The following is a 115,343-nucleotide window of genomic DNA, read 5'->3' on the forward strand; positions in this document are numbered from 1 at the left end:
AGAAAGTTATTTAGTAATATACTTTTTAAAGTATTATAACTATTTAAAAGATATTATAAATAAGGCTAAAGATGTAAAAATAAAGCCTTATGAGTTTACTAAAAAATTTAAAATGAAAAATAAGGGGATAAATATTATAGTGAGAGAGTTTAAAGATGAGATATATCTAGTAGCATCTGTGAAGCAAACCATAATATATACAAAACATTTTAAGCAAGGTGAAGAAGTAAATTATTATGTAGATAAGTGCTTAGAAGAATTAAAAGAAACGTTTAATATAGAAAGTTTTAAATTATTTATTCAGGAAAATCTTTATAATAATAAGCTTTATGAATTAACTAAAAATATAGAATTAATTAAAGGTAAGGTGAGGTAACATAATATATTTAAAGTATAATAAAGACTTTTTGCCTAAACAATATGTAGATAACAAAAATAAACAAACGGAACAATTTATAAATTTTCTCATAATAATATTTTTGATTCTTAATTTACTTCTATTTTGTGAGAACTTAAAGAGTAAAAGTAGTTTAAATAATGAAAGTATAGTAGAGTATACAGATATAGATTATAGTCACAATAACACTAATACATTTAAAAAGATTAAGACTGCAATAAATTTAGCTTATTTTAATGGAACTAACAAGTTAGAGGTAATAGAGGATGATATAAGTTTAACTTTAAATAAAGACTATTTTAAATATGTTCTAGATGAGTTAAATGAAATAATAGAGATATTTTCTATAAAATATTTAGATGATGAACTTGTTTTATTAGAGGGGTTAATAAAATGAAGAGAATAAAAAAAGAAAGTATTCTTATAATATTATTTGTAGTTTATTTATTGCAAGGAATGATTCTATTTATAAATAATGAAAAAATAGGCACTATAAAAAATAATAATGAAGAAAATAAAATTTTAAATGAAGAAATTTTTGATAGTGATATAGGAATTATTATACGAGAAATTAATAATTTAGGATTTGATATAGAAAGTATAGAAAAAGGAGCAAATAAAATAAGTGCAGATATTTTTATTAATTCATCAAAAGACAGTATAGTAAATTCTTTGGAAAATTTAAAACAGTCTAATTATTTTATAGAAAGTTATACAATAAATAAAAACGATGGTATACATATAAAGCTTAAGGTTAAAATATCGTAATACGAGGATTTAGTTGAAAATAATTGCATTTATCATTATGTTTTGATAAAATATGATTGTTGTTTTAAAGAAATTTTAAAAGGATAGGTAGCTTAACTTAAGCATTTATTATGCAAAAACGGGCTATATTATAAAACGAATATTAAATTTTGGAGGGATAATAAATGTTATCAGCAGGTGATTTAAGAAAAGGAACTACTTTTGAATTTGAAGGAAAAGTATTTACAGTTATAGACTTCTTACATGTAAAACCAGGTAAAGGGGCAGCTTTTGTAAGAACAAAATTAAGAAATGTTATAGATGGGGGAGTTACAGATAAAACTTTTAACCCAACTGAAAAATTCCAAGAAGCAGTTATAGAAAGAAAAGAAATGCAATATTTATATACTGATGGAGAATTATACTACTTCATGGATCAAGAAACTTTTGAACAAATTCCACTAAATCATGAAAAGGTTGAAGAAGCAATAAAATTCTTAAAAGAAAATATGTTTGCTATCATCAAATTCTACAAAGGAAATGCTTTCTCAGTTGAAGCTCCAAACTTTGTTGAATTATTAATAACAGAATGTGAACCAAGTGTTAAAGGAAATACAGCTACAACTGCTATGAAAACTGCTGTAGTTGAAACAGGAGCAACTGTTATGGTTCCAATGTTTGTTGAAGAAGGTCAAACTATAAGAATAGATACAAGAACAGGAGAATACATGGAAAGAGTTTAATCTTTTTAAGTGTTTGTTTTGTTGTTTTAAATAAGTTTAAGATATTACTACCATCATAAATTTTAAAGATGGTAGTTTAATTTTATTCTAAACATTTAAAAATAAACTTCATAGGAGGTAGAATTTTTCTATGGAAAAAATATATAATACTGTTTCAAATCTTAGAACTTTAATAAATGATGATTCTTTAGATAATAAAATGTTTAAAGAAAAGGTATTAGATTTGATTGAAAGTTTAGCAAATAAAATAGAAGAGATGCAAATTAATATAGAGACGTTGGATGAAAATGTATCTCTTATAAATGATGATTTAAGTGAAGTTCAAGATGAAATTTTCGAGGAAGTAACTTTTGAAGAGTTAGAAGAATTCGAAGATGATTATGTGGAAACCATTTGTAATAATTGCAAAAAAGTTCTTTATGTTGAAAGATCGGTTTTAAAAAATAATGAGGAAATTCCGTGCCCTTATTGCAATAATAAATTTAAACCTTAAAGACTTAGGTAAATTACCTAAGTCTTTTTTTTATAAAAATTTATGTAAAGTAGAATATTTTGTTATGTAAAGTAATATTAATAAATTATAGGAGGGAATCTAAATGAGAGATATATTAAATATATTATCTAATAATATATATGGTGAAATATGTAAAATAGAAAGCTTAGAAGATATACAAGAGATAAGATTAAACATAAATAAACCTATAATAATTTTAAGTAATAACAAAGAGATAATTTTAAATTATAAAGTTTTAGATAGTGATATAAAATCTATTATGCAAAAAATAAGTAATTATTCTTTGTATGCTTTTGAGGAGGAGATAAGACAGGGATATATAACCATTGAAGGAGGGCATAGGGTTGGACTTTCAGGGCAATGTGTTATGGAGAGAGATAGAATAAAAACAATAAAAAATATATCTTCAATGAATATTAGAATATGTAAGGAGATTAAAGGTTGTTCGGGACATATTATAAATAACATAATAGCAAATGGACAAGTTTTAAATACTTTGATAATATCTCCACCTAAGTGTGGTAAAACTACCATGTTGCGAGATTTAGCTAGAAATATTTCAAATGGAATAAGTTCAATGAATTTATTGGGAAAAAGAACAGTTATTATAGATGAAAGAAGTGAGATTGCAGCTTGTTTTAGAGGAATATCTCAAATGGATGTAGGGCTTAGAACATCTGTTTATGATAGTTGTGCAAAAAGTGAAGGAATGTTAATGGCAATTAGAAGTATGGCTCCTGAGGTTATTGTATGCGATGAAATAGGAACTTATAAAGATGTTGATTCTTTAGTTTTAGCTTATAATTCTGGGGTTAACATAATAGCTACAATACATGGAAATGATATTGAAGACCTTTATAAAAGACCAGTATTTAATAGCCTTTTAGAAAATAAAATTATAAAAAGAGTAGTAGTTCTTAGTAATAAAAAAGGTGTAGGCACTATAGAAAAAATACTTTCAATTTAAGAAGGAGGTATAGCATTGAAATTAATACTTCTTTTATCTATAGTTGTGATTTGTAGCTTTATAGGATTTAGCTATGGAGAAGAATTTTTAAAGAGAACTAATCAGTTAAAAGAACTTTTAAGGATAGTGATAGAACTTGAAAATGAAATAGTATATTCACACACACCTCTTCCTGAATGCTTAAAAAAAATAGCATTAAAAACCAAAGAACCTCTTAAAAAGCTTTTAGAGGTTGTTGAAGAAAAACTTATTAAAAATGAAGTTTTAGATGTGTATGATGCTTTTTTAAGAGGAATTAATGATGAAAAAGAAAATCTAAGTTTAAAACAAGAACATTATGATATAATTTTAGATCTTTCTAAATCTTTAGGGGAAACTAGCATAGATAATCAACATAATATATTTTCTTTAGCTAAAGAAAAACTTAAAAGAGAGATTGAGGAAACTGAAAAGGAAAGTAAAAAAAACACTAAAGCGTATAGAAGTTTAGGGCTTGGAATTGGTCTTATGATAGTAATATTTTTAATGTAAGGTTTGGTGGAATTTATGTTAGATGTAAGTTTAGTGTTTAAAATAGCAGGAGTTGGAATAGTTCTTCTTATAATGGATAAGATTTTAGAGAATAATGGGAAAAAAGATATTGCGACATTGGTAAACCTAGTTGGATTAATAATAATATTAACAGCAGTAGTAACATTAGTTTACAATCTCTTTGATACTGTAAAAACTATGTTTATGCTTTAGGTGAAAAAATGGATGCAGTTATACAAGTTGTAACATTTTCTTTAGTTGTAATGTTTTTATATCTTGTCTTAAAGGAAAGTAAAAGTACGGTAGCATCTATGTTGCTTTTAATATCAGGAATAATAATATACATATTTATATTTCCTTATGTAAAAGAAATTATGGAATTTGTGAAAACTATGACAAATAGTTCTGGAATTGATGTTACCTATATTCAGATAGTTATGAAAATAATAGCTATATCTTATTTAGCAACTTTTTCTTCTGTATTGTGCAAAGATGTAGGAATTAATAGTATAGCAACTAAAGTTGAATTTACAGCTAAAATAATGATATTACTTCTAGCTATGCCAATTATGAAGAATGTATTAGATTCTATATTGAAAATATTGTAGGAGGAGTTTATGAAAAGACTAGTTAAAATAATGATTTTATGTTTAACATTTATTTTGTTTATAGCAACTCCTGCATATGGAACTGATGTGGATGATGAAGATATAAACAACATGCTTATAGAAGCACAAGAAGAGTTAAATAGTGACTCTAGAATGGAAAAGTTTTATAAATATATAAATAACTTAAAAATAGAAGATGAACTTTTAAGTGGACTAAATCCTAAAGAATATATAGCAAGTTATTTAACCAGTAAAGAAGATCCTATATCTTTTAAAACTATTGGAAATTCTATAATAAGTTTTTTATTTAGAGAAATTAAAGCAACTATGTCTTTAGTTGTATCTATATTAGTTATATCACTTTTAAGTGCTTTACTTAAAAATATACAGGATGCTTTTTCAAACGATGATGGTATAACTTCAATAGCTTTTTTTGCATGTTATGCAGTGCTTATAATGCTTTTATCAAAAAGCTTTTTAATATCTTTAGATGTAGCTAAAGAAGTTTTCAAAAACATAGTTGAATTTATGAATGTCTTGGTTCCAGTTCTTATATTTTTAATAAGTTCTGCAGGGGGAATAACATCAGCCCTTACAATAGATCCAATAGTACTTGCAGCAATTTCTATAACACCTAGAATATATACAAATTTTATTTTCCCACTTATATTAATTTATTTAGCATTATTATTTGCAAATAATATAAGTAAAGAATTTAGTATTGCTGGTCTTTGCAAATTTTTAAAGCAAACGATAATGCTTTGTCAGGGATTTATTTTAATGATTTTTGTAACAATTTTAGGTATAAGAGGAATGACAGCAAATACATTAGACGCAGTTACTAAGAAAAGTATAAAATTTGCTATGGATAATTTTATACCTGTCGTTGGTAAAGCTTTTTCAGATGCTATAAGTACTTTAGCTGCTTGTTCTTTAGCTATGAAGAGTGTTATAAGCACTTTAGGTGTTTTAATATTAATTTTAATTGCTGTGTATCCGATAATAAAAATATTCATAGTATCGATAAGTTTAAAGCTTACAGGAGCTATATTAGAGCCTGTAGTTGATTCAAAGATTTCAAGCAGTGTAAGTATGGTAGGAGAAGCTTTAACACTTGTTATGTCTTGCGTGATATGCATAAGTATAATGTTTTTTATAATGATTTCCATGATGGCATCATCTGGTAAATTTATTGTAGGAGGTTAATGTGGAAAATTTAAAGAGTTTAGCAGTAACCCTTACAACATTAATAATATTTGTTTCTATGGCAAATGTAATACTTCCAAGAAATTCTATGAAAAATCATGTTAAATTTGTTTTGTCATTAATAGTTTTAGCAGCGATGGTGATTCCTATAACTAATATACTCTCCTTAGGGAAAAATTTAGATAATTATGATTTAGAATCCATAGTTTTAGAAGATGAGTCTTATGAAAAAACTTTTAACGAAAAGGAATATAATAGCGATTTTATGATGAATAGTTTAAAAAAAACTATGCAAAATTCATTAAATAATAAGTTTAATGGTAATAATTTCACTGTGGAAATGGAGGGAGATATAGATATAGGAAATGCTGTAGTTGATATAACAAATGTTTTAATAGAGGTTTCAAGTAAGCAAGTTAGCAAAATACAAAAGGTTATAATAGGGGATATAGACAGTAATTATGCTGATGAATCTGATAATTTTAAAAATGAAATTAAAGATTTTTTATCAGAGGAATTTGGTATAGATAAAGATGTTATAAAGATTAATTATGTATAAATCTTTAAGGGGAGATAAATTATGAATATAGGTGATCTTAAGGACAAGCTACAAAAATCTTTAAGGCAAAAAAATATTAAGAATTTAATATTAATTTTATTAGTTACTATAATGTGTTATTTAAGTTTGTCATATTTTACAAATGTAAACAATATATCTAATAGTGAAGATTTAAATAAGTCTAATGTATCCACATATAGTTTAGAGGGGGTTGAAAGTATATCAGCTTATGAAGAAAAGCAACAACAGGATTTAAAAAATTTGCTAGAAAAAATGGATGGTGTAGGTAGTGTGGAGGTTAAAATAAACTATGAAAGTAGTGAAGTTAAAGTTCCAGCTATAGATAGTAATACTCAAAAAAATACTACAGAAGAAGCTGACACAGACGGTGGTGTTAGAAATAATACAGAAGTTAGTAGTGATGATTCCATAGTTATGACAAATGGAAATGAGCCATTAGTGCTTCAAACCAATAAACCAAATATAACAGGAATAATAATTGTTGCAGAAGGTGGTACAGACAGCAAGATAAAATACAATATACAAAAGGCTGTGTCTAGTCTTTATGATATAGGTATGGATAAAGTTAATGTGTTATCTATGAAAGAAAATTCTAGTAATTAATGGGGAGAGGGTAGAATGAATAAAAAACAAGCAGGGATAATAGTTACATTATTATCATTAATAGTATGTGTAGGAATATTAGCAGTTAGAGTAAATAGTGGAATGGGAGGTTTAGATTTATCAACACTTTCAACAGACGGAAATAGCCAAAATGAAGATGATACAGATACAACTGTTTCAGATACTAGTGCTAATTATTTTTATGATTCAAAAAGTGCAAGAGAACAATCAGATTCTAACTATATAAAAGGTTTAGAAGCAATAATCGAAGCTGATAATACAGATGCTACACAAAAGCAAGAAGCTAATGCTAAATTAGAGGCAAAGACAACTGCAATGGCAAATGAATCAAGAATAGAACTTAGCATAACAGGTAAGGGATATGAAGAGGCTTTATGTTATATAGATGATAATAAAGCTAGAGTAATTGTTAAAAATGCAAGTAAGTTAACTCAAGATCAAGTAAATGAAATACAAGATATAGTTTTAAATATAGCTAAGATATATGATGTAAGTATAGAATGTAAATAATTATTTGTATTGATTTTATTTATTTGCTATAATGAACCTATAATTGAGTTTTAATGGAAGTTATAGGAGGGTTCAACTTTATGAGTGAAGTTAATAAGGATGATGTTAATTTAGGTATAGTTAAGATATCCGATGAAGTTATAAGTGTTGTAGCAGCAGTAGCATCCTCGGAAATAAAAGGAGTAGTTGAAATTGGACATTGCCTTGTTTCTGCAAATAATAAGTTTTCTAAGAAGGGGCTAGGCAAGGGTGTTAAGGTTTCTGTTGATAATGAAGAAGCTATAATAGAGATGGCTATATCAGTTGAATATGGAATTAAAATACCAGATTTGGTATATAAGGTTCAAGATAATGTAAAAAACACGGTGCAAGCTATAACAGGGCTAAAAGTATCAATGGTGAACATATATGTACAAAATATAGTTATCTTAAAGGATAAAAATGAAATATTAGATAAATAATGATCACCCTCTGTTTACAGAGGGTGTTTCTTTATGTTAATGTTATAATGCTATGATTAATAAAGTTTATTAAGATAATAATATAAACGAAGGAAAATAATTAGGAGGATAAATATATAATGAACAGAGCAAAATCAAGAGAGTACTTACTACAATTAGTTTATCAAATGGAGATTACAGGGGATACTCCTGAAGAAACTTTTAATGGTTTTATGGAAAATAATGAAGATAAAAAAGATAACTTAGATTTAGACTATATAAAATCAGCATTAGAAGGAATAAAATTAAATAAAGAAAACATAGACAGCAAAATATCTGCTCAATTAGTAAATTGGAAATTAAACAGAATATCTAAGGTTAATTTAGCGATACTTGAGGTTGCGGTTTATGAGATGTTATTTAAAGAAGATATACCAGAGAAAGTTTCTATAAATGAGGCGATAGAACTATGTAAAAAATACTCTGATGATAAATCAGTAGCATTTATAAATGGGGTATTAGACAAGGCATATAAAAATCTTTAGTTTTAATTAGGGGGATTGATTATTTTGGGAAATATAATAAATGGAAGAGAAATATCAAATAATATTAAGGATGAAATAAGGGAATATGTAAAAAATGAAAAGTTTAAAGTTCCTAAAATAGTATCAATATTAGTTGGAAATGACGGAGGCTCTATCTATTATCAAAATTATCAAGAGAAATCTTCAAGAGATTTAGGTATTGATTTTGAAAAAATAATATTAGATGAAACTACAGATGAAAAAATTTTAGAAGATATTATTTTAAAACTAAATAATGATGATAATGTAGATGGAATAATGCTTCTTCTACCTCTTCCAAAGCACATAGATGAAAAAAGAATAACAAATTTAATAAGCTATAAAAAAGATTTAGATTGTTTATCTGATGTAAGCATAGGAAGATTTTATAAAGGAGAAAAATCATTTATTCCATGTACACCGTATAGTGTTATAACGCTTCTTAAAAGATCAAATGTAGAATTATTAGGAAAACATGTGGTTATAATAGGTAGAAGTAATATAGTAGGAAAGCCGTTAATTCAAATGTTTTTAAATGAAAATTCAACAGTTACAGTATGTCATTCTAAAACTAATAATTTAAAAGAAATAACAAAATGTGCTGACATATTAGTAGTTGCTATAGGAAAACCTAAATTTATAGATGATAGCTATGTAAAAGAAGATGCAATTGTTATAGATGTTGGGACATCTAATGTAGATGGACAAATAACAGGAGATGTAGATTTTGACAAAGTGGTTTCTAAAGCATCTATGATAAGTAAAGTTCCAGGAGGAGTAGGCGCTTTAACTACGGTGTTATTATTTAAAAATCTATGTGAAGGATTGAAATAACTATGAAACTAAAAACACTTACTGTTACAGAGGTTAATGAATATTTAAAAAAAACTATAGATAATAATTTTATTTTAAACAATATACTTTTAAAGGGAGAAATTTCTAACTTTAAGCTTCATTCAAAAGGACATATATACTTTTCTTTAAAGGATAAGGAGAGCAAAATTAACTGCATCATGTTTAAAAGTGATGCAGTTAATTTAAATTTTATTCCTAAAGATGGTATGGATGTAGAGGTAAAGGGAAGAATTTCTATATATATTCAAGATGGAAGTCTAAAGTTATATTGCTCTTCTATGAGGGAGATTGGGTTAGGTGAACTTTTTGAAGAATTTAATGCTCTTAAGAAGGAATTAGAAAGGGAAGGAGTTTTTGATACTTTCTTTAAGAGAAAGATTCCTAAGCATCCTAAAAGAGTTGGAGTTGTAACATCACCTACAGGGGCTGCAATACGTGATATAATAACAATAATTAAAAGAAGAAGTAAAGGTATTGATATAGTTCTTTATCCATCATTAGTTCAAGGTGTTGATGCTCCTAAAACAATAATAGAGGGAATAAATTATTTTAATAAAAGAAATTCGGTAGACGTAATAATAATAGGAAGAGGTGGAGGCTCGATAGAGGAATTATGGGCTTTTAATGATAGAGACCTTGCCTATGAAATTTTCAATAGTAAAATTCCTATAATATCAGCTGTCGGTCATGAAACGGATTTTAGCATATCAGATTATGCAAGTGATTTAAGAGCAGCAACTCCAAGTGCAGCGGCAGAAATAGTTTCAGCAGGCATTGAGGAACTCAATATAAAATTAGATCATTATAGAAAAATTTTATACAAAAATATTACAGATGATATAAAATATAAAAAAGAGGCTTTAGATAGTTTAAATAAAATTTTAAAAAGTAATAATCCAGAAAAGTTTTTAAGCAATGAAAAAAGTATATTAGAACAATTAAATCATAGAATTAATACAAAAATTTATTCTTTGGTTGAAGAAAACAAAGAAAAAGTTAGCAAATTAAATCATATCCTTATGACGTTAAATCCATTAAACGTATTAAGTCGTGGGTATTCAATAATCTTAGATGAAGGTAATGATATATTAAATTCAGTCGAAGAGTTAGAGAAAAAAGATAATATAACTATATTTATGAAAGATGGAAACATTAACATGGATATAAAAATAAAAGATAAGGAGAAGAGAAATGGCTAAGATAGAAAATAGTTATGAGTTTATGCTTAATAATTTAAATACTATAGTTGACGATTTAGAAAATGGTAATTTAACACTAGAGGAGGCTATAAATAAGTATGAAGAAGGAGTTAAACTTATAAATAAGTTATATAAAAAGTTGAATACTCTTGAAGGAAAGATTAAAATAGTTAGTAACGATATAGAAAAAGATGCTGGAGATGAAATAAATGGTTATAGATAGTTTGAAAAACTTGGTAGATAATAATCTAAAAAATTATTTCTTAAAAAAAGAGAAAACATATAATAATATTTTAAATGAAGCTATGTCTTATAGTTTAAATACTGGAGGAAAAAGAGTAAGAGCAATACTTTGCTTATTATCTTATAGCATATATAAAAAAGACTATGAAAAGATTTTAAATATAGCATTAGGCATTGAAATGATTCATACATATTCTTTAATTCATGATGATTTACCTTGTATGGATAATGATGATTTAAGAAGAGGGAAGCCTACAAATCATAAAGTTTATGGAGATGCTATTGCAACCCTAGCTGGAGATGCTCTTTTAAACGAAGCAATGAATATATTTTTTGATTTTAGTTTAAAAAATGGAGAAAATTCTTTAAGGGCATGTAGCATTATATCAAAAGCATCTGGAGCGGATGGTATGATTGGTGGACAAGTAGTAGATATAATAAATGAAGGAAATAAAGATATATCTATAGATGAATTAAATTATATGCATACTAAAAAAACTGGAGAGCTAATAAGGGCAGCAGTGGTATCTGGAGCAATACTTGCAGGAGCTAATGAAGATGATATAAAAATTTTAAGTGATTATGGATATAAGCTTGGTTTAGCGTTTCAAATAAAAGATGATATTTTAGATGTTACAAGTAGCACTGAAGTATTGGGCAAAAATGCTAAAAGTGATATAGAAAATGATAAGACAAATTACATATCTCTATTTGGAATAGAGAAATGTATAAATCTTTGTGAAAGTCTTACAAATGAATGTTTAAGTCTTTTAGAGAGCATAAATGGAGATACAAAGGCATTAAGTGAATTAACTAATTTGTTAGTTAAAAGAAAATATTAATTTAAAAAGGATTTGATATAATGGGAAATATTTTAGAGGGGATAACAAATCCTGAGAAGATACAAAAGCTTAATAACAATAAAATTGAAAAATTAGCTAAAGAGATTAGAGAATTCTTAATAGATAATGTATCTAAATCAGGGGGACATTTAGCATCAAATTTAGGTGTGGTAGAATTAACATTAGCCTTATTTAAAAATTTTAATTTCGAAGAGGATAGAATAATATGGGATGTTGGGCATCAAAGCTACGTATATAAAATGCTAACAGGAAGAAGACATAAATTTAGTGCATTGAGGCAATTCAATGGTCTTAGTGGATTTCCTAAAAGAGAAGAGAGTAAATATGATTATTTTGATACAGGTCATAGTAGCACTTCATTGTCTGCAGCATCAGGTATGGCAAGAGCAAGAGATATTTTAGATAAGGATTATAATGTAGTTGCAGTTATTGGAGATGGAGCATTAACTGGTGGAATGGCTATAGAGGCATTAAACGATATTGGATATAATAAAAGTAAAATAATTATAATACTAAATGATAACCAAATGTCTATTTCAAAAAATGTTGGGGGAATGTCTGCATATCTTAGCAATGCAAGATTAAATCCTAAATATAATAAAATAAAATTTGAAATAAATTCAACATTAAATACAACAGATGTTGGAAAAAATATAGCTTCGTCTATAAATAAAATAAAAGGTAGTATAAAAAGATTAGTTGTTCCTAGTATGCTTTTTGAGGATATGGGAATAAAATATTTAGGTCCAATAGATGGACATAATGTAAAAGAGTTAAGTAAAGTAATAGCAAAGGCAAAAGCAGCAGAAGGACCAATAATGATACATGTAGTTACTAAAAAGGGTAAAGGATGTGCTTATGCTGAAAAAAATCCTAATAAATATCATGGAATAGGTCCTTTTAATCATGATAATGGAGAAGTTAAGGTGGCATCTGGTAGAACTTATTCTAAGGTATTTGGAGAAACATTAATTTCTTTAGCAAAAGAAGATAGAGAAATCGTTGCAATAACAGCAGCTATGCCAGATGGAACAGGATTAAAGGAGTTTTCAAAAGAATTCCCTAAAAGGTTTTTTGATGTTGGAATAGCTGAAGAACATGGAATGACATTAGCAGCTGGTATGGCTGTTGAGGGATTGAAACCTTTTTTTGCTTTGTATTCAACATTTTTACAAAGATCTTATGATCAAGTTATTCATGATGTTTGCATACAAAATTTACCTGTTAAAATATGCATAGATAGAGCTGGGATTGTTGGTGAGGATGGAGAAACTCATCAAGGAATATTTGATATATCTTTTTTAAATACTATACCTAATATGACTATTATAGCTCCTAAGTGTATGGAAGAACTTCCTCTTATAATGAAGTGGTCACTGACGTATAATAGACCTCTTGCTATAAGATATCCAAGGGGTGGTGATATTAAAGAAGTAATTTTAGAACCATTAAAAACTATAGAGTATGGTAAATGGGAAAAAATGAGAGAAGGAAATAAAGTAGCTGTGATTGCAACTGGGAAAATGGTTCAACATGCTGCAATTGCTTGTGAAAAAATAAAAAAAGAACTTAATTTAGATATAGAACTTATAAATGCAACGTTTATAAAGCCTGTAGATAAAGATGTTATAAAAAAATTAGCTGAGGATAAAGAAGGTATCATAACAATAGAAGATAATACAATTATAGGAGGATTAGGTTCTATTATTTCTCAAGAACTTAATAATTTTAATTATAAAGGTAAAGTAATAAATCTTGGATATAAAGATAAATTTATTCCTCATGGAAAAGTAGATATTTTATATAAGCTAAACAAATTAGATTCAAATGGAATAAAGGAAAGTATAGTTAGTTTGTTATAAGGAGGACATATGTCAGATAAAAAAGAGAGATTAGATATATTATTAGTGGAACTTGGAATTGTGGAGTCAAGGGAAAGGGCTAAAACTTATATAATGGCTGGAAAGGTATTTGTGGATGGTCAAAGAGTTGATAAAGCTGGAGAAAAGATAGCAAGAACAGCTAATATAGATTTTAGAGGAGAAAAAATACCTTATGTTAGTAGGGGAGGATTAAAGCTTGAAAAGGCAATAAAATCATTCTCTATAGACTTAAATAATAAAATATGTATGGATATAGGTGCATCAACTGGAGGATTTACTGATTGTATGCTTCAAAATGGAGCTAAAAAGGTTTTTTCCATAGATGTTGGATATGGTCAATTTGCTTGGAAGCTTAGAGTTGATCCAAGAGTTGTGTGTATGGAAAGAACAAATATAAGATATGTAACATTAGATGATACAAAAGAGTTATGTAATTTTGCATCAATAGATGTATCATTTATATCATTAACTAAAGTTATACCAGCTGCAATAAATCTTTTAGATGAACATGGGGAGATAATGGCACTTATAAAACCTCAATTTGAAGCTGGAAAGGATAAGGTTGGTAAAAAGGGTGTAGTTCGTGAAGCATCTACTCATAAAGAAGTCATTGAAAAAGTCGTAAATTTTGCAAAAGAAAATAAATTAGATATTTTAGGATTAGACTACTCCCCTATAAAAGGCCCTGAAGGGAATATAGAATATCTTATATATTTAAAGAAAACAAATAAGGAAATAAACTTCGATGCAACTAAAATAGATGATGTTGTAAATGCATCGCATAATTTACTATAGGATAATAAATTATGAATAATATAGGAATAATTATAAATAGAATAAAGGATGAAAATGGTATAATATTAAATCATGTAGAAACTTTAGTAGAAAAAATATTAAATCCTAAAAATATTACTATTATAGACCATTTTTTAGATGAGGCCAAACAAAAATATAAGAGTATTGATTTACTTATAGTTTTAGGAGGGGATGGAACTCTCTTAGGAGTTGCAAGACGATTTTCTAAATTTATTGATGCACCTATTTTAGGTGTGAATATAGGAAATTTAGGTTTTTTATCTAGTATAGAGATTAACGAATTAGAAATAGCTTTAAAAGCGATAAAAAATAAAGAATATAAAGTAGAAAATAGAATGATGTTAGAGTGCTTTATAGATGGCTTAGAAGAAAAAGGGTTTAGATTTTTAAATGATGTGGTGCTAGCAAGAGGAACATTGTCTAGAATAGCAGAATATAGAGTTTATATAAATAATGATTTCTATACTTCATTTAAAGGAGATGGAATAATAGTTTCAACTCCTGTTGGATCTACTGCATATTCATTATCAGCAGGAGGCCCATTAATAACTCCAGATTTAGAAATAATAGCAATAGTTCCTATATGTGCCCACACGCCAAGCACTAAACCTATAATAATAAGTGGAAGTAGTAATATATCTATAATTCCTTATTTTGATGATGAGGAAATATTTATAACGATAGATGGACAAAAGTCATTTAAATTAGTTAAGGATAATATTGTAAATATAAAAAAGTGTAGTGATAGTTTTAAAGTAATAGTTTTTCAAAAAAATAATTATTTTAATATGTTAAGAAAAAAGATATTTAGAACAGCAAAAGAGAGAGAGGGAGAATAGATTTTATGAAGTCCAAAAGGCATTCTAAAATAATAGAGATAATAAATTCAAAAGCTATAGAAACTCAAGAGGAATTAGCAGAAGAATTAAAAAGCGCTGGATTTGAGGTAACTCAGGCTACAGTATCTAGAGATATAAAAACTTTAAGGCTTATAAAAATTCAAGGGTCAGATGGAAAGTATAGATATTCAATAATTAACCAAAACAAAAATGATATGTTAGAAAAGTTAAGTAGTATATTAATAAATACTGTTATTAGTGTTGAAAATATTGATAAGATAGTAGTTGTAAAGACAATATCAGGTTCAGCTTCAGCAGCTGCAGAAGCTATAGATAGATTAGAACTTGGTGAAATAGCAGGAACAATAGCAGGAGATAATACAATATTTATTCTTGTTAGAACTTTGGAAAAAGCACAAGAATTAGTTGAGAGAATATCTAAAATGTTAAATAATTAAGTTTTGTTATAGGGGGAAAAATATGCTTCTACAGTTATCTATTAAAAATTTTGCTTTAATAGAGGAAATTACTTTAGATTTAGATGAAGGTTTTACTATTTTAGCAGGAGAAACTGGAGCGGGAAAATCTATTTTAATAGACGCTATTAATTATGTTTTAGGAAGTAAATTTAATAAAGATTTAATAAGAACTGGTGAAGAAAAAACTTTTGTTGAGGCAATATGTTCTATTGAAGATAATAAGAGTCTTAAAGAGATTTTAGATTTTTATGATATAGAATATGATGATATTTTAATAATATCTAGAGAAAGTTTTAAAAATGGCAAGAGTGTTATAAGGGTTAATGGAAAAGCCATTATATTATCTAATCTTAGAAAAATAAGTGAAAAACTTATAGATATACATGGACAACACAGTAATCAAAATCTTTTAAATAAAGATAGGCACATAGAATATTTAGATTCTTTTGGAAAAATAAATTTAGAAAATGATTTTATAAAATATAAAGAAAGTTTTGTAGAATTTAAAGATATAAAAGATAAAATATTAAGCCTTAATAAAAATGAAAGTGATGAAAAGTTAGTTGATTATATAAAATACCAAATAGAAGAAATAGATAATGCTAGTTTAAGTGCAGGAGAAGAAGAAAAGTTAATAGATAGATATAATATTTTATCTAATCATGAAAAAATAAGAAATTCTTTAGCTAGGAGTTACTCTTATTTGGATTCTTCAACTGGTGAATATTCTGTTTTAGATAGTCTAGATTTTGTAGTTAGAGAAATAAGTGCTATTGAAAAACATTCAGAAAAGGCTAAATTAATAAAGGAGAGAGTAAATAATACTTATTATGAACTTCAAGATTTAACAAAGGATATAAAGAGTTTACTAGATGAGTCTTACTATGATGAAAATGAATTAGATGAGATAAATAGTAGAATATATAAAATAGGTCTTTTGAAGAAAAAATATGGCTCTTCCATAGAAGAAATATTAAAATATAGAGAAAATTTGGATAAGCAGTATCAAGAGATTATAAATAGTGAAGAAGTAATTAAAGAACTAAAAAATAAGCTTATAGTTATTGAAAAAAGACTAGATAAATATTCTAAGAACATACATGAGAAAAGAGTCATTTTAGGTAAAGTAATAGAAGAAAAAATAGAAAAAGAATTAAAATATGTGGGGCTTGGAAAGTGTACGTTTAAAATATCTATTGAATATGATGATAGCTTTAATTTAAAAGGAAAAGATAAAGTTCAGTTTATGATTTCTACAAATTTAGGAGAACCAATAAAACCTATGGAGAAAATAGTCTCTGGTGGTGAATTATCTAGAATAATGTTGTCGTTAAAAAGTGTATTTATAGATAAAGATAATACACCAACTATAATCTTTGATGAAATAGACACAGGAATTAGTGGAAGGATAGCACAATGTGTAGCTGAAAAGATGTATGAAATATCAAATAAACATCAAGTGCTTTGCATAACTCATTTACCTCAAATTGCTAGTATGTCAGATAATCATTATATGGTCAAAAAATATATAGAAAATGAAAAAACTTTTACTAAAATAGAAAAAATAAATGAAGAGAAAAAGATAGAAGAAATAGCAATAATGTTAGGAGGGGTAAAACTTACAGAAAATACTTTAACAAATGCTAGAGAAATTATAGAGCTTGCTAATAAAAAAAAGAATATTATTATGAAAAATAATACATAATATATATTAAATCTATACAAAATAGAACTGGTAGCAGTTCTTTTTTTATTTTCAATAATTAAATTACAAAAAGTTCAATTTAAAATATATTTATATATTTTTTAAATAAATTTACCTTTAGTAGAAATCTTATTATAGAATAAGTTAAAAAATAGTGGGGAAAGTTAATGTCAGAAAGGGAGGGTGTAAATGAAAAATGAGTTTAGTAAAAAAAGATTAAAAATAGTATCTTTAGTTATTATTACTTTAATTTTAGTTTTATCATCCTTTTGTACATTACAAACAGAAATTTCTAACTTATTTTATAGTAATGTCAATAAGGAAGTTGGGCTTAAAATTTCTCAAAGTAATGAATCTAATAATGTAATAGAGCTTTATGCGGGAGGAACACCAGTGGGGGTTAAAATATCTACAAATGGTGTTTTAGTGGTTGGATATTCTGATATAGCAGATAATAATAAAAATGTTGAAAGCCCAGGAAAAGAATCGGGTATACAGCTTGGAGATATTCTTTTAGAAGTTGACTCTCAAAAGATAGAGAATTCTAAGGATTTATCTAAAAAAATAAATAGTCTTAAAAAGGATAAAATTGAGATTCTAATTAATAGAAATGGAACTGAAATAAAAAAAGTAGTTAACTTATTTAAATCAGAAAATAATATATATAAATTAGGATTATGGGTTAGGGATTCTACAGCAGGAGTTGGAACTTTAACATTTTATCATAAAGATACTAATACATATGGTGCATTAGGTCATCCAATAACAGATAATGAAACAGAAAAAATATTAAGCGTAAAAAACGGAGAACTTATAGAATCATCCATAATAAGTGTAAAAAAAGGGCAACGAGGAACTCCTGGAGAATTAAAAGGAGTTTTTGTAAATACAGATAGCCCATTTGGAAATGTTATAGCTAATACTCAATGTGGAATATTTGGGAATATTATAGATAATAATAGTATAATTAATTCAAATAATTTATATAAGATTGGTTATAAAGATGAGGTAAAATTAGGAAAAGCTCAAATAATAAGCACAATTGATGAAAATGGTCCTAAATTTTATGATATAGAAATAGTAAAGATAATAAATCAAACCTCATCCTCTTCTAAGAGTATGGTGATTAAGGTGACAGATCAAAATCTTTTAGAAAAGACAGGTGGTATAGTTCAAGGAATGAGTGGAAGCCCTATTATACAAAATAACAAAATTATAGGTGCTATAACTCATGTTTTAGTAAATAAACCCGATACTGGATATGGTATATATATAGAATGGATGTTACAAGATGCTAATATAATAAAATAAGTGTGAATAAGAAAATTTTATGTTATAATAAGTATTAAGAGATTATAAATTTCTTAATACTTTTTTATGAAATTTATAAAATAAGAAGGAATCTTAATTGTTTTGTCGAATAAATAATTAATGGAAATATATGGTAAAATAAGGAGAGAATTTTATGAAGGATTCAAAAATATCAGTACTAATTGCAGATGATAACAAAGAATTTTGCAACATATTAAATGATTATCTTTTAAATCAAAGAGATATAGTAGTTACGGGGATAGCTAAAGATGGATTAGAAGCTCTTCAATTAATTGAAGAAAAAAAACCAGATTTAGTAGTTTTAGATATAATAATGCCACATTTAGATGGATTAGGAGTTTTAGAGAGATTACATGCTAAAAATGGTGATAATACTCCAAGAATAATAGTGTTATCAGCGGTAGGTCAAGATAAAATAACACAAAGAGCCATAACACTTGGAGCAGATTATTATGTAGTTAAGCCTTTTGATATGGATGTGTTTACAAAGAGAATAAGACAAATGTTTAATAATACAATATCTGAAGAAACTTCTACAAATAAGACTATATCTTTAGTTGAAGTTCCAGAAATTAGGGTGGAATCTAAAAAGGAACCTATGGATTTAGAAACAGAGATAACAAGTATAATACATGAAATAGGTGTACCAGCTCATATCAAAGGATATATGTATTTAAGAGAAGCAATAACTATGGTAGTTAATGATATGGAACTTTTATCTGCTATAACAAAAGAATTGTATCCATCAATAGCTAAAAAATATAATACTACTGCAAGTAGAGTTGAAAGAGCAATAAGGCATGCAATAGAGGTTGCGTGGGGTAGAGGTCAAGTTGAAGCTATAAACAAACTTTTTGGATATACTATTCAAAATAGTAAAGGGAAACCAACAAATTCAGAATTTATTGCGATGGTTGCAGATAAATTAAGATTGAAGAATAAAGTAAGCTAGTATTTATTTTTTATTTTTAAATGAAGAGGGAATATTATTTGAGATTGTAAATTATTATATATTTTTAAATGAAAAACACTTTATAGTTTTAATATAAGCTATGAGTGTTTTTTTATTTTTATATAAAATGCGGTCATAAATTTATTATGTAAAGCATAAATTATACTAGAGTTATAAATATTAAGGAGGAGGAATTTTTGAAAAAACTTATAAATTCGGTTTATGAAGTAATTGATGATAGTAAAATAATTTTTTTATGGGTATTATTATTTCTTCTTATAGGAATAGTATTAGGTTCTTGTACAGTTTATTATATGAGTGATTTTAATAAAGTTGAAATTGGAACTTATTTTAGTGAGTTTTTATCTTTTTTAGGGACTAACAAGATAAGTTATTTACAGGTATTACTTAGAAGTATTTTCAATATTGCTCCTATAGTTTTGATGATAGTTTTATTAGGTTTTACTTTAATAGGATGTCCTGTAATACTCTTTATAGATCTTGTAAAAGGATATATATTAGGATTTACATTTGCATTATTAGCTAGCATTTTGGGGGGGAAGGGAATAATTCTGTTGGCTTTAGGAATTGTGATTCAACAGATAATATTTATACCGTGCATCATAATATTAAGTACAGTAGCCGTTAAAAATTCTATAATAAAAATTAAGGAAGGAATAGGAAAAGAAAGATTAAAAAATAGCAGAATAAATAAAAATTACATGAAAGTTCAAAGCATATTGAGTGCGATTTTAATTATAGGAATATTTATAGAAACATATATATCTCCAAACTTAATAAAATTAGTAATTACTAAGTAATTTTTGTAATATAAATAATTATGTAATAACATTTTGGTTAGGAGTTAATATGAGGGACCGAGTAAAGAAATATGAGACATATTTAGAATCAATAGGAAAGAGAAAAAACACTGTAAGTGCGTATATAACAGATGTTTCTATGTATTTAGATTTTGTTGAAGATAACGGATTTCAAGTTAGCGAAGATGGATATCCACTATTAAATTATATAGATGTTTTAAAGGAAAAAGGTAAATCACCGTCTTCAATACAAAGAACAGTAATATCTCTTAGGAATTTTTATAATTTTTTAGTAGCTGAAGAAGTAATAAAGAGAGTCCCAGAAATATCTATAAGAAAAGAGAAGATTGAAAAAAAGAAACCCTTAGTTTTAACTATTGAAGAAGTAAATAAAATAATGAGCAGTACTAATATGGGGACAGAAAAAGGAATAAGAGATAAAGCATTATTAGAGCTTATGTATGCAACTGGTATGAAAGTTTCTGAGCTTATCTCATTAAATTTAGATGATGCTAATTTGGATTTATCTTTTGTAAGATGTAGGGATAATAGAGGGTATGAAAGACTTATTCCTATAGGTAAAGAAGCTAGGGAAGCTATAAAAAGATATATTGTGGTTAGAGAAGAAAATTCTAAGGGTAGTGATAAGTTATTTTTAAATATGAGTGGGGAGCCTATAACAAGACAGGGGGTTTGGAGAATAGTAAAAGAATATTCATCCATTGCGAATATAGATAAGGATATAAATTTAAATACATTTAGACATTCTTTTGCTGTGCATTTACTTCAAAATGGAGCAAACGCGAAAGTTGTACAAGAACTTTTGGGTAATCAAGTTATGACTTATATAGATATGTACTATGAAATAATAAATAATGAAAAAATAAATAATATCTATAAAAAAGCTCATCCGAGGGCTTAATTTCTGAGGATTATCTTAATTTAAAAGGCTTTTTGTCTTTTAATAAAGATAGTCCTTTATGTTTTTATTTGTAAATATAGTTTTAAATATACATTAATGTGTTTTATTACTAATTAATATAGGCCTTTTTTTTAAATAAATTATAATTCTTTAGGAAAAAATAATTTAAAAAGGAGGTAAAATATATGAAAAAAATTATAATTAAATTTTCAGCTATTTTAGCACTAATAATATTTTTAACTGGTGGAGTTAATGTTTTTGCAGATACTAACGAAAATATAGAAGTGGAAGCAAGATCTGCTATATTAATGGAGGTAAGTACTGGGAAAATAATATATGAAAAGAATTCTAATGAAAAATTTGCTCCAGCTTCTGTGACAAAAGTAATGACAATGCTTTTAACCATGGAACATATCGATTCAGGAAAGATAAAATTTGATGATAAGGTTACAGTAAGTGAAAATGCAAAAAAAATGGGTGGAAGTAGTATGCTTTTGGATACTGGTGAGGTAAGAACTGTAGAAGACCTTATAAAAGGAATTGGTATAGCGTCAGGTAATGATGCGGCAGTTGCTATGGCAGAATATTTAGGCGGTAGTGAAAGTAATTTTGTTGATATGATGAATGATAGAGCGAAAGAACTTGGAATGGTAAATACAACATTTAAAAACTGCACTGGTCTTCCAGTTGATGGACATATATCAACAGCATATGATATATCAATAATGTCTAGAGAGCTTTTAAAACATCCTGATATCTTAAAGTATACAAGTACATATATGGAAACAATATCAGAAGGAAGAAAAACACCTATAGAGCTTGTAAATCATAATAAGTTAGTAAGGTTTTTCCAAGGGTGTGATGGGCTTAAAACTGGATTTACCAATGAAGCAAAATATTGTATATCAGCTACTGCTGTGAAAGATGGTGTTAGAGTATTATCAGTTATAATGGGTGCTCCTACATATAAAATAAGAAATAGAGATGCAAGTATGCTTATGAATTATGGCTTTTCTAAATTTGAAAGCAAGAAACTTTGTGAGAAAGATTCAGATATAAAGCAAATCCCTATGAATAAAAAAGGAGATAAATTTATAATAGCAAAAGCTAAAGAAAATCTTGTTGTAACTTGTCCTAAAGGTGATGGAGATAAGATAGAGAGTAAAATAGTTTTAGATGAGAGTAAAACGAAATTTAAAGAAGGCGAAAATGTTGGATTTTGTGAGTATTACCTAGATGGTGAACTTATCGGAGTTGTTGAGCTTTATTCAGATAGAGATATGAAAAAAGGAAATATTATAGACAATATAAAAGGAATATTTACAAAAGAATAAAAATTAAAATAAAAAGGCAATGAGAAGTTTAATTCATTGCCTTTTTATTTTATAATTAAGTTATAATTTTTGATAGAATTACAGGAGACAAATAATTTTATGGATATGCCAATTATAAAAATACAAAATTTTGATGGTCCTTTTGATCTCTTGCTTCATTTAATAAAAAAGAATAAAATGAGCATTAATGATATAAAAATTTATGATATAACTAAACAATATTTAGATTATATAAAACTTATGAAAGAATTAGATTTAGAAGTTACATCTGAATTTGTGGCAATAGCAGCAACACTTATAGAGATAAAATCTAAGTCTCTTTTACCTAAACTAAAGGTGGAAGATGATGAGAAAAGTGAAGAAGATTTAATGGCAGAACTTAAAGACAAGCTTATGGAATATAAAATTTTTAAGAAGATTTCATTATTTTTAAAAGAAAAGGAAGGACAGCAAGGAGAAATATTCACTAAAAAGCCTGAAATAATAGATGATACAAGCATAGAATTTAATGAAAATTATTTAGCTAATATATCAATGATTGATCTTTATGATATTTATAATAATCTTATTAAAAAATTTAATGAAAAGCAAAATTTAGATATGATAGAGAGACAGGTTAGTGTAGATAAATATAAAATAGAAGATAAGATAGAAGAATTGAAATTAGTAATTGAAGAAAAGAAAGTAATAAAATTTTCAAGCATAAGTGATAAATGTACATGTAAATTAGAGATAGTAGTAACTTTTTTAGCACTTTTAGAACTTATAAAGGATAGCTTTGTTAAGGTATTACAGTATGATAATTTAGGTGAAATAATTATAGAAAAAGATTGGTAAGGAGTAAGAATGGATATAAATCAAGTTGAATTTGAAGAAGTTTCAAGAAAAAATGCAGTTATATCTGCAATAGAATCATTGTTATTTGCAGCAGGAGAACCTCTGTCTGCTAAAGATATTTCCAAGATTCTTTACGATGATTTAGATTTTATAAAAGATGTTTTAGAGGAAATGATAGATAGATATGATAAAACAGCTTCAAGAGGAATAAAACTAATAATGTTAAATGATATGTATCAATTAGTTACAAAGCCTTATAATGGGGAATATGTTCAAAAGTTATTAAAAAAAAATGTTAGACAATCATTATCTCAAGCTTCTTTAGAAAGTTTAGCTATAGTTGCATATAAACAACCTATAACACGAGTTGAAATAGATGAGATACGAGGTGTTAAAAGTGAAAGTGCTCTTCAAAGATTAATAGAACGAGGACTTATAGAAGAAGTTGGGAGAATGGATGTAATAGGAAGACCAATATTGTATGGAACAACTAATGAATTTTTAAGATATTTTGCATTAAATGATTTAGATGATTTACCATCTGTGGAGTTATTTAACGAAGAAGAGGGAGAGAGTTAATCTTCTTTCTCTTCTTTATTTTTTTTCCCTAAAGATTTAATCATTTCTAAAACTTGAGGAATAGCTTCTACTATTTTGTCAGAAGAATTTACTTGATCAACTGGGATAAGTTTTATTGAGTTCCCATTTACAACTAAAAAAGCTACTGGTTTAACAGTTACTCCAGCTCCTGAACCTCCTCCAAAGGGATAATTTTCTTTTGATATATTTTTATTATTTATATCAGCTCCACCAGTTGCAAAACCAAAAGAAACTTTTGATATGGGTATGATAGACTTACCGTCAGCAGTTTCCATAGCATCTCCTACTACTGTACTAACATCTATCATATTTCTTATATTTTCCATTGTAGTTTTCATAAGATTTTCTATAGGGTGATTATTTTCCATTAAAAACCTCCTAAATTAAATAAATGTTATATATTTTTTCTGAAAAAATATAAAAATATTATATATATAATGTTTGCAATACTTAAGTAAATTATACCTTTTATACTAAATAATATAGAAGTGTGTTCATTAAACAAAGGCGATATATTATAATTTTTCTTTTTAACATTAAATATAGTAATTAATTCAAGATAAATACTTTCTAAAATACCATAAATAACACCATATGATACAGCTGTAAGAGCAGCATCGCTTAAAGAATATTGCATATTTATTGATAAATTTAGCAATGGTTTAAATTTGTTTGCCTGTAAAGAACTTAATATAGATTTAAAGTCAATCTTTATCTTATTATTAGATTTTTTTTTAATCTTAGCCTTCTTTAGTGAATTATTTTTAAGTGGAATTTTAAATTTTTTATATAAATAAACTTTAAATTGTTTATCGTAACTCGCTTCAAAAACTATGGGCAACGGTAAAAATAAAATAATTAATACCATAATAAATAAAAAAATAATATTCATAAAAAATTCTCCTAACTCTTATACAACTAATTATTCCCAATATATCAAAAAAATAATCAAAAAATTGATGATAAATTTAAAATTTTAGGAAAAAACTATATAAGTGGGATATTTAAAGTTGTATTAAGGAGAAGTTTATGAGAAAAATATGTGAAAAAATTGCAATTATATTATCTTTATTATTAATGCTATATAGTCCTATACAGGTTTTTGGATTATCTAAAGATAAAGACATAGCTAGAGAAGCACATTATGCAATAGCTTTTGATACAAAATCTAGAGAAATTTTATATGAAAAAAAAGCATTTGATAATGTTCCTATGGCAAGTACTACTAAAATTCTTACAGCGATTTTAGCTATAAATTATGGTAACTTGGATGATACTGTTATTATATCTAAAAATGCAGCATCTATTAGAGGTTCTAAAGTTGGTTATAAAGCTGGAGAAGAAATAAAACTTAAAGAAGTACTTTTTGGTCTTATGTATAAGTCAGGAAATGATGCAGCTATTGCTATAGCAGAACATATAGGGGGATCAATTTCAGAGTTTTGCGTGATGATGAATGATTTAGCTAGAACTATGGGACTTATAGATTCAAATTTTGAATCACCTCACGGATTAGATAGTCAAAATCATTATTCATCAGCATATGATTTAGCCTTATTAATGGCAAAAGCTATGGAAAACGATACATTTAAAGAAATAGCTGGAACTAAAACTACCTTAAAAGAAAAATATGGATTCACAAGAGATTATAACAATATAAATAAAATTCTTTGGATGATTCCAGAGGCTAATGGTGGAAAGACAGGAACTACAGGTCAAGCAGGGAAATGTTTAGTAACATCTGTTAATCATAATGGAAGAAATATAATAATAGTTGTTTTAAATTGTCCTGAAAGATGGAAAGTAACAGAAAATATATACAATTATATAAAAGAAAATTATAAATAAATTTTGAAGACTACTTTAAATTTAAAGCATTTTAAAGTAGTCTTTATTTTTGTAACAAATTTAAAAAAAATAAATATTTTAATAGTAAGATGTTTTTTAGGGGGAAAAATTACATGAAATATGAAATGATTGATTGTATTGATGCAGGAAGTGAATTTTGCCCTTGCCATTTAGCAGAGGAAGGGGAATGTATACTCTGTTCACAATTAAATGGAAGATGTTTTTGTGATTGTAGAAATTGGAAGGGTGTATGTATATATCAAGAGTTTAAAAACAATGGCGATAAAGCAAAAGAAGGGAGAAAAACATTTGATTGTGAAATCGTAGAACTTAATTTTTTAGAAGATGAACTTGTATGTTTAAAAGTGAAAGCAAATCATAAGTTATGTTTGGACTTATCAGTTCCAGGAAGCTTTATATTTATAAAAACAAAAGATAATCCATATTTTGATATTCCTATTTCGATAATGGAATCGAATTGTGATGAAAATACATTAATGATGATGGTAGAAATAAGAGGAATAAAAACGAAAAGACTTTTAAATTTATCATTAGGTGAACATATAGGAATTAGAGGACCATATTTTAATGGGGTTTTTGGAATAAAAACAATAAATAGCATATTTGATAAAAATATTTTGGTTCTTGTAAGGGGAATAGGTGAGGCACCAGCTCTTCCAGTTATAAAAAAGCTTTTACTTCAAAATAATAAAATAAATTTAGTTTTAGATAAATCTCCGTTTAAAAATAGTTATATAAAGAATTATTTAGATACTAATCAAATAGATATTGAAGAGGCTAATATAATTGATAAAGGAAATCTTTCTGAGGAAGTAAAGAAAATAATAAATTTAGCCATAGATAATCATATTAGTTTAATTCATTGTGCTGGAGCTGATATATTAACTTATAATGTTATAAATTATTTAGATGACTTAAATCGAGAAGATATTAATATATCTTGTTGTAATAATTCTAAAATGTGTTGTGGAGAAGGTGTTTGTGGAAGTTGTACAGCTAGATTTGTAGGACATAAAGTAAAGAGGCTTTGCAAAGTTCAAACAGATCCTAGAAATATTTTTAAGGGGAGGAGATTTATATGAAGGTTTTGGTAATTGGTGGTGGATGGTCTGGTATAGCAGCTGCAATACAAGCTAAAAAAAGTGGTGCAGAAGTAGAATTGTTTGAAAAAACTGATATGCTTTTAGGACTTGGAAATGTTGGTGGTATTATGAGAAATAACGGAAGATATACTGCATCAGAAGAACTTATAGCTATGGGTGCTGGTGATTTGATAAATATAACAGATAAATTAAGCAGGCATAAAAACATAAATTTTCCAGGCCATGAGCATGCTTGGCTTTATGATGTCAATAAAATAGAGGGGGAAGTAACAAGGTATGTTGAAAATTTAGGGATTCGAGTGCATTTTATATCTAGAGTTATAGATGTGAAAAAAGAAGATAATAAAATACTTGGTATATATACAGCAGATGGTACATTTTATTCTGGAGATGTATTTGTAGAAACAACAGGATCTACAGGCCCTATGGGAAACTGTCTAAGGTATGGAAATGGTTGTTCAATGTGTGTTTTAAGATGTCCATCTTTTGGTCCTAGAATAAGTATCAGTGCAAGGTGTGGAGTTTCAGACATACAAGGAGAAAGAAAAGATAATGAACTTGGAGCGTTTAGTGGTTCTTGTAAGTTAGCTAAAGAGAGTTTATCTGATGAAATAGTAAATGAATTGAATGAAAAAGGAGTTGTTGTTGTTAAAATACCAGAGCAGGATGTTAACTATGGAAAGTTATCTACTAAAGTATGTCAGCAGTATGCTTTAAAAGAATTTGCAGAAAATATAATTCTTTTAGATACAGGTCATGCAAAACTTATGACAACTTATTATCCGTTAAAAAAACTTAGAAAAATAAAAGGATTTGAAAATGCTAAATATGTAGATCCATATGCTGGTGGTAAAGGAAATTCAATAAGATATTTATCTGTTGCGCCTAGGGATAATGATATGCGAGTTTGTGGAATAACTAACCTTTTTTGTGCAGGAGAGAAATCAGGGCTTTTTGTAGGACATACAGAGGCGATAGTAACTGGTACTTTAGCTGGATATAATGCTGTTAGATATGGATTAGGTATGCCAGGATTAGTATTACCTAGAAGTATAGCTATTGGTGATATGATATCTTTTGCAAATGAAAAGACAGAATCAAGAGAAGGGCGTATGACAAGATATACCTTTGCAGGGTCAGTTTACTTTAATAGAATGAAAGAACAGGGGTTATATAGTATTAAAAAAGATGAAATAGAAAAAAGAGTCAAACAGCTTAATTTAGATAATATATTTCAAAAAAAATTGGTATAATATAAGGGATTGCCTAAAAAGTGGGCAGTCCCTTAATTAATATTGATATAAAAAATATAAAAATTATATAAAAGCATTGTTGACAAAGTTAGTCGGATTTGATATTATTATTGCATAAAGTATATTAATTTAGTCAACTTTAAGGGGTGATTTTTATGAAGCTATCTACTAAAGGAAGATATGGTGTAAAAGCCATGGTAGATTTAGCAATACATTACGGAGAGTCACCAATTTCAATAAAATCAATTTCTCAAAGACAAGGGATATCAGAGTATTATTTAGAACAGTTATTTAGTGCACTTAGAAAAGCAAAATTAATAAAAAGTATTAGAGGTGCACAAGGTGGATATGTGTTAAATAAGTTACCTGAGGAAATAACAGTTGCTGATATCATGGAGGTTTTAGAAGGTCCTATCGAGATTTCGGATTGTGTTGAAGGGACTACATGTAATAATGGCAATTGTTGTGCAACAAGGCTTGTATGGCAAAAGATAAAAACTAGTATAGAAGATGTTACAACATCAGTAACACTTAAAGATATAGTAAATGATTATAACGAAATAAATAATAAGTAATAATGAAAATATAGGAGTGGAAAAATGGAAAATACAGTATATTTAGATTATGCGGCAACAACTTATGTAAAACCAGAAGTGTTGGAAGAAATGTTACCATACTTTACACAAAAGTTTGGAAATCCATCATCATTCTATTCAATATCAAGAGAAAATAGAATGGCTATAGATAAAGCTAGAGCGCAAGTGGCTAAAGCATTAAATTGTGATGTTAATGAGGTTTATTTTACAGGTGGTGGTTCAGAAGCAGATAACTGGGCAATAAAGGGAATAGCATCAGCTCATAAAAATAAAGGGAACCATATAATAACAACTAAAATAGAGCATCATGCTGTCTTACACACATGCCAATATTTAGAAAAACATGGTTTTGAAGTTACATATCTTGATGTTGATGATAAAGGACTTGTAAATTTAGAAGAATTAAAAAATGCAATAACTGATAAGACTATATTAGTTTCAATAATGTTTGCAAATAATGAAATAGGAACAATAGAGCCTATAAAACAAATAGGTGAAATATGTAGAGAAAGAAAGATATTTTTCCATACTGATGCAGTGCAAGCAGTGGGGAATGTAGCTATTGATGTTAAAGATATGAATATAGATTTACTTTCTTTAGCTGGTCATAAAATATATGGACCTAAAGGAGTAGGTGTTTTATATATAAGAAAAGGAATAAAAATAGACAATTTAATTCATGGTGGTAGTCAAGAAAGAAATAGAAGAGCAGGAACAGAAAATATACCAGGTGTAGTTGGGCTTGGTAAAGCTATAGAACTTGCAACTGATAATCTTGAAGAACATAGAAATAAAATGATAGCTTTAAGAGATAGACTTATAGAGGGGCTATTAAAGGTTCCATACACTAGATTAAATGGTGCTGAAGGAGATAAGAGATTACCAGGTAATGTTAATGTATGTTTCGAATTTGTAGAAGGAGAATCAATTCTCTTATCACTTGATTTTAAGGGAATATGTGCATCTAGTGGAAGTGCCTGCACATCTGGTTCATTAGACCCATCACATGTACTTTTAGCTATAGGGTTACCTCATGAAATAGCTCATGGATCATTAAGATTAACACTTGGTGAAGGATCAAAAGAAGAGGATATAGATTATATTTTAGAGGTTATACCTCCTATTATAGAAAGATTAAGAAATATGTCCCCATTATGGGAAGATCATTTAAAGAAGGGAGAAAAATAATTATGATATACAGTGAAAAAGTTATGGAACATTTCCAAAATCCAAGAAATGTAGGTGAAATAGAAAACCCAAGCGGGGTTGGTGAAGTTGGTAATGCTAAATGTGGAGATATAATGAAAATATATTTAGACATAGAAGACAACATAATAAAAGATGTTAAATTTAAAACTTATGGATGTGGTTCAGCTATAGCATCATCAAGCATGGCTACAGAATTAATAAAAGGAAAGACTATAGAAGAGGCTTGGGTTTTAACAAATAAAGCAGTTGCAGAAGCATTAGATGGTCTTCCTCCAGTTAAGATGCATTGTTCAGTTTTAGCTGAAGAAGCAATTCATAAAGCAATAAATGATTATAGAGAAAAACAAGGATTAGAACTTTGGGAAGTAAAAGAACATTCACATGATATTCATGAACAAGTACATGGCGAATAATATATAAAGTGGTGAATAAAATTTGAAGAAAAAAGTAGTTGTAGGTATGAGTGGCGGAGTTGATAGCTCCGTTGCTGCTTATCTTTTAAAAGAACAAGGTTATGATGTAATAGGCGTGACTATGCAGATTTGGCAAGAAGATAAAGAGTATGAGGATAGAGAAGGAGGATGCTGTTCTCTATCTGCGGTAGATGACGCAAGAAGAGTAGCAGATAAAATAGGTATACCTTTTTATGTTTTAAACTTTAGAGATAGTTTTAAAAAAAATGTTATAGACTATTTTATAGATGAATATATGGAAGGTAAAACACCAAATCCTTGTATTGCTTGCAATAAGTATTTAAAGTTTGATGAGTTATTAAAAAAGGCTCAAGGAATAGGAGCTGATTATATAGCAACAGGTCACTATGCTAAAATAGAGGAGCATAATGGTAGATATATTTTAGTAAAGTCAGATGATGATAAAAAAGATCAAACCTATGCTTTATACAATATGACTCAAGAACAATTAGCGCATACTCTAATGCCTTGTGGAGAATATACAAAGGATAGAATAAGAGAAATTGCAAAAGAAATAGGCCTTGATGTTCATAATAAAAAGGATAGCGAAGAGATTTGCTTTATTTCAGATAATAATCATGGTAAGTATATATCTGAGGCTATGCCTGGAAAAGTTAAGCAAGGTAATTTTGTAGATAAGGATGGAAATATCCTTGGAAAGCACAAAGGGATAGTTTACTATACTATAGGACAGAGAAAAGGTCTTGGATTAGCTATGGGAAGACCTGTATTTGTAACTGATATAAACCCTTTAACTAATGAAGTTGTTGTGGGGGCAGAAGAAGACATATTCAAAACTGATTTAATTTGCAAGGATATTAATTTTATAGCCTTTGATAATTTGGATAAATCATTAGAATTAAAAGCTAAAATAAGATATTCTGCAAAACCAGCAACAGCTACTATAACGCCTTTAGAAAATGGTAAAGTTAGAGTATCTTTTAAAGAGAAACAAAGAGCCATAACAAAAGGACAATCAGTTGTGTTTTATTTAGATGATTTAGTTGTAGGTGGCGGAATTATAGAAAGTTTAGTATAGAAAATATTTAAAGAGCATTAAATTTAATTTAATGCTCTTTATGCATTTATTTATAAAAACTGATAATACTAACCTTAAAAATAAAAATTAAGGTTAGAGGTGATTTTTTTTGTATAAGCTAAAAGATTTTAAATATTTAGATACATATAATTGCAATGGTAAAAAATTGGGGACAATAAATGATATAGCCATTAATTATTTTGATAAGAGTATAGAAGGTTTTATTATATCATGTAAAATTTTTTCAAAAAAAAATTATGTGCCAAAAGAAGATATAGTAGCTATAGGAAGCTCTATTATTACAAAAGCCGTGTCAACTTATAATGGATTAAAATTTAGCGACATAAAAGGTATGGATATAATTAATAAAAAAGGAGAAGTTATAGGAGTTGTAGATGAACTTTTAATAGATGACAGAGATTTTTCTATAAAAGGATTAATAGCATCTACTGGAATTTTTCATAAGTTTGTTTATGGAAAAAGAATTTTTCTTTTAAATGATACTATACTTGGAGATAATAATATCTTATATTATGGGGAGCAAGAAGTGATATTTAAATCAATGCCACATAAATTCTGGAAACAGGTGAATGAATAATGAAATTTAGCGCTAATAAATACATTAGATATTTTATTATAGTCATGTTAGTAAGTATAATTATATTTTTGTATTGTAGATTTTTATTTATAAGAGAAGTAGTGACAATAATATTAGTAGCATTTATTTTAGCTTATGCTTTAAAACCAATATGCAATTATTTTTGCAAGAAATCTAATTTGAACAGAAATATTATTTCAATAATCCTGTTGTCTAGCATATTTTTAGCAGTTTTTTTAATAGCGATAAGTATAATTCCACAAATATTAAATGATGATATTTTAAATAATGTGGAGGGATTTATAAATAACTTAAATAACAATCAGTTTTTAGTCGATTCAAATTTTATTTCAGGATTTGGAAATAAAATTTATGATAAAATAAATGCAAGTATATTGGTTTATTCATCTAAATTGTCAGAAATTATGAAAATTTTATCTAGAAATTTAATAGCAATAATAATAGTTCCTATAGTTGCCTATTATTTTTTAGCACATGGTAAGTATTTAAGTGATAAAATAATGCTTATATTTCCTGTGAGTCAAAGAGAAATTATTAAAAGTTTTATGAATGATATAGATAAGGTTTTAAGTAGATATGTTTTGAGTCAAATAGAACTTAGCGTGATTGTTATAATTATGACTTTTATACTCCTTACAGTTCTTGGAATAAGATTTGCTCTTATATTAGCTATAATAAATGGATTATTTAACATAATACCATATTTTGGACCGATATTAGGAATGATTCCTGCACTTGCCATAGCTTTAGTGAGTAATCCATTAAAATGCATATTAACTTTTATAGGTCTTGGAGCAATTCAACAGATAGAAGGAAATTTTATAGCTCCGCAAGTAACTGCAAGTAGTACTGATATACATCCCTTAATAATTATTATTTTATTAGTATTAGGAGAAAAATTGGGAGGGATAATTGGAATGATATTAATAATACCTCTATTTGTAATACTCAAAGTTGTATATGATGACTTAGATTACTATTTGTTTTAAAATAAATTATTGACATATTAAATTTTTTTTCATATAATTTGGCTATATTAATAATGCAAGCTATGACGAGAATGAGTAGGTAAGTAATTGCTATTAAGAGAGGAAGTGGGAGGTGTAAACTTCTTAGCAATACTACTGAAGCTATCTTAGAGCTATATTTTACTAAGTGATGTATTTTGATTTATACATAATTAGGGTGGTACCGCGGAATTCTAAGCTTTCGTCCCTTACTTTTTAGGGATGATAGCTTTTTTTATTTTTAAATAATATATTTTTTAGGAGGAAAATTTTTATGAAATTCATGGGAGCAAATGAATTAAGAGAAGAATTTCTTAGTTTTTTTGAAAGCAAAGGACATTTAAAACTACAATCATTTCCACTAGTACCTAGAAATGATAATAGTTTATTACTTATAAATGCAGGTATGGCACCTTTAAAGCCTTACTTTACAGGGCTTGAACAGCCACCAAAAACAAGAATAACTACATGTCAAAAGTGTATAAGGACTGGAGATATAGAAAATGTAGGTAAGACATCAAGACATGGTACTTTTTTCGAAATGCTTGGTAATTTTTCTTTTGGAGACTATTTTAAAAATGAAGTAATCCCATGGGCTTGGGAATTTATAACAGAAGTTTTACAAATACCAAAAGATAAACTTTATGTAACTATATATTTTGAAGATAATGAAGCATTTGAAATATGGAAAGAAAAAACAGATATTGACACTTCAAGAATTTTTAGATTAGGAAAAGATGATAATTTTTGGGAGATAGGAGTAGGACCTTGTGGACCTTGTACAGAAATTCACTTCGATAGAGGAAAAGGAAAGGTTGAAACTGTAGAAGAATTTTTAAAAGCAGCAGATGAAGATAGAATAGTTGAATTTTGGAATTTAGTATTTACACAATTTGATAGGGATGAAGAAGGAAATTACAATAGATTAGAACATCCAAATATAGATACTGGTATGGGACTTGAGAGAATTGCAACAATAATGCAAGGTGTTGATAATATATTTGAAATTGATACAGTAAATAATATATTAAAAAAGGTATGCTCTTTAACTGATACAAAATATGGAGAAGATAAAATTAAAGATATATCAATAAGAATAATAACAGATCATGTAAAAAGTGTTGCAATGCTTATATGTGATGGGGTTCAACCTTCTAATGAAGGACGTGGATATGTTTTAAGAAGACTTTTAAGACGTGCTGCAAGACATGGTAGACTTTTAGGAGTTAAGAGATTATTTTTAAGTGATATTGTAGAGTCTGTTATAGAAAATTATGGGGAAGCTTATAAAGAACTTAAAGAAAAAGAAAGTTATATAAAGAAAATTGTAAAACTTGAAGAAGAAAGATTTAATGAAACAATAGATTCTGGTATGGATATACTTAAGGCATATATAGATGATGCTATAAAAAATAATGATAAAATTTTATCAGGAGAAAAAGTATTTAAATTATATGATACTTATGGATTTCCGTTAGAACTTACAGAAGAAATTGTAGAAGAAAAATCATTAAAAGTAGATATTGATGGGTTCAATAAAGAAATGAGAGAACAAAGAGAAAGAGCGAGAAATGCTAGGGGAGAACATAGCTATATGGGTAGTGATGAAAATCCTGCAAATAAGATAAGCTCTGAAGTAATAACTGTTTTTGATGGTTATGAAAAAAATGAATTAGAGTCTAAAATTATGGTTTTAGGAAATGAAATAGAATTTAAAGATTGTTTAAATGTAGGAGATACAGGATTTATTGTGGTTTCTAAAACACCATTTTATGCAGAAATGGGAGGTCAAGTTGGAGATACTGGAATAATAGAATCACAAACAGGTAAAGCTAGAGTTATAGATTGTAAGAAAAATGTGGGTGGAAAATTTATTCACTATGTTGAAATAATAGAAGGAACAGTTAAAAATAATCAAGATGTAACACTAGTAGTGGATAAGGAAAGAAGAAATAGTATATCTAAAAACCATACGGCTACTCATATGCTTCATAAAGCTTTAAAAGAGGTTTTAGGAAATCATGTAAATCAATCTGGTTCTTATGTAGATGAACAAAGATTAAGATTTGATTTTACACATTTTTCAGCATTAACTGAAGAAGAACTTAAAAAAGTTCAAAATATAGTAAATGAAAATATTATGAATGTTGAAAAAGTTGATACTAAAGAAATGACAATAGATGAAGCTAAAAATAGTGGTGCTACTTGTCTTTTTGATGAAAAATACGGAGAAGTGGTAAGAGTTGTTTCAGTTGGAGATTTCTCTAAAGAACTTTGTGGAGGAACTCATGTTAAAAACTCAGGAGAAATAGGATTAATATCTATAATTTCTGAATCAGGAGTGGCATCTGGCATTAGAAGAATTGAAGCTGTAACAGGAAAGAATGCCATGGAAGTTATGGAAAATAAAAATTCTATATTAAAAGAAATAGAAAAAATGTTTAAATGTTCAGAAAAAGATGTTATTAAGAAAATATTAGCTCAAGGGCAACAAATAAAAGAAAAAGAAAAAGAAATTTCAGACCTTAAAGCAAAATTAGTACAAGGTGCAGAAGATGACATAGTAAACAGTGCCATAGATGTAAAAGGAATAAAACTTGCAACAGCATCTCTTAAAGATTTAGATGCTAATTCGTTAAGAGATTTAGGAGATAAAGTTAGAAATAAATTAGGTCTTGGAGTTGTAGTTTTAGCCAGCGAAATAAATGGAAAAGTTAATTTGATAGTTATGGCAACTAAGAATTCTTTAGATAAAGGAGTTCATAGTGGTAAGATAATAAAAGAGGTTGCACAAGTTGTAAATGGCGGTGGTGGTGGAAGACCAGATATCGCACAAGCTGGTGGAAAAACTCCAGAAAAAATAGACGAAGCATTACAAAAAGCTAAAGAAGTATTAGAAAAGCTTGTAAAATAGTATACTTTTTTTACATTATAGTTTATAATATAATTAGAATTAAGTTTAGATTAAATGAATAATTAATTATATAATAGTAAATACTTATAGTATACTATGTAAGGGGGTGAAGCTGTTAATGCAGCAACGTCTATGAAGAATAATTTTGATTATACTTTACAATTTGATTTTAATAAAAACAAAGAGGATTTAACGAAATCTATTTTAACTGATGTATATAATTCTTTAAAAGAAAAAGGTTATAACCCTGTTAATCAGTTGGTTGGATATTTATTATCTGGAGACCCTACTTACATTACTAATTACAACGGGGCGAGAGCTTTAGTAAGAAAACTTGAAAGAGATGAAATTCTTGAAGAAGTTATAAAATCTTATCTAGAGATAAAATAAGAGTACCCCGAAAGGGTACTCTTTTTATATAAGGAGTTTTAAAAATGAGAATTTTAGGATTAGACATAGGAACTAAAACGATAGGAGTTGCTATAAGTGATCCTTTAGGGTGGACAGCTCAAGGAATTACAACAATAAGAAGAAAAAATTACACAAATGATATGGAAGCAATAAAAAAAATATGCAATGAATATAGTGTAGAAACAATAGTAGCTGGTATGCCTAAAAATATGAATGGTACCATTGGACCATCAGGTGAAATGGTTATAGAGTTTTGTGAAAGATTAAAAGAAGTTGTTAATATAGATATTGAATTTTGGGATGAAAGATTGACAACAGTAGCAGCTCATAGGGCTATGCTTGAGGCTGATTTATCTAGAAGCAAAAGAAATAAAATAGTTGATAAAGTAGCAGCAACTTATATACTGCAAGGTTATTTAGATAGAATATCAAAATAAATATAATATTTTAGGAGGAAAGATATGAACGATAATTTAGAACCATTATTATTATTAGATGAAAACGGTGAAGAAACAGAATTTGAAGTAATAACAAAATTAGATATAGAAGAAAATGAATATTTCCTATTATCACCAATGAATGAAGATGAAGAAGTTGTTATAGCAATGAAAGTTATTAAAGATGAAAATGATGAAGAAATATTAGTCCCTGTTGAAAGTGATTTTGAAATTGAAATGATAGAAGAGGCATATGCAACGTTATTTGCCGATGAAGAAGAGTAAAAAGAGGAGTTTTTAATATGTCGATGGCTATTACTAATTTTGATTCTTTAAAAGAGGATTTAAAGAAAAAAGGGTATAAGTTGACTCCTCAAAGAAGATCAATTGTTGATGCTATAATAAAAAACGAAGGTGAACACTTAACAGCAGAGGAAATATATGATGAGGTAAAATTAACTTGTCCTGAAATTGGATTAGCTACAGTTTATAGGACTATATTATTATTAGAAGAAATTGGAGTTATATATAAATTGGATTTAAATGATGGATGTAGTAGATATGAATTAGCTCATGAGCATGAAACTCATAGACATCATCATTTAGTGTGTAACTCTTGTGGAAGAGTGTTAGAAGTACACGGAGATCTTTTAGAAGAATTAGAAAAAGATATAGAAAAGAAGTATGGATTCAAAATATCAGACCACATGGTGAAGTTTTTTGGTATTTGTAAAGAGTGTAGTGAAAAGGAAAAATAGAGGGGGTTCTTATTTGAATTACCTTTGTTATATATAAAAAAATAAAAAAAGGAGGGGAACTATGAAGCGTGAAAAACTAAAGGTTAAAATTATACCTTTAGGTGGGCTAAATGAAATTGGAAAGAACATTACGGTTGTTGAATTTAAAGATGATATAGTAATTATTGATTGTGGTCTTAAGTTTCCAGATGAAGATATGTTTGGTATAGATGTAGTTATACCAGATATATCTTATTTGGTAAAAAATTCTGAAAAAATTAGAGGAATATTTTTAACGCATGGACATGAAGACCATATTGGGTCATTACCATATTTTCTAAAGCAATTAAATGTTCCTATTTATGGTACAAAGCTTACCTTAGGAATAGTTGAAACTAAATTAAAGGAACATGGTTTATTAAGTACTACGGAACTTATTACAGTTAAGCCAAGAGATGTTATAAAATTAAACTCAGTTTCAGTGGAATTTATAAAAACAAATCATAGTATAGCAGATTCAGTAGCTATAGCTATTCATACGCCTATAGGAGCGATACTTCACACAGGAGATTTTAAGGTTGATTACACTCCTATAGATGGTGAGGTTATGGATTTTGCTAGGTTTGCAGAACTTGGAAGAAAAGGCGTTTTAGCAATGTTAGCAGATTCTACAAATGTTGAAAGACCTGGATATACTATGTCAGAGAGAGTTGTTGGAGAAAGTTTTAAAAGAATATTTGCAAAAGCTAAAGGTAGGATAATAGTTGCAACATTTGCATCAAATATTCACAGAATTCAGCAAATAGTAGAAGCAGCACAGCTATATGATAGAAAAATAGCGGTGTCTGGAAGAAGTATGGAAAATATAGTTCAAGTTGCAATTGAATTAGGTTATTTAAATATAGATCCAGATGTTTTACTTTCAGTAGATAATATAAATAAGTATCCAAATGAGAAGATTGTGGTTATAACAACAGGAAGTCAAGGAGAGCCAATGTCCGCTTTAGCTAGGATGGCAGCTTCAGAGCATAGAAAATTAAATATTTTAGAGGGCGATACTGTAATAATTTCAGCAACTCCAGTACCAGGCAATGAAAAATTAGTATCAAAAGTTATAAATCAATTGTTTAAAAAAGGTGCAGAAGTTATATACGGTTCGTTACAATCTATACATGTGTCAGGTCATGCCTGTCAAGAAGAATTAAAACTTATGCAAGCTTTAGTAAAACCAAGATTTTTTATTCCAGTTCATGGAGAATATAGGCATCTTAAGCAACATGGCGAATTAGCTGTACGTGTAGGATTGCCAGAAAAAAATTTTGTGATTGCAGATAATGGGGATATTATAGAAATAACTAGAGATAGTATAAGAAAGAATGGAACAGTTTCTTCGGGGCAAGTTTTTGTAGATGGTTTAGGTGTTGGAGATGTAGGAAATATTGTGCTTAGAGATAGAAAACATTTATCTCAAGATGGTATTTTGACTGTAGTTGTTACAATAGATAAAAATACATCAAGAATTATTGCAGGACCAGATATAATATCTAGAGGCTTTGTTTATGTAAGAGAGTCAGAAGACTTAATGGATGAGGCAAAGTCTATAGTCAGAGAGGTTTTGAAAGATTGCGAAGATAAAAATATAACAGATTGGGCAACAATGAAATCTAGTATAAGAGATGGCTTAAGATTATACCTTTATGAAAAGACAAAAAGGAAACCTATGATATTACCTATAATAATGGAAATATAGTAATAGATTTAAAAAGTTAGTGTTAATTATCTTCTTTTAACTTCAAACATTGACTTTTTAATAATTAAATATTACAATTTCTATATGAAGAGAAAAGATTGGATACTAGTAAGTATCCAATTTTTTCTGTATAAAAAATTGGAGGAAAAAGAATGAGTAATTTATTTACAAGAGAAGATATTAGAAATATAGCTATTATAGCTCACGTTGACCATGGTAAAACTACATTAGTTGACGCATTATTAAAACAAAGTAATATCTTTAGAACAAATGAAAAAGTGCAAGAAAGAGTTATGGACTCTAATGATTTAGAAAAAGAAAGAGGAATAACTATTCTTTCTAAAAATACATCAGTTCATTACAATGACATAAAAATAAATATTATAGATACTCCAGGACATGCTGATTTTGGAGGAGAAGTTGAACGTGTACTAAAAATGGTAGATAGTGTTCTTTTAGTTGTAGATTCTTATGAGGGAGCTATGCCTCAAACAAAGTTCGTTTTAAGAAAAGCTCTAGAACTTGGATTAAGACCAATTGTTGTAATTAACAAAATAGATAAACCAAATGCAAGACCAGAGGAAGTTATTGATGAGGTGTTTGATTTATTCTCAGAACTTGGAGCAGATGATGAACAATTAGATTTCCCAATAGTTTATGCTTCAGCTAGAGATGGAGTTGCTACAGTGGATTTAGACAATCCTAAAGATAATATGAAAGATTTATTTGATACTATAATAAATCACGTAGAGCCACCAAAGGGATATTTAGATGAATCATTACAAATGCTAGTAACTACATTAGACACATCTGAGTATGTTGGTAAAATATCTATAGGAAAAATATCAAGAGGAAAAGTTAGAAAAAATCAACAAGCAGCAATAGTAAGACAAGATGGAAAAATAGATAATTTTAAAGTGTCAGGTGTTTATACATATGACGGATTAAAAAGACAAGAAGTTGAAGAGGCAAGTCTTGGTGATATAGTAGCTATAAGTGGTATTGCAGATGCTGGTATAGGTGAAACTATAACAGATGCTCAAAATCCAGAAGCTTTACCATTTGTAAAAATAGATGAGCCTACTCTTAATATGAATTTTATGGTTAATGATTCACCTTTTGCAGGAAGAGAAGGAGAATTTGTAACATCAAGACATTTAAGAGATAGATTGATGAAAGAACTTGAAACAAATGTAAGTTTAAAAGTTACAGAACTTAGTCCAGATTGTTTTGAAGTAAGTGGTAGAGGAGAACTTCATTTATCAATTCTTATAGAAACTATGAGAAGAGAAGGTTATGAGTTTCAAGTTTCTAAACCAAATGTTATTTTTAAAGAAGAAAATGGACGTAAAGTAGAACCTATGGAATATTTAACGATTGATGTGCCAGAAGAATTTATGGGACCAGTTATGGAAAAACTTGGACCTAGAAAAGCTGAAATGGTTAATATGACATCAGCAGTTAATGGATATACTAGATTAGAGTTTAGAGTTCCAGCTAGAGGACTTATAGGATTTAGAAACGAATTTATGACAGACACTAAGGGAAATGGAATTATGAATCATGTGTTTGATGGATATGAGCCATATAAAGGTGAAATACCAGGAAGAAGTAGAGGTTCTTTAGTTGTATTTGAAACTGGTGAATCAATAACATATGGATTATTTAATGCTCAAGAAAGAGGAACTTTATTTATAGAACCTGGAGTTGAAGTTTATGCAGGAATGGTTTGTGGAGTTTGTTCAAGGGCAGATGATATAGAAGTTAATATTTGTAAAAGAAAACAATTGACAAATACAAGATCAGCTGGTGCTGATGATGCTTTAAAATTATCACCTGTAACAGCAATGTCACTAGAGCAATGTTTAGAATTCATTAATAATGATGAATTAGTAGAGGTTACTCCAGTAAATGTTAGAATGAGAAAAAGAATATTAGATAGTGCAGCAAGAAAAAGAGCAAGTAGAAAATAGTCTTATCTTGTATAGAGTAAATGTTACGCATTTACTCTATATTATAAATTAAGGAGGTTTCTTGTTTGTTAAAGTTAAATAGGTCAAAAAAAACTGTTATTTCAAGCATTATTATTATATTTTTAATAGTAGTGTCAGTTATTTTAGGAATTGATTACATTTCGACTGAGAACAGACCCCTAACAAAAGAAAAAGATGAATCTACTATAAGTATAACGGTTAACAATGGAGATACGTTATATGGAGTATTTGAAAAACTAAAAGAAGAAAATATAATGCCTAACGTATTTTTTGCTAAGGTTTATTTAAAATTAAATCATATAAGTGATAAAATTATGGTAGGAGATTATACTATAAATACAAATGTAACATTAAAGGAACTTGTTAATATTTTACAAAGCGGTATAGGAACAACTAAAAAGATTACATTTCCTGAAGGATATACCGTAGAAGAAATAGCTCAAACTCTTCAAGAAAATGGAATAATTAAGGCGGATAGTTTTTTAAAAGCTGTTAAAAATTACAATGTTCCAAGTTATATAACATTAAATAATGAAAAAAAGTATAATTTAGAAGGATTTTTGTTTCCAGATACCTATAATTTTAGAAATGGTATGACTGGAGATGAAATAATAGAAACTATGTTAGAAAAATTTAATATAGTTATGAACGAGATTCAAAATGAAACAGGTATTACAATACCTAAAGATGATTATGAAAAATATGCTACTATAGGTTCTATTATTGAGAAAGAAGCTAGTACTGACGAAGATAGAAGTTTGGTATCTTCTGTTATATATAACCGTTTAAAAAGTGATATGCTTCTTCAAATAGATGCTACTGTGGTTTACGCTTTAGGGAATCCTAAGATAAATATTGTAACATACAAAGATCTTGAAGTTGATTCACCATATAACACTTATTTAAATAAAGGCCTTACAATAGGTCCAATATGCAATCCAGGGAAAGAATCTTTGTTAGCCGCAATAAAGCCAGATAATACAGATTACCTATATTACGTATTAACTGAAAATGGTTCGCATTTTTTCACAAACAACTATCAAGATTTTCTTAAGAAAAAAGAAGAACTAAATGTAAATTGATTTGGAGGAAGCAATGAGCGGAGTAACTTTTGATTATATGGAAGAATACTTAAGAGGTCTTATTACAAATAGGGATAAAGATTTATTAGAATTAGAGAAATTTGCTATAGAAAATAGAGTTCCAATAATACAAAAAGAGACTGCTAAATTTTTAGAATTTATGATTTCTATGAAAGAACCTAATAATATATTGGAATTAGGAACTGCTATAGGGTATTCATCAATACTTATGAGTAAAACATTAAACAATAAATGTAAGATAACTACGATAGAGAGAGATGAAAAGATGATAAATCTTGCTAAAGAAAATATAAAGTCTTTTGGTCTTGAAGATAATATTGAAATTAAAGAGGGAGAATGTTTAGAAATACTAGAAAAGCTAGATGATAAATATGATTTAATATTTATGGATGCTGGAAAAGGACATTATAATCATTTTTTACCTCATTGTTTAAGACTTTTAAGTGATAAAGGTGTAATAATAGCAGATAATGTATTATTTCGTGGAATGGTTGCATCGGATGATTTAGTAAAGAGAAGAAAAATAACAATTGTTAAAAGAATGAGAACATATTTGGATATAGTTTCAAATGATAAAAATTTAATAACAACAGTTATACCTATGGGTGATGGTATTGCCCTTACTAAGAGGAGGTAGAATAAGATGAAAAAACCTGAGTTATTAGCTCCAGCTGGAAATTTAGAAAAACTTAAAACTGCCATAGATTATGGTGCTGATGCTGTTTATCTTGGAGGAAGTAAACTAAATTTAAGAGCTTTTGCAGATAATTTTACAAATGAACAAATCGCAGAAGGTGTTAAGTATGCGCATGATAGAGGAAGAAAAGTTTATGTAACAATGAATGTTTTCCCTCATAATGAGAATTTAAATGGATTAGAAGAGTATATAGAAACATTAGCAAGCCTTAATATAGATGCTATTTTAGCTTCTGATCCTTCAATAATAATGACTATTAAGGAAGTTGCGCCTAATTTGGAAATTCATCTAAGTACACAGGCTAATAATGTAAATTGGAAAACTGCCAAATTTTGGTATGACTATGGAGTGAAAAGAATAGTATTAGCGAGAGAACTTGGATTTAAGGAAATAAAAGAATTTAGAGAACATTTGCCAGAAGAATGTGAACTTGAAGCATTTGTACATGGTTCAATGTGTATATCATATTCAGGAAGATGTTTATTATCTAACTACATGACAGGAAGAGATGCTAACAGGGGGGCATGTTCACAGGCTTGTAGATATAAATATTATCTAGTTGAAGAAAAGAGACCAGGAGAGTATTTTCCAGTAGTAGAAGATGAAAATGGAACTTACATTATGAATTCAAAAGATTTATGTATGATAGAACATATTCCAGAACTTGTACAAAGTGGAATAAACTCTTTAAAAATAGAAGGTAGAATGAAAAGTGCATACTATGTAGCTGCAATAGTAAAGTCTTATAGAGAAGCTATTGACTCATATATGTCAGATCCAGAAAATTATGAACTTAAGCAAGAGTGGATGGATAATTTATTTAAAGTGAGCCATAGAAGATATCATACAGGTTTTTATTTTGGAAAAAATGGGGAACAATTCTATGATTCATCTTCTTACATAAGAGAATATGATATTGTAGGTATTGTAAAATCTTATGATTCAAAAACTAAAATAGCTACAATAGAACAAAAAAATAGATTATTTGATGGTGATAAAGTAGATGTTTTAAGAGCTAAGGGAAGTAGTTTTGAGGTGGCTTTAAATGATATGACAGATGAAAATGGAAATAAAATAGAAACTGCGAATAAAGCTCAAATGATATTTAAAGCAAAAGTTGATACACCTCTTTGTGAAAAAGATATGCTTATAAAAAGCAAGGAGGGAAAATAGTAATGCAAAAACCAATTCTTGTAGGAATAACAGGTGGGTCAGGGTCAGGAAAAAGTAGCATAGCAAATGCTATTTGTGAAGCTTTTGGAAGTAATGATATAGCAAAAATTGAGCAAGATTTTTATTATAAAGACCAAAGCCACCTTTCAATGGAAGATAGAACTAAGACTAATTATGATCATCCTAATGCTTTTGATAATGATCTTCTAGTTAAGCATCTAAATGCATTATTAAATGGTGAGGTTATAGAGAAGCCAATATATGATTTTGCAATTCACAATAGGATTAAAGATACTATAAGAGTTGAACCAAGAGAGATTATATTAGTTGAAGGAATACTTATCTTAGAAGATGAAAGAATAAGAAATCTTTTAGATATAAAGATATATGTAGACACAGATGATGATGTAAGAATTATAAGAAGAATGTTAAGAGATATAGAAGAAAGAGGTAGAACTATTGAATCTGTAGTAGAGCAATATCTATCAGTAGTTAAACCAATGCATAATCAATTTACTGAGCCTACTAAAAAATATGCAGATATTATAATACCAGAAGGTGGTCATAATAAGGTTGCAATAGATATATTAATTGCAAAAATGCAACAGATATTAAGTGAAAAAAATAAAAATGTAAAATTATAAAAATGAATAAAACACTTCTTTACAGGCTAAAATCCAGTTAAAGAGGTGTTTTTTTATGGTTAATAAAAATTCAAAAAAAAGAATAAAACAAGTAAAAATAATATTAATAACATTATTAACATTATTAATTGCAAGATTAGTAGTTATAATAAACGATACTAAAATAATATCAGCATCTGCATCTAATTATAATGAAAGTGAAATTATTCGTAATGAAAATTATAAATTATTAGATGTAAATTATGAGGAAATAATAGATTGTGAAACAAAATTTATGTTAGTAATAGATAAGGATACTTTTTTATTAAACAATGCAGTTCAAAATGCTGATGAAATTTTGACTTTTTATTATATTATGGAAGATGATAAATTTGGTTTTTCTTTTTATGATATAAATAAAGCTAGTGGAAAAATTAAATATGAAATTAGTAAAAGTGCTTATGAACAAATGTTAGGTATAGTAGAAAATCTAAAGGGAGTGTATATGTATAAATATAATGAGGTAGGGGAAATAGCTACCTGGAGTATAGAAAATATCCTAAAGAGCACACAATCTTTTTCTAATAATAAGGATAAAAGCAAAAATTCATTAGAGGTTTTTATAGGAGAAAGTACAAAGAACAACACAACTGATATGGTTACATTCGAAAAAAGTGAAGATGGTACTTATAATGAAAAAAAATCAAAAAATAAAAATATAAATATACAGTTAACTTTAGATAAAAAACTACAAAAAATTACCCGAGAAATTTTGAGCAAAGAAGAATTTGTAAACTTTCCTAATGCAGGTGCAGTTATAATTGAATCCGATACTGGTAAAATATTATCTATGGCTCAAAAAGATGAAACCCAACCTAATTTAATTACTGGTGGTGGACAGATATCTGGATATGAACCAGGATCAATATTTAAAATACTGACGTTAGAAGCAGCGATGGATTATTTAAATATAGATTTAAATGATAAGCATGTTTGTAAAGGTGAAAAATGCAATAAATCTCATGGAGAGCTTACAATTTTAGAGGCTTTTAAGGTATCTTGCAATGAGGTTTTTGCTAAATTAGGAGCTGAAATTGGAGCGGAAAAATTAATAAATTTTGCAAAAAATCAAGGGTTGTTTCAAAATTTATTAGGATTAGATGTAGAGAGTGGAATGGAGATTATAGGCACATATAATGAAAATGGTAATGTAGAGGATTTATCCATAGGTCAATCTATGCAGGTAAATTTATTACAAATGACATCTATAATAAGTACTATAATAAATGATGGACAATATGTAAAACCATATATACTAGATAAGTTTGTTGATGATGATGATAATACTTTAGAAAACTTTGGAGAAGAAAAAATTAAAGTAATATCAAAAGATATATCAGATAATGTAAAATATGCTATGAATCAAACAGTATTAAGTGGAACTGCTAATATTTCAAATATTGAAGGTATTGAGGTTGGAGCTAAAACAGGTACAGCTGAGGGAAGTGATGGAGAGAGTATATATGGGTGGTTTGTTGGGTATTGCAATATAAATAATAAATATTATTCTATTGGTGTATTTGTACCTAATATAGAAAAGATAGGTGGAGAAAATACTGGAGGAAGTACAGCAGGTGTGATTTTTAGAGATATAGTTATGGAGTTAAAAGAATATTATAATAAAAATTAATATAAATTGAGTAAATTTTTAATCTAGCAATCATAGTATATATAGTAAGTATTAATAGGAGGAGCATCATTGTTTATTTTTAAATACTTATTAGATGTGGTTGCTAGTAATATACTGCTGTTAGGATATGTAAACGGTAATGCAACTTTTCCACAACCTTTAAGTGAAGAGGAGGAAGAATATTATTTAAGGCTTTTTAATGAACAAGGAGATTTAAATGCCAAAAGTATACTTATTGAAAGAAATTTAAGGTTGGTCGCACATATAGTAAAAAAATATTCCTTTCCTAATAAAGATATTGATGATTTAATATCTGTTGGAACTGTAGGTCTTATAAAAGCAATTAATTCTTTTGACTCATCTAAAGGAACACGTCTTGCAACTTATGCTGCAAGATGTATAGAAAATGAGATACTTATGCTCTTTAGAAGTAGTAAAAAAACTAAAGGTGAGGTTTTTCTTCAAGACCCCATAGGAACAGATAAGGAGGGAAATGAAATATGTTTAATAGATATTTTAAGTAGTGAAGGAGATTCAGTTTTAGAAATAGTAGAAAATAATATACAAATTGGGGTATTATATGAGAAAATAGATAGCATTTTAAGTAAGAGAGAAAAGCAAATAATACAAATGAGATATGGGCTTTTAGATGGAAATATAAAAACTCAAAGGGAAATAGCTGCTATTTTAAATATTTCTAGGTCTTACGTGTCTAGGATAGAAAAAAAAGCATTAAAAAAATTGCTTAAAGAGTTTAGTGTTAAATATAATGGATAAAATTATAAAAAAATAAAATTTAATCAATAAAATGATGGATTATAGTAATATTATGAGTTATAATATTATAATGTATGAATTTAAAATATATAGGGAATTAGCTTATATTGTCTTAATGGAATATTAAAATTCCATTAAGAATTTTAATTGAATATTTTTGGAGGGGTTTTGTGTAGTTTAAGAGAGTTATTAAAAATTGCAATAAAGAATAGAGCTTCCGATTTGCATTTAAGTGTTGGAATATCTCCAACCATTAGAGTGGATGGAATTTTAAAAAAGCTAAATTACAAAGATTTAAGTTCTGATGATACTGAAAAATATGCTAAAATAATATTACAAGACCAATATGATATATATGAAAATCAAGGGGAATTTGATACAGTTTATTCGATAAATGATGTTGGAAGATTTAGAGTTAATGTATTTAAACAAAGAGGTAATACATCTTTAGCTATAAGAGTTATACCTTTTGAAGTAATGAGTTTAGAAGAATTAAACTGCCCTAGTATTGTAAAAGAATTATGTTATAAAAAAAGTGGACTAGTTATTGTAACTGGACCAACAGGTAGTGGTAAAAGTACAACTTTATCGGCTATGATAAATGAGATAAATAAAAATAGTGCAAGTCATATTATAACTTTAGAGGATCCAATAGAGTTTTTACATAAACATAATAAATCTATTGTAAACCAAAGAGAAATAGGTAAGGATTCTCTAAGTTACAGTAAAGCCTTAAAATCTATCTTAAGAGAGGATCCAGATGTTATATTGATTGGAGAGATGAGAGATTTAGAAACCATATCACTAGCAATAACAGCAGCAGAAACAGGACATCTAGTTTTTTCTACTCTTCATACTATAGGTGCAGTTAAAACTATAGATAGAATTGTAGATGTATTTCCTAGTAATCAACAGGATCAAATAAGAATTCAGTTAGCTAATATAATAGAGGGAGTAATTTCACAACAGTTAATTTTAAATAAAAGCGGAAAAAGAGTTGCTGCATTAGAAATAATGACTTCTACTTTAGCTATTAGAAATCTAATAAGAGAGAAAAAGACTCATCAAATACAATCATTAATTCAGTCTGGAAGTAAATATGGGATGATAACTATGGATGATTATTTAATGAAATTATATAGGCAAGGGACAATAGGAAAAGATGTGTTAATAGATTTTTCAGTTGATAAAGATATGATAAGTAAAAGCATGCTATATTAAAATTAAATCTTAGATATTTAATTTTAATATAGCATTTAAGGAGGGTTACACAAGAAAAATGTCTGATTATATAGTAGGTTTAGATATTGGAAGTAAAAATATTTGTGCTACTATGTCTATAGAAAACGAAGAATATGGGTTTGAAGTTTTAGATTTTGTGTGCAAGCAATCATATGGAATAAAAAAAGGTTTAGTAACTGATTTTAATTTAGCAGTGGATTGCATAAAAAAATGCTTAGAAGAATTAGCAGAAAAAACACAAACTAATATAAATGGTGTTTATTTGGGCTTTAGTTGCAAAGAATGTAAAATAATACCTTCCAAGGGGTATACTTATGTAGGGGAAGATTCTTATGTAAATGAAACTAATATACAAAATGCGTATAGAGATGCTAAAAACATATTGCTTAAGGATGATGATTGTATAGCGGATAGTGTAATAAATTGTTTTTATACAACAAATGAAGAGTGTGTTAAAAATCCTATTGGTATAACATCAGATAAGCTAGAGATAGATTTAGATTTAATATTATCAGATGTTAAATATATAGATAATTTAAAACAAGCAGTTTTGGAAGCTGGATATCAAGTATTAGGAACAGTTTTATCCATAAATGCACTTAAAAATATATTTTTAAGTGAGGATACAATCTCAAAAAATGTTGGAATAATAGATATAGGAACAGAAAAAACTGAAATAGCTTTATATAATGCCAATCAGTTAATTGGTACAGGTCAAGTTCCGTTTGGAGGAGATGCGATAACTAAAGATTTAGCTATTTGCCTTGAAATTGATGAAAATATGGCAGAACAACTAAAAAAAGAATGTGCTAAAGATTATATTTATATGGCAAAAGAGTCTATTATTGATTTAGGTACACGAGAAGTTGATGCTAGATTTGTTCATGATGTAATAGAAGCTAGACTAGATGAAATTTTAGAACATATATATAAAGAAATTTCTAATAATGAATTTTATGGAAAAATCGACTTTTTTATAATAACAGGAGAGGGATTAGTATATTTTGAAGAAATAGACAAAAAAATACAAGAAATATTAGGAAAAAAAGTTAAGTTGTTTAAAAAACATGACTTTTATTTAAATAATTCTACTATTATTGTCTCTATTGGTATTGTTAAAGAGGTATATGATAGGTTAAAATTAATATGTGATGAAAAAGTATTCTCTAGTATTAATATAAATAATAATGTAGATACTAATATAAACACTTCTGTAGATGATGAAAGTGAATATGATAACAAAAAAAATAAAAAAAGAGGGCTTTCAAGATTTAAAGCCTTTTTAGACGATATTTTCTAAAGGGGGAGTTATTTTGTTAGATTTTGATGTAGATATCCAATCATTTACTAATATTAAAGTAGTAGGCTGTGGAGGTGGTGGTGGAAACGCCATAAATAGAATGATTCAAGAAGGCTTAAGAGATGTTGAATTTATAGCTATAAACACTGATAAACAAGCGCTTATGCTTTCACATGCACCAAACAAAATACAAATAGGTGATAAACTTACAAAAGGTTTGGGTGCAGGAGCTAATCCAGAGATAGGTCAAAAAGCTGCAGAAGAGAGTAAAGAAGAGATAACAGAAGCTGTAAAAGGTGCTGATATGGTATTCATAACAGCAGGAATGGGTGGTGGAACTGGTACTGGTGCTGCGCCAGTTGTTGCAGAGATTGCAAAGTCTATGGGTATACTAACAGTAGGTATAGTAACTAAACCTTTTCCATTTGAAGGTAGAAGAAGAATGACTCATGCTGAAATGGGTATACAAAACCTAAAAGAAAAGGTAGATACACTAGTAATAATACCAAATGAGAGATTGTTATCTATGGTAGACAAGAAAACTACCCTTTTAGATTCTTTTAAAAAAGCAGATGATGTTTTAAGACAGGGTGTTCAAGGTATATCAGATCTTATAACAAATCCAGGACTTATAAACTTGGACTTTGCAGATGTAAGAGCGGTCATGGTTGATAAAGGATTAGCACATATGGGTGTAGGAAGTGGAAAAGGTGAGACAAGAGCACAAGATGCAGCTAGAGAAGCAATATCATCTCCATTATTAGAAACATCTATAGTAGGAGCGACAGGAGTGCTATTAAATGTAACAGGAGATGGAGAACTTGGACTTTTAGAAATTAATGAAGCTGCTGAAATAGTTCAAGAAGCGGCAGATCCTGATGCAACAATAATATTTGGAACAGTTATAGACGAAACTTTAAAGGATGAAATAAGAATAACTGTTATAGCTACTGGTTTTGAAAAGGACAGAAATACTAGCTTTAAAAAAGAATCAATTTCTGAGAGAAGAATGGAAAGCTTAGCGAGAGAGACTGAAAGAGAAGAGGTTGCAGCAACTGCAACAACAATAGAAAAGCCTAGAGAAAGAGAACAAGAACAAGATTTAAATATTCCAACTTTCTTAAGAAATCCTAGAAAAAGATTATAATAAAAGTAGTAAAAACCCTTAGAGATATTTCTCTAAGGGTTTTATTATATATTTGGGGAAGTTAAATGAATTTATTGTAAAATGTAGGGGAAAAAATTTTTTGTATTAATATTACAATGTGACAAAATTTTATATAGCAAAGTTTTATAATATTTATAAGAGGTGGTGATATGACAGTATATATAGATATAGTTATAATTGAAAATTTAATTATAAACTATTTTCTTATATTAACAACCACGCAAATTATAGGAATAAAAACTAAAGAAATAAACATGTTTTTAGCTAGTCTTTTAGGAAGTGTGTATACATTGTTTATATTTTTACCTAAATTAAATTTTTTAACCAATATAATAGGAAAATGTATTGTTGTGATCATTATGATGATAATAAGTATTAACAGAAAAAAAGTGGCAGTTATTTTAAAAGCATCTATTACATTTTTTATGATTTCATTTATGTTTGTTGGAATATGTTTTTTCTTTTCATTAATCCAAAATAATTATGATATAACAAAAGCTTTTGTTATAGAAAAGTATTCATCAAAATATTTAATATTTGCAGCAATTATCATATATATTATTTTTAACAGGGTTATATTTTATATAAAAGATAGAATTAGTATATCAAGTTTAATATATGATTTAGAAATGAATATAGATGGAGAGGTAATAAAATTAAAAGGATTTTTAGATACAGGTAACGAACTTGTAGAACCAGTAACTTCTTTGCCTGTGTTAATAGCAGAAAAACATTATTTTGGCAATATTACTTTAGAAGATAAAGAATTATTTAGTATACCTTATAAAGTAGTTAATGGATACAATAATATGATATTTGGATTTAGAGTAAAAAATATAAAAATATATAATAAAAGCAGTAACCTTTTAATTAAAGACGCTATAGTATGTTTTTGTGACCAAAGACTAAGTGGAGATGGAGATTATGAGGCATTATTATCTAGAGGAATGATATAATAAATAGGTAAAAAGGGGGGCAAGCTTTGTTTAAAATTCAACTATTATTAAATAGAGTTATTTCAAAATTAAATGTATTTTGCAAATCAATATATTATGTTGGGGGAACTGATGTATTACCTCCACCTTTAAGTAAAGAAGAAGAGGAGAAATTAGTTTCTGAACTTGCGGCAGGGGATGATAAAACAAAGAGTATATTGATAGAAAGAAATTTAAGACTTGTTGTTTACATTGCAAGAAAATTTGAAAATACTGGGGTTGGTGTTGAGGATTTAGTTTCAGTTGGAACTATTGGCCTTATAAAAGCTGTAAACACGTTTAATCCAGATAAAAAAATAAAGCTTGCAACTTATGCTTCAAGATGTATAGAAAATGAAATACTTATGTATTTAAGAAGAAATAGTAAGGTTAAAGCTGAAATATCTTTTTATGAGCCGCTTAACATAGATTGGGATGGAAATGAACTTTTGTTATCAGATATTTTAGGCACTGAAAATGATACTGTATATAATTTAATAGAAGATGAGGTAGATAGAGAACTTTTGTTTACAGCAATGAAAAATCTATCAAAGAGAGAAAAAGAAATTGTTCAGTTAAGGTTTGGGCTTCAAGGTTACAAAGAAAAAACACAAAAGGAAGTAGCTGATATGCTAGGAATATCGCAATCATATATTTCAAGGCTTGAAAAAAAGATAATAAAAAGATTAAAGAAAGAAATTAATAAAATGATTTAAAGTATAAAATCAACTCTCTTAGGTAATAATTAAAATGCAGAAGTAATTACTTCAAAGGAGTTGATTTTTATTATGATGATAAATAAGGTAGAGATATGTGGTGTAAACACAGCTAAATTGCCATTATTAAAAGAAAAAGAAATGAGGGAACTCCTTTTAAAGATGAAAGATGGAGATAACTTAGCAAGAGAAAAGTTTATTAATGGTAATTTAAGACTAGTTTTAAGTGTTATTCAAAGATTTAATAATAGAGGTGAAAATGTAGATGACCTTTTTCAAGTTGGATGTATAGGTCTTATGAAATCCATAGATAATTTTGATTTAAGTCAAAATGTGAAATTTTCTACTTATGCTGTTCCAATGATAATAGGAGAAATAAGAAGATATTTAAGAGATAATAATTCTATAAGAGTAAGTAGGTCTTTAAGAGATATTGCTTATAGAGCATTGCTTGTTAGAGATAAATTGATAAATGATAATAATAAAGAACCTACCATATCACAAATTGCTAAAGAATTAGATATTCCAAGGGAAGAAGTTGTATTTGCATTGGATGCAATTCAAGATCCAGTATCGTTATTTGAACCTATTTATCACGATGGAGGAGATGCTATATATGTAATGGATCAAATTAGTGATTCAAAAAATCAAGATGAAAATTGGCTTCAAAATATTTCAGTAAAAGAGGCTATGAAAAAATTAAATGATAGGGAAAAATTAATTTTGACCCTTAGATTTTTTAATGGTAGAACTCAAATGGAAGTAGCTGATGAAATTGGAATTTCTCAAGCACAAGTATCTAGATTAGAGAAAATAGCATTAAAACATATGAAAAAATATGTATAGAGCCTAATTTTAGGCTCTATTTTTATATGATGAAACATATTAATAATATGATAAATTAGATAACTTAATAATAAATAAGTATACAATAGCATATAAATACTTATGGGGGAGGTTTGTTATGGAGGAAATGTTATTTTCATTAAATAACTTAAGGAGTATGGAGGTTATAGATTTTAATAAAGGAAAAAAGCTTGGTCATATAATTGATGTAAAGATAGATTCTGATTTAAATAAAATATTATCTATAATAATACCAGAGGAAAAGACATCATGGTTTGGAAAATCAGAAGATATAGAAATACTATGGGAAAACGTGATTAAAGTTGGAATTGATGTTATACTAGTTAAAGTGGAAAATGATAATAGATATGATGTGGATAAATATATGTAGAAATTACATGAAAAAAAATGTATAATAAAAATACAGTTTTATAGAAGGATGTGAAAGTAGATGAGATGTCCTTATTGCTCCTATGAGGAAAGTAAAGTAGTAGATTCAAGAGCTACTGATGATTATACGGCTATAAGAAGAAGAAGAGAGTGTTTAAGATGCTCAAAGAGGTATACAACATATGAAAAAGTTGAGGATATACCTATATTAGTAATAAAAAAAGATTCTATAAGAGAAACTTTTAATAAAGATAAAATAATGAGTGGCATAGTAAAAGCATGCCAAAAGAGACCTGTTTCCAGAAGTCAAATGCAAAACATAGTTGATGATATAGAAAAAAACATAAGTAACAAAATGATAGTGGAAATAAAATCAGAAGATATAGGCGAAATGGTTATGGAGAGATTAAAAAATGTTGATGAGGTATCTTATGTAAGATTTGCATCTGTTTATAGGCAATTTAAAGATATAAATACCTTTATGGAAGAAATAAAGAATTTAATGAAGTAAAGAAGGTAGGCTGTAGAGTCACTACAGTTTACCTTTTTTGCTTCATTTGTGATAAAATAAAACAATACAATAAATTAAGAAAGGAAAAAATATGAAAGAATTAATTAAAGATGATATGAAATTTTTAAGTTTCAACGATGATAACGTATCTATTAACTTTTCAACGGCTTTTAATAAAATTGATTTTAAAAAGAGTACTATAGAAGGGAAGAAAAATATTGAAAGATTAGAGAATATTTTTGCTTTAGATAATGTATTATATTTGAATCAAATTCATAGCGATAAGATAATAGATTGTAAGGATAATTTGATAGCTCCAAAAGGAGAGATTGATGGAGATGCTATAATTACAAATAAAAAGAATGTAGGTATTGGAGTATTTGCTGCAGATTGCACTCCTGTTATAGTTTATGATAAAGAAAAACAAGTTATAGCAGCTGTTCATAGTGGATGGAGAGGAACTTTTGATGAGATAGCTAAAAAGACTTGTAAATATATGATTGATAATTATGGATGCAATAATTTAGATGTTATAATAGGACCTCACATAAGACAATGTTGTTATGAAGTTAGTAGAGAATTAGCAGAAAAATTTCAAAGAAAATTTGGTAATGAAGTTGTAGATAACAGAAACCTAAGTTTAGAAAAGTGTATAATAAGTCAATTAAGTGGGATTGTAAATATGATAAATATAAAATCTTTAGGTAAATGTACTTTTTGTGATACATCTGAAGAATTTCATAGTTTTAGAAAAACAGGAGAAAATTCTGGAAGGTTATTTGCTTTTATATTCCTAAAATAAATGATTTTAAGAGGTACGACACATGAGAAAGAAAATAGTTATATCTATTAGTGCTATCATAATATTATCTCTTATTATTATGACTGGGTTATATTTTGGAATATCTAACTATAGATATATACAAAACTCTAAAAGTGTTTTATTAGAATATGATAAAATATTAGAGGTATTAATAGATAATAATATAAGTTTAAATGATGAACTTAGTTTTCTTAAAAATAGTGATGTTAGAGTGACGTATATAAGTGCTAACGATACAGTTTTATTTGATAGTTACAAAGACTCAAATAAGGATACACATGCAGATGCTATAGAAGTTGAAGAGGCCATGAAAAATGGTTATGGAAGTAGTATAAGGTATAGTAATGAAGTTAATAAGGAAATGGTGTATTATGCTTTAAAATTAAGTAATGGAAGTGTAATAAGAACATCAATGCCGTTAGATAGTGCTATAATATTTAAAGATATAAATATTGGGTATTACTTGATTGCCTTATTAATATCTATTTTAATAGCAGTACTTTTATCTATTAGAATTACTAAAGTTATACTAAATCCGTTGAAAGAATTAGAAAATACAACCTCTAAGATTGCAAATGGAGAATTAAGTAAAAGAGTAAGTATAAAAACAATAGATGAATTTGGAATGCTTGGAAAAAGTTTTAACAATATGGCTGATAGGTTAGAGGAGAGTATTTCTGAATCATTAGACAAACAAAACAAATTAGAAGCAATACTTAAAAGCATGGATAGTGGAGTAGTTGCAGTAGATAGTGAATTAAAAGTCATAATGATTAATCCATACGCTAAAAAAATATTTGGTGTAAGAGGAGATATAATAGGTAAAAAATTTAGTAGATATATAATGGAAGATAATATATTAAATGTTCTTAAAAATAGTGAAGATAGAGTTGAGGTATTAATAAGATATCCTGAAATTAGAAATTTAAGAATAAGAACAGCAAATATAATAAATGGTGAAGATAAGATTGGAACAGTTGCAGTAGTTCAAGATATAACTGATATAAAAAGGCTTGAAAATATGCGAAGTCAATTTGTTGCAAATATATCTCATGAATTAAAAACACCATTAACTTCAATTAAAGGATTTGCTGAAACCCTAAGATATGTAGATGATGATGAAACGAGAAATAAATTTTTAGATATTATAGATGAAGAATCGGATAGATTAGCAAGGCTAATTGGTGATATATTAATTTTATATGATATTGAACAAAATAGAGATCCTGTTTATGAAGCATTTTCCACGAAAGATATAATACAAAATGTAGAACTTCTTGTTATGAGAGAAGCAAAGAATAAGAATATATCAATAAGTGTAGATGCAGAAGATGATATAGAACTTATAGGAGATAGAGATAAGTTTAAGCAAATGCTTATTAACTTAGTTTATAATGCAGTAAAATATACAGAGCCCAATGGAAGTGTTATGGTTTCTAGCTTTAAGGATAAACGTGATTTTGTACTAACTGTAAAAGATACTGGTATTGGTATAAGCAAAGAGGATTTACCAAGAATATTTGAAAGGTTTTATAGAGTTGATAAGGCGAGAAGTAGAAACAGTGGCGGAACAGGTTTGGGACTTGCAATAGTAAAACATATTGCTATAAGCTTTAATGGTGTTATTGATGTTAAAAGTACACTTGGAAAAGGAACAACATTTATAATTAAAATTCCTATATCAAGAGATTTTACTTAAAACATAATTTAAAATAAAAGGTGATTAAAATTTCTATAAGTTGACTATAATATTTAATTAAGGTAATATATCATAGATAGTATTAAAGCAGGGGTGAATCATATGAAAAATAAGATATCCAAGGTAATTGAAGGCGGTATTGCAGAAGAACTTGGTATTGAAGTTGGAGATGTACTATTATCTATAAATGGAGTAGAAATTGTTGATATTATAGATTATAAATTTTTATTGGCAGATGATTATTTAGAAGTAGAAGTTTTAAAACCTAATAATGAAATTTGGGAATTTGAAATAGAAAAAGATTATGAAGAAGATTTAGGGGTAGAGTTTGAGCAAGTAATTTTAGATAAAGCGAAAAGTTGCAGTAATAAATGCATGTTTTGCTTTATAGATCAACTCCCAAAAGGCATGAGAGAAACTTTATATTTTAAAGATGATGATTCTAGACTATCATTTTTACAAGGAAATTTTGTAACTCTTACAAATATGAAAGATGAAGATATAGATAGAATAATAAGGTATAGAATAAGTCCTATAAATGTGTCTGTGCATACAACTAATCCTGAACTTAGAGTTAAAATGTTAAGTAATAAATTTGCAGGAAATGTATACGAGAGGTTAAAAAAGTTAGCAGATGCTAATATAGAAATAAATGCACAAATAGTTACTGTTCCAGGGGTTAATAATGGAGAGGAACTTATAAAAACTGTGGAAGATTTATATAAACTTTATCCATCAATACAAAATATAGCTGCAGTTCCTATTGGAATAACAAAGTTTAGACAAGGATTAAAAGAAGTTACTATATTTGATGAAGAAAGTTCAAGAAGAGAAATTAAAAATATTGAAAAGCTTCAGAAAAAGTATATAAAGGAAATAGGTTCACCGTTTGTTAGACTTGCTGATGAATTTTATGTCATGGCAAAAGAAGAAATTCCAAGTGATGATTTTTATGGGGAGTATGAACAGTTACAAGATGGAATTGGAATGATTAGATATTTAAGAAGTTCCATAAAAAATACCATTGATTCATTAAATATGGGAAAAGGATCATTTACAATGATAACTGGAACATCTGCTTATGACGAAATAAAAAGTGTTGCAGATATTATACAAAATAAAAATTCTAGAATAAAGATAGATTGCTATAAAATCATTAATAATTTCTTTGGAGAAACTATAACAGTTGCAGGTCTCTTAACAGGAGTAGACATAATTGAGCAATTAAAAGAAAAGATAAACACAAAATATCTTATAATGTCTGATAATATGTTTAGACAAGGTTATGAAGAAGGTAGCATAGAAGAAAAAATAATGCTAGATGATTATAAAATAAAAGATATAGAAAATGCTTTAGATGTTAAAGTTATAGTTTGTAAATATACAGGGGAAGATTTAATAGAGTTAATAAATAAACATTTGGAGGAGGAATAAATTATGGCAAAACCTATAGTGGCAATAGTTGGTAGACCTAATGTTGGAAAGTCAACTTTATTTAATAAACTAGCTGGAAAGAGAATATCAATAGTTCAAGATACACCAGGAGTTACAAGGGATAGAATATATGCAGAGGCAGAATGGTTAAATTATAAATTTACAATGATAGATACTGGTGGAATAGAGCCAGAGAGTAGCGATATTATAATAAAACAAATGAGAAGACAGGCTCAAATTGCAATAGAAATGGCAGATGTTATTTTATTTATTGTTGATGGTAAGGAAGGTCTTACGGCATCAGATATTGAGGTTGCTCAAATGCTTAGAAAAAGCAAGAAGAGAATAGTTTTAGCAGTAAACAAAATAGATAATCTAAAAGATGAAGATAACTCTTATGAGTTTTATAATTTAGGGATTGGAGATCCAGTTACAATATCAGCAGCACAAGGTAAAGGACTTGGAGATTTATTAGATGAAGTAGTAAAAGATTTTGATGCTTTAATGGAAGAGGAACAGGATGATGAATATATAAGGATTGCCATGATAGGAAAACCTAACGTTGGAAAGTCATCTCTTATAAATAGACTTTTAGGAGAAGATAGAAATATAGTTAGTAATGTTCCTGGAACAACAAGAGATGCAATAGATAGTTATCTTGAAACAGAAGAGGGAAAATTCATTTTAATAGATACAGCTGGTCTTAGAAGAAAGAGCAAGGTTAAAGAAGAAATTGAAAGATATAGTGTAGTTAGGACTTATGCAGCTATTGAAAGAGCTGATGTTTGTATTCTTATGATAGATGCTAATGAAGGAATTACAGAACAGGATGAAAAAATAGTAGGTTATGCACATGAGCTTAACAAAGCTATTATGGTTGTAGTTAATAAATGGGATTTGATAGAAAAAGATGATAAAACTTTATCAAATTATCAAAAAGATTTGCAACAAAATCTTAAATTTATGCCTTATGCTCAATATATGTTTATTTCAGCTCTTACAGGACAAAGAGTTAATAAAATATTAAAAGTTGCTAAAGGGTGTTATGATAATTATTGTAAGAGAGTTTCTACTGGAATATTAAATGAGGTAATAAATAAAGCAATACTTATGAAGGAACCACCAGTGGTTGGGCTTAAAAGAATAAAAATATATTATGCAACACAAGTTGCAACAAAACCGCCAAAATTTGTCTTCTTTGTTAATGATGTAAATGCATCACATTTTTCTTATGAAAGATATCTAGAAAATCAATTAAGAGATAGTTTTGACTTTAAAGGAACAGGTATTGAAATAGAATATAGACAAAGAAAGGAATAGATGTTTATGAGTAAAGTGACTTTTTTAGGAGGAGGCAGTTTTGGAACTGCCTTAGCAATATTGTTAGGAAATAAAGGAAATGATATCTCCATATGGGATAGAGATTTAAAAGTTGTTAATGATATAAATAGAAATAGAAAAAATGATAAATATATTAAGGGGTTAAATATTCCTTTAAATGTCACAGCTTATACAAATATTGATGATTCTTTGAAAGATAGCGAATATGTAGTTTTAGCAGTTCCATCTCATGTTATTAGAAAGCTTTGTAAAACAATAAAAAATAAAGTCAAAAAAGATGTAATAATAGTAAATATAGCAAAAGGAATTGAAGAAGGAAGTAATTTAAGGTTATCGCAGGTTATAGAAGAAGAACTTCCTAAAAATCCAGTAGTTATTTTATCAGGACCTAGCCATGCTGAAGAAGTAGCTTTTGAAATGCCAACGACAATGGTTGTAACATCTAATAAGATGGAGTACGCAGATAAAGTCCAAGATCTTTTTATGAATAAACATTTGAGAATATATACAAATGATGACATAATAGGAGTTGAGGTAGGCGGTGCTGTTAAAAATATAATAGCATTAGCTGCTGGTGTTTTAGATGGTATAGGATATGGAGATAATGCAAAAGCAGCTCTTATGACAAGAAGCATGGCTGAAATTGCTAGAGTTGGAGTTACACTTGGAGGAAAAATGGAAACATTTTTTGGATTAACCGGAATGGGGGATTTAATAGTTACTTGTACTAGTATCCATTCAAGAAATAGGAGAGCTGGAATATTAATTGGAAAGGGAAAAACCATGGATGAGGCAGTTGAAGAAGTCGGAATGGTTGTTGAAGGAATAAAAGCTTGTAGAGCTTTCTATTCGATAAAAGAGAACAAGCATGTTAATATGCCGATAACTGATATGGCTTATAAGGTTTTATTTAATAATAAATGTCCTAGAGAAGCTGTTAGGGAACTTATGGAAAGAGATAAAAAAAGTGAAGTTATATAATATTTAAAATAAAGATACCTTAAAGTGAATTTTTAAGGTATCTTTATTTTTTTTAAGCATATATATTTAAATGTAAAGTTGTATACAGAAAAATAAGAAGATTAATTATTTTAGTATACTTTTACGGGAATTTTAATATATATATTATTGGATTAATAAAAATAGGAGGGTATAGTATTTTGGATGGCTTTAACATATATAAAGATATAGCAGAGAGAACTCAAGGTGATATTTATGTTGGTGTTGTTGGTCCTGTAAGAACAGGAAAGTCTACTTTTATAAAAAGATTTATGGATCTTATGGTTATACCAAAAATTGAGAATACTTACAAGAAGGAAAGAGCAAAGGATGAACTTCCACAAAGCGGGTCTGGAAAAATGATTCATACAACTGAGCCAAAGTTTGTTCCAAATGAGGCTATTGAAATAAGTTTAGATGATGGAATAAAATTCAATGTAAGAATGGTGGATTGTGTTGGGTATATAGTAAAAGGAGCGCTTGGTATTTTTGATGGAGAAGATACTAAAATGGTGCACACTCCTTGGTTTGATTATGAAATACCTTTTGAAGATGCAGCAGAAATTGGTACAAGAAAAGTAATAACAGATCATTCGACAATAGGCTTTTTAATAACTACAGATGGGAGTATAACTGGAATAAATAGGGATGATTATTTAGATGCGGAAGAAAGAGTTGTAAATGAATTAAAGTCTATAAATAAACCATTTATAATAGTACTTAATACATCAAAACCAAATGCAACAGAAACAATAAAGCTTAAAGATGAGCTTGAAGAAAAATATAATGTTCCAGTTCAAATAATGAATATATCAGTTATGACTGAATCAGACATAAATTTATTATTTACAAAAGTACTTAAGGAATTTCCTATTAAAGAAATAAATATAAATATGCCAGAGTGGATAGAAAAGTTAGAAGCAACTCATTGGTTAAAAGTTAATTTTTTGAACATAGTAAAAGATATGTGTAAAAACATAACTAAAGTAAGAGATATAAAGGCTTGTTTAGATTCTTATAGCGAAGAAGATTTTTTAGGTTTAACAGATATTTATGAGATGGATTTAGGTAGTGGTATTGCCAATATTAAAATGTCTCCTAAACAGGATATTTTTTATAAAATGATAAGCGAAATTTGCGATATAGACTTAAAAGATGAAAGTGAACTTTTAAGTCTTATAAAGGAATTAAATCATGCAAAGATTGAATATGATAAAGTTTCAGAAGCCCTAAATGATGTGATGGAAACAGGTTATGGTCTTGTGGCACCACAACTTTCAGAAATGAAATTTGAGAAACCAGATATAGATAAACAAGGTTCAAAATATGTTGTAAAGCTTAAAGCAAGTGCGCCAAGTCTTCATCTTATAAAAGCTGATGTTCAGACAGAAATATGCCCTATAATGGGAACAGAAAAAGAGACACAGGAAGTATTTAAGACGTTATTAGAACAGTTTGAAAGTGATCCTGAGAAGCTTTGGCAAAGTAATATGTTTGGAAAATCTTTAGAGGTTTTAGTTAAAGAAGGTCTTCAAAATAAGCTTTATAGAATGCCAGAGGATATTCAAGCTAAAATTCAAAAAACTCTTCAAAAGATAGTTAATGAAGGGGACGGAAATTTAATTTGCATTATATTTTAAAATAAAAGGTTAAAGAGGTGTAAAAAATATATACTTCTTTAACCTTTTTACTTTGAAATAAATATAAGAGGTAGTATAATTTCACATATAACAAAAGATTTTATATTTAGGAGGATTATAAATGAAGAAAAAAATAGCAGTAATATTTAATGGTGGAACTATATCTATGAAAGTTGATGAAAAAATAAAGGCAGCAGTTCCAAGCCTTACTGGAGAAGAAATAATGAAGATGGTAACAGGGATTGAAAGTCATGTAAATATAGAAACGCATAATTTTTCGTCTCTTCCAAGTCCGCATGTTACACCACAGATAATGTTAAAGCTTTCTAAATTCATAACGTCTTTAAGTGAAAGAAATGATATAGACGGAATTGTAGTAACCCATGGTACTGATACATTAGAAGAAACATCATATATGGTTAATTTAACAACTAATACACAAAAACCAATAGTATTTACAGGAGCAATGAGGAGTGGATCGGAATTAGGTTATGATGGGCCTTCAAATTTAGCTGATGCTATCTTTACTGCTGCCAATGATGAATCTAAAGGAAGAGGAGTATTGATATGTTTTAACGGAGAATTAAATAGTGCATCAGAAGTTACAAAAGCTAATTCTATGGCTTTAAATGCTTTTAAGACTCCCAATTTTGGACCCATAGGAATAGTAGATAATGATAATGCAATATTTTATAGGAGGTCTGTCAAAGAGGAATATATACCAGTTAACTCTATAGAAAAGAAAGTTGCTATTATAAAATGTGCAGCAGGGATGGATTCTGAATTCTTAAAATATTGTGTAGATAGTGGATATGACGGAATAATACTAGAAGCTTTAGGTAGAGGAAATGTTCCTCCAGAAATGGTAGAGGGAATTAAAGAGTGTTTAGATAAGAAAATAGTTGTTATTTTGACGTCTAGATGTTTTGAAGGAAGAGTTTTTGCATCATATGGATATTTAGGAGGAGGTAAACAATTGAGAGATTTAGGGGTGATTTTTGGGGATAATCTTCCAAGTCAAAAAGCAAGGATAAAATTATTAGCACTTTTAAGTTTTAGTAATGATTTAATGTATATAAAACACAGCTTTGAACAAGAGAAGTATTTAAAATTATAAACATTATATTAAATTTATATTAATAATATTCGGATAATATTGACTTTAGGCAATGTATATAATATTATAAATTCGTAAAAATAATACAAAAATATTAATTTAAAGAATTAAATATATTTTTTTATATTTATTATACTTGTTTATTTTTCAAACAAACATTGGGAGGAATTATTTTGGGAAAAGAGTTACGAACATTGCCTGAAGATAAAAAAGATTACAAAAGAGAAATAATAGCGGGTACAACAAGTTTTTTAGCAATGGCTTACATAATAGCTGTAAATCCATCTATCTTGAGTGCAACAGGAATGCCACAAGGAGCGTTGGTTACAGCTACATGTTTGTCAGCTGCATTTTCATGTATACTTATGGGGTTATATGCAAAGCTTCCGATTGGATTGGCATCTGGTATGGGACTTAATGCTTTTTTTGCATTTTCCGTAGTAATTGGCAAGGGAATTTCATGGGATATAGCATTAACAGCAGTTTTTGTTGAAGGAATAATTTTTATATTATTATCATTGTTTAAAGTACGGGAGGCGGTAGTTGATGCAATACCGCTTAATTTAAAATATGCAGTAACAGGTGGAATAGGTTTATTTATAGCTTTTGTAGGTTTTAATGGGGCAGGGCTTGTTGTTTCTGATGAATCCACAAAGGTTGCTATGGGGAATTTTTTCTCTCCAACAGTACTGATTGCTGTGATAGGTCTTATAGTTATAGTAATACTTGAAAAAAAGAAAGTTAAAGGGTCTATGCTTATAGGTATTGTAATATCAACAGTTATGGCATGGGGATATGCAATTTTAAGACCAGAGTCAGCAAATTTGCTAGGAATAAGTGTTCCAAGTGGGATTTTTAAATTTGAATCTTTAGCTCCAATAGCTGGAAAGATAGATTTTTCTTATTTAACAACTCCAGAAAATATATTTAATTTTGCTGTTATTGTACTTACTTTTTTATTTGTAGATTTCTTTGATACTGTTGGAACTTTAGTTGGAGTAGCATCAAGGGCTAATATGCTAGATAAAGATGGAAGAGTACCTAATGCAGGGAAAGCACTTTTAGTTGATGCTTTAGGAACAACGGCTGGAGCTCTTATGGGAACATCTGCTGTGACTACTTATGTAGAAAGTGCAACAGGTGTTGAAGAAGGGGGAAGAACAGGATTAACTGCTATAACAATAGGTGTATTATTTTTTATAGCAACATTTTTTTCGCCAGTATTTATAGCAGTACCAACCTGTGCGACAGCACCAGCTCTAATATATGTTGGATATTTAATGCTTGGAAGTATAGTTAAAATAGATTTTTCAGACATAACAGAAGCTGTACCAGCTTTTTTAACAATAGCTTTGATGCCACTTACTTATAGTATAGGTGATGGGTTAACAGTTGGGGTTTTAGTTTATGTAGTTTTAAATATATTGAACAATATATTTACTAAAGAAAAGTCTAAGAAAAAACCATTATCAAAAGTGATGATAATTTTAGGTTTTGTATTTATATTAAAACTGATATTACCTTTGATATCTTAAAAGATATTGCCATAATAGTTATCTTAATAAATATTAATTTTAAGATAACTGTTATGGTCTTTTTTATATAAATGTTAATAATTTATTAATAAAATATTGACTAAATATTATTTATAAATTAAAGTATTTTATATCTATTAAATATGATACATATGTAATTTGAAAATTAAAATGCATTTTACCTTGTATTTATTAAATAACTAATTCAAAAGAGAGGAGTTCTTTTATGGTTAAGAGTATGACTGGCTTTGGAAGGGCATCTAGTGGCGAGGATAGTGATAAAAACTTTTCTATAGAAATTAAAAGCGTAAATCACAGATATTTAGATATAAATATTAAAATGCCTAAAACATTTGTGTCTTTAGAAGAAAAAATTAGAAGGTTAATATCAGAAAGACTAAGCCGAGGAAAAGTAGATGTATTTATAAATCTTAAAGATTATAGTAAAGCACAAGGAAGAGCTAAAGTTAATTTAGAGTTTGCTAAAAGTTATGTTAAGTGTTTGAATTCTCTTAAAAATGAGTTTAAAGATTTAGAAGATGATATTAAATTATCTATGATTGTAAAACACCCAGAGGTTATAGTTATAGAAGAAAAAGAAGAAGATTTAGAAAAAATTTGGAATGATATAGAGGGTGTGTTAAGTGAAGCCATAGATGGAATTGTAGCTATGAGAGTAAATGAAGGTGAAAAATTAGCAAAAGATATTTTAGAAAAATCTTTTAAAATAGAAAAATTAGTTAATTTTATCGAATTAAAATCATCTGTGGTTGTTGAAAATTATAGAGAAAAACTTAAAGAAAGACTTAAAGACTTTTTAGGAAATGTAGATATAGATGAGACTAGGCTTGCGACAGAAGTTGTAATATTTGCAGATAAAGCTACTATAGATGAAGAAATAATAAGGTTAAAAAGCCATATAAGTCAATTAAGAGAAAGCCTATCTTTTAAAGAATCAATTGGTAGAAAATTAGATTTTTTAGTGCAAGAGATGAACAGAGAAGCAAATACAATAGCTTCAAAATCTAATGATTTAGAAATAACTAATAGTGTTATAGATATTAAAAATATTATAGAAAAAATTAGAGAGCAAGTACAAAATATTGAATAACGGGAGGAATAAAATGGGTATAAAGCTAATAAATATTGGTTTTGGAAATATAGTTTCTGCAAATAGATTAATTGCAATAGTTAGTCCAGAGTCTGCTCCAATAAAAAGGATAATTCAAGAGGCCAGAGATAGAGGTATGCTTATTGATGCAACATATGGAAGAAGAACTAGGGCTGTTATAATAACTGATTCAGATCATGTTATATTATCAGCAGTTCAACCAGAAACTGTTGCACATAGACTTTCAACAAAAGATGAAGTAATAGAAGAGGATGATGAATAACATGAGGCACTGTAATAAAGGATTATTAATAGTTATATCAGGGCCATCAGGTGCAGGAAAAGGAACTATATGTAAAGCACTATTAGAAAAAAGACAGGATATAGAAGTTTCAGTATCAGCGACTACAAGAAATCCGAGAGATGGCGAAATAGATGGTGTAAATTATCATTTTCTAAAAAAAGAAGATTTTTTAAAAAAGCTAGAACAAGGTGATTTCTTAGAATATGCTCAAGTTTATGGGAATTTTTATGGTACTCCTAAATCTAATGTTGAAGAAGTTTTAGAATCAGGAAAAAATGTGATTTTAGAAATAGATATACAAGGTGCACTAAAGGTAAAAGAAAAGGCTACGGAAGGAGTATTTATATTTATATTACCTCCTTCTATGGAAGAACTTAAACAAAGAATAATAAAAAGAGGTAGCGAAACTCCAGAGAGTTTAATGACTAGATTTAAGTCAGCTTACCAAGAAATAAATTATGTATCAAAATATAATTATGCTGTAGTAAATGATAATGTAGAGGATGCAGTTCACAAAATAGAATGCATATTAACTGCAGAGATGTGTAGAGTAGATAGATTAAAAGAGACTGTAATAGAGTCAAAGGAGGATATTATTCATGAACAACTCTATGATTAATCCATCAATAGTGGATTTATTAGAAAAAGTAGACAATAGATATTCATTAGTTATAATAACATCAAAAAGAGCAAGACAAATAATAGATGGGTCTGAGGCTTATGTAACTGTACCATCAAACAAGCCACTTACAGTTGCTATAAACGAAGTTAATGATGGCTTCGTTAAATATGAGAATGTTAAAAATGATAATGAATAATAAAAAAGTATTATTAGGTGTAAGTGGTGGAATAGCTGTTTATAAGGCTTTAGATGTTATAAGTAGATTAAAGAAAAAGGGAATAGAAGTAAAAGTTATAATGACTAAATCAGCTACAGAATTTGTAACTCCTTTATCTTTTCAATCCCTAAGTGAAAATCCTGTGGTAATTGATATGTTTGATGAACCAAAGGCATGGGAAATACAACATATATCTTTAGCTAAATGGGCAGATTTAGTTGTGGTAGTTCCAGCTACTGCTAATATAATAGGGAAAGTTGCAAATGGTATAGCAGATGATATGTTATCTACAACTATTATGGCAACAAAAGCTGAAGTTATTTTTTGCCCAGCTATGAATACAAATATGTATGAAAATAAAATAGTTCAAAAAAATATGGCTACTTTAAAAGATTTGGGTTATGGTTTTATAAATCCAGCAAGTGGAAGACTAGCTTGTGGTGATATAGGACGTGGAAAACTTGAAAATACTGAGATAATTGCAGAGAAAATTATAAAGAAATTAAGTTCTAAAAGTAGAGATTTTGAAGGAAAAAATGTTTTAGTAACAGCAGGTCCTACCATAGTTCCAATAGATCCTGTAAGATACTTAACTAATAGATCAACTGGTAAAATGGGATATGAAATAGCCAAAGAAGCTAGAGATAGAGGAGCAAATGTTACTTTAATATCAGGACCTACTAGTTTAGATATCCCAACAGGTATTAACTTTATTAAAGTTAATACAAATGAAGAAATGCTTAATGCTGTACTTGATAACTTTAATGATAGCAACATAGTAGTAAAATCTGCTGCTGTGGCTGATTTTAATGTTAAAGAGTATAGTAAAGAAAAAATAAAAAAAACAGATTCTAATTTAGTTATAGAATTAGAAAGAGATAAAGATATTTTAGAAACTTTAGGTAAGCAGAAAACAAATCAAATAATAGTTGGTTTTGCAGCAGAAAGTAGCAATGTTATAGAAAATGCTAAAGCCAAACTAAAGAGGAAAAATATAGATTATATAGTAGCTAATGATATTACATCAAATGATACAGGCTTTGCATCAGATGATAATAAAGTTACTATAATAAGTAGTTTAGGGGATGTTATTTCTTTAGATAAAATGTCTAAAAGAGAAGTAGCAAAAAACATATTTGATATGATAAAAGGGCGCTAAGAGCGCCTTTTTATTCTATATACATATAGAGGATGATTTTTATGTATAATTTTGCGCAGGTTATAATAAATAGTGATGCTTTGCAAGTTGATAAGCCTTTTACATATAAGATAAGACCAGAGATGAGAGAAAAAATAAAAATCGGTTATAGGGTTTTGGTTTGCTTTGGAGCAGGTAATAAAAAAGTAGAAGGATTTGTTATAGGACTTTTAAATGATGTTTATGAAAAAAAATCTAATATAAGATATAAATATATAACGAAACTTTGTGATGAGGAAGCACTTTTAACAGAAGATGATTTTAAGATTGTAAATTTTTTAAGAGAAAAATATATGTGTAAATATATAGATGCTATAAGGATTTTGATTCCATATAGAATAATGGGAGGAAATACAACAAAAACCAAATCTGTGGTATTTTTCTCAAAAGAAATTGATAATATGACTTTACAACAAAAGGAAGCTTTAAACCATATAAAAAAATATAGTGGAAAATTTAACAAAATAGAATTAACTACTAAAACGAATATATCAGCGTATATGATAAACAAACTTATAAAGCTTGGTGCTTTAGAAATAAAGGAAATAGATATTAGTAGGATAGTAAATAGAGAATTTCCTGTTTATCCACCTAAAAAGTTAAATGAAGAGCAAATAAATGCTTATGATAAAATATTAGATACTAAAAAATCTGTTTCTTTATTAAATGGTGTAACAGGTAGTGGAAAAACAGAGGTTTATATGAACCTTGTAAGTTATATGCTTTTATTAGACAAAACTTGTTTAATATTAGTTCCTGAGATTTCTTTAACACCTCAAATGATAGAACGTTTTAAAGGAAGATTTGGAAATGATGTAGCAGTTTTTCATAGTAAGCTTTCTACTGGTGAGAGATATGATCAGTGGTATAGGGTTAAAAATAGAGAAGTAAGTCTTGTAGTTGGAACAAGGTCAGCTTTATTTTTACCATTTAAAGATTTAGGGCTTATTATTGTTGATGAGGAACATGATAGAAGCTATAAATCAGATATGAATCCTAAATATAATACTATAGAAGTATGCGAATTTTTTGCGAAAATTAAAGGGTGTAAGGTTGTGTTAGGGTCTGCAACACCTAGTATAGAGAGTTTTTATAAAGCCTTAAATGGTGAATATGAACTTGTGATGATTAACAAGAGAGCAAATAATAAAAAACTTCCTAGCGTAGAATTAGTGGATATGAGGGAAGAACTTAAAAATAATAATAAATCTATATTTAGTAGAAAATTATTTGAAAAAATAAATGATAGATTAAATAAAAATGAACAAATTATATTATTTTTAAATAGAAGAGGTTTTTCAACATTCGTTTCTTGTAGAAGTTGTGGTTATGTGTTTAAATGTGAGAATTGTGATATATCAATGACATATCATAATAATGGATATTTAGTTTGCCATTATTGTGGAAGACGAGAAAAAATAAAAACAACATGCCCTAAATGTGGAAGTACTTATGTGAAATACTTTGGGGCGGGAACGGAAAAGGTTCAAGAGATTGTAAAAAAATACTTTCCAAACGCTAGGGTGCTAAGATTGGATGTAGATACTACAAGAAGAAAAAATTCTTATGAAGCTATATACAATTCTTTTAAAAACAAAGAGGCTGATATATTAATAGGAACACAAATGGTAACAAAGGGGTTTGATTTTGAAAATGTTACTTTAGTTGGGGTAATAACAGCGGATATGGCGTTGAATCTTCCAGATTATAGGTCAAGTGAAAGAACATTTCAGATGTTAACGCAAGTAAGCGGAAGGGCAGGGAGAGGAGAAAAATCCGGAGAAGTTATAATACAGACTTATTCTCCACAAAATTATGCTATTTATCTAGCTAAGGATAGTGATTATAATGAATTTTTTAAAAGAGAAATAGTTATAAGAAAAAGTTTAGATTATCCACCTTTTAGTAAAATATTAATAATAAATATGGCAGGAGAGTCAGAAAAGAAAATTGAAATATTTAGTAAAAAATTAAAAAAAAGTTTACAAATGGTTTTAAAAGGGCATGATGAAGTACATATATATAATCCAGGTGCGTGTCCTATAAGCAAAATAAATAATATTTATAGATGGCAAATGATGATAAAAGGCAATTTTAGTGATATAATAACTGATAAAATAAAGAAAAATGTTTATGAAAATACAAAAAATATTTATAATGAAATAAGGGTTTCTTTAGATATAAACCCCAATAGTTTAATGTAAGGAGGAATATTTATGGCTATTAGAAATCTTAGGATTAATGAAGATGAAGTGCTTAGAAAGAAATGTAGGGAAGTAGATAATATAACAGATAGAATAAAAATAACTATAAAAGATATGATAGAGACTATGTATGACAAAAATGGTGTGGGTCTTGCAGCTCCTCAAGTTGGAATACTTAGAAGAATATTTGTTATAGATGCTCAAGACGGCGAAGGGATAAGAGTATTTATAAATCCTCAAATACTAGAGACTAAAGGTTCGCAAAAAGATATAGAAGGATGTTTAAGTCTTCCAGGACGCGAAAATGAAGTTGAAAGAGCAAACTATGTGAAAATAAAAGCATTAGATGAAAATGGTGAAGAATTTGTATTAGAAGGAGAAGGACTTCTAGCAAGAGCTATTCAACATGAAAATGATCATTTAGATGGAATATTATTTATAGATAGATAAAATAAGGAGAGAAGTTTTATGAATATAGCGTTTATGGGTACGCCGGATTTTGCTGTACCTTCTTTAGAATTATTAATAAAAGAGTTTGGTGTTAAAGCAGTTTTTACGCAACCTGATAGACCAAAGGGAAGAGGTAAAAAGTTAGCTATGTCGCCTGTAAAAGAGGTTGCTATGCAAAATAATATACCAGTTTATCAACCTTTAAAAATAAGAAATGATGAAGAATCTATGACAGTTTTAAAAAATTTAGATTTGGATTTTATAATAGTAGTAGCTTTTGGTCAAATATTACCAAAGGAAATTTTAGATATACCTAAATATGGTTGTATAAATTTACATGGTTCTCTTTTACCTAAATATAGAGGTGCAGCTCCTATTCAGTGGAGTGTTATAAATGGGGAAACTTTAGCTGGAAACACAACTATGCTTATGGATGTTGGATTGGATACAGGGGATATGCTACTTACAAATAAAGTTGAAGTGACTCCTGATATGACCTCTGGTGAACTTTATGAAATTTTAAAAGTTACAGGAGCAGATCTTTTAATTAATACTATAAATGAACTTGCACAGGGGAATATAAAACCTAAAAAACAAGATGATAGTAAGAGCTCGTATGCTTCAATGTTAAATAAAGATATTGCTAAAATAAATTGGAATTTAAGTGCACAGAAAATTCATAACTTAATAAGAGGATTAAATCCTTGGCCAATAGCTACTACAACTTATGGAGATTTAACCATGAAAATTTATAAATCTCATGTAGAAAATGTAAATTCAGAAAAAGTTCCAGGGACTATAATATCAGTTGATAAAAATGGAATAAAAGTTGCTACAGAAGAAGGGGTTTTAGTGATAGAAAAGCTTCAATTTCCAAATGGTAAACCACTTTTCGTTGAGCAGTTTATAAATGGTAATAAAATAGATATAGGTACTATATTAAAATAATAGTATATTATAAATAAAATATTAGGGATAGGGAGTGAAGATTATGTTTGGCTATTATGGAATGTTTTTTGATCCAACATTTATTATACTTGTGCCAGCTTTAATAGTATCTGCGTGGGCGCAGTTTAAGGTATCTAGTACTTTTAATGAATATGAGAGAATAGAGAGCTTTAATAGATATAGTGGCTATAATGTGGCTAGAATGCTTTTAGATGATGCTGGTCTTTATGATGTTCAAATTGAAACAGTAAGGGGAAAATTAAGTGATCACTATGACCCAACCAAAAGAATTTTAAGATTATCTTCTGGTATATATAATGGAACATCTGTTGCGGCACTTGGAGTTGCAGCTCATGAGGTTGGTCATGCTATACAGCATAAAGAAAAATACAGCGCTCTTATATTTAGAAATTCAATAGCACCTGCTGTGAATTTTGCGTCTAGTATGTCATGGCTTTTATTTATAGCTGGGATAATTTTAAATTTTAGTGGATTAACAACAGTTGGAATTTTACTTTTTTCAGCAGTTGTAGTATTTCAACTTGTGACTCTTCCAGTAGAATTTAATGCTTCATCTAGAGCATTAAAGCTTTTAGAACAAAGAGGTATTTTATATGGAAATGAAGTAAATGGTGCTAAAAAGGTTTTAAATGCAGCAGCTTTAACTTATGTAGCAGCTACTCTTATGGCAGTATCTCAACTTTTAAGATTAATAGTTTTAAGTGATAGAAATTCGAATAATTAGGAGTTTAAATAATGAATTCTAGAAAGATAATAGTAGAAATATTGGATAATGTAATAAAAAAGGGTGCATATTCTAATATTGAAATAAACAAAAGATTTAAAAATTCTAATATTAATGATAAGGATAGAGGCCTTATAACAGAGGTGGTTTATGGTACATTAAAAAATAAAAAAACCATAGACATAATTTTAGGAAGTTTTGTATCAGATGTTAAGGATATAGATGAAAAGGTAGTTAATATTTTAAGAAGTGCAATATATCAAATAAAATATTTAGATAGAATTCCTTCTTATGCGGTAGTTAATGAATCAGTTAATTTAGCGAAAATAAGAGCAAAAAGTTTATCGAGTTTTGTAAATGGAGTTCTTAGAAATTATTTAAGGAACTTAGATAAAGATTATAAAAAAGGACTAACTGATATGGAGAGTTTAGAATATTATTTTTCTTTCAATTCATGGATGATAAAATTATTCCTTAAACAGTATGGAAAAGAAAATGGAATAAAAATATTAAAAGGATTAAACGAAACTCCATATATAACAGTAAGAACTAATATATTAAAGACAACTAGGGAAGAACTTTTAAACTCTTTATTAGTTGAAGGTTATGATGTAGAAAAGGGATATATTTCAGATAGTGCAATAATGATTAAAAAAGGAAGTTCTATTGAAAAAAATTCCCTTTATACAAAGGGTATGTTTACAGTTCAGGATGAAAGTGCCATGCTAGTTTCAGAATGCTTAAATTTAAGATATAATGATACAGTTTTAGATATTTGTAGTGCACCAGGGACTAAGGGTACACATGTTAGTGAAATATTAAATAATACAGGAAAAGTTTTGGCATTTGATATACACACTCATAAATTAAAACTTATAGAAGATAATGCAAAAAGGCTTGGAATTTTTAATATAGAGGTAAAATTAGGTGATGCCTCTAAATTTAATAGGCAGTATTTAAATTCCGCAGATAAAATACTTTTAGATGTTCCGTGCTCTGGTCTAGGAATAATAAGAAAGAAACCTGAAATAAAATGGACTAAGACATTAAAAGATTTAAAAGATATAGAAAAAACTCAAAGGGTTATTTTAGAAAATGCATGGAGATATCTTAAAAGGGGTGGAGAGATGATATATTCAACTTGTACCCTTAATAAAGATGAAAATGAAGAAATTATAAATTGGTTTTTAAGAAAACATGAGGATTGTGAAGTTGAAAAAATAAATCTATGTAAAAAAGATAATATTTTATATAATACAAATGGAACAGTAACTATACTCCCTAATAAATATATGGATGGATTTTTTATTGCAAGACTTAGAAAAAAATAGTAGGTGAAAAAATGGTAAACATATTAGATTACACTTTAGATGAGTTGAAAATTTGGATGAAGGATAACGAAGAAAGTGCATTTAGAGCTAAACAAGTATTTGAATGGATATATAAAGGGCAATATGATTTTGATTTGATGAAAAACATATCATCTTCAACAAAAAATAAATTAAAAAAATTTTTTTATATAGGATTTCCAACGATTATAGAGACTTTAGAATCTAAAGAAGATAAAACTAGGAAGTTGTTATTGCGCCTTAATGATGATAATATAGTAGAGTGTGTTATTATGTCATATAAGCACGGAAATTCTGTATGTGTATCTACTCAAGTTGGGTGTAGGATGGGATGTAAATTTTGCGCTTCAACAATAGATGGTATGATTAGAAATTTAACAGCAGGAGAAATATTATCACAAATTATTCTTTGTCAAAATGTTTTAGGGGATAGAATATCTAATATAGTTTTAATGGGAAGTGGTGAGCCATTAGATAATTTTGATAATGTTATGAAGTTTTTAGAACTTGTAAATTCAGATTATGGATTAAACATTGGACAAAGACATATAACTTTATCAACTTGTGGTATAGTACCTAAGATATATGAGATGGCAGATAAGGAAATGCAAATAACTCTTGCAATATCTCTTCATGCTACAACTGACGAAATAAGAAAACAAATAATGCCAATAGCAAATAAATATGATATAGCTCAAATATTAGATGCTTGTAAATATTATATACAAAAGACAAGTAGAAGAATAACCTTTGAATATTCATTAGTAAAGGGAGTAAATGACAGTAAAGAAGATGCTAAGAGTTTAGGTGCTTTACTTAAAAATATGTTGTGTCATGTCAATTTGATACCAGTTAATGAAATAAAAGAAAATTCATTTAAAAAATCATCTAAAAATGATATAGCTAATTTTGTATCTATATTAAAATCTTATGGTATAGAAGCTACAGTAAGAAGAGAAATGGGATCTGATATTAATGCGGCATGTGGACAACTAAGGAGGAGTTATATTCAGTCTAAAAAGCAGAATTAGGGGGAACAAAAATGATTGGTTTTTTTACTGACAATGGTAATGTGAGGGAACTAAATGAAGATTATTTTGCATATTGTATAGAGGATAAATTCTCGCTTTATATAGTAGCAGACGGTATGGGAGGACATAATGCTGGAGAAGTAGCTAGTAAAATGGCTGCAGAAGGTATAATGAAGTATATAAAAGAAAAAATTGGTAAGATATCAATTGATAACATTTTAGAAGAGGCTATATCTAACGTTAATTTAGATATATATGAGTTAGCAACTTCGCAAAAAGGTTATGGTGGAATGGGAACAACTTTAACTGCAGCATTTGTATATAATAATAAAATACAAATAGCTAATGTTGGGGACAGTTGTTGCTTTGGTTTAAGTAATAAGGGGATAGATAAATTAACAAGAGATCATTCTTTAGTGCAAGAACTATTAGATAGTGGTTGTATAACTGAGGAAGAAGCTAAAAATCACCCAAGAAAAAATATAATAACGAGAGCTTTAGGTACTAATAATAGAGTAAATGCAGATATAATAGGAATGGATAAAAATGAATATGATTTGTTTTTATTATGTACAGATGGCTTTGCAAATGATTTAGAAAAAGACGAGATGTGGAGAGAAATAATAAACTCTAATGATTTGAATAAATCATGCGAAAAATTAGTTGAGGTAGTTAAACAAAGAGGGGGACGAGACAATATAACAGTTCTAGTTTTTGGAGGAGAGAGTCAAAATGATAGGTAGTATTTTAGGTGATAGATATGAAATCTTAGAGCAAATTGGCGAAGGTGGAATGTCTTATGTATACAAAGCTAGATGTAGAAAATTAAATAGATTTGTTGCGGTAAAAGTTTTAAAAGATTCATTTAAGGATAATGAAAATATAGTAAATAAGTTTAAAAAAGAAGCCACATCAATAGCTAATCTATCTAATCCTAATATAGTTAATGTATTAGATGTTGGAAGTACAGATGGTGTAAATTATATAGTAATGGAATATGTAGAGGGAAAAACTCTTAAGGATATAATAAAAGAAAAGAAAAAAATTCCGTATGATATTGCTATAACATTTGCTATTAAAATAGCTAGAGCTTTAGATTGTGCACATAAAAATAATATTATACACAGAGATATAAAACCTCAAAATATATTAGTAACAAGGGATGGAGTTGTTAAGGTTACAGACTTTGGAATAGCAAAATCCATGAGCGAATCAACTATATCCCATACTAATAGTGTTTTAGGCTCAGCTCATTATTTTTCTCCTGAGCAAGCTAAGGGAAGTTATGTAGATTATCGAACAGATCTTTATTCTTTAGGTATAGTTTTATATGAAATGGTAACAGGAGAGGTTCCTTTTGATGGAGATTCACCAGTAACTGTTGCAGTTAAGCATATACAAGAAAATCCTATTGAACCAAAAGTTTTAACATCTGAAATTCCAGATAATCTTAATAATTTGATAATGAAGGCTATTAGTAAAGATCCATCTAGTAGATATCAAACAGCACTTGAATTTATAGATGCTCTTGAAAGAATTAAAAATAATGAAGATTTTACCATGATGATGGATAAAGTTGAGATTGATGATTCAGGATTTACAAGAGTAATGGATCCTATAGTAGATGATGATTTGGTTAAAGAAAATTCAAATAATAGCAATATACAAAGTGAAAAAAATTCCAACGATAACAATGGAATAGATAAAGATTTAAAAAAGGTTTCTCAAATTCATGAATCAAAACCTATAAAAGATCCAAAGCCAATAAAAAAAGTACAAAATAAAGGAAATAAAACTATAATAGCTGGAGTAATAATAATAGCTATAGCAATAGTTGGTGCAGGTGCATTCGTTGGGATAAATATGGCTAAAGGCTCATCTAATGCAACATCATCAAGTTCCACAGCTCAAGTAACTGTGCCGGATTTAGTTAATCAAACAAACGCAAAAGCAAAAGCACAACTTACAAAGTTAAACTTAGTATATGAAGAAAAAACAGTAGAAAGTTCTGAAGCTGAAGGAACAGTATTAAGTACAAATCCAGTAGCAGGAACTAAAGTTGCTCAAGGAAGTACTATAATAGTTACTGTAAGTGGAGGACAAACAACAATAAATCTTCCGAATTTAGTTGGATTATCACTAGAAACAGCAAAATCAACTATAACTAGCAATGGACTAAAAGTTGGAACAATAACTTATGAATATAGTAATACTGTAGCATCAGGAAATGTAATAAGTAGTTCTCCAATTAGTGGAAGTGGAGTTCCAAGTGGATATAGTATAAATCTTGTGGTAAGTAAAGGAGCTAATTCATCAACAATTACAGTACCAGATTTGACAGGAAAAACAGTTGAAGAATCTAAAACAATATTAAAAAATTTAGGTCTTAACGTAAATGCTGTTAAAGGAGAAAATGCTCCAACATCATCACAAAATGGATTAATTTACAGTCAAGATCCAGCATCTAGTTATCAAGTGAAATCAGGTTCAACTGTAAATGTAACATATTATGGAGATTGCGCAGATAACTCAAATAATAATTCAAACAATAATGCTGATTCGAATAATAACTCAAATAATAATAACTCAAACAACAATAATTCAAATAATAATTCGAACAGCAATAACAATAACTCAAATAACAATAACTCAAATAACAATAACTCAAATAATAATAGTAATAGTTCAAATAATGACAATAATAAACAAGACAATAATTCAGGTGATAATTCTAATTCTAGTAAGCCTAATGACAATTCAAGTAATAGCACAGCTGGGAATACAGATAATAGTTCAAATGCTATAAGTACATCACCTCTTATTGGAATGACTGGTCAACAAGCTATATCATGGGTAGCATCTCATGGTGGCTCAATAAGGTTTGATCAAAAAGGAACTGCAGACATGAATTCATGGAAAGTTGTAAGTGTTAGTTCAGGTACAATGACTAAGGGTGGTTCAATAACAGCGACATTGCAAGCACCATAATAAAGATTAATTTAAGAGATTAGAGTAAATTTACTTTAATCTCTTAAATTTTATTTTGGATTATATTATTTTATAGTATATAATTATAAGTAAGATTAAAAAAATTGGAGGTATAATGGAAGGAATTATTTTAAAGGGAATTGGTGGATTTTATTACATAAAGGTATCTGATAATATAATAGAATGTAAAGCTAGAGGTAAATTTAGATATGAATCATTAAAACCTATGGTTGGAGATAGGGTGAAAATAAACATGGTAAATGGCAAAGGAACGATAGAAGAAATATTGCCAAGAACATCAACTCTTATAAGACCAACTGTGTCAAATGTTACACAAGCGTTCGTAGTTTTTGCAATAAAAAAGCCAGATATAAACTATGATCTTTTAAACAGATTTTTAGTTCTTTGTGAGTATAATAATATAAAATCAATTGTATGTTTAAATAAAAGAGATTTATGTACTGAACAGGAAAGGGAAGAAGTAAGAAAGACAATAAATAATATAGGATACGAAGTGTTGTTTATTAATGCTAAAGAAAAGCAAGGAATAGATGAATTACAGGAAAGATTAAAAAATAATATAAGTGTACTTTGTGGTCCATCTGGTGTTGGAAAATCGACGCTTTTAAATGCTTTAATAAATAAAAAACATATGGAAACTGGAGAGATAAGTGAAAAACTAGGTAGGGGAAAGCATACTACAAGGCATAGTGAACTAATAGAGATAGAAGATGGCTTTTTAGTAGACACACCTGGATTTTCTACATTAGGCTTAGATTTTATAGATAAAGATGATTTAAAATATTGTTTCCCAGAGTTTGAAAATTATAATGATTCTTGTAAATTTAAAGGGTGTAATCATTATAAAGAGCCAAATTGTGCAGTTAAAAAAAATGTAGAAGAAAATAATATAAATAGATTAAGATATGAATTTTATGTAAAGACATTAGAAGAAATAATGAATAGGAGAGTGACAAAATGGTAAATTTAGCACCATCAATATTATCAGCAGATTTTTGTAATTTAGGAGCACAAGTAAAAACAGTTGAAGAAACTAACACTGAATTTCTTCATATAGATATAATGGATGGTAGTTTTGTTCCTAATATAAGTTTTGGATTTCCAGTAATAAAAGCGCTTAGGAAAAATAGTAAAATGATATTTGATGTTCATTTGATGATAGAAAATCCATCAAAATATATAGATGAATTTGTAAATTGTGGGGCAGATATAATAACTTTTCATTATGAAGCTGAAAGACATATAGATAGAACGGTAAATTATATAAAGAATAAAGGATGTAAGGTTGGGATAGCATTAAATCCAGCAACTCCTGTAAGTGTTTTAAAAAATATATTACCAAGTTTAGATATGGTGCTTATAATGTCAGTTAATCCTGGATTTGGAGGTCAAAGCTTCATAGAATATTCTATAGATAAAATACAAGAAGTTAAAAATTTAGCTAAGAAGTTAAATAAGCAAAATCTTTTAATAGAAGTAGATGGTGGAGTAGATACACATAATATAAAATCTATTGTAGAAGCTGGTGCGAATGTATTAGTTGCAGGTTCTGCTGTGTTTAGAGAAAATAAAATAAAAGAAAACATAAATGCGTTGAATGAGGCTTTAAGATAAATGAAGGTTTTAATAGTATCAGGAGGAAATCCACCTAAAAAAGATATATTTTTAGAAGAAATGAAAAGTAGCGATATATTAATTGGAGCTGATAGAGGATGTGAAACATACTTTAAGTATGGCTTTGTTCCACATTATGCTCTAGGAGATTTTGATTCTATAGATGATTTTTATAAGGATAAATTAGAAGGTATAAATGTTTTAAAGTTTAATAGCGAGAAAGATAATACAGATTCAGAGATAGCTCTTTTAAAGGCTATTGAACTTAAAGCAGATAAAATATGTATTTTAGGAGTTACAGGAACTAGGTTAGATCATGTTTTGGGAAATTTAGGGCTTTTAAATATAGCGCTAAAAAATAATATTGAATGTTATATAAGGGATAGCAATAATCTTATCTTGCTAACTAATAAGGATATTGTGCTAGAAGATAAGGGATATAAATATATATCTTTTCAAGCTTTTGGAAATGATGTTGAAGGTTTTTCTATAATAGGAGCAAAATATGAAGTTGAGAATAATATATTAAGTTTTGGAGAAGGTAAATTTATTTCCAATGAATTTTTAGATAATAAAAAGATAAATATAAAGTTTAAAAAAGGAAAAATTTTAATAATATATTCAAAAGATTAGCAATAAATTCATAAACCTAGAATATAATAAAATAAGAATAATTTTATTAGGGGGAAAATATGAGAATAGTTGCAGTGAAGTTACCAAAATGTTTATGTAGAATATTGAGAGTATTTAAGGGGAAAAAGAAAGATAAAACTACATAAAATAAAAAAGCAGTATCTAATTTTAGATACTGCTTTTTAATATATTAATGTATAAAATTTTTAAACAAAAGAAAAATGCAATTGTCTATCAATTGCATTTTCTACAAAGAACTATTATAGAGCTCTTTGTACTTTTCCAGATCTTAAACATCTAGTACAAACTGATATAGTTTTTGGAGTTCCATTAACTATAGCTTTAACTTTTTGTACGTTTGGAGCCCAAGTTCTGTTAGAGTGTCTATGAGAATGACTGAATTGTCTTCCAGATATAACACCTTTATCACATATTTCACATCTTCTTGACATTTTTAAAACACCTCCTACCTTATAATATAAATTTCAATAGGACGTTACTATTCTAACATAACATATATAAGTTACGCAAGTACAAAAATTAGATTATTACTAAATATTTTACATATTACATTATATAATTCTTGAATAATAAAAATATTTAATATAAAATATATTATATGAATAAGAGGAGGAATCGTAATGATTGGATATTCTAATGAACATGGTAATGTTATATATGCAGATGAAGTAATATCAAAGATTGTAGGTTTAGCTACAATGGAATGTTACGGTGTTGTAGGCATGGTTTCTAAAAGTGCAACAGAAGGTCTTTGGGAACTTATGCGAATTGAGAATTTAGCTAAAGGTGTAAAGATAGAGCATAAAGATGAAAAATTAATAATAGAACTTTTTGTTATGGTTGAGTATGGAACAAAAATATCTGTTATATCAAATAACATAATACAAAAGGTAAAATACAATGTAGAAAATTATACAGGATTAAAGGTGGCAGCAATAACAGTTAATGTTCAAGCAGTTAGAATTTAGGAGGTAGACGTGATGAATTTTACAAAGATAAATGGAGGTCATTTTTACTCTATGATGAGTAATGCGGCACTTAGATTAGAGGAGAAAAGTGATTATGTAAATTCTTTAAATGTCTTCCCAGTTCCAGATGGAGATACAGGAACAAATATGTCTATGACATTTAGAACGGCAGTTAAAGAAATAAGCGAAACGGATTTGAAAAGTATAGGAGAAGTTTCCAAAAAAATGGCAAAGGGAGCTTTGATGGGAGCTAGGGGAAATTCAGGAGTAATTTTATCTCAAATACTACGAGGAATATCAAAAGGATTAGAAAATAAAGAAGAAGTTAACAGTAAGGAATTTGCAAATGCTATATTAGAAGGAAGTAAGGCTGCATATAAGGCTGTTATGAGACCTACAGAGGGTACAATATTAACAGTTATAAAATCAGCAGGGGAAACTGCTATTAAAAATAATGATGTTGAAGATATAGCTAGCCTTATGAAAAAGATTTGTATTGAGAGTAAAATGACATTAGATAAAACTCCTGAGATGCTTCCAGCACTTAAGAAGGCTAAGGTTGTAGATTCAGGTGGAATGGGTCTTTTGATAATACTTCAAGGTATGTTAGAAGCATTAAATAATAATTTGGAAATATCTAATATAGAAAATAATAGTGGTGTAACTATTAAAGAAAGCAATTTAAATACATTAAATGAAGAAGATATAAAATTTGGGTATTGCACTGAATTTATAATACTAGGTGATGCAAAGTATGCCGATGATTTTAGAAAATCAATAGAAAATATGGGGGATTCTGAAATAGTAGTAGGATATGATGACATAATAAAGGTTCATATTCATACAAATGATCCTGGAAAAGTTTTATCAAAGGCTGTATTAATTGGTGAGTTATCTAAGATAAAGATAGATAATATGAGAGAAGAGCATAGAGAACTTTTAGGTGATTTACAAAATCAAATTATGGAAACTAGCGTAGCAAAAGAAATAGATGGAGGAAAAAAATATGCATTTGTTTCAATTGCTATGGGAGAGGGAATAGCAAATATATTTGAAGATTTAGGTGTTGACAAAGTTATAGAAGGCGGTCAAACTATGAATCCTAGCACTCAAGATATATTAAAAGCAATAGATACTATAAATGCTGAGCATATAATAATATTCCCAAACAATAAAAATATTATCATGGCAGCAAATCAAGCGGCTGAAATGTCTGATAAGGATATAAGAGTAGTTCCAACAAAGACAATTCCTCAAGGTATAACATGTATAACTATGTTTAATGGAGAAGATGATATAGATACAAACATGGAAAATTTAAATTCTGTAATGGAAGTGGTTAAAACAGCTTCTGTAACTTATGCTGTAAGAGATACAGAAATGGATGGAAAACAAATAAAAGAAGGAGATATTTTAGGGCTTATAGAAGGTAAAATATCTGAAGTTGGAAATGATGTTTGTGTTGTTGCTAGAAAATTATTGGAAAATCTAGTGAATGATGATTCTGAGCTTATAACTATATTTAAAGGAAAAGATATGAAAGATAGTGATATATCTATGTTTATAAACGAGATAGAAGAGAAATATAGTAACTTAGATGTTCAATATTACAATGGTGATCAACCATTATATTATATGATAATGTCAGTGGAATAAAATTTTAGTACTACATTTTAAATTAGGCTTTGCTAAATTTGCAAGGCCTAATTTTCATAGAATTTTAATGAATTTCTGCTAAATTTATAAGTATAGAAAATAAAAGGAGGAAATGTTTTGGATATATATTCGGATATATCTAGTATTGATGGGGTTGGAAAAAAAACTCAAGAAAAATTCAATAAATTAGGTATATTTACTGTTTTAGATCTTCTTTTATATTTTCCTAGGGATTATACATTTTTAAATGTAGATATTTTAAACATCAACAATTTAAATAAAGGAAAATCAATATTAAGATGTAGGGTAGAAAAATATATAGGGACTGTTTTAACTAGGAGTGGAAAAAGATTAACTACAATAGAATTTTCCTATGGTAATAAAAGAGTCTTGGGAAAGTGGTTTAATAGTTCTTATATAAGTAAAAAATTTATCATAGGAAAAGAGTATAATCTTTTAGGGATTTTTAAAGAAGTTGGTGCTAATGTAGAAGTAATAAATCCTATAATATCATGTAATGATTCTTTTGAGAGTAGAATAATTCCTGTATATAAATTAAAAGATGATATAAAAAATACTATGATAACTAAAGTTATAAATATCGTTTTAGATAATATAAGTATAAAGGATAATTTAACTGAGGATATAATAAAGAGGTATAATCTTATATCACTAGATAATGCAATAAGGCAGATACATTTTCCTAAAAATAAACAAGTTTTGAATGATGCGATAGAAAGATTGAAATTTCAAGAATTGTTTACATATTCTTTGAAACTTATGATGCTTAAAAATAAGGTGAATAACAAAGAAGGTATAGAATTTAGGATATTTACTAAAGAGTTAATAGAGATAAAAAAATCTTTACCATATGATTTGACTAATGCACAAAATAAAGTTATAAGACAGATTTTACATGATGCAAAACGACCTGTAGCTATGAATAGATTGGTTCAAGGGGATGTGGGGTCTGGGAAGACATTAGTTGCATTAATTGCTCTTTTTAATGCTTACAAAAACAATTATCAGTGTGCATTTATGGCTCCAACTGAAATACTTGCAGTTCAACATTTTAATGAGGCTAAAAAAATTTTAAAAGATTTTAATGTATCCATAGAACTTTTAACAGGAAATACTAAGAAAAAAGAGAAGGATAGAATAAAAGATATAATAAGACAAGGGACTCCTGTTATAGTTATAGGAACTCATGCTTTGATAGAGGATAGTGTTGAATTTAAAAATTTAGGTCTCATAGTAACTGATGAACAACATAGATTTGGCGTTAAACAACGTAGTAAACTTATAAATAAAAATAAGATGTGTGATGTTTTGGTTATGACTGCAACACCAATTCCAAGAACGGTTTCTCTTTATTTGTATGGAGATTTGGAAATTTCAGTAATAGATGAGATGCCACCTGGCAGAAAGAAAATAGAAACTTTATTATTTGATAAGCAAAGTAGAAAAATAGCTTATAAAATGGCTTTAGATGAAATTAAAGAGGGAAGGCAGATATATATAGTAGCTCCGCTTATTGAAGATAATGAAAAATTAAAATTAAATTCAGTTGAAATGGTATATAAAGAAATTAAATCTTCTGTGTTTAGTAATATACATGTAGAAATTCTTCATGGTAAAATGACATCTAAAGAAAAAAATGATATAATAAATGGGTTTAAAGAGGGGGATATAAAAGCAATAGTATCAACTACAGTAATAGAGGTTGGAGTTAATGTACCAAATGCTAGCGTTATGATAATAGAAAATGCAGAAAGATTTGGGCTAGCACAGCTTCATCAATTAAGAGGAAGAGTTGGAAGAGGGGAATATAACTCTAAATGTTTTTTAATATCTGATGGTGTAAATTCAATAACTAAAAGAAGAATGGATATTATGACAAAAAGTAGTGATGGTTTTTATATAGCAGAACAAGACTTTAAACTAAGAGGTTCAGGAGAAATCTTTGGTGTTAAGCAACATGGAGATGATCAATTTATATTAGCTAATGTTATAGAAGATATAGATATTTTAAGATGTGCAAATAAAGAGGCAAGAGAAATTGTGCAAAATAAAAATCAAGAAAGTAAAAAAATATGTTATGAAATATCAAGAGGTTTAGAAAATACTAGAAAATATATATGTTTTAATTAAAATTTAATTTTGTGGAGGAATATTTTTATGAGAATAATAGCAGGAAAAGCTAGAGGAAGAAAACTTTTATCGCCAGCTACGATGGAGACAAGACCAACATTAGATAGAGTAAAGGAATCTATGTTTAGCATGATACAAGCTTATATAGTTGATGCTGAAGTTATAGATGTATTTGCTGGAACAGGTAGTTTAGGGTTAGAGGCTGCAAGCAGAGGGGCTAAGGAGTGTTATTTAGTAGATAAAAGTCCAGTAACATTTCCAATACTAAAAAAGAATATAGAAAATTTAGGGTTTAAAGATTTTTGCACAGCTTTAAATACTGATGCATATTCAGCTCTTAGAAGTTTAGCAGCGAGAAACAAGGTTTTTGATTTAATATTTATAGATCCGCCATATTTAAAAAACTTAATTCCAGAGGCCATGGAGATAATAGATGAAAAATCTATGTTAGATCCTGATGGATTAATAGTAACTAAAATAGATACTAGTGAAGAGATTTTTCAAGGAACAAGACGTATAAAGTTAACAAGAACTAAAGTGTATGGAAATACAACAGTATGTCTTTATAAAATGGAGGAGGAGTAAAATGAAAAGGGCGGTATTCCCAGGTAGTTTTGATCCTATAACTAAAGGTCATTTAGATATTATAGAAAGAGCGGCGAAAATATTTGATGAAGTGATAGTTGCTGTTTTGGTAAACGTAGATAAAAAAGGATTATTTACAATAGATGAAAGGGTTAAACTTATAGAAAAAACTGTTTCTAATATTAATAATGTAAAGGTAAAAAGCTTTAAAGGCCTTTTGATTGATTTTTTAAAAAGGGAAGAATGTACAACCGTGGTAAAAGGTTTAAGAAATGCTACTGATTATGATTATGAGGTGCAGATGGCTATAATAAACAAAGCTTTGGATGAGGAAATTGAAACATTATTTTTAATAGCAAAAAGTGAATATTGTAGCGTTAGTTCATCAGTAGTAAAACAAATCGGCATGTTAAATGGAGATATTAAAAAATTTATTCCAAGTTGTATTGTTGAAGATTTTAATGATAAGATAAATAAGATTACCAGAGGTGGGGAAAATGAGTGATGGATATTATATAATGGAATTTGTAGATGATATAGCTAAAATAATAGATACAGCATCTAAGGTTCCTATGACAGGAAAAGTAATGCTAGACAAAAGAGAGCTGTTAGACATTATATATAGTGTACAAGATCATTTACCAGAGGAAATAAGAAATGCTCAGCTTATAATAAACCAAAAGGATAGAATTCTACAAAATGCAGTAGCTCAGAAAGAACAAATGCTATATGAGGCTAAAAGAGATAGTGATAATCTAAGACGAGACGCTATGGAAATGATGAAAAACAGGGTTCAAAATCATGATTACGTTAAAGAAGCTAAAGAGGTAGCAGAAAAATTAATAGCAGAAGCTAATGAAAATGCTACTGCTATTAGACAAGATGCTGAAAATTATGTTGATAAATTATTAAATGATCTTGAAGAGGAAATTAAAATTAAAAATAAAGAGTTATTAAATTATATGAAGGTTAATATGGAGCAATTTGCATTAAATCTTTCTACTAATTTAAACGCTGCAACAGATGATATAAGGGACAATATAGATGCATTAAGAAGTAGAAATTAATTTATATATAATTGCGATTAATAAATTAATAAGTATAAATGTTATTAGAGGAGTTATATATAAGTAAACTATTGTACCGCTTGAGAATGTTGAAATACTTTGCTTAAAAAAAGAAAATATAAAAAACATAATTGCAAATGAAATGATGCCTTGCAATAATTTTGTAAAAAAATACTTAGGTATAGATATATTTTCTTTATAGAAGAAGGAAGTCGTTTGAGCGATTATTGATAATCCACCAAATGAACATAAAAAAGAAATTAAACAAAGTTTTAGCGAAATGTCTAAATTGCTTGATGAAATTATGTTACAACCGTTAGTTGCTTCGATGCTTCCAAGTAATATTCCAGATATTACATTAAATGGAATGTTAAATTTTTGGCATAAATTAAATATCAGTTTATCAGAAAAAATTATTTCTTGAAGCATGCTTATAACAACAGAAAATATTGTAACATAACCACATAAAATAAGTGCATTTAAAGCTGCATCAGAGATAGAATCTTTAATTATTTCGCCAATGTTTTTAGCTTTAACTGTATTTTTCATGGCGTTATTAAAAGAAGAGGTTAAAGGCCTCTTTTTTTTATTTTTTAACAGTATTCCAATTATAAAGCATGATAAATAGCTAGGAATTAGCAGTAGATAACCAAGTTTTGTACTACCAAGCATAGATGTACCAACAGCACCTATTAAAAATAAAGGTCCTATATTAGATGCTATATTTAAAAGTCTTGCAAATTCGTCTTTAGATATAAGATTTTCCTTATAAAGATTGGTTGAATATTTAGCACCTAAAGGATAGCCACAAAGAAAGCTAGCAATAATAGCGAAACTACATTGATAATTTAAGTTTAATGGTTTGCATATTAATGGGCCTAAAACTTTAGAATACATTTTTATCCCATCTAAAGCAATTATCAAATTACATATTACCATAAATGGGAACATTGTAGGAAAAACAGAGGAAAAAAATAGTTTAGCCCCGTTTAAAGAAGCATTTATACAAAGTTTGGGATTTAGAAGAAAATAAATTACTGTTAGAGTTAAAAATATTGAGAAAATATTATTATATTTAATATTTAAAAGTTTTTTAAGAATCAGTAATAGTATAATTATTAATATAAGTAAAATACTGTACATAAATTCCTCCAAGTAAATTTTATATACAGTATTTATATTTGCTTAACATTAATAATATTATTTTATTTTAAAATTATAGGGCTTACTTTAAAATCAGCATTATGCATAATATTATTATTTAAAAGAGAGTAAAGGTTTGTGGCTTTTATATCTATAGATAGCATAGGGTCTGTATTTTTTGATGATATTTTATTAACAATTTTTATTTTAGAATTTTTTTTAATTTCTTTTAATATTTTAGCACCATTTTTATTTAATCCAAGAACTCTTATATATTGAGGTTTTGATTTACTAAGTAAAATATCTTCTTTACTTAAAGATAAAAAACATTGGCATAAAACCCTGCTAATTCTAGTATAAGAATATCTTTTGCTTTTACAAGACATTATAAATTCATCAAAATTATTGAAATTACCTATATTATTTAATATTTTATTCCCTAGTCCTTCATTTGCATCTGGGATATTACTTAAAAATTGGGGATTGCTTAAAAGTTTATATTTTACATAAAAAAACATTCTATCCACGTCAGATATTTTAGAGTTTTTTAATATTTCATAAGCATACTTAGGAAGAACATTAATACAGCTTTCTAAAGATTTTTCAGTTATAGCTTTTCTAATAGAAGATGCAGAAGAAAAGTTATCTTGATTTAGATTGTCATCATTATAACCAGAACCTTGTCTAGTTATTGTTATTGGATTTATATTACTTTTTAGCTTAAACAAAGATTTACAGTATTCAATGGCTAAAATATTGTTTGGAGAATTTAAAATATGTTCTATATTATCTATATTAAATATATTAGAATTTTTAATATATTTTTCAATAGCTATACTTCTAGCTTTAGGAAAAGATAGACCTAAGTTTAATTGTTCTTTTAAATCTTTTTTAAATTCTAGAGGTTCATTTACTAAAATTTCAGCAATTTTTTTTAATGTAGTTACATCTCCACATTCAGAACCAAAACATATGTTATCAACTATATTTAAACTATTTAGAGTTGAAATAGCTCCAAAAGCAAAATATTCGGCTGAGGATACAGAATATATTGTCGGAAGCTCTAAAACCAAATCAACGCCTCCTAAGAGAGCCATCTTGGTTCTAGACCATTTATCAACTATGGCAGGAATTCCTCTTTGAACAAAATTACCGCTCATTATACAAATTGTATAATCACAGTCGGTTTTTTGTTTAGAAGAATTTATGTGAAATTCATGGCCTAAATGAAATGGGTTGTATTCAGTGATTAATCCTGTTATTTTCATAAACTATAATTATCCTTTTTATTATATAAAAATTTTTTATTGAGTTAATTTTTATACCATTTTATAATAAAAGAAATAAAAAATAAAGAATTTATGATATGTATAATTAAATAATTTTTTATAATTAAATAAAGGATATTGGAAATCTACATAAAAAACGTTTAAAATATACATATTAAAAAGAGTTAAAATTCTGATAATTCTTAATATAAGAGAAATAACTTTTTATTATTGAAAATAATACACAATTAGTAGTATAGTAATAACTATAGATTAAAATTACGTTTTTATTAGTGGAAGGAGAAATGAACATGGAACTTATGAAACAAATTTGGGATAAAGCCCGTAATAATAAAAAAACAATAGTATTACCAGAAGGTGATGAAGAAAGAACTTTAGTAGCAGCTCAAAAAATAGTAGAAAAAGGATTAGCTAACATTTGTTTAGTAGGAAATAAAGAGGATATAGAAAATAAAGCTGCAAAATTAAACGTAAATTTAGAAGGTGTAGAAGTAATTGATTCAACAACTTCAGATAAGTTAGAAAAATATGTAAATGCATTTTATGAATTAAGAAAAGCAAAAGGAATGACACTAGAAAAAGCTGAAAAAATAGTAAGAGATCCATTATATTTTGCAACAATGATGGTAAAATTAGATGATGCAGATGGTATGGTATCAGGTGCTGTTCATACAACAGGAGATCTTTTAAGACCAGGTCTTCAAATAATAAAAACAGCTCCAGGAGTATCAGTTGTATCTAGTTTCTTTATAATGATGGTACCAGGATCAAGTTATGGTAAAGATGGAATGCTTTTATTCTCAGACTGTGCTGTTAACCCAAATCCAAATTCAGATCAATTAGCAGCAATAGCAATAGCTACAGCTGATACTGCAAAACATCTTTGTGGAATAGATCCAAAGGTTGCTATGTTATCATTCTCAACAATGGGAAGTGCAGATCATGAACTTGTAACAAAGGTTAGAACTGCTACAGAGAAGGCTAAAGAATTAAGACCAGATTTAGATATAGATGGAGAATTACAATTAGATGCAGCTATAGTTGAAAAAGTTGCTAATCAAAAGGCTCCAAATAGTAAGGTTGCAGGAAAAGCTAATGTTTTAGTATTCCCAGACTTACAAGCAGGAAATATAGGATATAAATTAGTTCAAAGATTTGCAAATGCAGAAGCTATAGGACCAGTTTGTCAAGGATTTGCAAAACCAATTAATGATTTATCAAGAGGATGTAGTTCAGAAGATATAGTAAATGTTGTTGCATTAACAGCAGTTCAAGCACAAAATATAAAATAATTGATTTTTTATATAAATATTTCATATTGAAGGGGAGAAAAAAATGAAAGTATTAGTAATAAATTGCGGAAGCTCATCATTAAAATATCAATTAATAGATATGGCAAATGAAAAAACTTTAGCATCAGGATTAGTTGAAAGAATAGGAATTGAAGGTTCAAACCTTGCACAAAAAGTTGAAGGTACTCAAAAATATATAGTTGAAACTCCTATTAAGGATCATAATGAAGCTATAAAATTAGTGTTAGATGCATTAATTAATGGGGATAATGGTATTATAAAATCAGTAAATGAAATAGATGCAGTAGGTCATAGAATTGTTCATGGAGGAGAAAAATATACTAAATCAGTTATCATAACTGACGAAGTAGTAAGAGATATAGAAGAATATTCAAAATTTGCACCACTTCATAATCCAGCTCATATTATGGGAATAAAAGCTTGTCAAGCATTAATGAATGTTCCAATGGTAGCTGTATTTGATACTGCATTCCACCAAACAATGCCAGAGAAAGCTTTCCTTTATGGACTTCCATATGAGCTTTACAAAAAGAATGGTATAAGAAAATATGGTGCACATGGAACTTCTCATAAGTATGTATCACAAAAAGTTGCAGAAGTTATGGGAAAAGATATAAAAGATTTAAAAATAATAACTTGTCATTTAGGAAATGGTTCAAGTATAACTGCAGTAAAAAATGGGGAATCTGTAGACACATCTATGGGATTTACTCCACTTGAAGGTCTTATAATGGGAACAAGATCAGGAAGTTTAGATCCTGCTGTTGTAACTTATATGATAGATGAACTTGGATATACAAGTGCAGAGGTTAATAATATTTTAAATAAAAAATCAGGTGTATTAGGTATTTCTGAAATAAGCAGTGATTTTAGAGATATAATAGATGCTAGAGATAATGGAAATGAAAGAGCAAAATTAACATTAGAAATGTTTGCATATAGAGTTAAGCAATACATAGCATCATATACAGTAGCTATGGAAGGCGTTGATGTTATAGTATTTACAGCTGGTGTTGGTGAAAATAGCATGGTATTAAGAGAAGATTTATGTGCTAATTTAGAATATATGGGAGTTGAATTAGATAAAGAAAGAAATAGAGTATTTGGTGAGATTGCTAAAATTAGTAAAGATTCATCAAAAGTTCAATTATATGTAATACCAACTAATGAAGAATTAATGATAGCTAAAGATACTATGCAACTTATAAAATAATAAAAAAGCTTGACTTTTAAAAGTGTAGTTAATATAATAAAATATGTGTCATTTAACTATTGACGCTATTTTATTTTAAGGAGTGTGAAAGTGACTAATTTGTTGTATTAGTTGCGGTCATTTATGGAATTAAATCTTTCAGACTTAATATCAAAAAAAGAAAAAGTAAAGAAAATAGATATTACTTTTAGTGTTAATTTAAAAGGGGAAGATTTCATTATTTCCAAACCATTAGCATTTAAAGGAGAAGCAAAATGTTCTGATGATATATTAACTATTATTGGAAATGTTAAAGGCTTAATTGAAATGCAATGTTCAAGATGTTTAGAAATTTTTTCGCATAATATCGATTTAGATATTTTCGAAGAATTTACAAATAACTCTGATAAAGAGGATGATTCTATTGCTTTTTTTGAAGATAATTTGTATCTTAGTGAAGTAATAGTAAATAACGTAATTTCAACCTTACCTATAAAAAAGCTTTGTAATGAAAATTGCAAAGGACTTTGTCATGAATGTGGTACTAATCTTAATTTAGGAACATGTAATTGCAATAGTGATAATATTGACATAAGAATGGCAAAGTTAATGGACCTGTTTAAGGAATAAGGAGGTGTAACAATGGGAAATCCAGCTAGAAAAATGTTCAGAGCAAAAAGAGATTCAAGAAGAGCTCAAACTATGAAAATGAGTTTACCAGGAATCGTAGAATGCCCACAGTGTCATGAAATGAAATTAGCTCATAGAGTTTGTAAAAGTTGTGGATACTACAAAGGTAAAGAAGTAGTTTCATCATCAGTTGAAGAATAAAAAGAAAGTCTTATGACTTTCTTTTCTTTGTATATAGAGAAAAAGAGGGGATAATATGAAGATTGCGATAGATGGTATGGGTGGAGATAATGCACCGGAGGCTGTAGTATCTGGTTGTATAAAGGCGTTAAATGAATATAATGATATTCATTTATATGTTACTGGACCAGAAGATGAATTAAGGGCTTTATTTGAAAAGAATTCATATGATAAGGAAAGAGTTGTATTTGTAAATGCAACAGAAGTTATAGGAACTAATGAACATCCTGTTATGGCTCTTAGAAGAAAAAAAGATTCTTCTATAAGTAAAGCTTTAAATTTAGTTAAAGAAAAAAAGTGTGATGCTGTTATATCAGCTGGAAGTACAGGAGCCTTTTTAGCTGGATGTACTCTTGTTATAGGTAGAATTAAAGGCATAGAAAGACCAGCCTTAGCTCCTATTATGCCAGGTAAAAACGGACCGTTTATGGTTATTGATGCTGGAGCAAATGTGGATGTTAAACCTTTTTATTTAACGCAATTTGCGAAAATGGGAAGTATATATTTTGAAACAGTTATGGAACATACAAAACCTAAAGTAGGCTTGATAAATATAGGCGAAGAAGCTGAAAAAGGAAATGAATTGACAAAAGAAGCGTATAAACTTTTAAAAGATGAAAAAAATATTAATTTTGTTGGAAATGTAGAACCAAGAGAAGTGTCAAAAGGAGATGCTCAAGTTTTAGTTTGTGACGGTTTTGTAGGTAATACAGTTTTAAAAATGTATGAAGGAACAGCACTTACAATATTGTCTATGATAAAAGAAGAAATAATGGGATCTACTATGTCTAAAATAGGTGCTGTATTTATGAAATCTGCTTTTAAATCATTAAAAAAGAAAATGGATTATACAGAATATGGTGGAGCTCCATTTTTAGGAGTAGATGGACTTTGTGTAAAAGCTCATGGAAGTTCTGATGATAAAGCATTTAAAAATGCTATAAGACAAGCAAAAGCTTTTCATGATAAAAAATTGCTAGAAAAATTAAAAAATGGTATAAAAAGTTCTTAATTATTATTAATTTATATAATAAACGTAAAAAAATTTTATATCTATATTGACTAGAATGTAGATATGTAATAATATTTTATTAGATTAATTTAGGAGGTGAATCATTAATGTTTGATAAATTAAAAGAAATAATAGCTGATAAATTAGGTGTTAATGAAGATGAAATAACTATGGAGTCAACTTTTATTGATGATTTAGGAGCTGATTCTCTTGATATAGTTGAATTAATAATGTCTTTAGAAGAAGAATTAGAAATAGAAATTCCAGATGAAGACGCTGAAAAATTCAAAACTGTTGGAGATGTTGTTGAATACATCAATTCACATAGTGAACAATAAAAAAAGTCCCGCGAGATAGCGGGATTTTGCATTTAAAGTTTATTCTTGAATTTATTTTAAGAGAGCAAATTGAAGAATAAACCTTAGGAGATGAATAGGTTGAAAGATATTAATATAAAAAATATAGAAAATATATTGGGAATAGAATTTAATAATAAAGGTGTTTTAATAACAGCATTAACACATAGTTCTTATGCAAATCAATTTAAGGATGTTAAATATAACGAAAGATTAGAATTTTTAGGTGATTCAGTTCTTCAACTTTGTATAACACAATATCTTTTTAATAATTATAAGGACAAATCAGAGGGAGAGTTAACTAAAATAAGGTCTTTAATAGTTTGTGAAAATTCTTTGTACGAGGTAGCTAAAAAACTTAATCTAGGGGTATTTATAAGGATGAGTAAGGGTGAGGAGTCAACAGGCGGTAGAGAGAGAACATCTATACAAGCAGATTGCCTAGAAGCTATAATTGCTGCTATATACTTAGATAAAGGATTGGATGTAGCAAATGATTTTATATTTAAATATTTTGCAGAAATAATTGAGAAAGCTATAAAACATGAAATAATCTTAGATTTTAAAACTAAACTTCAAGAGATACTTCAAAAAAATGGAGAAGTAGAAATTAGATATGAGTTGGATAAGTATGAAGGTCCTCCTCATAGAAGAAAATTTTTTACAACTGTCATTATAGATAATAAAGTCATGGGAAATGGATATGGATATAGCAAAAAAGAATCAGAACAATGTGCAGCTAAAGAAGCATTAAGATTGTTAGGTGAGTAATATGAAAAGTTATTATATAATACCTATTTTTGTACCACATGAGGGATGTCCTCATGATTGTGTATTTTGTAATCAAGGTAAAATAACAGGAGAAAACAAACAGGATGTTAATGGTCCTAAAAACAAAATAGAAAATAGTGTTAATAGAGATTTTGTAATAAAAACAGTTGAGGAATATTTAAAGACTATAAATACTGACTCTTCGGTGATTGAAATATCTTTTTTTGGTGGTACATTTACAGCGATTGATATAGATAAGCAAAGAGAACTTTTAAGTGTAGCTAAAGATTATAAAGAAAAAGGTATAATAGATTATATAAGATTATCAACTAGACCAGACTATATTGATGACTTTATATTAAATCACTTAAAAGAACATAGTGTTGATATAATAGAATTAGGTGTACAATCATTAGATTCTGAAGTTTTAGAAAAATCAGGTAGAGGTCATGGAGTAGAAGAAGTCGAAAGAGCTTCTAAGCTTATAAAAGATTATGGATTTATATTAGGACATCAAATAATGATAGGTCTTCCGGGGGATTCTAAAGAAAAAGATATATATACAGCGAAGATGTCAATAGAGATGAAACCTGATATATGCAGAATATATCCGGCACTTACTATAAAAAATACTCCAATGGAAGATATGTATTTGAAAAATATTTATAAACCATACACTTTAGAAGAGGCAATAAATATTTGTGAGGAAATATATAATTTATATAAGAAAGCAAACATTAAAGTTATAAGAATAGGGTTGCAACCAACTGATAACATAGCAGAGGGTAAAGATGTAATAGCAGGACCATTTCATCCTGCGTTTAGAGAACTTGTTGAAAGTAAATCTTTAAATGAAAAAATTTATAGTATTTTTAGCAAAAACAAAGGTGATATTGTTATTAGGATAAATAATAGAAGAATCTCTAAACTTTATGCAGGAAAAAAGATGTTTTTTAATGAATTAAAAGATAAAGTCAATTCTAATTCATTAAATGTTATATTAGATGATAATATAGAGTTAAATAGTGTTTTAATTGATATTAATAATGAACTTTATAAAATTTATATATAATTAAATACTTAATAGGGTTCCATTTTATATTATAATTAAATGGAACCCTAAATTTATAATAAAGATTTTTAAAGGAGTAATTTTACGAATAAAATGTAACAGAAAATAGATAGATTTTTATCTATTTTAGTTTTATATTAATATTAGATGTATTAGATAAGAGGTGAATTTATGTTTTTAAAGTCTCTTGAAATAAGAGGATTTAAATCATTTGCAGATAAAACTGAATTGAAATTTAAGCAGGGTATAACAGCAGTAGTTGGACCAAATGGTAGTGGTAAGAGTAATGTATCTGATTCTGTTAGATGGGTTTTAGGAGAACAAAGTGCTAAAATTTTAAGGGGTACTAAGATGGAGGATGTAATATTTTCGGGTACGGATTATAGAAAACCTTTAGGTTTAGCTCAAGTTTCTTTAACGTTAGATAATACAACAGGTGAACTGCCAATAGAATATAATGATGTTAAAATAACACGGAGAGTTTTTAGATCAGGTGATAGTGAGTATTTAATAAATAATACGCCTTGTAAACTTAAGGACATAGTAAATCTTTTTATGGATACAGGAATAGGGAAAGAAGGGTATTCATTAATAGGACAAGGTAAAATAGATGCTATTTTAAATGGTAAAAATGAAGATAGAAGGGCTCTTTTAGAGGAAGCAGCTGGAATAGTTAAATTTAAATCTAGAAAAATAGAAGCAGAGAGAAAGTTAGAGAATACTAATAAAAATTTAATAAGAATAAATGACATAATGTTTACCTATGAAGAAAGAATCGTTCCTTTAGAAGAGGAAAAACTTAAGGCAGAAAAATATTTAAATTATGCTCAAAAGCTTAGAGAAAAAGAAATAGGTTTGATTTTAAATAATTTAGATAAAATAAAAAATGAATTGGGAAATCAAAAGACTAAAATTAATAATTTTTTAAAGGATAATTTAGAGTATAAGGAAAAGTATAAAGAAAAAAGAGAATATTTAAGTACTTTAAAAGAGAATATAGAAATTATTGAAAAAAATAAAAACAACAAACAACAAGGTTATTTTGAAAAAAAAGAAAACATATCAAAATTATTAAGTGAAATTGAACTTTTAAGAGAAAGAATAAAAGGTTTTGAAAATTATATAAATTCTAATACTTTAGAATTAGAAGAAAATGAAAAAAGAATAATTGTTATAAAAGATAAAGAAAAAAAGTTAAATGATGATTTAGAAAAAATAATAATGAAAATATAATTTTAGATAATAAAATAGAAAGCTTAGAGAAGAAGATAAGCAGTTTAAATAATCTTTTAAAAGATAATGAAAGAGAAAAGGAAGTTATAAATAAAGATGAAATAAAACATTTAAAGGATATTGCAAACTGTAAAAATGAAATAATATTATTAGAAAATCAAAATTCTTCTTTTTTAGAAAATATACAATTAGTAAAAGATAGTGAGCTAGGTTTAGATAAAAATTTAAAGATAAATATAAAAACTAAACAGGAATTAGATGAAAAATTAAATATTTCGTTGGAAGAAAAAAGTGTTTTGGAAAAATATATTATTAATTCTTTAAATGATGAAAAAAAATTGCAAGATGACATTAATAAAATAAATTATGAGTTAAATGATGTTAATAAAAAGGTACATGTTTTAGAAGCTAATAGGGAAATGTTAAAAAACCTAGAAAGCGAATATGAAGGGTATAGCTTTTCTGTGAAAAATTTAATGAAAGAAATAACAAAGGGAAGTCTTAATGAGTATGAGAAGTCATGTTCTATTCTTGGTGATACTTTAAAGGTTAAAAAGGGATATGAGGTAGCTGTAGAAATGGCTTTAGGTGGCGCGATTTCTAATATAATAACTGAGAATGAAAATATAGCAAAAACTTTAATAGAGTATTTAAAGAAAAAAAGATTAGGAAGAGCAACATTTTTACCGTTGTCTATAATAAAATCAAAAAAAATAAATTTAGATGATAGTGTTAAAAATGTTAAGGGGTATCTATGTTTAGCTTGTGAAGCTGTGAATTTTGAAAACAAATTTGAAAATGTTGTAAATAATGTTTTGGGAAAAACTATAATATGTGATAATATAGATAATGGCTTGGTTTTAGCTAAAAAACTAAATTATAAAAACAGAATAATAACTTTAGCAGGTGATGTAATAAATTCAGGAGGAGCTTTAACGGGAGGAAGTATATCACAAAAAAATCTTGGTATAATGTCAAGAAAGGCTGAAATAGAATTTTTAAATGATAAAATAATAAAAATTAATGTTAAAAGAGATGAGTTACTTTCAGCTATAAAAAAGTTAGAAGAAAAACAAAATATTTTGCAAAATTTAAAAAAAGAAAATACTGAAAAAATGTATAATAATAAAATAGATATTATAAATTTAAAAAATAAAATAAACAATTTGAGTAAGGATATAAATAAAATAAGGAATACTCTTGAAACATCAGAAGTAAAAATATTTGATTTAACAGAAAAAATAGAAAAAAATAAAGAACAAATTTTAAATAAAAATAGAGAGTTAGATGGTATAGGAAGTAAAACAGTCAATAATAATAATAAGCTAAAAAATATTAATAAAAATTTAGAAATATTATCAAAAGATATATTGGAATTGAGAGATAATTTAACTCATCTTAAAGTTAAAAAAGCAAAAATTCAAGAAATCTTAGTGAATTTATCTAAAGAAATTAAAAGGCATGATGAAGATTATATAAATTATTCAAAAAGATGTGATATATTAAAAGAATATATAAACACAAATTTTGTAGAAAAAGAAAATAGTATAAGAAAAATAAATGAAAATGATATTCTTATTAAAAAGCAAAAAGAAGAACTTGTTTTACTTGAGGAAGATGCAAAAGTTTATGAAAATAATAGAAAGAAAATAAAGTTAGAAATAGAAAATGTTGAAGATAAATTGGAACTTATGGCAGTTGATATAGCTAAAAAAGATGAGGAAATCCATAGAAATGAAATAATTTATACAAAACAAAATAATGAGAGAAAATTTCTATTATCTAGATTAGAAGAAGAATTTAATACAAATGAAGAAAGCGAAATGAAAAATTTTACTAAAATAGAAAACTTGCAAGAGTATAAAAAACAAGTTGATATACTTAAAAATAAGATGAATAATTTAGGTCAAGTCAATGTAAATTCAATTGAAGAATTTAAAGAATTATCGCAAAAATACAATTTTATAAAAATGGAAAAGGAAGATTTAGAAAAAGCTAAAGAAGAACTCTTAGGTGTTATAGATGAAATGTTATCTAAAATGAAAGTTGTATTTAGACAGAATTTTAATATTTTAAATAAAAATTTTCAAGAAACATTTAGAGAATTATTTAAAGGTGGAAATGCAAAACTTATACTAGATAAAGATGATGAATTGAATGGAAGCATTGAAATAAATGTTCAACCGCCTGGGAAAAAGGTTCAAAATATAAATCTTATGTCTGGGGGTGAAAAAGTATTATCTGCCATAGCAATGCTTTTTGCTATTTTAAAGATGAAACCTACTCCATTTTGTATTTTAGACGAAATAGAGGCAGCTTTAGATGATGCAAATGTAAATAGATATGCACAGTTTTTAAAGAAATTCTCTAAAGAGGTTCAATTTATAGTTATAACTCATAGAAAAGGTACAATGGAATCTTCAGATGTGATGTATGGGGTTACTATGGAGGAAAAAGGAGTATCAAAGATAGTATCAGTAGATTTAGTAAAATAGAGGAGGAAACTTTATGTTTGGAAAATTTTTCGATAAATTAAAAACAGGACTTAGTAAAACGAGGGATAATCTAACAGATAAAATTAACGAGGCATTAAATATTGCAATAGCAATTGATGATGATTTATATGAAGAGTTAGAGGAAATACTTATAATGTCAGATATAGGTATGGAAACTACAATAGAGATAATAGATAGATTGAAGGAAAAGATAAGAAAAGAAAAAATAAATGATGTAGCAGAGGTTAAACCAGCTTTAAAGGCAGTAATAGCTGAAATGCTTACAGAAGGAGATTATGAAGATTCTGATGATGAAAAAAAGGTTATGCTAATTATTGGGGTAAATGGTGTTGGAAAAACGACATCTATAGGAAAACTTGCAGCTAAAAATAAAAAAGAAGGAAAAAAAGTTCTTTTAGCAGCGGCAGACACATTTAGAGCAGCAGCTATAGATCAATTAGATATATGGAGCAAAAGGGCTGGAGTCGACATAGTAAAACATCAAGAAGGATCAGATCCAGCAGCTGTTGTGTTTGATGCAGCGAGTGCAACAAAGGCAAGAAATGTTGATCTTTTAATATGTGATACGGCTGGAAGACTTCATAATAAAAAAAATCTTATGGATGAGTTGGCTAAAATAAATAGAATAATAGATAGAGAACTTGGAGATATAAAAAAGGAAACTTTACTTGTTTTAGATGGAACAACAGGACAAAATGCTGTTATTCAAGCTAAGCAATTTATGGAATCTTGCCCTATAGATGGGATAATACTAACTAAATTAGATGGTACTGCTAAGGGGGGAGTAGTTATATCTATAAAAAATACATTAAATATACCAGTTAAATATATAGGTATCGGGGAAGGAGTTGATGACCTACAAAAATTTAATGCAGAGGAGTTTGCACAAGCTATATTATAGATAAAATTAAAAATTTTTATTTTTAATATAATTTAAGCATTTAGATTATAGAGATAGCATTAAAGTTTTGCAGACATTTTGTGATTATATTAAACAGTTTAGTTTATTATCATATGAGAAAAACACTTTCTGAAATACCAGAAAGTGTTTTTTTGTATTAAATTTTTATAATTTAAATCAGGAGATGATAAAATGAATAAAAAAGTCTTTATGGCTAATAATATTATATTTATTATTTCAGTTATATTTGTTTACATGTCCATTGTGTATTTAGGAAGAGATAATTTAATGGTAGGTATTACGGGAATATTTCTTTTAATAGCAATATTAATAAAGATTTTTCTAGAAATCCATTAAGAGCTATTTTTAAAATATCGTTTTTAACTGCGTTTATAGCATTTATGCCATATTTAGTTAATCTAAATATATACAGTGGCTTAATTATAAATTTTTTAGCAGTGTTTACAATAATATATGTCGTTGTATATACACTTAATAAAACAATATATTTTCCCTTTTTATTTGGATATACATTACTTTTAACTACTAATGTAGGTGGGAGAGATTTATGTAAGAGAATAATAGCTCTTGTTATAATTGGAATAGTAGCAGTAATATTTCAAATAGTATTTTCTAAGATAACATTTAAAAAAAATGAGAAAAATAAAATGTTAATAGAAATAATTGAAACTTTTTTAAATAATATAAATGATTTAAAAGTAGGAAATTTTAATTTTAAAAATAAAGAAAAGTTAAAGGAACTTAGTACATATTGGAGTAGAGATATTTTAAAGAAAAGAAATAATAGTTTTTATTTAAAGGATAATGAAAATATTAAGCTAAATTTAATAGCTGCAATAGAAAAGCTAGATAGAGTTTTAGAAGAAATATCACAAATGTTAGAAAACAATAAAGAGTACATAAAATTTATAGAAGATTTAGGAGTCTGTTTAGAAAATTTAAAGTTATTTTTACAGACGGAAACGAGAGTGGTTAATCTTAGTTTATCAATAAAGAAACTGAATAACGATTATGAATCTATCAAAATAAAAGATATAAAAATATATGAAGCTATAGAGGCTTTAAATATTATAGATGGTTTAACTAGTGAATTGCTTGAAATAGGAAAAAAAGATTATATAGAAATAAAATTTGGGATAAAGGAGATAAAGGAAATAAAAAACTTACTATGGGCAGATTTTAATAGAAACTCAGTTCGATTTATATTTGCTTTTAGAACCGCTATATTAATTTCTGTATCTTATTTTGTAATTGAATATTTGCATTTAGAATTAGGGAAATGGATGATGTTTACGGTAGCTTCAGTATCACAGCCTTATAATGACACTGTATGGGGAAGGGCTAAAGGAAGAATTTTTGGAACTTTAGTTGGTGTTATTATTTATTTACCACTTTCATATATTGTTACTTCAGTTGAATATAGAATAATTATTATAGCAATAGCGGTGTATTTTATGATATCATTTAAAAAATATTCTTATAGTATGTCTATGTTAACAGTTTTATTTTTAGGAGTTGTAACAATTAATATTCCTAATATTTTTTCTTTTGCTGAAGATAGAGTATTGTTTGTAGCGTTAGGTGTGGTTATAGTACTTTTAGGAAATAGGTTTATTTTACCTTATAGTTTAAAGAAGGAAACTATAATACTCATTGATAAATATTATAATTGTTGTACTGAAATACTAGATAAAACACTGCTTTTATATAAAAAAAGTGGAGTGAGAGAAGAAATAAGAAATCTTATTATAATAGCAAAAGGTATTGAAAACAAAATTCTTTTAAATAATACTGATATAGATAGTGATACGATAAGAGAATTTAGAAACGAGTCAAGAAGGCTTTTAAACAATATAAACAGCGTTTTAAATAGGGTAGAATATATTGATAGAGAGTTAAAGTCAAGTGGTTATGAGCGAATGAATAATATAGCACTTATGAGAGAAGAGATGGAAAATAAATTGGAAGAAGAAAATTTATATTATATATTAGATAGATACATAAAGCCTGTGAAAAAAGTAAGTGAAAAATTAATATACATAGATGTTTATGAAATGATTATATCTAAAAATATATGTGAAAAATTAAAAAATGAGTTAATTAAAAAAAAGGAAGGTGTTAGTTCAAAAACTGTATATGTCTATAAAAAACAAGATTAATATGTAATTGTATCATCTATTAATAAAAAAATACTGTGTTAAGTAAAAACACTTGACACAGTATTTTGTTTTTGTTAAGATATACTTCGTAAGTAAGGTGGTTATATGGAAGATAGATTTAAAATATCAATTTTGCTAGACCACTATGGTCCTTTATTAACAGAAAAGCAGCTCGACATAATGAGTCTTTATTATAATGAGGATTTATCTTTAGCTGAAATATCTGAGATAAATAAAACCAGTAGGCAAGCAATATATGATTTAATAAAAAGATGCTGTAAGCAATTATTAGTTTATGAGAAGAAGCTTGAACTAATGAAAAAACAAAATTACAGATTAAGAAAAAAAGATGATTTAATGCAAAAAATAAAAGAAAATCATATAAGTGAAAAACTGTTAAATTATATAGAGATAAATATAGACGATATTATAAATGCTTAGGAGGGTTGAGAATGGCTTTTGATGGTTTAGCATCTAAATTGCAAGATGCACTTAAAAAACTTAAAGGAAAAGGGAAACTTACTGAAAAAGATATAAAAGAAGCTATGAGAGAAGTTAAACTTGCTTTATTAGAAGCCGATGTTAACTATAAAGTAGTAAAACAATTTGTATCATCAGTAAGTGAAAAGTGTATAAATGAAGAAATATTAGGAAGTTTGACTCCGGGGCAACAGGTTGTAAAAGTTGTAAATGAAGAACTTACAAAGCTTATGGGGGAATCAGAAAGCAAGCTTAAGTATTCTGATAATGGGCCAACTGTGTTTATGTTGGTTGGACTTCAAGGTGCTGGTAAAACAACAATGGCTGGAAAGCTAGCGCTTCATCTTAGAAAAGGAAATAAAAAACCATTATTAGTTGCTTGTGATATATATAGACCAGCTGCAATAAAACAACTAGAGGTAGTTGGTAAACAAATAGATATTCCAGTATTTTCTTTAGGTGATAAAGTTAAAGCAGTTGATATTGCTAAAGCTGGTATAAAACATGCTAAAGAAAATGGTAATAATATAGTAATAATAGATACAGCAGGTAGACTTCATATAGATGAAGAACTTATGCAAGAACTACAAGATGTAAAGACAGCAACAAATCCTAATGAAATATTATTAGTAGTAGATTCTATGACAGGACAAGATGCTGTGAATGTGGCACAAACATTTAATAATTCTCTAGATATAAGTGGTGTAATACTTACAAAATTAGATGGAGATACAAGAGGTGGTGCTGCGCTTTCAATAAGACATATCACAGAAAAACCTATAAAATTTGTTGGTGTTGGTGAAAAAATGAATGATATTGAAGTTTTTCATCCAGATAGAATGGCATCAAGAATATTAGGAATGGGAGATGTCTTATCTTTAATAGAAAAAGCTCAACAATCCATAGATGAAAAAGAAGCTTTAGAGCTTAGCGAAAAAATGATGAATCAAGAATTTAATTATGATGATTATTTAATGGCTATGGAACAAATGAGCAAACTTGGTCCTTTAAATAAGTTAATAGAAATGATTCCAGGAGTTAATACAAAGGAATTGCAAGGTGTAGATTTTGGTGCTGGAGAGAAACAGCTAAGTAGGGTTAAGGCTATAATTCAGTCGATGACAGCAAAAGAAAGAAAAAATCCTACTTTAATTGCAAGCTCTAGTTCAAGAAAGAAAAGAGTTGCAAGAGGTTCAGGAACTACTATACAAGAAATTAATAAGCTTATAAAAGGACATGAAATGATGAAAAAGCAAATGAAGCAAATGAAAGCTTTCACTAAAAATTCGTCAAAAAAAGGTTTCTTAGGTAAAATGCCTTTTATGAAATAAATTAAAATTTAAGGAGGAAAACACAAATGGCAGTTAAAATAAGATTAAGAAGAATGGGAGCTAAAAAAGCACCTTTCTATAGAGTTGTTGTTGCAGATTCAAGAAGTCCAAGAGATGGAAGATTTATAGAGGAAATAGGTTATTATAACCCAGTTGCTCAACCAGAAGCTGAAGTTAAAATAGATTCAGAAAAAGTTGAAAAATGGTTAAAAAATGGTGCTCAACCAACAGATGTTGTAAAAAGACTTTTCACTAAAGCTGGAATAAAATAATTTTCTAAAAATAGAATTTTATAAATCAGTAAAATATAAAATATTATTGAAAGAGTTAGGTTATCCTAACTCTTTTCTATATAAAAAAAGAGGTGAACATTTTGAGAGATTTTTTAAGAGTAGGACAAATTACAAATACTCATGGTGTTAGAGGTGAAGTTAAAGTTTTACCATTAACTGATGATATGAGAAGATTTGATGATTTAGATTATGTTTATATAAATAGAAAAGAAGTTAAAATAGAGAATGTTAAATATTTAAAAGATAAAGTTATTTTGAAGCTAGAAGGTATAGATTCTATGAATGATGCAGAGAAGCTTAAGCCAACATATCTTGAAATTAAAAGAGAACAGGCGATAACTCTTCCTAAAGATACTTATTTTATAACAGATCTTTTAGAGTGTAAAGTTTTAGATACTGATAATTTTGAGTATGGTGTTATAAAAGAAGTTATAAAAACTCCTAATAATGATGTTTATTGGGTTAAAGGTAAAAAAGAGATTTTAGTTCCGGTTTTAAAAGATATAGTTTTAGACATAGATGTTGAAAATAGAAAAATTTTAATAAAACCATCAGGAGAATGGCAAGATGAAGATTAGTATTCTTACTTTATTTCCTAATATGTTTAATATATTTGATGAAAGTATAATAGGCAAAGCTAGAGAAAAAGATATAATAAAATTAGACGTAATAAATATTAGGGATTTCACTAAAAATAAGCATAAAAAAGTTGATGATTATCCTTATGGAGGAGGAGCTGGAATGGTAATATCTCCTCAACCAGTTGTAGACTCTATAAGATTTGCTAAAAAAGAGAATAAAGGAAAAGTTATTTTTTTAGGACCAAGAGGTGTAACTTTTAATCAAGAATTAGCAAAAAAATTATCAAAGGAAGAAAATCTTATATTTGTTTGTGGTCATTATGAAGGAATTGATGAGAGAGCATATAAATATTTTGACATGGAGATATCTTTAGGGGATTTTGTATTAACAGGAGGAGAGATGGCATGTATTCCAGTTATAGATAGCATATGTAGGCTTGTGCCAGGAGTCTTAGGAAAAGAAGAAAGCTTTATGGATGAGAGTTTTTATCATGGGGTATTAGAATATCCTCAGTATACAAGGCCAGAAGTTTTCGAGGGTGAAAAGGTACCATCAATTCTTTTATCTGGGCATCATGAAAATATAAGAAAATGGAGAAGGCAACAATCTCTTTTAATAACTAAAGAAAAAAGGAAAGATTTGTTTAATTCTTTAGAGTTAAGCAAGGAAGATAAAAAGTTACTAAAATAAAGAAAAGTATTGAATAGCTATTTAAGTTATGATAGAATAAGCTTTGTGTTAGTACGGGCGTTCCTCTGACATATAATTTTGTTTAAGAACGTCAAATACATAATTTAGGAGGGACTACACATGAACGAATTAATAAGATCAATTGAAAATGAACAAATAAGAGAAGATTTAGTTAAATTCAGCGTTGGAGATACTATAAAAGTACACGTTAGAATTAAAGAAGGTAACAGAGAAAGAATTCAAGTATTTGAAGGAACTGTTATAAAGAAACAAAACGGTGGATTAAGAGAAACTTTCACAGTAAGAAGAGTTGCTTATGGAACTGGTGTTGAAAGAACTTTCCCAATGAATGCTCCAATTATAGAAAAAATTGAAGTTGTAAGATTAGGTAAAGTTAGAAGAGCTAAATTATACTACTTAAGAGATAGAGTAGGTAAAGCTGCTAAAGTTAAAGAATTAAAAACTAGATAATTCTAGACAATTTTAGTATAGAATTAATGGGACTTATAAAAGTCCCATTTTTTTGTATTTAGATATATAAATAAATGAAAGGATGATACATATATGGCTATAAATTGGTTTCCGGGGCATATGGTGAAGACTAAAAGAGAAATAAAAGAAAATTTAAAGCTTGTTGATGCTGTTATCGAAATAAGAGATGCTAGAATACCTAATTCATCAAAAAACCCAGATATAGATCAATTATGTAAAGGAAAACCTAGAATAATACTTTTAAATAAATGTGATTTAGCAAATGAAAAAATAACAAAGGAATGGAAGAAAAGTTTAGAAAATAATGAAATTGTAGTTTTAGAAGTAAATGCTTTAAAAAATGATGGACTTAAAAATATAAAACCTGCTCTTTTAAAGCTTCTTAAAGAAAAACATGATAGATTAAAGGCTAAAGGGCTTGTAAAAATAACTACAAGGGTTATGGTAGTTGGAATTCCTAATGTTGGTAAATCGACATTTATAAATAAAATGGCTAGAAATAATATTGCAAAAACTGGTGATAGACCAGGAGTTACAAAATCTAAACAATGGATAAAAACATCTATTGGAATAGAGCTTTTAGATACCCCAGGAGTTTTATGGCCAAAGTTTGAGGATGAACAAGTAGGTCTAAATTTAGCTTTTACTGGAGCTATAAAAGATGAAATAATGGATATAGAAGAACTTGCATTTAATTTAGTTAAAAAACTTGAAGTTGATTTTAAAGATGAATTAATGACAAGATATAAATTAGAACATTTAAGTGAAGAAACTATTGAGAATTTAGATAATATAGCAAGAAAAAGAGGATGTTTAATCTCCGGAGGTAATATAGATTACAATAGAATTGCTGTTATATTATTAGATGAGTTTAGGGGTGGAAAAATAGGAAGAATATCTTTAGAGAGACCTTAAAATTTGAGGAGGTATTCTAAATATGGAAAATTTATTAAAAATAAAACAAGATTTAACCCAATATTCTTTTAAAGTGATTAAAGAAAGTGTTGATGGAGTAAAGATTAATAAAGATTCAATTAAAACATTAAAACTTATGGAAAAGATTCTTTTAAATGATTCTAGAAAAAATGTTATAGGTCTTGGCAGTAAGCTAGGTAAAAGCATAGAGAAATATATAAAAGAACAAAAAAGAGTAGAATCTATGTATAAATTTGATAAAGCTTTCTTAGAAAAAGGATTTATAGCTGGTGTTGATGAGGTAGGAAGAGGGCCGCTTGCGGGCCCAATAGTTGCCTGTGCTGTTATATTAGATTTAAATGATTTGGATGATATTATATTAGATATAAATGATTCAAAACTTTTATCAAGGCAGAAGAGGGAAGAATTAGATAAAATAATCAGAAAAAAAGCTATAAGTTTTTGTATAGCTGAAATAAATAATAAAATTATAGATGAAAAGGGTATAGGTTATGCTAATAACAAAATTTTTATTGATGCGTGCAATGGTCTTAGTAAAAAGCCAGATTTAGTTTTATCCGATGGCTATTTAATAAAAAATTTTAATATAGATAATAAACATATTATAAAGGGTGATAGAAAAAGCGCATCTATTGCCTGTGCATCTATTTTAGCTAAAGTTTATAGAGATAATATAATGAGAAATTATCATAAAAAATATCCTAATTATGATTTTGAGAATAATGTAGGGTATGGAACTAAAAATCATTTAGATGGTATAAAAAATCATGGAATTACACCAATTCATAGAAAAAGCTTTTTAAAAAACATAATAAACAATTTATAATATTTAAGAAAATTTACATAGCTAATCATATAAGTTTATGATTAGCTATTTTTATAAATTAATATAATCTAAAAGCATCTTTTATATGATTTAAGTCATAATTAGTATTATTTAAATCAAAAATTATTTCAATGACATCAAATTGAATATTATGGTTATATAAATTATTTTTGAATATATAATACTTAGCAGAATTTATTATCTTTAGTTGTTTCAAATATGTTATAGATTCTATTGGTTTGCCAAAAGATGTGAAAAATCTAGATTTAACTTCTATAAATGAAATAGTAGAATTTTTAATTGCAATAATATCTATTTCACCACTTTTACATCTAAAGTTTCTATTTAAAATTTTGTAATCGTGTTTTTTTAAATATTTTATAGATAAGTTCTCTCCTAAATCTCCAATATCTTTATTTAACTTTTTCAATTGAGTACCTCCATAACAAATATTTTTAACATTAAATTTAAATTTTAGACAATTGTTGATTAAATTAATTTTTAATGGAAATGAATATTTAAAAGGAGGTGTTATTTTGACAATTAGTTTAAATAGTGCAAGCTTTAATGGAATAAATGGATTTATGGTTAATGTAGAGGTGGATATTTCTAAAGGAATGCCCTCATTTAATATAGTTGGGCTACCTGATGTATCAATAAAAGAGGCGAAAGAAAGGGTTCGTTTGGCTATAATAAATAGCGGATTTGAATTTCCTTTAGGTAGAATTACTGTTAATTTAGCTCCTGCTAGTTTAAAAAAAGTAGGATCTTTGTTTGATTTACCGTTAGCTTTAGGAATTTTAGCAGAAAGCAATCAGATAGATAAAAAAAGCATAGAAGAGTATATAGCAATAGGAGAATTATCATTAAATGGGGAAATAAGAGCAGTTGAAGGTGCATTTTGTTGTGTTGTAGGTACTATGGAAAGTAAAAAAAGAGGATTTATATTACCTTATGGGAACTGTCATGAATGTTCGGTTTTAGATAAAGTTAAGTTATATGGTTTTTCTAATTTAAAGGAAGTTATAAATTTTTTAGACACAAATAATAAAAAAGAATTTATAAGGGAAAAAGTGAAAATAGAGGATGATAAAAACATACCATTTTTTGATATATGTGGTCAAGAGAGTGCGAAAAAAGCATTAGTAATAAGTGCATCGGGAAAGCATAATTTAATTTTTCAAGGGCCACCAGGATCGGGAAAAACTATGCTTGCAAAATCAATAATAGATATTATGCCTGAATTAACTTATAAGGAATCATTAGAGAGTGCAAAAATATATAGTGTATCAGGAAATTTTAACAAAGAAAATATTATAGGGAAAAGACCATTTAGAAATCCTCATCATACAACAACTAAAATATCTTTGCTTGGTGGAGGAAGAGATTTAAGAGTTGGTGAAGTAACACTAGCTCATAATGGAGTTCTTTTTTTAGATGAACTTTTAGAATTTGACAGGGGTACTATAGAGTCTTTAAGAGAGCCTTTAGAGAATAAAGAAGTAAGGATAAGTAGAAATTCGGGTTCTGTAAAATATCCTAGTGATTTTTTGTTTATAGGAGCGTTTAATCCTTGTCCTTGCGGGAATTATTTAAGTGGTATAAATGGTAGGGAATGCACTTGTAGAGAAAGTGAGAGGATAAGATATCAAAATAGGTTATCGAAAGCTATTTTAGATAGAATAGATATGTTTTCTTTTGTAAATTATGTTTCTTATAAAGAAATAAATGCTAATAAACATAATGGGATTTTAAATCCTAAAGAGATGGTTATGGATTGCAGAGAACGACAGGAGCACAGATTTAAAAACACCCATTTAAAGTATAATTCTCAAATGTCTCATAAAGATATTAGAAACTTTATAAAAATAAATGAAGAGTGTCATAGGAGTTTAGAAAAAATATATAATAAGACAGGAATAAGTACGAGGGGATTAGATAGAATAATAAAACTTTCAGTTACTATAATGGATTTAAATAAGGAGAATGTTTTAACTAAAGGACATATTTATGAAGCTATATCATATAGAAAGAATATAAATGGAGAAGTAATATAATATGGAAGATTTTTTTGAATATAAAGTATGGTTTTCTACAGTTAATATAAGTAATAAAAAGAAATTTATATTATTAGATAATATGGAAAATGAGAAGCATATATATGAAAATAGAAAGTTTTTATCTAGAAAAAATAAATATTTAAAAAATTTAGATGTGGATATACAAAATGAAGAAGTTGAAAATATTATAGAAAATATTGATAAAAATAAATATAAATTTACGACTTTTTCAGAGAATAATTATCCAAATACGTTAAAAGATATAGATGATAAACCATATTCTTTATTTTATAAAGGAAATATAGATGAATTAAATAATAAAATATCTTTAGCTATAGTTGGTTCTAGAAATTGCACATCTTATGGACGAGAAATTGCTAAGAATATTGCTTTTGAACTTGGAAAAAGAAATATTAACATAGTAAGTGGTGGAGCGCTTGGTATAGATACGGTAGCTCATGATATTTGTAATAAAAATAATTTTTATAATGCTGCAATTTTAGGATGTGGAATAGATATTTGTTATCCTTCCTACAATAAAGGGTTATATAATAATATTGAGAAAAATGGGGTTATAATAACTGAATATATTCCTAAAACACCACCATATAGATATAATTTTCCTAAAAGAAATAGGATAATAAGTGGAATATCAAAAGCTGTGATAGTAGTTGAAGCAAGTAGTAAAAGTGGTGCTTTAATAACCTGTTCTCAAGCTATAGAGCAAGGAAAAGATGTTGTTGCAGTGCCAGGAAATGTATTTTCATCTCAAAGTATAGGCTGTAATAAGTTGATAAATGATGGTGCCTATCTATTTACAAATATAGATGATATGTTGTACAATCTTTCTATTGATTGCAATTATAAAAATAATTGTGAGTGTAATGGTTTAGAAAAATTGATATTAGATAAATTAACAGGAAAAATCATGAATATTGATGAACTTATCAGATTGGTTGATGTTGACACATCTGTTATACATGAGTTATTATGTGAATTGCAATTTGAAAATAAAATAATAAATATATATGGAAATTGTTATACAAAAATTCTATAGGATTTAAGGGGGTGAACTCTGAGTTTTTCAGAGATTGTAAATGGGTCAAAATTTAGTAATTGTTGAATCGCCAGCTAAAGCGAAGACTATAGAGAAATATTTAGGAAAAAATTATATAGTAGAAGCTTCTATGGGACATATAAGAGATTTGCCTAAAAGTCAACTAGGTGTTGATATAGAGGGAGGATATATACCTAAATATATAACTATAAGAGGAAAAGGTGAGCTTTTAAATAAATTGAAAAAGTTAGCTAAAAAAAGTGATAAAATATATCTTGCAACGGATCCAGATAGAGAAGGTGAAGCAATTTCATGGCATTTAGCTAATGCTCTTCAAATAGAAGAAAATAAAAAGTGTAGAATAGAATTTAATGAAATAACAAAATCAGCAGTAAAGGCTTCAATAAAAACTCCAAGAGCTATAAATATAAATTTGGTAGATGCACAGCAGGCAAGAAGAATCTTGGATAGATTAGTAGGATATGAAATAAGCCCTATACTTTGGAAAAATATAAAATGGGGTTTAAGTGCTGGAAGAGTTCAATCAGCTGCTCTTAAAATTATATGTGATAGGGAAGAAGAAATTAAAAAGTTTATTCCAAAAGAGTATTGGACTGTGGATATAAAACTTAAAAAAGATAAAAAAACTTTCTCTGTTAGATTATTATCAAAAAATAAGAAGAAAATAGAGATAAATAGCAAAGAAGAAAGCGACTTCATTATAAATGAATTAAAAAATAATGAATACGTAGTTAAGAAAGTTAAAAAAGGAACAAAAAATAAAAATCCATTACCTCCTTTTACAACTAGTACACTTCAACAAGATGCAAGTAAAAAGATTAATTTTATGACTAAAAGAACTATGTCAGTGGCTCAACAGCTTTATGAAGGTGTTGAAATAAAAGGATATGGAATAGTAGGACTTATAACATATATGAGAACAGATTCAATTAGAATATCTAAAGAGGCTCAAGATAAGGCTTTAGGATTTATAGAAGAGGTATATGGTAAAGAATATATTCCAGAATCTCCAAGAGTATATAAAAGTAAAAAAAATATTCAAGATGCTCATGAAGCCATAAGACCGACATATATTGAGATAACACCAGAGATTGCTAAAAATAATTTATCTCAAGAGCAATATAAACTATATTCGCTTATATGGAAGAGATTTATTGCAAGTCAAATGGCATCATGTATTTTAAATACTAATAGTATAGAGATTCAAAATGGAGAATACAATTTAAGAGCTAGTGGTTCTAATATAAAGTTTGATGGATTTATGAAACTTTATGAATATTTAGGTGAAGAGGAGGAGGCAGAATCTCTTCTTCCAGAAATTAATGTAGAAGAAATATTAAAAGAACACTCAATAGAAGGTAAACAACATTTTACACAACCACCAACAAGATATACAGAAGCTTCTTTTGTTAAGCATTTAGAAGAAAAGGGTATAGGAAGACCGAGTACTTACGTACCTACAATATCTACATTATTAGATAGAAAGTATGTTCAAAGAGAAAAGAAAAATTTAATTCCAACAGAGTTAGGCTTTATAGTAAACAATATAGTGTCTGAATATTTTCATCAAATAGTAGATGTAGATTTTACAGCTGAAATGGAACAAAAGTTAGATTGTATTGAACTTGGAAAAGAAGAATGGAAAAATGTAGTATCTGAATTTTTTAATCCATTAAAAGAAGCGATTGATAAGGCTGAAAAGGAAATTTGTAAGGTAGTAATTGAGGATAAAGTAAGTGATGTTCCATGTGATAAATGTGGAAGGCTTATGGTTATTAAACATGGAAGATTTGGAGATTTTTTAGCATGTCCTGGATATCCAGAATGCAAAAATACAAAGCCAATAGTGGAGGAAATCGATGCTATATGCCCTAAATGTGGTGGAAAGATAGTTGCAAAAAGAAGTAAAAAAGGTAGAAGGTTTTACGGATGTTCTAATTATCCTGAATGTGATTTTGTAAGCTGGAGTGAGCCAACAAATGAAAAATGTCCTAAGTGTGGCTCTATAATGGTTAAAAAGTATTCAAAATCTAAGGGAGAATATTTAGAGTGCATTAATCAGGAATGTAAAGAAAAGAAAGAATTATTAAAAAAAGATGTTGAATAAATATTTTTAATTTAGTAGTGTGGTTTTTTAATATTATTATAAATAAAATATATTAACATATAAAACAAATATATTAAGTAGAATAAATGTTGAAAAGTGTCTATTCCTATGATACTATTTAAATAAAGATATATTATTAGAAAATTGAAAAAATTTAAAAAATTAAAATTGCAGTATGGAGGATAGATATGTCTACATTACTTAATAAGACAAGAAGATTAAATAAGATATTGCAAAAATCAAGAACAGATGCAGTTGCATTTTATGATATATGTGAAGTATTAAGCGATGTGATGGATTGTAATGTTTATTTAGTTGATAAAAAAGGGAAGATTTTAGGTTATAAATTTTCAGGAAAATTTGAATGTGAAATTATGAAGAAAAAAGTAACAATAGATAAAAAATTCCCGGAAGATTACAATGATAAACTTTTAAATATACAAAATAGTTTGGCGAATTTGCCAAGTAAAGGTGAATGTGTATTTAGTGGTGAAGGTGAGTGTGGAATATCAGAGAAATTAACTACTATAGTTCCTATAATAGGAAATAGAGAAAGAATAGGAACTTTGATGTTAGCTAGATTCGGAGAGAATTTTGGTGATGATGATTTAGTTTTAGCAGAGCATAGTGCAACTATAGTTGGAATGGAACTTTTAAGAGCTAAACAAGAAGAGTTGGAAGAAGAGACTAGAAAAAAAGCTATAGTTCAACTTGCAATAGGTACCTTATCATATTCGGAATTAGAAGCAGTAGAACATATATTTAGCGAACTTGGTGCTAATGAAGGTCTTTTAGTAGCATCAAAAATTGCAGATAAGGTTGGAATAACTAGATCGGTTATAGTAAATGCTCTTAGAAAATTTGAAAGTGCTGGAGTTATAGAGTCTAGAAGTCTCGGAATGAAGGGAACTCACATAAAAATATTAAATGATAAACTTATGGAAGAATTAGAAAAAATAAAATAATTTTTTATGCAGAGTAATCTAATGATTGCTCTGTAATTTTTTTATTTATAGAATTAAAATTTATTATTGCCTGTTTAGTTTTGCTATGGTATACTATCAAAGGTAATAAATACACACATTATCTTATTTATATAGTGGTGGCTTCTTAATGAAGATATTTATATAAGAAAAGATAGTGGAGGAAATAACCAATTTTAAGGAGGACACAAAAATGTCAGTAATTTCAATGAAACAATTATTAGAAGCTGGTGTTCACTTTGGACATCAAACAAGAAGATGGAACCCTAAGATGGCTCCTTATATATTCACAGAAAGAAACGGAATATATATAATAGATCTTCAAAAAACTGTTAAAAAAGCAGAAGAAGCTTATTTCTTTATTAAAGATATAGCTGCTGAAGGAAAAGATATACTTTTTGTTGGAACTAAAAAACAAGCACAAGAAGCTATACA

Annotated in this window: 123 protein-coding genes and 1 other annotated feature (2 of these 124 cut by a window edge); of the genes, 117 read left to right on the forward strand and 6 right to left on the reverse strand. The window is 27.8% G+C overall.

Annotated elements, in window-relative coordinates; translation table 11 throughout:
• The 31 genes from DR020_RS07190 to scpB form a co-directional block, all read left to right on the forward strand.
• Positions 1–376: the 3' portion of a hypothetical protein gene (locus tag DR020_RS07190; protein ID WP_055257281.1), read on the forward strand. Its footprint begins 227 nt before the window's first position; only the last 376 of its 603 coding nucleotides appear in the window; its start codon lies off the left edge, out of view; it ends in the stop codon at positions 374–376.
• Positions 377–479: 103 nt separating this feature from the next.
• Complete coding sequence (locus DR020_RS07195; RefSeq protein ID WP_146739589.1) at positions 480–794, forward strand: hypothetical protein; 315 nt, start codon at positions 480–482, stop codon at positions 792–794.
• On the forward strand, positions 791–1,165 hold the full coding sequence (locus tag DR020_RS07200; RefSeq protein ID WP_112365616.1) for a hypothetical protein: 375 nt from the start codon (positions 791–793) through the stop codon (positions 1,163–1,165). The genes DR020_RS07195 and DR020_RS07200 overlap by 4 nt, the downstream gene beginning before the upstream one ends.
• Positions 1,166–1,329: 164 nt before the next feature.
• On the forward strand, positions 1,330–1,887 hold the full coding sequence (gene efp, locus DR020_RS07205; protein WP_055257278.1) for an elongation factor P: 558 nt from the start codon (positions 1,330–1,332) through the stop codon (positions 1,885–1,887).
• Positions 1,888–2,017: 130 nt separating this feature from the next.
• A complete protein-coding gene (locus tag DR020_RS07210; RefSeq protein WP_112365617.1) occupies positions 2,018–2,380 on the forward strand; it encodes a CD1247 N-terminal domain-containing protein in 363 nt (120 codons plus the stop codon).
• A 103-nt stretch (positions 2,381–2,483) separates the two neighbouring features.
• Complete coding sequence (gene spoIIIAA, locus DR020_RS07215) at positions 2,484–3,368, forward strand: stage III sporulation protein AA (protein ID WP_112365618.1); 885 nt, start codon at positions 2,484–2,486, stop codon at positions 3,366–3,368.
• A gap of 15 nt (positions 3,369–3,383) precedes the next feature.
• The gene (gene spoIIIAB / locus DR020_RS07220; RefSeq protein WP_055257275.1) at positions 3,384–3,899 is read left to right on the forward strand and encodes a stage III sporulation protein SpoIIIAB; all 516 of its coding nucleotides are present in this window, start codon (positions 3,384–3,386) and stop codon (positions 3,897–3,899) included.
• Positions 3,900–3,914: 15 nt separating this feature from the next.
• Entirely contained in the window at positions 3,915–4,112 is a 198-nt protein-coding gene (gene spoIIIAC, locus DR020_RS07225; protein ID WP_055257274.1) for a stage III sporulation protein AC, read from the forward strand.
• 8 nt (positions 4,113–4,120) lie between these two features.
• Positions 4,121–4,507 (forward strand): stage III sporulation protein AD, encoded by a 387-nt coding sequence (gene spoIIIAD, locus DR020_RS07230; RefSeq protein WP_055257273.1) that lies wholly within the window; start codon positions 4,121–4,123, stop codon positions 4,505–4,507.
• A gap of 9 nt (positions 4,508–4,516) precedes the next feature.
• Positions 4,517–5,713 carry a stage III sporulation protein AE gene (gene spoIIIAE / locus DR020_RS07235; RefSeq protein WP_058992051.1) on the forward strand — a complete coding sequence of 399 codons (1,197 nt, stop codon included), beginning with the start codon at positions 4,517–4,519 and terminating at the stop codon, positions 5,711–5,713.
• A gap of 1 nt (position 5,714) precedes the next feature.
• Positions 5,715–6,272, forward strand: a complete 558-nt coding sequence (locus DR020_RS07240; RefSeq protein ID WP_055257271.1) for a stage III sporulation protein AF — start codon at positions 5,715–5,717, stop codon at positions 6,270–6,272.
• Between the two features lie 21 nt (positions 6,273–6,293).
• Positions 6,294–6,896: a stage III sporulation protein AG gene (gene spoIIIAG, locus DR020_RS07245; RefSeq protein ID WP_235809679.1), complete on the forward strand. Its 603-nt coding sequence runs from the start codon at positions 6,294–6,296 to the stop codon at positions 6,894–6,896.
• A gap of 15 nt (positions 6,897–6,911) precedes the next feature.
• Positions 6,912–7,427: a SpoIIIAH-like family protein gene (locus tag DR020_RS07250; RefSeq protein WP_055257270.1), complete on the forward strand. Its 516-nt coding sequence runs from the start codon at positions 6,912–6,914 to the stop codon at positions 7,425–7,427.
• Positions 7,428–7,507: 80 nt separating this feature from the next.
• Positions 7,508–7,888: an Asp23/Gls24 family envelope stress response protein gene (locus tag DR020_RS07255; protein WP_055257269.1), complete on the forward strand. Its 381-nt coding sequence runs from the start codon at positions 7,508–7,510 to the stop codon at positions 7,886–7,888.
• Positions 7,889–8,007: 119 nt separating this feature from the next.
• Entirely contained in the window at positions 8,008–8,412 is a 405-nt protein-coding gene (gene nusB, locus DR020_RS07260) for a transcription antitermination factor NusB (protein ID WP_055257268.1), read from the forward strand.
• Positions 8,413–8,436: 24 nt separating this feature from the next.
• Positions 8,437–9,264, forward strand: coding sequence for a tetrahydrofolate dehydrogenase/cyclohydrolase catalytic domain-containing protein (locus DR020_RS07265; RefSeq protein ID WP_055257267.1), 828 nt, complete (start codon positions 8,437–8,439; stop codon positions 9,262–9,264).
• A 2-nt stretch (positions 9,265–9,266) separates the two neighbouring features.
• Positions 9,267–10,484 (forward strand): exodeoxyribonuclease VII large subunit, encoded by a 1,218-nt coding sequence (xseA, locus tag DR020_RS07270; RefSeq protein ID WP_112365619.1) that lies wholly within the window; start codon positions 9,267–9,269, stop codon positions 10,482–10,484.
• A complete protein-coding gene (locus tag DR020_RS07275; RefSeq protein ID WP_112365620.1) occupies positions 10,477–10,707 on the forward strand; it encodes an exodeoxyribonuclease VII small subunit in 231 nt (76 codons plus the stop codon). Before xseA ends, DR020_RS07275 begins: the two co-directional genes overlap by 8 nt.
• Entirely contained in the window at positions 10,694–11,569 is an 876-nt protein-coding gene (locus DR020_RS07280) for a polyprenyl synthetase family protein (protein ID WP_055257264.1), read from the forward strand. The genes DR020_RS07275 and DR020_RS07280 overlap by 14 nt, the downstream gene beginning before the upstream one ends.
• 20 nt (positions 11,570–11,589) lie before the next feature.
• Entirely contained in the window at positions 11,590–13,452 is a 1,863-nt protein-coding gene (gene dxs, locus DR020_RS07285) for a 1-deoxy-D-xylulose-5-phosphate synthase (protein ID WP_112365621.1), read from the forward strand.
• 9 nt (positions 13,453–13,461) lie between these two features.
• Positions 13,462–14,268: a TlyA family RNA methyltransferase gene (locus tag DR020_RS07290; protein ID WP_055257262.1), complete on the forward strand. Its 807-nt coding sequence runs from the start codon at positions 13,462–13,464 to the stop codon at positions 14,266–14,268.
• A gap of 11 nt (positions 14,269–14,279) precedes the next feature.
• The gene (locus DR020_RS07295; RefSeq protein WP_055257261.1) at positions 14,280–15,128 is read left to right on the forward strand and encodes an NAD(+)/NADH kinase; all 849 of its coding nucleotides are present in this window, start codon (positions 14,280–14,282) and stop codon (positions 15,126–15,128) included.
• 5 nt (positions 15,129–15,133) lie between these two features.
• Entirely contained in the window at positions 15,134–15,586 is a 453-nt protein-coding gene (locus DR020_RS07300; RefSeq protein ID WP_055257260.1) for an arginine repressor, read from the forward strand.
• 22 nt (positions 15,587–15,608) lie between these two features.
• The gene (gene recN / locus DR020_RS07305; RefSeq protein ID WP_112365622.1) at positions 15,609–17,312 is read left to right on the forward strand and encodes a DNA repair protein RecN; all 1,704 of its coding nucleotides are present in this window, start codon (positions 15,609–15,611) and stop codon (positions 17,310–17,312) included.
• Positions 17,313–17,501: 189 nt separating this feature from the next.
• On the forward strand, positions 17,502–18,623 hold the full coding sequence (gene spoIVB / locus DR020_RS07310; RefSeq protein ID WP_055257258.1) for a SpoIVB peptidase: 1,122 nt from the start codon (positions 17,502–17,504) through the stop codon (positions 18,621–18,623).
• Between the two features lie 154 nt (positions 18,624–18,777).
• A complete protein-coding gene (spo0A, locus tag DR020_RS07315; protein WP_058992036.1) occupies positions 18,778–19,596 on the forward strand; it encodes a sporulation transcription factor Spo0A in 819 nt (272 codons plus the stop codon).
• A gap of 197 nt (positions 19,597–19,793) precedes the next feature.
• The gene (spoIIM, locus tag DR020_RS07320) at positions 19,794–20,417 is read left to right on the forward strand and encodes a stage II sporulation protein M (RefSeq protein ID WP_058992035.1); all 624 of its coding nucleotides are present in this window, start codon (positions 19,794–19,796) and stop codon (positions 20,415–20,417) included.
• Between the two features lie 49 nt (positions 20,418–20,466).
• A complete protein-coding gene (locus DR020_RS07325; RefSeq protein ID WP_055257255.1) occupies positions 20,467–21,339 on the forward strand; it encodes a tyrosine-type recombinase/integrase in 873 nt (290 codons plus the stop codon).
• 185 nt (positions 21,340–21,524) lie between these two features.
• Positions 21,525–22,673, forward strand: a complete 1,149-nt coding sequence (locus DR020_RS07330; RefSeq protein ID WP_055257254.1) for a D-alanyl-D-alanine carboxypeptidase family protein — start codon at positions 21,525–21,527, stop codon at positions 22,671–22,673.
• A gap of 99 nt (positions 22,674–22,772) precedes the next feature.
• Entirely contained in the window at positions 22,773–23,510 is a 738-nt protein-coding gene (locus DR020_RS07335) for a segregation/condensation protein A (RefSeq protein ID WP_112365623.1), read from the forward strand.
• 9 nt (positions 23,511–23,519) lie between these two features.
• Positions 23,520–24,089, forward strand: coding sequence for an SMC-Scp complex subunit ScpB (scpB, locus tag DR020_RS07340; RefSeq protein ID WP_112365624.1), 570 nt, complete (start codon positions 23,520–23,522; stop codon positions 24,087–24,089).
• On the opposite strand, the gene ytfJ is transcribed toward scpB, so the two are convergent.
• Both ytfJ and DR020_RS07350 read right to left on the reverse strand, forming a co-directional pair.
• A complete protein-coding gene (ytfJ, locus tag DR020_RS07345; protein ID WP_055257251.1) occupies positions 24,086–24,478 on the reverse strand; it encodes a GerW family sporulation protein in 393 nt (130 codons plus the stop codon). The two genes, scpB and ytfJ, sit on opposite strands and share 4 nt — an antisense overlap.
• Positions 24,479–24,504: 26 nt before the next feature.
• The gene (locus DR020_RS07350; protein ID WP_112365625.1) at positions 24,505–25,002 is read right to left on the reverse strand and encodes a DUF2953 domain-containing protein; all 498 of its coding nucleotides are present in this window, start codon (positions 25,000–25,002) and stop codon (positions 24,505–24,507) included.
• 137 nt (positions 25,003–25,139) lie between these two features.
• Here DR020_RS07350 and DR020_RS07355 point away from each other — a divergent pair, with 137 nt between their 5' ends.
• The 54 genes from DR020_RS07355 to DR020_RS07620 all read left to right on the forward strand — a co-directional run bounded on the left by DR020_RS07355 (position 25,140) and on the right by DR020_RS07620 (position 80,754).
• On the forward strand, positions 25,140–25,958 hold the full coding sequence (locus tag DR020_RS07355) for a D-alanyl-D-alanine carboxypeptidase family protein (RefSeq protein WP_112365626.1): 819 nt from the start codon (positions 25,140–25,142) through the stop codon (positions 25,956–25,958).
• A 113-nt stretch (positions 25,959–26,071) separates the two neighbouring features.
• Positions 26,072–27,061 (forward strand): sulfide/dihydroorotate dehydrogenase-like FAD/NAD-binding protein, encoded by a 990-nt coding sequence (locus DR020_RS07360; RefSeq protein ID WP_112365627.1) that lies wholly within the window; start codon positions 26,072–26,074, stop codon positions 27,059–27,061.
• Positions 27,058–28,335, forward strand: coding sequence for an FAD-dependent oxidoreductase (locus DR020_RS07365; RefSeq protein ID WP_055257247.1), 1,278 nt, complete (start codon positions 27,058–27,060; stop codon positions 28,333–28,335). Before DR020_RS07360 ends, DR020_RS07365 begins: the two co-directional genes overlap by 4 nt.
• Positions 28,336–28,490: 155 nt before the next feature.
• Positions 28,491–28,910 carry an RrF2 family transcriptional regulator gene (locus tag DR020_RS07370; RefSeq protein WP_055257246.1) on the forward strand — a complete coding sequence of 140 codons (420 nt, stop codon included), beginning with the start codon at positions 28,491–28,493 and terminating at the stop codon, positions 28,908–28,910.
• A gap of 24 nt (positions 28,911–28,934) precedes the next feature.
• On the forward strand, positions 28,935–30,119 hold the full coding sequence (gene nifS, locus DR020_RS07375; RefSeq protein WP_112365628.1) for a cysteine desulfurase NifS: 1,185 nt from the start codon (positions 28,935–28,937) through the stop codon (positions 30,117–30,119).
• A gap of 2 nt (positions 30,120–30,121) precedes the next feature.
• A complete protein-coding gene (nifU, locus tag DR020_RS07380; protein ID WP_055257244.1) occupies positions 30,122–30,553 on the forward strand; it encodes a Fe-S cluster assembly scaffold protein NifU in 432 nt (143 codons plus the stop codon).
• Between the two features lie 22 nt (positions 30,554–30,575).
• Positions 30,576–31,652 carry a tRNA 2-thiouridine(34) synthase MnmA gene (gene mnmA / locus DR020_RS07385; RefSeq protein ID WP_112365629.1) on the forward strand — a complete coding sequence of 359 codons (1,077 nt, stop codon included), beginning with the start codon at positions 30,576–30,578 and terminating at the stop codon, positions 31,650–31,652.
• Positions 31,653–31,761: 109 nt separating this feature from the next.
• A complete protein-coding gene (locus tag DR020_RS07390; RefSeq protein WP_055257242.1) occupies positions 31,762–32,250 on the forward strand; it encodes a PRC-barrel domain-containing protein in 489 nt (162 codons plus the stop codon).
• Positions 32,250–33,260 carry an AI-2E family transporter gene (locus DR020_RS07395; RefSeq protein WP_055257241.1) on the forward strand — a complete coding sequence of 337 codons (1,011 nt, stop codon included), beginning with the start codon at positions 32,250–32,252 and terminating at the stop codon, positions 33,258–33,260. The genes DR020_RS07390 and DR020_RS07395 overlap by 1 nt, the downstream gene beginning before the upstream one ends.
• A 53-nt stretch (positions 33,261–33,313) precedes the next feature.
• Positions 33,314–33,491, forward strand: a binding site (T-box leader).
• A gap of 61 nt (positions 33,492–33,552) precedes the next feature.
• Positions 33,553–36,192, forward strand: coding sequence for an alanine--tRNA ligase (gene alaS / locus DR020_RS07400; RefSeq protein WP_112365630.1), 2,640 nt, complete (start codon positions 33,553–33,555; stop codon positions 36,190–36,192).
• A gap of 132 nt (positions 36,193–36,324) precedes the next feature.
• Positions 36,325–36,582, forward strand: coding sequence for an IreB family regulatory phosphoprotein (locus tag DR020_RS07405; RefSeq protein ID WP_055257239.1), 258 nt, complete (start codon positions 36,325–36,327; stop codon positions 36,580–36,582).
• A gap of 44 nt (positions 36,583–36,626) precedes the next feature.
• Positions 36,627–37,040, forward strand: coding sequence for a Holliday junction resolvase RuvX (gene ruvX / locus DR020_RS07410; RefSeq protein ID WP_055257238.1), 414 nt, complete (start codon positions 36,627–36,629; stop codon positions 37,038–37,040).
• A 24-nt stretch (positions 37,041–37,064) separates the two neighbouring features.
• Positions 37,065–37,325, forward strand: coding sequence for a DUF1292 domain-containing protein (locus tag DR020_RS07415; RefSeq protein WP_055257237.1), 261 nt, complete (start codon positions 37,065–37,067; stop codon positions 37,323–37,325).
• 17 nt (positions 37,326–37,342) lie between these two features.
• Entirely contained in the window at positions 37,343–37,798 is a 456-nt protein-coding gene (locus DR020_RS07420) for a Fur family transcriptional regulator (protein WP_371811639.1), read from the forward strand.
• 61 nt (positions 37,799–37,859) lie between these two features.
• Positions 37,860–39,527 (forward strand): ribonuclease J, encoded by a 1,668-nt coding sequence (locus DR020_RS07425; RefSeq protein WP_055257236.1) that lies wholly within the window; start codon positions 37,860–37,862, stop codon positions 39,525–39,527.
• A 152-nt stretch (positions 39,528–39,679) separates the two neighbouring features.
• Positions 39,680–41,500: a translational GTPase TypA gene (gene typA, locus DR020_RS07430; protein ID WP_055257235.1), complete on the forward strand. Its 1,821-nt coding sequence runs from the start codon at positions 39,680–39,682 to the stop codon at positions 41,498–41,500.
• Between the two features lie 65 nt (positions 41,501–41,565).
• The gene (gene mltG / locus DR020_RS07435; protein WP_055257234.1) at positions 41,566–42,603 is read left to right on the forward strand and encodes an endolytic transglycosylase MltG; all 1,038 of its coding nucleotides are present in this window, start codon (positions 41,566–41,568) and stop codon (positions 42,601–42,603) included.
• Between the two features lie 13 nt (positions 42,604–42,616).
• A complete protein-coding gene (locus tag DR020_RS07440; RefSeq protein WP_112365631.1) occupies positions 42,617–43,261 on the forward strand; it encodes an O-methyltransferase in 645 nt (214 codons plus the stop codon).
• Positions 43,262–43,267: 6 nt separating this feature from the next.
• A complete protein-coding gene (locus tag DR020_RS07445) occupies positions 43,268–44,494 on the forward strand; it encodes a peptidase U32 family protein (protein ID WP_055257232.1) in 1,227 nt (408 codons plus the stop codon).
• Between the two features lie 2 nt (positions 44,495–44,496).
• A complete protein-coding gene (udk, locus tag DR020_RS07450; protein ID WP_112365632.1) occupies positions 44,497–45,138 on the forward strand; it encodes a uridine kinase in 642 nt (213 codons plus the stop codon).
• A 55-nt stretch (positions 45,139–45,193) separates the two neighbouring features.
• On the forward strand, positions 45,194–46,807 hold the full coding sequence (locus DR020_RS07455; protein WP_112365633.1) for a penicillin-binding transpeptidase domain-containing protein: 1,614 nt from the start codon (positions 45,194–45,196) through the stop codon (positions 46,805–46,807).
• Between the two features lie 69 nt (positions 46,808–46,876).
• Entirely contained in the window at positions 46,877–47,584 is a 708-nt protein-coding gene (sigK, locus tag DR020_RS07460; RefSeq protein WP_055257229.1) for an RNA polymerase sporulation sigma factor SigK, read from the forward strand.
• A 168-nt stretch (positions 47,585–47,752) separates the two neighbouring features.
• The gene (locus DR020_RS07465) at positions 47,753–48,805 is read left to right on the forward strand and encodes a type IV pilus twitching motility protein PilT (protein WP_112365634.1); all 1,053 of its coding nucleotides are present in this window, start codon (positions 47,753–47,755) and stop codon (positions 48,803–48,805) included.
• Between the two features lie 58 nt (positions 48,806–48,863).
• Complete coding sequence (ftsA, locus tag DR020_RS07470; protein WP_112365635.1) at positions 48,864–50,126, forward strand: cell division protein FtsA; 1,263 nt, start codon at positions 48,864–48,866, stop codon at positions 50,124–50,126.
• A 13-nt stretch (positions 50,127–50,139) separates the two neighbouring features.
• On the forward strand, positions 50,140–51,273 hold the full coding sequence (gene ftsZ / locus DR020_RS07475) for a cell division protein FtsZ (RefSeq protein ID WP_055257226.1): 1,134 nt from the start codon (positions 50,140–50,142) through the stop codon (positions 51,271–51,273).
• A 170-nt stretch (positions 51,274–51,443) separates the two neighbouring features.
• A complete protein-coding gene (gene spoIIGA, locus DR020_RS07480; RefSeq protein WP_112365636.1) occupies positions 51,444–52,250 on the forward strand; it encodes a sigma-E processing peptidase SpoIIGA in 807 nt (268 codons plus the stop codon).
• A gap of 26 nt (positions 52,251–52,276) precedes the next feature.
• A complete protein-coding gene (gene sigE, locus DR020_RS07485) occupies positions 52,277–52,984 on the forward strand; it encodes an RNA polymerase sporulation sigma factor SigE (protein WP_055257224.1) in 708 nt (235 codons plus the stop codon).
• 72 nt (positions 52,985–53,056) lie between these two features.
• A complete protein-coding gene (gene sigG, locus DR020_RS07490; RefSeq protein ID WP_055257223.1) occupies positions 53,057–53,830 on the forward strand; it encodes an RNA polymerase sporulation sigma factor SigG in 774 nt (257 codons plus the stop codon).
• Between the two features lie 118 nt (positions 53,831–53,948).
• A complete protein-coding gene (locus DR020_RS07495) occupies positions 53,949–54,221 on the forward strand; it encodes a YlmC/YmxH family sporulation protein (RefSeq protein WP_055257222.1) in 273 nt (90 codons plus the stop codon).
• Positions 54,222–54,281: 60 nt separating this feature from the next.
• The gene (gene nrdR / locus DR020_RS07500; RefSeq protein ID WP_055257221.1) at positions 54,282–54,731 is read left to right on the forward strand and encodes a transcriptional regulator NrdR; all 450 of its coding nucleotides are present in this window, start codon (positions 54,282–54,284) and stop codon (positions 54,729–54,731) included.
• 91 nt (positions 54,732–54,822) lie between these two features.
• Positions 54,823–55,533, forward strand: coding sequence for a peptidoglycan editing factor PgeF (gene pgeF / locus DR020_RS07505; RefSeq protein ID WP_112365637.1), 711 nt, complete (start codon positions 54,823–54,825; stop codon positions 55,531–55,533).
• A 22-nt stretch (positions 55,534–55,555) separates the two neighbouring features.
• Positions 55,556–57,253 carry a HAMP domain-containing sensor histidine kinase gene (locus tag DR020_RS07510; RefSeq protein ID WP_112365638.1) on the forward strand — a complete coding sequence of 566 codons (1,698 nt, stop codon included), beginning with the start codon at positions 55,556–55,558 and terminating at the stop codon, positions 57,251–57,253.
• A 102-nt stretch (positions 57,254–57,355) separates the two neighbouring features.
• A complete protein-coding gene (locus DR020_RS07515; protein WP_055257218.1) occupies positions 57,356–58,687 on the forward strand; it encodes a DUF512 domain-containing protein in 1,332 nt (443 codons plus the stop codon).
• Positions 58,688–58,690: 3 nt separating this feature from the next.
• Entirely contained in the window at positions 58,691–60,007 is a 1,317-nt protein-coding gene (gene der / locus DR020_RS07520; protein WP_058992013.1) for a ribosome biogenesis GTPase Der, read from the forward strand.
• A 6-nt stretch (positions 60,008–60,013) separates the two neighbouring features.
• On the forward strand, positions 60,014–61,009 hold the full coding sequence (locus tag DR020_RS07525) for an NAD(P)H-dependent glycerol-3-phosphate dehydrogenase (protein WP_055257216.1): 996 nt from the start codon (positions 60,014–60,016) through the stop codon (positions 61,007–61,009).
• A 179-nt stretch (positions 61,010–61,188) separates the two neighbouring features.
• A complete protein-coding gene (gene spoIVA / locus DR020_RS07530) occupies positions 61,189–62,667 on the forward strand; it encodes a stage IV sporulation protein A (protein WP_055257215.1) in 1,479 nt (492 codons plus the stop codon).
• A 121-nt stretch (positions 62,668–62,788) separates the two neighbouring features.
• Positions 62,789–63,784 carry an asparaginase gene (locus DR020_RS07535; RefSeq protein ID WP_055257214.1) on the forward strand — a complete coding sequence of 332 codons (996 nt, stop codon included), beginning with the start codon at positions 62,789–62,791 and terminating at the stop codon, positions 63,782–63,784.
• Positions 63,785–63,957: 173 nt separating this feature from the next.
• Positions 63,958–65,319: an NCS2 family permease gene (locus tag DR020_RS07540; RefSeq protein ID WP_235804549.1), complete on the forward strand. Its 1,362-nt coding sequence runs from the start codon at positions 63,958–63,960 to the stop codon at positions 65,317–65,319.
• 226 nt (positions 65,320–65,545) lie between these two features.
• Positions 65,546–66,430: a YicC/YloC family endoribonuclease gene (locus DR020_RS07545; protein WP_055257212.1), complete on the forward strand. Its 885-nt coding sequence runs from the start codon at positions 65,546–65,548 to the stop codon at positions 66,428–66,430.
• Positions 66,431–66,443: 13 nt separating this feature from the next.
• On the forward strand, positions 66,444–66,713 hold the full coding sequence (gene remA, locus DR020_RS07550; RefSeq protein ID WP_055257211.1) for an extracellular matrix/biofilm regulator RemA: 270 nt from the start codon (positions 66,444–66,446) through the stop codon (positions 66,711–66,713).
• Entirely contained in the window at positions 66,706–67,353 is a 648-nt protein-coding gene (gene gmk / locus DR020_RS07555; RefSeq protein WP_371811688.1) for a guanylate kinase, read from the forward strand. Before remA ends, gmk begins: the two co-directional genes overlap by 8 nt.
• On the forward strand, positions 67,334–67,552 hold the full coding sequence (gene rpoZ / locus DR020_RS07560; RefSeq protein WP_055257210.1) for a DNA-directed RNA polymerase subunit omega: 219 nt from the start codon (positions 67,334–67,336) through the stop codon (positions 67,550–67,552). Before gmk ends, rpoZ begins: the two co-directional genes overlap by 20 nt.
• Entirely contained in the window at positions 67,545–68,732 is a 1,188-nt protein-coding gene (gene coaBC, locus DR020_RS07565) for a bifunctional phosphopantothenoylcysteine decarboxylase/phosphopantothenate--cysteine ligase CoaBC (RefSeq protein WP_055257363.1), read from the forward strand. The genes rpoZ and coaBC overlap by 8 nt, the downstream gene beginning before the upstream one ends.
• A 41-nt stretch (positions 68,733–68,773) precedes the next feature.
• Positions 68,774–70,975, forward strand: coding sequence for a primosomal protein N' (priA, locus tag DR020_RS07570; protein ID WP_112365640.1), 2,202 nt, complete (start codon positions 68,774–68,776; stop codon positions 70,973–70,975).
• 12 nt (positions 70,976–70,987) lie between these two features.
• Positions 70,988–71,425, forward strand: coding sequence for a peptide deformylase (gene def / locus DR020_RS07575; protein WP_058992005.1), 438 nt, complete (start codon positions 70,988–70,990; stop codon positions 71,423–71,425).
• An 18-nt stretch (positions 71,426–71,443) separates the two neighbouring features.
• Positions 71,444–72,373, forward strand: a complete 930-nt coding sequence (fmt, locus tag DR020_RS07580; protein WP_112365641.1) for a methionyl-tRNA formyltransferase — start codon at positions 71,444–71,446, stop codon at positions 72,371–72,373.
• Between the two features lie 43 nt (positions 72,374–72,416).
• A complete protein-coding gene (locus DR020_RS07585) occupies positions 72,417–73,118 on the forward strand; it encodes a zinc metallopeptidase (protein ID WP_055257206.1) in 702 nt (233 codons plus the stop codon).
• 11 nt (positions 73,119–73,129) lie between these two features.
• Positions 73,130–74,449, forward strand: coding sequence for a 16S rRNA (cytosine(967)-C(5))-methyltransferase RsmB (rsmB, locus tag DR020_RS07590; RefSeq protein WP_055257205.1), 1,320 nt, complete (start codon positions 73,130–73,132; stop codon positions 74,447–74,449).
• 11 nt (positions 74,450–74,460) lie between these two features.
• On the forward strand, positions 74,461–75,498 hold the full coding sequence (gene rlmN / locus DR020_RS07595) for a 23S rRNA (adenine(2503)-C(2))-methyltransferase RlmN (protein ID WP_112365642.1): 1,038 nt from the start codon (positions 74,461–74,463) through the stop codon (positions 75,496–75,498).
• Between the two features lie 11 nt (positions 75,499–75,509).
• On the forward strand, positions 75,510–76,241 hold the full coding sequence (locus tag DR020_RS07600) for a Stp1/IreP family PP2C-type Ser/Thr phosphatase (RefSeq protein WP_055257203.1): 732 nt from the start codon (positions 75,510–75,512) through the stop codon (positions 76,239–76,241).
• The gene (gene pknB, locus DR020_RS07605; protein WP_112365643.1) at positions 76,231–78,486 is read left to right on the forward strand and encodes a Stk1 family PASTA domain-containing Ser/Thr kinase; all 2,256 of its coding nucleotides are present in this window, start codon (positions 76,231–76,233) and stop codon (positions 78,484–78,486) included. Before DR020_RS07600 ends, pknB begins: the two co-directional genes overlap by 11 nt.
• Before the next feature lie 115 nt (positions 78,487–78,601).
• Positions 78,602–79,471, forward strand: a complete 870-nt coding sequence (gene rsgA / locus DR020_RS07610; RefSeq protein ID WP_055257201.1) for a ribosome small subunit-dependent GTPase A — start codon at positions 78,602–78,604, stop codon at positions 79,469–79,471.
• Complete coding sequence (rpe, locus tag DR020_RS07615; RefSeq protein ID WP_055257200.1) at positions 79,465–80,121, forward strand: ribulose-phosphate 3-epimerase; 657 nt, start codon at positions 79,465–79,467, stop codon at positions 80,119–80,121. The genes rsgA and rpe overlap by 7 nt, the downstream gene beginning before the upstream one ends.
• A complete protein-coding gene (locus DR020_RS07620; protein WP_055257199.1) occupies positions 80,122–80,754 on the forward strand; it encodes a thiamine diphosphokinase in 633 nt (210 codons plus the stop codon). It abuts the gene before it with no gap.
• A gap of 260 nt (positions 80,755–81,014) precedes the next feature.
• Here DR020_RS07620 and rpmB read toward each other — a convergent pair whose 3' ends face one another.
• Positions 81,015–81,206 (reverse strand): 50S ribosomal protein L28, encoded by a 192-nt coding sequence (rpmB, locus tag DR020_RS07625; RefSeq protein ID WP_055257198.1) that lies wholly within the window; start codon positions 81,204–81,206, stop codon positions 81,015–81,017.
• 189 nt (positions 81,207–81,395) lie between these two features.
• Between rpmB and DR020_RS07630 the strand changes: the two genes are divergently transcribed.
• From DR020_RS07630 to DR020_RS07655, 6 genes are all read left to right on the forward strand, one after another.
• Positions 81,396–81,743 carry an Asp23/Gls24 family envelope stress response protein gene (locus DR020_RS07630; RefSeq protein WP_055257197.1) on the forward strand — a complete coding sequence of 116 codons (348 nt, stop codon included), beginning with the start codon at positions 81,396–81,398 and terminating at the stop codon, positions 81,741–81,743.
• 12 nt (positions 81,744–81,755) lie between these two features.
• The gene (locus DR020_RS07635; protein WP_112365644.1) at positions 81,756–83,399 is read left to right on the forward strand and encodes a DAK2 domain-containing protein; all 1,644 of its coding nucleotides are present in this window, start codon (positions 81,756–81,758) and stop codon (positions 83,397–83,399) included.
• Positions 83,400–83,516: 117 nt separating this feature from the next.
• Positions 83,517–85,550 (forward strand): ATP-dependent DNA helicase RecG, encoded by a 2,034-nt coding sequence (recG, locus tag DR020_RS07640; RefSeq protein ID WP_055257195.1) that lies wholly within the window; start codon positions 83,517–83,519, stop codon positions 85,548–85,550.
• 27 nt (positions 85,551–85,577) lie between these two features.
• Entirely contained in the window at positions 85,578–86,135 is a 558-nt protein-coding gene (gene rsmD, locus DR020_RS07645) for a 16S rRNA (guanine(966)-N(2))-methyltransferase RsmD (protein ID WP_055257194.1), read from the forward strand.
• Between the two features lies 1 nt (position 86,136).
• A complete protein-coding gene (gene coaD / locus DR020_RS07650; protein WP_055257193.1) occupies positions 86,137–86,640 on the forward strand; it encodes a pantetheine-phosphate adenylyltransferase in 504 nt (167 codons plus the stop codon).
• Positions 86,633–87,202 (forward strand): ATPase, encoded by a 570-nt coding sequence (locus DR020_RS07655; protein ID WP_112365645.1) that lies wholly within the window; start codon positions 86,633–86,635, stop codon positions 87,200–87,202. The genes coaD and DR020_RS07655 overlap by 8 nt, the downstream gene beginning before the upstream one ends.
• Here the strand turns inward: DR020_RS07655 and ylbJ are convergent.
• Both ylbJ and DR020_RS07665 read right to left on the reverse strand, forming a co-directional pair.
• Positions 87,185–88,345 (reverse strand): sporulation integral membrane protein YlbJ, encoded by a 1,161-nt coding sequence (gene ylbJ, locus DR020_RS07660; protein ID WP_112365646.1) that lies wholly within the window; start codon positions 88,343–88,345, stop codon positions 87,185–87,187. The two genes, DR020_RS07655 and ylbJ, sit on opposite strands and share 18 nt — an antisense overlap.
• Positions 88,346–88,407: 62 nt before the next feature.
• Positions 88,408–89,613: a nucleotidyltransferase gene (locus DR020_RS07665; protein ID WP_112365647.1), complete on the reverse strand. Its 1,206-nt coding sequence runs from the start codon at positions 89,611–89,613 to the stop codon at positions 88,408–88,410.
• A 311-nt stretch (positions 89,614–89,924) separates the two neighbouring features.
• Here DR020_RS07665 and pta point away from each other — a divergent pair, with 311 nt between their 5' ends.
• The 21 genes from pta (at position 89,925) to DR020_RS07760 (ending at position 108,680) form a co-directional block, all read left to right on the forward strand.
• Entirely contained in the window at positions 89,925–90,926 is a 1,002-nt protein-coding gene (pta, locus tag DR020_RS07670; RefSeq protein ID WP_112365648.1) for a phosphate acetyltransferase, read from the forward strand.
• A gap of 43 nt (positions 90,927–90,969) precedes the next feature.
• Positions 90,970–92,160: an acetate kinase gene (locus DR020_RS07675; RefSeq protein ID WP_112365649.1), complete on the forward strand. Its 1,191-nt coding sequence runs from the start codon at positions 90,970–90,972 to the stop codon at positions 92,158–92,160.
• Between the two features lie 123 nt (positions 92,161–92,283).
• Entirely contained in the window at positions 92,284–92,769 is a 486-nt protein-coding gene (locus tag DR020_RS07680) for a YceD family protein (RefSeq protein ID WP_070101123.1), read from the forward strand.
• 12 nt (positions 92,770–92,781) lie between these two features.
• Positions 92,782–92,970, forward strand: a complete 189-nt coding sequence (gene rpmF / locus DR020_RS07685) for a 50S ribosomal protein L32 (protein WP_055257187.1) — start codon at positions 92,782–92,784, stop codon at positions 92,968–92,970.
• A gap of 55 nt (positions 92,971–93,025) precedes the next feature.
• Positions 93,026–94,021: a phosphate acyltransferase PlsX gene (gene plsX, locus DR020_RS07690; RefSeq protein WP_055257186.1), complete on the forward strand. Its 996-nt coding sequence runs from the start codon at positions 93,026–93,028 to the stop codon at positions 94,019–94,021.
• Between the two features lie 107 nt (positions 94,022–94,128).
• Positions 94,129–94,359: an acyl carrier protein gene (gene acpP, locus DR020_RS07695; RefSeq protein WP_055257185.1), complete on the forward strand. Its 231-nt coding sequence runs from the start codon at positions 94,129–94,131 to the stop codon at positions 94,357–94,359.
• A 90-nt stretch (positions 94,360–94,449) separates the two neighbouring features.
• The gene (rnc, locus tag DR020_RS07700) at positions 94,450–95,148 is read left to right on the forward strand and encodes a ribonuclease III (protein ID WP_055257184.1); all 699 of its coding nucleotides are present in this window, start codon (positions 94,450–94,452) and stop codon (positions 95,146–95,148) included.
• 1 nt (position 95,149) lies between these two features.
• The gene (locus tag DR020_RS07705; protein ID WP_112365650.1) at positions 95,150–96,220 is read left to right on the forward strand and encodes an elongator complex protein 3; all 1,071 of its coding nucleotides are present in this window, start codon (positions 95,150–95,152) and stop codon (positions 96,218–96,220) included.
• Positions 96,221–96,391: 171 nt separating this feature from the next.
• Entirely contained in the window at positions 96,392–97,453 is a 1,062-nt protein-coding gene (locus tag DR020_RS12490) for a chromosome segregation SMC family protein (protein WP_235865677.1), read from the forward strand.
• Between the two features lie 140 nt (positions 97,454–97,593).
• On the forward strand, positions 97,594–99,948 hold the full coding sequence (locus DR020_RS07710; RefSeq protein WP_235865679.1) for a coiled-coil domain-containing protein: 2,355 nt from the start codon (positions 97,594–97,596) through the stop codon (positions 99,946–99,948).
• Between the two features lie 13 nt (positions 99,949–99,961).
• Entirely contained in the window at positions 99,962–100,870 is a 909-nt protein-coding gene (ftsY, locus tag DR020_RS07715) for a signal recognition particle-docking protein FtsY (protein WP_055257181.1), read from the forward strand.
• A 192-nt stretch (positions 100,871–101,062) separates the two neighbouring features.
• On the forward strand, positions 101,063–101,227 hold the full coding sequence (locus DR020_RS12245; RefSeq protein ID WP_160110456.1) for a hypothetical protein: 165 nt from the start codon (positions 101,063–101,065) through the stop codon (positions 101,225–101,227).
• Positions 101,228–101,328: 101 nt separating this feature from the next.
• A complete protein-coding gene (locus DR020_RS07720) occupies positions 101,329–103,050 on the forward strand; it encodes an FUSC family protein (protein WP_160110457.1) in 1,722 nt (573 codons plus the stop codon).
• A 105-nt stretch (positions 103,051–103,155) separates the two neighbouring features.
• On the forward strand, positions 103,156–103,491 hold the full coding sequence (locus DR020_RS07725; protein ID WP_055257179.1) for a putative DNA-binding protein: 336 nt from the start codon (positions 103,156–103,158) through the stop codon (positions 103,489–103,491).
• Between the two features lie 11 nt (positions 103,492–103,502).
• Positions 103,503–104,861 (forward strand): signal recognition particle protein, encoded by a 1,359-nt coding sequence (ffh, locus tag DR020_RS07730; protein WP_055257178.1) that lies wholly within the window; start codon positions 103,503–103,505, stop codon positions 104,859–104,861.
• Positions 104,862–104,887: 26 nt separating this feature from the next.
• The gene (gene rpsP, locus DR020_RS07735; RefSeq protein ID WP_055257177.1) at positions 104,888–105,133 is read left to right on the forward strand and encodes a 30S ribosomal protein S16; all 246 of its coding nucleotides are present in this window, start codon (positions 104,888–104,890) and stop codon (positions 105,131–105,133) included.
• A gap of 101 nt (positions 105,134–105,234) precedes the next feature.
• A complete protein-coding gene (rimM, locus tag DR020_RS07740; RefSeq protein WP_055257176.1) occupies positions 105,235–105,732 on the forward strand; it encodes a ribosome maturation factor RimM in 498 nt (165 codons plus the stop codon).
• Positions 105,722–106,426, forward strand: coding sequence for a tRNA (guanosine(37)-N1)-methyltransferase TrmD (gene trmD / locus DR020_RS07745; RefSeq protein WP_055257175.1), 705 nt, complete (start codon positions 105,722–105,724; stop codon positions 106,424–106,426). Before rimM ends, trmD begins: the two co-directional genes overlap by 11 nt.
• Before the next feature lie 120 nt (positions 106,427–106,546).
• Positions 106,547–106,897, forward strand: a complete 351-nt coding sequence (rplS, locus tag DR020_RS07750; protein WP_055257174.1) for a 50S ribosomal protein L19 — start codon at positions 106,547–106,549, stop codon at positions 106,895–106,897.
• Between the two features lie 93 nt (positions 106,898–106,990).
• Complete coding sequence (gene ylqF, locus DR020_RS07755) at positions 106,991–107,833, forward strand: ribosome biogenesis GTPase YlqF (RefSeq protein ID WP_112365652.1); 843 nt, start codon at positions 106,991–106,993, stop codon at positions 107,831–107,833.
• Positions 107,834–107,855: 22 nt separating this feature from the next.
• Positions 107,856–108,680: a ribonuclease HII gene (locus DR020_RS07760; protein ID WP_058991952.1), complete on the forward strand. Its 825-nt coding sequence runs from the start codon at positions 107,856–107,858 to the stop codon at positions 108,678–108,680.
• A gap of 58 nt (positions 108,681–108,738) precedes the next feature.
• Here DR020_RS07760 and DR020_RS07765 read toward each other — a convergent pair whose 3' ends face one another.
• Positions 108,739–109,110, reverse strand: a complete 372-nt coding sequence (locus DR020_RS07765; RefSeq protein ID WP_112365653.1) for a YraN family protein — start codon at positions 109,108–109,110, stop codon at positions 108,739–108,741.
• Positions 109,111–109,216: 106 nt separating this feature from the next.
• Here DR020_RS07765 and DR020_RS07770 point away from each other — a divergent pair, with 106 nt between their 5' ends.
• The 5 genes from DR020_RS07770 to rpsB all read left to right on the forward strand — a co-directional run.
• Entirely contained in the window at positions 109,217–110,737 is a 1,521-nt protein-coding gene (locus tag DR020_RS07770; protein WP_112365654.1) for a YifB family Mg chelatase-like AAA ATPase, read from the forward strand.
• Position 110,738: 1 nt separating this feature from the next.
• A complete protein-coding gene (dprA, locus tag DR020_RS07775; protein WP_112365655.1) occupies positions 110,739–111,797 on the forward strand; it encodes a DNA-processing protein DprA in 1,059 nt (352 codons plus the stop codon).
• Positions 111,798–111,837: 40 nt separating this feature from the next.
• Positions 111,838–113,925, forward strand: coding sequence for a type I DNA topoisomerase (gene topA, locus DR020_RS07780; protein ID WP_112365656.1), 2,088 nt, complete (start codon positions 111,838–111,840; stop codon positions 113,923–113,925).
• Between the two features lie 188 nt (positions 113,926–114,113).
• Complete coding sequence (codY, locus tag DR020_RS07785; protein WP_055257168.1) at positions 114,114–114,890, forward strand: GTP-sensing pleiotropic transcriptional regulator CodY; 777 nt, start codon at positions 114,114–114,116, stop codon at positions 114,888–114,890.
• 211 nt (positions 114,891–115,101) lie between these two features.
• Positions 115,102–115,343, forward strand: the 5' portion of a protein-coding gene (rpsB, locus tag DR020_RS07790) for a 30S ribosomal protein S2 (protein ID WP_055257167.1). It continues 460 nt past the right edge of the window; 242 of the gene's 702 nt are visible here — the first part of the coding sequence; the start codon lies at positions 115,102–115,104; the stop codon falls past the right edge of the window.

The organism is Sarcina ventriculi (assembly GCF_900456775.1).
Taxonomy (GTDB): Bacteria; Bacillota; Clostridia; order Clostridiales; family Clostridiaceae; genus Sarcina; species Sarcina ventriculi.

Excerpts from the sequence above, each read along its gene's own strand:
- spoIIIAD (WP_055257273.1), top strand. The coding sequence starts at position 4,121 with ATGGATGCAGTTATACAAGTTGTAACATTTTCTTTAGTTGTAATGTTT.
- rpsP (WP_055257177.1), top strand. The coding sequence starts at position 104,888 with ATGGCAGTTAAAATAAGATTAAGAAGAATGGGAGCTAAAAAAGCACCT.
- remA (WP_055257211.1), top strand. The coding sequence starts at position 66,444 with ATGGGTATAAAGCTAATAAATATTGGTTTTGGAAATATAGTTTCTGCA.
- spoIIIAA (WP_112365618.1), top strand. The coding sequence starts at position 2,484 with ATGAGAGATATATTAAATATATTATCTAATAATATATATGGTGAAATA.
- rpe (WP_055257200.1), top strand. The coding sequence starts at position 79,465 with ATGGTAAATTTAGCACCATCAATATTATCAGCAGATTTTTGTAATTTA.
- spo0A (WP_058992036.1), top strand. The coding sequence starts at position 18,778 with ATGAAGGATTCAAAAATATCAGTACTAATTGCAGATGATAACAAAGAA.
- DR020_RS07250 (WP_055257270.1), top strand. The coding sequence starts at position 6,912 with ATGAATAAAAAACAAGCAGGGATAATAGTTACATTATTATCATTAATA.
- trmD (WP_055257175.1), top strand. The coding sequence starts at position 105,722 with ATGAAGATTAGTATTCTTACTTTATTTCCTAATATGTTTAATATATTT.
- DR020_RS07455 (WP_112365633.1), top strand. The coding sequence starts at position 45,194 with ATGGTTAATAAAAATTCAAAAAAAAGAATAAAACAAGTAAAAATAATA.
- spoIIIAC (WP_055257274.1), top strand. The coding sequence starts at position 3,915 with ATGTTAGATGTAAGTTTAGTGTTTAAAATAGCAGGAGTTGGAATAGTT.
- pgeF (WP_112365637.1), top strand. The coding sequence starts at position 54,823 with ATGAAAGAATTAATTAAAGATGATATGAAATTTTTAAGTTTCAACGAT.
- spoIVB (WP_055257258.1), top strand. The coding sequence starts at position 17,502 with ATGAAAAATGAGTTTAGTAAAAAAAGATTAAAAATAGTATCTTTAGTT.
- scpB (WP_112365624.1), top strand. The coding sequence starts at position 23,520 with ATGGATATAAATCAAGTTGAATTTGAAGAAGTTTCAAGAAAAAATGCA.
- DR020_RS07630 (WP_055257197.1), top strand. The coding sequence starts at position 81,396 with ATGATTGGATATTCTAATGAACATGGTAATGTTATATATGCAGATGAA.
- DR020_RS07675 (WP_112365649.1), top strand. The coding sequence starts at position 90,970 with ATGAAAGTATTAGTAATAAATTGCGGAAGCTCATCATTAAAATATCAA.
- coaBC (WP_055257363.1), top strand. The coding sequence starts at position 67,545 with ATGAATAATAAAAAAGTATTATTAGGTGTAAGTGGTGGAATAGCTGTT.
- DR020_RS07515 (WP_055257218.1), top strand. The coding sequence starts at position 57,356 with ATGAAAAATAAGATATCCAAGGTAATTGAAGGCGGTATTGCAGAAGAA.
- fmt (WP_112365641.1), top strand. The coding sequence starts at position 71,444 with ATGAATATAGCGTTTATGGGTACGCCGGATTTTGCTGTACCTTCTTTA.
- DR020_RS07370 (WP_055257246.1), top strand. The coding sequence starts at position 28,491 with ATGAAGCTATCTACTAAAGGAAGATATGGTGTAAAAGCCATGGTAGAT.
- xseA (WP_112365619.1), top strand. The coding sequence starts at position 9,267 with ATGAAACTAAAAACACTTACTGTTACAGAGGTTAATGAATATTTAAAA.
- DR020_RS07585 (WP_055257206.1), top strand. The coding sequence starts at position 72,417 with ATGTTTGGCTATTATGGAATGTTTTTTGATCCAACATTTATTATACTT.
- DR020_RS07495 (WP_055257222.1), top strand. The coding sequence starts at position 53,949 with ATGGAGGAAATGTTATTTTCATTAAATAACTTAAGGAGTATGGAGGTT.
- pta (WP_112365648.1), top strand. The coding sequence starts at position 89,925 with ATGGAACTTATGAAACAAATTTGGGATAAAGCCCGTAATAATAAAAAA.
- udk (WP_112365632.1), top strand. The coding sequence starts at position 44,497 with ATGCAAAAACCAATTCTTGTAGGAATAACAGGTGGGTCAGGGTCAGGA.
- DR020_RS07295 (WP_055257261.1), top strand. The coding sequence starts at position 14,280 with ATGAATAATATAGGAATAATTATAAATAGAATAAAGGATGAAAATGGT.
- rplS (WP_055257174.1), top strand. The coding sequence starts at position 106,547 with ATGAACGAATTAATAAGATCAATTGAAAATGAACAAATAAGAGAAGAT.
- nrdR (WP_055257221.1), top strand. The coding sequence starts at position 54,282 with ATGAGATGTCCTTATTGCTCCTATGAGGAAAGTAAAGTAGTAGATTCA.
- DR020_RS07350 (WP_112365625.1), bottom strand. The coding sequence starts at position 25,002 with ATGAATATTATTTTTTTATTTATTATGGTATTAATTATTTTATTTTTA.
- DR020_RS07425 (WP_055257236.1), top strand. The coding sequence starts at position 37,860 with ATGAAGCGTGAAAAACTAAAGGTTAAAATTATACCTTTAGGTGGGCTA.
- DR020_RS07655 (WP_112365645.1), top strand. The coding sequence starts at position 86,633 with ATGAGTGATGGATATTATATAATGGAATTTGTAGATGATATAGCTAAA.
- codY (WP_055257168.1), top strand. The coding sequence starts at position 114,114 with ATGTCTACATTACTTAATAAGACAAGAAGATTAAATAAGATATTGCAA.
- ftsY (WP_055257181.1), top strand. The coding sequence starts at position 99,962 with ATGTTTGGAAAATTTTTCGATAAATTAAAAACAGGACTTAGTAAAACG.
- dxs (WP_112365621.1), top strand. The coding sequence starts at position 11,590 with ATGGGAAATATTTTAGAGGGGATAACAAATCCTGAGAAGATACAAAAG.
- DR020_RS07330 (WP_055257254.1), top strand. The coding sequence starts at position 21,525 with ATGAAAAAAATTATAATTAAATTTTCAGCTATTTTAGCACTAATAATA.
- DR020_RS07725 (WP_055257179.1), top strand. The coding sequence starts at position 103,156 with ATGGAAGATAGATTTAAAATATCAATTTTGCTAGACCACTATGGTCCT.
- ytfJ (WP_055257251.1), bottom strand. The coding sequence starts at position 24,478 with ATGGAAAATAATCACCCTATAGAAAATCTTATGAAAACTACAATGGAA.
- DR020_RS07255 (WP_055257269.1), top strand. The coding sequence starts at position 7,508 with ATGAGTGAAGTTAATAAGGATGATGTTAATTTAGGTATAGTTAAGATA.
- priA (WP_112365640.1), top strand. The coding sequence starts at position 68,774 with ATGTATAATTTTGCGCAGGTTATAATAAATAGTGATGCTTTGCAAGTT.
- rpmF (WP_055257187.1), top strand. The coding sequence starts at position 92,782 with ATGGGAAATCCAGCTAGAAAAATGTTCAGAGCAAAAAGAGATTCAAGA.
- DR020_RS07635 (WP_112365644.1), top strand. The coding sequence starts at position 81,756 with ATGAATTTTACAAAGATAAATGGAGGTCATTTTTACTCTATGATGAGT.
- rsmD (WP_055257194.1), top strand. The coding sequence starts at position 85,578 with ATGAGAATAATAGCAGGAAAAGCTAGAGGAAGAAAACTTTTATCGCCA.
- recN (WP_112365622.1), top strand. The coding sequence starts at position 15,609 with ATGCTTCTACAGTTATCTATTAAAAATTTTGCTTTAATAGAGGAAATT.
- spoIIGA (WP_112365636.1), top strand. The coding sequence starts at position 51,444 with ATGACAGTATATATAGATATAGTTATAATTGAAAATTTAATTATAAAC.
- DR020_RS07405 (WP_055257239.1), top strand. The coding sequence starts at position 36,325 with ATGAAGAATAATTTTGATTATACTTTACAATTTGATTTTAATAAAAAC.
- rnc (WP_055257184.1), top strand. The coding sequence starts at position 94,450 with ATGAATAGGTTGAAAGATATTAATATAAAAAATATAGAAAATATATTG.
- DR020_RS07200 (WP_112365616.1), top strand. The coding sequence starts at position 791 with ATGAAGAGAATAAAAAAAGAAAGTATTCTTATAATATTATTTGTAGTT.
- nusB (WP_055257268.1), top strand. The coding sequence starts at position 8,008 with ATGAACAGAGCAAAATCAAGAGAGTACTTACTACAATTAGTTTATCAA.
- alaS (WP_112365630.1), top strand. The coding sequence starts at position 33,553 with ATGAAATTCATGGGAGCAAATGAATTAAGAGAAGAATTTCTTAGTTTT.
- DR020_RS07210 (WP_112365617.1), top strand. The coding sequence starts at position 2,018 with ATGGAAAAAATATATAATACTGTTTCAAATCTTAGAACTTTAATAAAT.
- DR020_RS07440 (WP_112365631.1), top strand. The coding sequence starts at position 42,617 with ATGAGCGGAGTAACTTTTGATTATATGGAAGAATACTTAAGAGGTCTT.
- acpP (WP_055257185.1), top strand. The coding sequence starts at position 94,129 with ATGTTTGATAAATTAAAAGAAATAATAGCTGATAAATTAGGTGTTAAT.
- typA (WP_055257235.1), top strand. The coding sequence starts at position 39,680 with ATGAGTAATTTATTTACAAGAGAAGATATTAGAAATATAGCTATTATA.
- def (WP_058992005.1), top strand. The coding sequence starts at position 70,988 with ATGGCTATTAGAAATCTTAGGATTAATGAAGATGAAGTGCTTAGAAAG.
- DR020_RS07705 (WP_112365650.1), top strand. The coding sequence starts at position 95,150 with ATGAAAAGTTATTATATAATACCTATTTTTGTACCACATGAGGGATGT.
- sigG (WP_055257223.1), top strand. The coding sequence starts at position 53,057 with ATGATGATAAATAAGGTAGAGATATGTGGTGTAAACACAGCTAAATTG.
- DR020_RS07600 (WP_055257203.1), top strand. The coding sequence starts at position 75,510 with ATGATTGGTTTTTTTACTGACAATGGTAATGTGAGGGAACTAAATGAA.
- DR020_RS07760 (WP_058991952.1), top strand. The coding sequence starts at position 107,856 with ATGGAAAATTTATTAAAAATAAAACAAGATTTAACCCAATATTCTTTT.
- spoIIIAG (WP_235809679.1), top strand. The coding sequence starts at position 6,294 with ATGAATATAGGTGATCTTAAGGACAAGCTACAAAAATCTTTAAGGCAA.
- rsgA (WP_055257201.1), top strand. The coding sequence starts at position 78,602 with ATGGAAGGAATTATTTTAAAGGGAATTGGTGGATTTTATTACATAAAG.
- DR020_RS07290 (WP_055257262.1), top strand. The coding sequence starts at position 13,462 with ATGTCAGATAAAAAAGAGAGATTAGATATATTATTAGTGGAACTTGGA.
- nifU (WP_055257244.1), top strand. The coding sequence starts at position 30,122 with ATGATATACAGTGAAAAAGTTATGGAACATTTCCAAAATCCAAGAAAT.
- DR020_RS07395 (WP_055257241.1), top strand. The coding sequence starts at position 32,250 with ATGAAATTTAGCGCTAATAAATACATTAGATATTTTATTATAGTCATG.
- DR020_RS07365 (WP_055257247.1), top strand. The coding sequence starts at position 27,058 with ATGAAGGTTTTGGTAATTGGTGGTGGATGGTCTGGTATAGCAGCTGCA.
- spoIIIAE (WP_058992051.1), top strand. The coding sequence starts at position 4,517 with ATGAAAAGACTAGTTAAAATAATGATTTTATGTTTAACATTTATTTTG.
- nifS (WP_112365628.1), top strand. The coding sequence starts at position 28,935 with ATGGAAAATACAGTATATTTAGATTATGCGGCAACAACTTATGTAAAA.
- DR020_RS07325 (WP_055257255.1), top strand. The coding sequence starts at position 20,467 with ATGAGGGACCGAGTAAAGAAATATGAGACATATTTAGAATCAATAGGA.
- gmk (WP_371811688.1), top strand. The coding sequence starts at position 66,706 with ATGAATAACATGAGGCACTGTAATAAAGGATTATTAATAGTTATATCA.
- coaD (WP_055257193.1), top strand. The coding sequence starts at position 86,137 with ATGAAAAGGGCGGTATTCCCAGGTAGTTTTGATCCTATAACTAAAGGT.
- rpoZ (WP_055257210.1), top strand. The coding sequence starts at position 67,334 with ATGAACAACTCTATGATTAATCCATCAATAGTGGATTTATTAGAAAAA.
- DR020_RS07665 (WP_112365647.1), bottom strand. The coding sequence starts at position 89,613 with ATGAAAATAACAGGATTAATCACTGAATACAACCCATTTCATTTAGGC.
- DR020_RS07510 (WP_112365638.1), top strand. The coding sequence starts at position 55,556 with ATGAGAAAGAAAATAGTTATATCTATTAGTGCTATCATAATATTATCT.
- rsmB (WP_055257205.1), top strand. The coding sequence starts at position 73,130 with ATGAATTCTAGAAAGATAATAGTAGAAATATTGGATAATGTAATAAAA.
- ylqF (WP_112365652.1), top strand. The coding sequence starts at position 106,991 with ATGGCTATAAATTGGTTTCCGGGGCATATGGTGAAGACTAAAAGAGAA.
- DR020_RS07360 (WP_112365627.1), top strand. The coding sequence starts at position 26,072 with ATGAAATATGAAATGATTGATTGTATTGATGCAGGAAGTGAATTTTGC.
- DR020_RS07275 (WP_112365620.1), top strand. The coding sequence starts at position 10,477 with ATGGCTAAGATAGAAAATAGTTATGAGTTTATGCTTAATAATTTAAAT.
- der (WP_058992013.1), top strand. The coding sequence starts at position 58,691 with ATGGCAAAACCTATAGTGGCAATAGTTGGTAGACCTAATGTTGGAAAG.
- DR020_RS07545 (WP_055257212.1), top strand. The coding sequence starts at position 65,546 with ATGGTTAAGAGTATGACTGGCTTTGGAAGGGCATCTAGTGGCGAGGAT.
- DR020_RS07535 (WP_055257214.1), top strand. The coding sequence starts at position 62,789 with ATGAAGAAAAAAATAGCAGTAATATTTAATGGTGGAACTATATCTATG.
- DR020_RS12245 (WP_160110456.1), top strand. The coding sequence starts at position 101,063 with ATGAATAAAAAAGTCTTTATGGCTAATAATATTATATTTATTATTTCA.
- ftsA (WP_112365635.1), top strand. The coding sequence starts at position 48,864 with ATGTCTGATTATATAGTAGGTTTAGATATTGGAAGTAAAAATATTTGT.
- dprA (WP_112365655.1), top strand. The coding sequence starts at position 110,739 with ATGGAAGATTTTTTTGAATATAAAGTATGGTTTTCTACAGTTAATATA.
- plsX (WP_055257186.1), top strand. The coding sequence starts at position 93,026 with ATGAAGATTGCGATAGATGGTATGGGTGGAGATAATGCACCGGAGGCT.
- ffh (WP_055257178.1), top strand. The coding sequence starts at position 103,503 with ATGGCTTTTGATGGTTTAGCATCTAAATTGCAAGATGCACTTAAAAAA.
- DR020_RS07355 (WP_112365626.1), top strand. The coding sequence starts at position 25,140 with ATGAGAAAAATATGTGAAAAAATTGCAATTATATTATCTTTATTATTA.
- rpmB (WP_055257198.1), bottom strand. The coding sequence starts at position 81,206 with ATGTCAAGAAGATGTGAAATATGTGATAAAGGTGTTATATCTGGAAGA.
- DR020_RS12490 (WP_235865677.1), top strand. The coding sequence starts at position 96,392 with ATGTTTTTAAAGTCTCTTGAAATAAGAGGATTTAAATCATTTGCAGAT.
- DR020_RS07620 (WP_055257199.1), top strand. The coding sequence starts at position 80,122 with ATGAAGGTTTTAATAGTATCAGGAGGAAATCCACCTAAAAAAGATATA.
- ylbJ (WP_112365646.1), bottom strand. The coding sequence starts at position 88,345 with ATGTACAGTATTTTACTTATATTAATAATTATACTATTACTGATTCTT.
- pknB (WP_112365643.1), top strand. The coding sequence starts at position 76,231 with ATGATAGGTAGTATTTTAGGTGATAGATATGAAATCTTAGAGCAAATT.
- DR020_RS07280 (WP_055257264.1), top strand. The coding sequence starts at position 10,694 with ATGGTTATAGATAGTTTGAAAAACTTGGTAGATAATAATCTAAAAAAT.
- efp (WP_055257278.1), top strand. The coding sequence starts at position 1,330 with ATGTTATCAGCAGGTGATTTAAGAAAAGGAACTACTTTTGAATTTGAA.
- DR020_RS07300 (WP_055257260.1), top strand. The coding sequence starts at position 15,134 with ATGAAGTCCAAAAGGCATTCTAAAATAATAGAGATAATAAATTCAAAA.
- rlmN (WP_112365642.1), top strand. The coding sequence starts at position 74,461 with ATGGTAAACATATTAGATTACACTTTAGATGAGTTGAAAATTTGGATG.
- DR020_RS07445 (WP_055257232.1), top strand. The coding sequence starts at position 43,268 with ATGAAAAAACCTGAGTTATTAGCTCCAGCTGGAAATTTAGAAAAACTT.
- DR020_RS07335 (WP_112365623.1), top strand. The coding sequence starts at position 22,773 with ATGGATATGCCAATTATAAAAATACAAAATTTTGATGGTCCTTTTGAT.
- DR020_RS07420 (WP_371811639.1), top strand. The coding sequence starts at position 37,343 with ATGTCGATGGCTATTACTAATTTTGATTCTTTAAAAGAGGATTTAAAG.
- ruvX (WP_055257238.1), top strand. The coding sequence starts at position 36,627 with ATGAGAATTTTAGGATTAGACATAGGAACTAAAACGATAGGAGTTGCT.
- DR020_RS07415 (WP_055257237.1), top strand. The coding sequence starts at position 37,065 with ATGAACGATAATTTAGAACCATTATTATTATTAGATGAAAACGGTGAA.
- DR020_RS07680 (WP_070101123.1), top strand. The coding sequence starts at position 92,284 with ATGGAATTAAATCTTTCAGACTTAATATCAAAAAAAGAAAAAGTAAAG.
- topA (WP_112365656.1), top strand. The coding sequence starts at position 111,838 with ATGGGTCAAAATTTAGTAATTGTTGAATCGCCAGCTAAAGCGAAGACT.
- DR020_RS07525 (WP_055257216.1), top strand. The coding sequence starts at position 60,014 with ATGAGTAAAGTGACTTTTTTAGGAGGAGGCAGTTTTGGAACTGCCTTA.